The sequence below is a fragment of the Micromonospora echinospora genome, assembly GCF_014203425.1.
GTDB lineage: Bacteria > Actinomycetota > Actinomycetes > Mycobacteriales > Micromonosporaceae > Micromonospora > Micromonospora echinospora_A.
In genome coordinates, this window is record NZ_JACHJC010000001.1 from 2,894,651 (window position 1) to 3,008,324 (window position 113,674).

A 113,674-nucleotide genomic window follows, 5' to 3' on the forward strand; every position below is an offset into this window, starting at 1 on the left:
CCGTCGCGGTGGCTGCCGCGCTGGTGCCGATCCTGCCCACCCCGCTGCCGGCCCAGGGCCGTCCCGCGGTGCCGGACTTCGTCACCGCCGGCACGTGGCGTGACCACGTGGCCCCCGGCCGCACCCTGGTGCCGGTGCCGGTGGCGAACATGACCTCGGTCTACTGGGGCTCGGCGGCGCTGGCCGAGTTCGCCGTCCCGCAGGGCTACTTCCTCGCCCCCACGTCGAAGGACGACCCGACCGGGCGGTGGGGCGTCGAGCCGCAGCCGACGGCGAAGCTGCTCACGCTGGTCGCGGAGGGCAAGCGCGGCACCGCGGTGACGCCGGCCGAGGTCGCCCAGGCCCGCGCCGACGCCCGCTACTGGCGGGCGGACGCGGTGGCGCTGCCCAAGCACCGCCGGCAGGACGACCTGCGCGCAGTGCTCGACGCCCTGTACGGGCCGGGCCGCCAGGTCGACGACGTGTGGCTCTGGGACGTGCGGCCCTTCAGCAGTTGAGCGGGGCGGTCACGGCGACCGGTTCCAGATGATCAGGACGTAGCCGCCGAAGTAGGCGGAGAGGATCAGCAGCGGGGCCAGCACGGTGACCGCCCGGGCCCAGCCGGCCCGGGCCAGCGCGACGGCGACTGGTAGCAGGAGCGGGAACGCGGGCAGCAGGAAGCGCGCCTTCGCGTGGTAGTAGCCGGCCGCGCCGAGCGTGGTGAGCAGGATGAGGCCGCTGTAGAGCAGGAGCTGCCAGGGCTGCCGGTCGAGGGCGCTGAGCACGAACAGCGCCAGCGCGATCAGCACCACGAGCGTCACCACGTACATGGTCAGCGCCGAGGGCTGCGCCAGCACGCGCTGGGCCACCCGGACCGTGTCGGCGCCGAAGTCGAAGGTGGTGCCCCAGCCGGCGTCCTGGATGTGGAACCAGCCGTCCGGCCGCCCGGTCTGCCGGCCGACCCAGGCCAGGTACCCGAGCCAGCCGGCCGGGGCGATCACCAGCGCCGCCCACGGACGCCAGCCGTCGCGGCGGCGCAGCGCCGCGATCAGCGCCGCGAGGCAGACCACGGCGAGCAGCGCGGAGCCGGTCGGCCGGGTCAGACCGGCGCACAGGCTGAGCACGGCGGCGAGGAGCCACGAGCGCCGCAGCAGGGCGTACAGGGACCAGGCGGCGAACGCGGTGAAGATCCCCTCGCTGTAGCTCATGTTCTGCACGATGCTGTGCGGCAGCACGCCCCACAGCACGGCGAGCAGGATGCCGACGCGACGGTCGTACAGCCACTCGCCGACGGCGAACAGGCCCCACGCGGCGGCGAGCGCGGCGAGCGCGGCGACCGCCAGCGCGGTGGCGCGCGCGCCGAGCGGGGTCAACGGCTCCAGCGCCCCGACCAGCCGTGGGTAGAGCGGGAAGAAGGCCATGTCGCTCTGGACCCGGGCGTAGCCGTCGTAGCCCTCGCGCGCGATCCGCAGGTACCACACGCCGTCGGACTCGGTGAGCAGCGCGGCCGGCCGGGCCCCGGTGGCGCGGGCCCAGAGCCAGAGCGTGACCAGCCCGACCGCCCGGACGGCGGCGTAGCCGACGAGCGCGGGCAGGGCGTTGCGGAAGGCGGTCGCCAGCCGGTGCCCGAAGGAGGCCCGGTGCTGGGAAACCGTCTCCGCGGGCGGCTGTTGGCCGCGCGTCGGTGCGGTCATGCGTGGTCCTGTCCGAGTGATCTTCGCCCCCGGCGTCGGGCGTCCGGGGCGTCGGCGACCGGCTCCGGAACCGGCGGGAGCGCCCGCCCGGAGCCGGGTGCAGGGTAGCAACGGCGACACCGGTTCCCGGCGCGGCCGGGCATCGACCTCCCGTGCGGCGCTTGTCGTACACTCGCTCGGGTCGCACGTGCGACGCTGGTTGACACGGAGACGGACGGGCATGGGTTCTGACGGGGCGATCTCTGCGGCAGACCTGAGGGCGGCAGCCGCGGCAGGGGGCGCCGTCACGATCGACAACTCGGCCCGGACGGCGGCCGGGCGGTGAGCCGACCGGACGTCACGGTCGTCGTCGCGGTGTACAACACCATGCCGGACCTCACCACCTGCCTCGAATCGCTCGTCAACCAGACGATCGGGCACGACCGGTTGCAGATCGTCGCTGTCGACGACGGCTCCACCGACGGCAGCGGCGCGGAGCTGGACCGGTTCGCGGCGGCGTACCCCTCGGTGCTCACCGTGGTGCACCAGCCCAACTCCGGCGGCCCGGCCGCGCCCAGCAACCGGGCGCTCGACCTGGCCACCGGCCGGTACGTGTTCTTCATCGGGGCGGACGACCACCTGGGCCGCGAGGCGCTGGAACGGCTGGTGTCGGCGGCCGACCGCTGGGGCTCGGACGTGGTGCTCGGCCGCATGGTCGGCGTGAACAAGCGCTACGTGCACCAGGAGATCTACGACCGCACCCGCTCCGACATCGACCTGTTCGACTCGCCGCTGCCGTTCTCGCTGTCGAACACGAAGCTGTTCCGGCGGGACCTGGTCGAGCGTCACCACCTGCGCTTCCCGGAGGACATGGCGGTCGGCAGCGACCAGCCGTTCACGCTGGAGGCGTGCCTGCGGGCGGCCCGCATCTCCGTGCTCGCCGACTACGACTACTACTTCGCGGTCAAGCGGCTCAACTCCACGAACATCACCTACCGCAGCGACCACCTCGCCCGGCTGGAGTGCGTGGAGCGCATCGTCCGGTTCGTGGCCGACATGGTGGAGCCGGGGCAGCGGCGCGACGCGGTGCTGCGGCGCCACTTCGCCTGGGAGATCGCCAAGCTGTTCCGCCCCGACTACCTCACGCTCGACGCCGAGACCCGGGAGCAGGTCCGGGCGCGGGTCGGCAAACTGGTCCGGGAGTACCTCACCGACGGCATCCGCGCCCGGCTCGACGCGGCCACGCGCGTGCTCGTCGGCACTGCCGCGTACGGCCGGCCGGAGGACCTGCTGGCGATCATCCGGCTGACCGCGACGGACGGCCTGCCCTCGACAGTGGTCCGCGACCAGCGCTGGTTCGCCGCGTTCCCGGGTTTCGGCGAGGCGGGTGGCCTGAGTGACGAATGGTACGAGTTGGAGCCGGCCGCGGGCCGTTGGCTCGCCGCCCTGACCGCGGTTTCGGTACGCTCGGTGACCGGGCCCGACGGTGACCGGCGGGTGCAGATCTTCGCCCGCAGTCCCCGGCCGGATCTCGCGGACCTGGTCGGCGGGGACATGACAGTGCGGGTGGGTGAGGCGGACGCCGCGGTGCGGCTGCTGCCCGCCGACCCGATGGGCACGACAGTGGAGGCCACGTTCCGGCTCCAGGATCTGGCGGCCGACCTCGGCCCGGCGGGCACGACCCGGGCGGTCCGGGTCCGGGTGGCCGACAGCGCCGCCGTCCCGGTGCGGGGGTTCCGGCCGCCGCTGATCCACCGGGTGGTGTACCGCGACGGCACCCGACTGCATCTGGTCACGATCAACAACAACCACAAAGGTCACTTGGCGTTCACCGTCTGGCCGGTGACGCTTCGCCGGGTCGCGGCCCGTCTTCGGCGCCGGCTCCCCCGAGGAGGAAAGTAGTTCATGAACATCTGCGTCGTCGCGCTCGGCAAGATCGGTCTGCCGCTGGCTGTCCAGTTCGCGTCGAAGGGGCACCGGGTGATCGGCGCCGACGTCTCCGAGCGGGTCGTCCAGCTGGTGAACGACGGTGCGGTGCCCTTCCCGGGTGAGGCGGACCTGGACGTCAAGCTGAAGGAGACGGTCGCCGCCGGCCTGCTGTCGGCCACCACCGACACCGCCGCCGCGGTCGCCGAGTCGGAGGCGGTCGTCGTGGTCGTGCCCCTGTTCGTGGACGCCGACGGCGTGCCGGACTTCGGCTGGATGGACGACGCCACCCGGGCCATCGCCCGTGGGCTGAAGCCGGGCACGCTGGTCAGCTACGAGACCACGCTGCCGGTCGGCACCACCCGCGACCGCTGGGCGCCGATGCTCGCCGAGGGTTCCGGCCTCACCGCCGGCACCGACTTCCACCTGGTGTTCAGTCCCGAGCGAGTGCTCACCGGCCGGGTCTTCGCCGACCTGCGCCGCTACCCGAAGCTGGTCGGCGGCATCGACGAGACGTCGGCCGCGCACGGCGTCCGGTTCTACGAGGCGGTGCTCGACTTCGACGAGCGGCCCGACCTGGACCGCCCCAACGGCGTGTGGGACCTCGGCTCGGCCGAGGCGTCCGAGCTGGCCAAGCTCGCCGAGACGACCTACCGGGACGTGAACATCGGCCTGGCGAACCAGTTCGCCCGCTTCGCCGACACCGTCGGCGTGGACGTCACCAAGGTCATCGAGGCGTGCAACACGCAGCCGTACAGCCACATCCACTCGCCGGGCATCGCGGTCGGCGGCCACTGCATCCCGATCTACCCGCGGATGTACCTGTGGAACGACCCGGCCGCCACTGTGGTGCGTTCGGCCCGCGAGGCCAACGCGGCCATGCCGGAGTACGCGGTCGACCTGCTCGCCGCCGCGTACGGCGACCTGACCGGGGTCGGCGTGCTGGTGCTCGGCGCCGCCTACCGTGGTGGCGTCAAGGAGACCGCCTTCTCCGGCGTCTTCCCGACCGTCGAGGCGCTGCGCCGGCGGGGCGCGGTGCCGTACGTGTCGGACCCGATGTACAGCAACGAGGAGCTGGCCGCGCACGGCCTGCCCGGCTACGACGGCGAGCCGCTCGGCGCCGCGGTGATCCAGGCCGACCACGCGGAGTACCGCACGCTCTCCCCGGCCGACCTGCCCGGCGTGACGGTGCTCGTCGACGGCCGGCGGGTCACCGACCCGGCGCGCTGGACCGGCGTGCGCCGGGTGGTCATCGGAGGCTGATCGGCACCGACACCCGGGCCCCGGCCGTGCTCACGGCCGGGGCCCGTCGCGTGCCGCCACCAGTCGATCGGCGTCCGCCGTTCACCTGCCGGACACCCCGGCAATACTTGTGTCATGTGGCCCGTTTAGGGTCGCAGCGGTCCGAATCGAACCTGGCCGACGTCGGGGCAGACAGGGAGCGTGTTGTTGTTGAGCAGAATTCGCAGCCAGCAGGGTCTCGCCGCGGTGGGCGCGACGCTCCTCGGCTACGCGGTCATGGTCCTCTCCGGAGTACTCGGCCTGGTGGTGCCGTTCGCGGTGGCCGCCGTGGTCGCCGTCGCCGGTGAACTGGCCCTGGCCGGGCGGCACACCGGGACCGCCGAACTGCTCGACAAGGCCGGTCTCGGCGAGACCTTCCGGCGGCTGGTGCGGGACCTGTCGGTGGTCCTGCTGGTGGTCGTCTCGGCCCGCCCCGGCGTGGCCGGCACGATCGCGGTGCTGCTGCTGCCCGCCGCGCTCTGGACCGTGGCGGTCGCCACGAACGCGGTGACGAAGGTGATCGACGGGCGGGTGGACCCCCCGGCGTACACCCGCAACATCGACCTCGGCGCGCTGCGCCGCGTCCCGGTGCCGCCGGCCTGGGCGCGGCGGCTGGCCGGGCTGAACATGCCGCTGCTCAACGTGCTGCTGGTGCCGGCGGCGGTGGTGGCCGCCGCCCTCGACCGGGTCGCCCCGGTGGTGGTCACCGGCCTGGTTACGCTCGCTGTCGGCCTGCTCACCGCCGCGGTGCTGGCGCTGACCGCGCTGCGCGGCCGGGGCAGCCAGCCGGGCGTGCTGCCGGCCGTGCACGACTGGCTCGCCCGGGAACGGCCCGAGGTCGCCCTCTACTTCGCCGGCCCGGCCAAGGACGTCTACCAGGCCAACATGTGGCTCGCGCCGGTCGAGGCGACCGGCCGTCGCGCGGTGGTGCTGCTGCGCGCCGCGGACGCGTTCGAGCAGCTCGCCGACACCCGGCTGCCGGTGATCTGCGTGCCGGCCGGTGTCGACTTCATGAACCTCGACCTCAGCTCGCTGCACGTGGCCCTGTACGCCGCGAACGTCGGCGCCAACATCCACCTGCTGCGGGAACCGAGCGTGAAGCACGTCTTCGTCGGCCACGGCGACAGCGACAAGCAGGCGAGCGTGAACCCGTACAGCAAGGTGTACGACGAGGTCTGGGTGGCCGGGCCCGCTGGGCGGGAGCGGTACGCGCGTGCTGACGTCGGCGTGCTGGACCGGGACATCGTGGAGGTCGGCCGGCCGCAGCTCGCCGGGGTGCACACGTTCGGCTCCGGCGCCGCCGACCACCGCTTCACCGCGCTCTACGCGCCCACCTGGGAGGGCTGGCTCGACGACGACCCGTACCACACCTCGCTGGTGCTGATGGGGGAGCGGATCGTCTCCGGCCTGCTCGCCGCCGGGGACGTGCGGGTGATCTACAAGCCGCACCCGCTGACCGGCAGCCGGTCGGCGAAGGCGCGGGCCGTGCACGAGCGGATCGTGGGCCGGATCAAGGCGGCCGGCGGCGACACCGATCCGTCCTCGCTGGACGGGACCGCGCATCTGGTGGTCACCGGCCGCACGCCGGGGCTGTTCGACTGCTTCAACGTCACCGACCTGCTGGTCAGCGACGTGTCCAGCGTGGTCTCCGACTTCGTGCAGAGTGAGCGGCCGTACGTGGTGGCGAACCCGGCCGGCCTGCCCGAGGACGAGTTCCGGCGGCAGTTCCCGACCGCGCGGGCGGCGTACCTGCTCTCGGCGGACTGCGGCGAGCTGGCGAAGATCCTCGACGTGACCCGGACCGGCGACGACCCGTTGACCGGGGCGCGGCGGGAGCTGAAGGAGTACCTGCTCGGCCCGGCCGGGTCGAACCCGATGGACCGCTTCCGCGACGAGATCGGCCGGCTCTGCGGCTGAGACGTACCGACGACGAGGGGCGACGACCGGCGTGGTCGTCGCCCCTTGTCGTCTGTTCAGCCCTGGTGCGGCGGGTTGTCGACGTCGCGGGAGACGACCTCGCCCTTGGCGTCGACCCAGCCCTTCGGCCGGGCCGGGTTGCCGGCCACCAGCTGGTACGGCTTGACGTCGCGGGTCACCACCGAACCGGCCGCGATCATCGCGTACTCGCCCACCTCGATGCCGCAGACGAGCGTGGCGTTCGCGCCGATCGAGGCGCCGCGGCGGACCAGCGTCGGGGTGATCGTCCAGTCCGGATTCTGGGCGCGCGGGCGGAAGTCGTTGGTGAACACCGCGCAGGGGCCCACGAAAACCTCGTCCTCGAGGGTCACGCCCTGGTAGACCGAGACGTTGTTCTGGATCTTCACCAGGTCGCCCACCGTGACGCCCGCGTCGACGTAGACGTTGCGGCCGATCACGCAGCCGGCGCCGACCTGTGCGCTCGACCGGATGTGCGCCAGGTGCCAGACCTTGGTGCCGTCGCCGACCTTGGCGCCGTCCTCCACGTCGGCCGTCGGGTGGACGAAGACGGAGGCGGACCGGTCGTTGCTGTCAGTCATCTCAACTCGCATCGTGGCAGGGCGCGTCGCGCCGTCGGGCGGGCTCGACGCAGCATAACTAGCGCTCACCCGAGCAGTTCGGCCACCGCGTCGGCGGCGGGCCGGTCGGCCGGCAGCGGATGCGCGGCGACCACCGCGTCCACCGGCAGCGCGGCGTACAGGTGCGGGAAGAGAGCGCCGCCGCGGGACACCTCCCAGCGCAGCGCGTCGCCGAGCCGCGCCTCGTCCACCGCGAGCAGAGTCAGGCCGGTGACCCCGGCGAAGACCCGGCGGGCCGTCTCCACCACCTGGTCGGCGGCGGAGAGGTGTACGTAGCCGTCCTGCCGGTCCATCGCGGTGCCGGTGAACCGCCCGGCGGCCCGTGCCCCGGCCCACTCGTCGTCGGAGAGAATCTTGTAGATCACGGCAGCAGCCTAGAGCGCGCTCGCGTCCCGGCGGCGCGTCTGCCACCATTCCCAGGGCACACGTCGAGCGGAGGGAGGAACGGGTGCGGATCCTCCTGGTCGAGGACGACCGTCGGGTCGCCGCCGCGCTGTCGTCCGCGCTGACCCGGCGCGGCTACCAGGTGGAACACGCGGCCACAGTCGCCGCAGCGCTCTCCGCCGCCCCCTGCGACCTGGTGCTGCTCGACCTGACGCTGCCCGACGGCGACGGCACCGAGGTGTGCCGCGAGCTGCGCCGGCGCAGCAGCCAGCTCGGCATCATCGCGGTGACCGCGCGCGGCGAGGAACGCGACCGGGTGCTGGGCCTGCGGCTGGGCGCCGACGACTACGTGGTCAAGCCGTTCTCGATGGTGGAGTTGCAGGCGCGGATCGAGGCGGTGCTGCGCCGCGCCGCGCACACCGTCCCGGAGCGTCACCTCATCGAGGCCGGGCCGGTGCGCATCGACGTCGGCGGCCGGACGGTGAGCGTGGCCGGCCGGGACGTGGCGCTGACCCGCAAGGAGTTCGACATCCTGCTCTCGCTGGCCCGCCAGCCGGGGGTGGCGGTGCCGCGCGAGCGGATCCTGCTCGACGTGTGGGGCACCACCTGGGCCGACCGGCACACGGTGGAGGTGCACGTCGGGTCGCTGCGCGGCAAGCTCGGCGACGCGACGCTCGTGGAGACCGTACGCGGGGTCGGCTACCGGCTCCGCGGCGCGTGAGGAGGGGCCCGTGCGTCGCCGCCTGGTGATCAGCTATCTGCTGCTGATGGTGCTCGTCCTGATCGCCCTGGAGACGCCGCTGGCGTTCACGCTGGCCTCCCGGGAGACCGACCGGGTACGCGCCGATCGCCTCGCCGACGCCACCCGCTTCGCCTCGCTGGCCGGCCCGGCGCTGCGCGGCGGCAGTCCTGGCCCGCTCGACGGGGAACTGGCCGCCTACGACGCCCTCTACAACATCGGCGCCGCGGTGGTGGACCGGGAGCGCCGTACCGTGGCCGCCTCGTCGGCCTGGGAGCCGGGCGCGGGCACCGGCCCGGCGCTCGACACCGCGCTGTCCGGGCAGCAGTTCAGCGGGCCGGAGTCGGTCTGGCCGTGGGGCGACGGGCCGGTGGTGACCGCCGTGCCGATCAACGACGGCGGCGAGGTGCTCGGCGCCGTGGTGACCACCAGCCCGGCGGACGGGGTACGCCGTACCGTCAGCACATGGTGGCTGCTGCTGGCCGGCATCGGCCTGCTCGCGGTGCTGGCCTGCGTCTCCACCGCGTTCGGGCTGGCCGGCTGGGTGCTGCGCCCGGTCACCGAGCTGGACGCGGTGACCCACGAGATCGCCGAGGGCCGCCGGACCGCGCGGGTACGCCCCCGGCTCGGGCCACCCGAGCTGCGCCGGCTCGCGACGAGCTTCAACGACATGGCCGACGCGGTCTCCGACGTGATGGACCGGCAGCGCGCGTTCGTCGCGCACGCCAGCCACCAGCTCCGCAACCCGCTGACCGCGTTGCGGCTGCGGGTGGAGGAACTGGGTCCCAGCCTCGGCGACGCCGACGGGCGGGCCGAGCACCGGCTCGCGCTGGAGGAAACCGACCGGCTGGCCACCGTGCTCGACGCGCTGCTGACCCTGGCTCGCGCCGAGCGGGAGGAGAACCAGCGGGTCACCGTGGACGCCGCCGCCTCGGCCGCCTCCCGGGTGGCGGCCTGGCTGCCGCTGGCCCGGCACCGCGAGGTCGCGCTGCGCCTCGACGCGGACGGCGCGCCGGTGTACGCCCGCACCGTGCCCACCGCCATCGACCAGGCGCTGGACGCCCTGATCGACAACGCGGTGAAGTTCAGCGGGGTCGGGGGAGAGGTGACGGTGACCGTCCGGGCCGCCGAGGGCGGTACGGCGCTCACCGTCCGGGACACCGGCCCGGGCATGACGGCCAGCCAGCTGGACCAGGCCACCGAGCGGTTCTGGCGGGCGCCGGACGTGCAGAACGTGGACGGCGCGGGACTCGGACTGACCATCGCCGCGGTGCTCGTGGACGCCTCGGACGGCCGGCTCACCATGCGCCAGGGCGAGCCCCGGGGTCTGGTCGCCGAGTTGTGGTTCCCGGCGCCGGCCGGCGACCCGGTGGAGGCCGGCGACAAGGCCGCGGCGGACAGCCCGGCCGAGGCCGGCGGCACGGTGGGCGCCCGGCGCGACGGCGAGCCGGTCAGCCGCTGACCGCGCCTCGGCCGCAGCCCACAGCCGGGCTCAGGGCTTGGCGGCGCGGTACCACTGCGCCGCGCCCGGGTGCAGCGGCAGCGGGGTGGTGACGATCGCCGACCGAGGGCTCATCCGTCCCGCCGCCGGGTGGGCGGCGGCCAGTTCCGCCCGGCGCTCCATCAGCAGCCGGGTCACGTCGCGCACCAGCGCGGCGGGCAGGTCGGCGCGGACGATCAGGTAGTTCGGGTTCGCCACGGTGCTGACCGGTTCCGCCTGGTACATGGTGCGGGGGATGTCCCGGGTCACGTAGACCTGCCCGTACCCGCGGCGCAGCGACTCGGTCCACTCGCCCAGGTCCACGATCCGCAGCGAGGTCCGCTGGGCCAGGTCGGCGACGCCGCGTACGGGCAGTCCGCCGGAGAAGAAGAACGCGTCGATCCGGCCGTCCCGCAGGGCGGTCATCGAGTCGTCCAACCCGAGGTGCTCCTGGCGGATCCGGCCGCCGTCGAGCTGGGCCACCTTCAGCAGGCGAGTGGCGGTGATCTCGGTGCCGGACCCGTCGGCGCCCACCGAGACCCGGTGGCCACGCAGGTCGGCGAGCGTGCGGATCGGCCCCCCGGCGCGGGTGACCAGGTGCAGCAGGTCGTCGTAGACGCGGGCCACGGCGAGCACGGACGGGTGCTCGGGTTCACGCGGCGGGAGCACGTCGGCCTGGGTGAAGCCCAGTTCCGCCGCGCCGGAGCCGACCAGCCGGACGTTCTGCGCCGAGGCGGCGGTGACCACCACCTCGGCCCGTACCCCGGGCAGCTCCCGGTTGAGCACGGCGGCGAGCGACTGGCCGAAGGCGTGATAGACGGCGGTCGGGCTGCCGGTGGCGATGCGGATGCGGGTCGGCTCGGCCGGCTCGTCCCGGCATCCGGCCAGGCCGGAGACGAGCAGCAGCGCCAGCACGAGCGGGGCGGCGGCGCGCACAGGCCAGTGTCGGCTCACGGGCTGCACTCTGCGCCGTGCACCCGCCACCGCGCAAGCCCACCGCCGCGCAAGTCGCCCCTCGCGCAAGTCGCCCGCCGGGTAGGGCCCGGGCGGCCGGGCCGGTCAGCCGGCGGCGGCCAGCTCCGCGCTCTCGGTGATCCGGGTCCGGTACTCCCCGTTGGGCACGATCACCAGGAAGCAGCCCGCACCCGGCCGCAGCGCCGCCGGCACCTCCAGCAGCGCCGCGCTGCGGACCAGCACCGCCGCCAGGTCGCGGTCGGCCAGCCGGATGCCGAGGCAGTGCCGGCGTACGTGCCGGCCACCGGCGAGCAGCGCCGCCCGCCAGGCCGCCGCCGCCAGCCGGGGCCGCCAGAGCCGCCGTGCCGCCGAGGCGCCCGGGAACGGCCCGCCGAGCAGCTCCCGGCGGCCCTGCCGCCAACCGGTGGTGAGCAGATTCGCGTACGCCGCCCGGTGCTGCGGCGGCACCGCCAGCCGGTGCAGCTCGTACCGGCGGCGCAGGCCACCTGTGGTCAGTTCGTGCTGCACCGGCACGTCGAGCCGCCCCAGCAGCTGCCGCATCCGGTGCGCCGCGTCCTCGCGGTTGAACTCGGCGATCCCGCCCCGGTGCGGTCCGGGGTCCAGGCGGCGTACGTCGGCGGCCGGCGGCGGCGTGCAGCGCACCATGCAGGCGATCTCGAAGGCGTCGGTCAGGGTCAGCCAGTCCAGCGGCGGGGACGGGCGGGGGCGGTCGAGTAGCGAGGTGGGCTCGGCGAGCATCGGCTCAGCTCCTCGGGTCAGAGTCGGGGTACCTCTACCGTCGTCGCCAACCGCCGGGCCGGGAACCGATGCGGCCGAGCCTTGAGCAAAATTTGCGGGAAGCCCGCCGCTCAGAGTTCGGTGACCACCAGGTCGACCTGCCGCGGCCGCCCGGCCGACCGGGGTGCCTCCTCGACCGTGTACTTGAGGTCCCGCAGCACGCCCACCAGCGCGTCGGCGGTGCGCGGCCGGGCGTCGGCGAGCAGCAGATCCCGCACCAGGCGGCCCTTCGTCGCCTTGTTGAAGTGGCTCACCACCGACCGCGTCGGCGTGCCGTCCACGGTCCGCTCGTGCAGCACCCGCACCGTCACCGTGCGTTCGGCGAGCGCGCCGCGCGGCGTCCAGGTGGCCGCGTACGCGCCGGAGCGCAGGTCCAGCACCGGGCCGCGTCCCGCGGCGGGCTCCAGCACGGGGCCGAGCGCGGAACGCCAGTACGCCGACAGCGCCCCGAGCCCGGGCAGCCGCGCCCCGATCGGGCAGCGGTACGGCGGGATCCGGTCGGCGAGGCGTACCGCCCCCCACAGCCCGGAGCTGATCAGCACCTGGCGGCGGGCCGCCCGCTGCGCGTCGGCGGGCAGCGTGTCCAGCCCGAGCGCCTCGTAGAGCACCCCGGTGTAGAGCCGCCCGGCGGGTGCCGTGGCCGCCTCCCGCAGCCGGGCGTTGCGCCGCAGCTCGCCGCGCTGCCCCTCGGTCAGGCCCAGCGCGGTCCGGGCCGCCGCCTCGTCCGGCCCGGCGCACAGGTCGACGAGCGCGGTCAGCACCGCCTCCCGGGCCGGGTTCAGCTCGGTCAGGGACAGCCGGGACAGGTCCAGCCGGCGGCCGGTGCCGGCCTCGGCCTTCCCCTCCGACGGGGGCAGCAGGATGAGCACCGGCACAGCGTACGGGCCGGCCTCAGCGCCACGGCCGCACGGCACGGTCGGGGTGGTACACGCGACTGCCGCCCACCTCGGCCACCACCGCCGCGTCGGCGCGCCCGTCCAGCAGCCGCCGCAGCGTGCGCTCGGCGGGGGAGCCGACGTCCACCACGTACCCGGGCCGCGCCGCGCGCGCCACCCGCTGCCAGTACGCCGGATAGCGGTTCTGCCCCGGCGTCAGCGCACCGTCGAGCACGCCGCAGGCGACAGTTTCCCCGGTGTTGAAGATCAGCCGGTTGCAGGTCCAGTAGTCCCCGTACACCTCGTGCAGGCCGGCCCGCCGGACCGTGTCCGCCAGCCGCCGGGCCGCCTGCTCCTCGGCGCGTACGCCCGGCACGCCGGCCAGGAACGCCACGGTGCCGGCCAGCGTCGCGGCGGTCAGCCCGGCCAGCACCGCCGCCGCCGTGGCGCCGCCGAGGCGGGCGGCCCGCCCGGCGGTGGCCCGCAGCGCGTGCGCGGCGGCCAGCCAGAGCGGCCACAGCACGGCCGGCAACGAGATCTGCAGCACCGACAGGTAGCGGGCGTTGCCCAGCGGGTCGGTCGCGGCGAGCGGGCTGCGCACGTACGCCAGCAGGGTCAGCGCCGCGCCCACGACCAGGGCGAGGATCGCCGCGGCCCGGACCCGCGCGGCGCGGTCGGCGGCCCTGCGGTAGGCGACCAGGCCGAGCGCGGCGGCGGCCACCAGCAGCACCGGGTAGAGCAGGCCGAACCACTGCGCCCAGCGCGCGCAGCCGTCCATCGGGCACAGGCCGGACGCCAGCGGCACCCCCTCCAGCAGTCCGCCGCGCAGCCGCTCGGCGAGCGACGGCGCGACGCCCTCCTTGGTGCTGATCTCCCGGAACACCGACAGCGAGTCCTGCCCGGGCGGCGCGACGATGTTGTCCTTGACCACCGGGGCGATCCCGGCGGCGAAGCCCGCCACCAGCAGCACGCCCGGCCAGCCGATCAGCTCCCGGGGCACGGCCAGGACCAGCACCACGCCCGCCACCAGCAGGTACGGCGCGATCAGCCAGTCCGACCAGAGCGCCAGCCCGGCGAGCAGCCCGAACGCGCCGGTGGCCAGCCAGCGGTGCCGGACCCGGTCCTCACCGAGGGCGACCGCGAGCAGCAGCATCGCCAGCACCGCCGGCTTCACCTCGGGCCGGCCCCCGACCACGGTGAGCTGGTCGCGGACCACCCGCTCCGAGCCGAGCGCAAGCAGGCCCACCACGACCACGGCGAGCCAGGGGGAGAACAGGCGGCGGGTCAGCCGGTACGCCAGCCACAGGAACACCGCGAAGAGCGCGAGCAGCGGCAGCCGCAGCACCGGCCAGCTCGGTCCGGCCCAGCCGACCAGCGGCGCGGCCAGGTAGGACTCCAGCACGCCCATGTAGCGCTGGCCGTAGAGGAAGACCGGCCGCTCCCGGCCGGCGGCGATGTGCAGCGCGGCCAGTCCGAACGTGGCCTCGTCGCTGTTCGACGCGGGCACTGTGAGCAGCGTCAGCACCAGGCGGTAGCCGACACCGGCCACGCCGAGCAGCAACGCCACCAGCGCCGGTGCGTCCGGACGCCGTCGTACCGGGTCCCGCTTCGCTGTCGACACGACCAACGCCCCCGTCGTCGCCCCGACCGCAGTCTGTCACGGCGCGACGCGGCTCCGAGGGCCGATCGGTGTGGATCACTCGCGTGGCCGGGCCCGGCCGGTTGTGGCAGTGTTGCAGCGTGCCACCCACACCACCGGACCAGCTGGCCGTGCCGCGACTGCACCGCGCCGCGCGCTTCGAGGACGCCGTGCACGGCCTGGTGGAGCGCCGGTTGCGGCGCACCGGGTGGCAGCCCAACATCATCGCGTACGCGGGCTACGGCGCCCCGGGCTGGGCGCGGGTGCTCTGCCGGGTGCTGCTGGGCCGCCCGGACACCCGGCGGCGGGGCCGCCTGGACAAGGTGCGGGGCTGGCGCAGCTTCGCGACGCTGCCCGCCAAGCACGTCCGGGTGACCATCGAGGCCGACGGCGTGCGCCAGGAGGTGACCGCGGACCGCAGCGGGTTCGTCGACACCGTGATCGAGGGCGACTTCACCCCGGGCTGGGGCTGCGTACGCCTCAGCGTCGCCGACGCCGAGCCGGTGGAGGCGCTGGTCCGCGTGCTCGACCCGGCTGTCCGTTTCGGCATCCTCTCCGACATCGACGACACCGTCATGGTGACCGCGCTGCCCCGGCCGCTGCTCGCCGCGTGGAACACGTTCGTGCTGGACGAGCACGCCCGCACCGCCGTGCCGGGCATGGCGGTGCTGTACGAGCGGCTGGCCACCGCCCACCCGGGCGCGCCGGTCTTCTACCTGTCCACCGGCGCCTGGAACGTCGCGCCGACGCTGACCCGGTTCCTGTCCCGGCACCTCTACCCGGCCGGGCCGCTGCTGCTCACCGACTGGGGGCCGACCGCGGACCGCTGGTTCCGCAGCGGCCGGGAACACAAGCGGGCCACGCTGGCCCGGCTGGCCCGGGAGTTCCCCGAGGTGCGGTGGCTGCTGATCGGCGACGACGGGCAGCACGACCCGGAGATCTACCGGGAGTTCGCCGCCGCGCACCCGGACCACGTCGCAGGGGTGGCGATCCGGCAGCTGTCGCCGACGCAGTCGGTGCTGGCCGGCAGCCTCCCGGCACCGCCCGGACGTTCCTCATCGGGCCCGATCGGCCAGAAGTGGCTCAGCGCCCCCGACGGCGCCGGCCTATGGAAGCTCCTGCGCGAATCCGACCTGGTCTGACTCCTGCGGTCGCGCCCGCGCCGACGGGCGGTCGCTCAACACGTTGCGTAGTCCCGCCCCAGGAAACTCCTCCTCGCGACGGTTATGACTCAGAGGCATAAATATTCCTCTGAGTCATAACGCTCAAACCGAAAACCTGCCGCCGGCCCGGGTAGCACCGGCGAGGTGATCTGGGGACCGGGAGCAGGGTGCGGTCGGGCGACCACCGGGCAACGCCGTCAGGCCGGGCGACGCCGTCAGGCCGGACGGAGCCGTCAGGCCGGGCGGAGCCAGAGGACGCCGAGCGGGGGGACGCGCAGGCAGACCGACGCGGGCAGGCCGTGCCAGGGGATGTTCTCCGCGTGCACCTCGCCCAGGTTGCCCACGCCGGAACCGCCGTAGTGGTTTGCGTCGGTGTTCAGCGCCTCGGCCCACGTACCGGCCGCGGGCAGGCCGATCCGGTAGTCCTCGAGCGGTGTGGCGGAGAAGTTGGCCACGCACACGAGCGTCCGGCCGTCCGGGGCGATCCGGATGAACGACACCGCGTTGTTCGCGACGTCGTCCCCGGCGATCCAGCGGAATCCGGCCGGGTCGGTGTCCTGCGCCCAGAGCGCCGGGGTCTCCCGGTAGACCCGGTTCAGGTCGGCGACGAGCCGCTGCACGCCCGCGCGCGCCGGATCGTGGGTGAGGTACCAGTCGAGGCCGCGCTCCTCGCTCCACTCCCGGTCGTCGGCCAGCTCACAGCCCATGAAGAGCAACTGCTTGCCCGGGTGCGCCCACATGTACGCCAGCAGCGCCCGCGTGGTGGCCAGTCGCTGCCAGGTGTCGCCGGGCATCTTGCCCGCGAGCGAGCCCTTGCCGTGCACCACCTCGTCGTGACTGATCGGCAGCACGTAGTTCTCGCTCCACGCGTACGCCAGGGAGAACGTGAGCTGATGGTGGTGGTGCTGCCGGTAGATCGGGTCCTTCGAGGTGTAGAGCAGGGTGTCGTGCATCCAGCCCATGTTCCACTTGAACCCGAACCCGAGCCCGCCCTCCGAGGTCGGCTTGGTGACGCCGGGCCAGGCGGTGGACTCCTCGGCGATCATCAACGCGCCCGGGTGGTGCCGGTATACGGTGGCGTTCACCTCCTGGAGGAACGCGATCGCCTCCAGGTTCTCCCGGCCGCCGTGCACGTTCGGGGCCCACTGCCCCTCCTGCCGGGAGTAGTCCAGGTAGAGCATCGAGGCGACCGCGTCCACGCGCAGCCCGTCGATGTGGAACTCGTCCAGCCAGTACAGCGCGTTGGCGACCAGGAAGTTGCGCACCTCGTTGCGGCCGAAGTCGAAGACGTACGTGCCCCAGTCGGGGTGCTCGCCGCGACGCGGGTCGGGGTGCTCGTACAGCGGGGTGCCGTCGAAGCGGGCCAGGGCCCACTCGTCCTTCGGGAAGTGCGCCGGCACCCAGTCCAGGATCACCCCGATGCCGGCGGCGTGCAGCCGGTCCACCAGGTACCGGAAGTCGTCCGGGTCGCCGAACCGGGCCGTCGGCGCGTAGTAGCCGGTGACCTGGTAACCCCACGAGCCGCCGAACGGGTGCTCCATCACCGGCAGGAACTCCACGTGGGTGAAGCCCATCTCCAGCACGTACGCGGTGAGCTGCTCGGCCAGCTCCCGGTAGCCCAGGCCGGGCCGCCAGGAGCCCAGGTGCACCTCGTACACGCTCATCGGCTCCTGGTGCGGCGCCTGCCGCGACCGGCGCGCGAGCCAGTCCGCGTCGCCCCACTCGTACCGTGACTCGTGCACCACCGACGCGGTGGAAGGCGGCACCTCGGCGCGCGCGGCCATCGGGTCGGCCTTGTCCCGCCACCGGCCGTCGGCGCCCAGGATGCGGTACTTGTAGCGGCTGCCCACCGGCATGCCCGGCACGAAGATCTCCCACACGCCGCTGGACCCGAGCGACCGCATCGGCCAGCCGTCGTCCGGCGCCCAGCCGGTCACGTCGCCGACGAGCCGCACGGCGCGGGCGTTCGGCGCCCAGACGGTGAACGCGACGCCCTCGTCGAAGACCCGGGCGCCGAGCGCCGCCCAGAGCCGCTCGTGGCGGCCCTCGCCGATCAGGTGCAGGTCGAGGTCGCCGAGCGTGGGGGGGTAACGGTACGGGTCGTCGTGCGCGGTGCCGTCCACCTCGACCCGGTAGTCGAGCACCTCGCCGGGCAGTACCGCCTCGAAGACACCGGCGTCGTGCACCCGCTTCATCGGGTGCGCCTCGCCGTCGACGAGCAGCGTCACCTCGCCGGCGCCCCGGCGCAGCGTCCGGATCGTGGTGCTCCCGCCGGCCGGGTGTGCGCCGAGCACGGCGTGCGGGTCGTGTACCTCGCCGGTGATCAGCTGGTCCATCGGGCGTCGTCCTTGTCGGCCGGTGCGGTCGGGGCGGTGCCGCCGGAAAGGTCGGCGGGTACGTCTTCGACTGTCAGGTCGGGCGCGGCGGTCTCCGGTACGGCCGGCTGCGGCGGCTCGGGCGCGGCCGGGCGGCGCACGGTGAGCACGTGCGCCGGTTGCAGGTACGGGTCGAGGCGCACCGCGTTGCGCTGCCCCCAGTCGTACTCGGCGCCGGTCAGCTCGTCGCGCACGGTGAACCGCTCGTGCCAGTCCAGGCCGAGCGCCGGCATGTCGAGCGTGGTGTTGCCCCACTGCACCTCGCGGGAGTCGAACGAGCAGACCACGATCACCGTGTTGCCGTTCTCCGGGTCGTGCTTCGACCAGCACAGCAGCGCCGGGTTGTCGATGTCGTGGAACCGCAGGTTGCGCAGCTGGTGCAGGGCGGGGTTGTCCCGGCGTACCCGGTTCAGCGTGGTGATGAACGGCGCCAGCGACCGGCCCTGCGCCAGCGCGGCGTCCCAGTCCCGGGGCCGCAGCTCGTACTTCTCGTTGTCCAGGTACTCCTCCGCGCCGGGGCGGGCCACGTGCTCGAACAGCTCGAACCCGGCGTACATGCCCCAGGAGGGGGAGAGCAGCGCGGCCAGCACCGCCCGGATCTTGAACATCGGCGGCCCGCCGTGCTGCAACGACGAGTGCAGGATGTCCGGCGTGTTGGGCCAGAAGTTCGGCCGCATCCAGTCGACCGAGGCGACCAACTCCTCGCAGTACTCCCGCATCTCGGCCGCCGTCGTACGCCAGGTGAAATAGGTGTACGACTGGGTGAAGCCGATCCTGCCGAGCCCGTGCATGATCGCCGGCCGGGTGAACGCCTCGGCCAGGAACAGCACGTCCGGGTCCACCTTCTTGACCTCGGCGATCAGCCAGTGCCAGAAGTCGAACGGCTTGGTGTGCGGGTTGTCCACCCGGAAGATCCGGATGCCCTGGCCGACCCAGTGCAGCACCACCCGCAGCATCTCGGCCCGGATGCCCTCGGGGTCGTTGTCGAAGTTCAGCGGATAGATGTCCTGGTACTTCTTCGGCGGGTTCTCCGCGTACGCGATGCCGCCGTCGGCGCGGGTGGTGAACCACTCCGGGTGCTCGGTGACCCACGGGTGATCCGGCGCGCACTGCAACGCCAGGTCCATCGCCACCTCCAGGCCCTGCTCGGCGGCGGCGGCCACGAAGTCGCGGAAGTCCTCCGGCGTACCCAGATCGGGGTGGATGGCGTCGTGGCCGCCCTCGGCCGCGCCGATCGCCCACGGCGAGCCGACGTCGTCCGGCCCGGCGGTGAGCGCGTTGTTGCGGCCCTTGCGGTTGACCCGGCCGATCGGGTGGATCGGCGGCAGGTAGAGCACGTCGAAACCCATCGCCGCGACACCCGGCAGTCGTTCCGTCGCGGTGGCGAACGTGCCGGAACGGGCGGGCGCGTCGACTGTGGCCGGGATCGCGCCCTCGGAGCGGGGGAAGAACTCGTACCAGGCGGAGAAGAGCGCCCGCGGCCGGTCCACCCACAGCGTGCGCTCCTCGCCGGTGGTGACCAGCTCGCGCACCGGGTGCTCCCAGAGCAGGTCGGCAAGGTCCAGCGCCGCGCTCACCCGCCGCGGCAGGTCCCGCTCGTCGTCGGCGAGGGCCCGCGCGGCTTCGCGTACGCGATCACGGTCGGCCTTCGGCACCAGGTCGAGCGCGGCGGTCAGCACGCGTACGCCCTCGGCCAGGTCGTTTGCGAGCTCGGCCGCGCCCTGGCCGGCGGCGATCTTCTTCGTGACCGCGTTCTGCCAGGTGAGGTACGGGTCCTGGAAGGCCTCCACGGTGAAGCGCCACAGGCCCACCGCGTCCGGGCGGATGGTGGCGTGCCAGCGGTCCTGGCCGGGCTCGCCGGAGCGCATCCGGGTGAACGGGCGGGCCGCGCCGTCCGGGCCGAGCCAGACCACGTTGCACCCGAGCGCGTCGTGGCCCTCGCGATAGGCCCGCGCCGACACCGGCACGACCTCGCCGACCACCGCCTTGGCCGGGTAGCGACCGCAGGAGACGACGGGGGAGACGTCTTCGATCGGGAACCGTCCAGTCACCCGCTCAACCTACTGCGCGAGATCCTTTCGCGCTCGGTTGCACGCTGCTTCCACGGCGACGCGCCGGGCCCGGCCGCGCCCCGGTGGGCGGCCTGCCGGGTCAGCGCCGGGCCCGCCACGCCTTGGCACGACGCATGTAGCGCAGCACCCCGGCCGGCCCGGTGGAGACGGGCCAGTCGTCGGTGCGGAAGTAGGCGTCCGAGCCACCGTCCAGGAAGATCACCGAACCGCAGAGGAAGTCGGCGGCCGGCGACAGCATGAACGCGACCCACTCGCCGACGTCCGCCGGCCGGCCGCGCCCGCCGATCGGCACCGGCAGCCCTTCGACCGCCTCCTTCTGGCCCCGGGCGATCTGCTCCTCCAGCAGCGGGGTGGCGATGATGCCGGGGGCCAGGACGTTCACCCGGATGCCGGCGCCGGCCCACTCCGGTGAGATCGCGGCGCGGCGTGCCCACCGCGTCACCGCCAGCTTCGAGCTCGCGTACGCGAACGGCGCCGAGCGCTTGCCGAAGCGCCCCACCACGCGCAGCGCCCCGTCGGCGTCGCGGTCGAGCAGGGCCCGTACGGCGCGCTCCGGCACCATCGGGGTGAGCGTGACGGAGTTCGAGCCGAACACCACGACCTTGCTGTTGCCGGCGGCGGCCAGCGTCGGTCGCCACGCCTCAAGCAGCTCCACCACGCCGAAGAAGTTGACCTGCTGCACGAGCCGGTCCCGGCCGGGGATGCCGCCGAGCCCGGCGGCGCAGACCGCCCCGTCGAGCCGCCCTCCGGCGCGCTCCAGCACCTCGGTGGCCGCCGCCGTGCGCCCGGTCGGCGTGGAGAGGTCGGCGACGACCTCCACGTCCCGCAGGTCCACGCCGACGACTGTGTGCCCGTCGCTCCGCAGCCGCTCGGCGGACGCCCGGCCCATGCCCGAGGCCGCGCCGGTCACCGCGTACGTACCCATGTCGGTTCCTCTCCGCTTCGCCGACGGTCGGTCCGGGTCGGCCCCGTGCGTCCTGCCGGATGCTGGCACGCCGGGCGGCCCCGGGTGCGACGAAACCGTGCCTATTCCGCCGTCCGGCGGGCCGTGGCCTGGTCGGCGGCGGGGAGCTTGCCCGCCGCGTGCCGCCCGACGATGTAGCCGTAGACCAGGCCCTGGCCGATGGTCGCCCCGGCCCCCGGGTAGGTGCGGCCGAAGGCGTTGGCGGCGGCGTTGCCGATCGCGTACAGCCCCGGGACCGGGGTCCCCGCGTCGGACAGTGCCCGGCCGAGGCCGTCGGCCCGGATCCCACCGCAGGTCCCGAGGTCGGACAGGACGACCCGGACGGCGTACAGGTTGCCGGCCAGGGGCCGCAGGTTCGGGTTCGGCGTCACCGTCGGGTCGCCGTAGTAGCGGTCGTACGCGCTGGCGCCACGCGCGAAGTCGTCGTCGACGCCGGCGGCGGCGAGCTGGTTGAACCGCGCCAGGGTGGCGCTCAACGCGTCGGCGTCCACGCCGATCGACCGGGCGAGGTCACCCGGGGTGCCCGCGCGGTGCGCGATGCCCGCCGCGTACCAGGACTTCGGCAGCGGGGCGCGGGGGAACTGCGTGCCGGCGAAGACGTAGCTGTTGCGGTACCGCTGGTCGAAGACCAGCCACATGGCCGGCAGCGCTCCGCCCTCGTGGGCGAGGCCGAGCACCCGCTGCCCGAACGTCATGTAGTCGCAGGACTCGTTGACGAACCGGCGGCCCGTGCCGTCCACCATGAGCGACCCGGGCAGGGAACGCTCGGCGAGGAGCACCGACGGCGCGGCGTCGCCGACCGGCGCGACGGCGGGGAACCACCACGCCTGCTCCATCAGGTCGGTGCCGGCGCCCGCCTCCTGGCCGGCGCGGATCCCGTCGCCGGTGTTGCTGTCCGCGCCGAGGCTCCAGTCGCCCAGGTCGCGGTGGTGGTGGGCGTGCCGCAGCGGCAGGTCGTGGTCGAAGCCGCCGGTGGCGAGCACGACACCCCGCTCGGCCCGTACGGCGAACGTCGTCTCCCCGTGGCGCAGCTCGGCCCCGACGACCCGGTCCCCCTCGACCAGGAGCCGCTCCAGCGCGGTCTCGGTCCAGACCGGGATGCCGGCGCGGCGGACGCCGGCGAAGAGGCCGGCGGCGATGGCCTGGCCGCCGGCGGCGTACTCGCGCCCGAGCGCGAGGCCGCCGAGGCCCTGGGCGAGGCGGGTCACGATGCGGGGCAGCGCGCGAACCGGGGTCTTCGCCATCAGGTTGAGCCACTTGTAGTCCGCGCCGGTGACCGGCATGGGCACGGGCGCGGAGAGGACGGCGGGACGCAGCCGCGCGCGGTCGGCGCCGAGGAGCTTCAGGTCGAGCGGGCGGCACTCGCAGCTCCGGCCGGCGGCGGTGCCGCCGGGCAGCTCCGGGTGGTAGTCGGAGTAGCCGCGGGCCCAGAGGAACCGCATCGGGGTGGTCCGCGTGAGCATCTCGATCGTGGCGGTGCCGTGCTCGAGGAAGCTGCGCCAGCGCTGTTCGGGCGCGGAGCCGTCCACGACGGCCTCCAGGTACGCCGCGCCGCGCTCGGGCGTGTCCCCGGAGCCCTCGGTGGTCAGCACGGGATTGGCCGGGATCCAGAAGGCGCCGCCGGAGCGCGCCGTGGAGCCGCCGACCCAGCGCGACTTCTCCACGACCACGACGGAGAGGCCGGCCTCGTGGGCGCTGAGCGCGGCGGCGAGGCCGGTGCCGGAGCCGATCACGACGAGGTCGACCGAGGTCGGCCGGGGCTGCCGGGGTACGGACATCAGGAAACTCCTTGCTACGGGGCGACGACGGGGCGGGTGCCGGCGGCGACGAGCGCGGCCGTCCCCTCGGCGTCCAGGGGGCAGTGGGTGCCGGTGAAGATGCTGGCGGCGCAGAGGTTGCAGTGGGTGCAGCGCGACCGGGTGGTGGCGTCGCGGCTGATCTTGTTGATCAGGTCCGGCTCCCTGAGCAGGGCGCGGGCCATTGCGACGTACTCGAAGCCGTCGCTCATGGCCGTGCGCATCCCGTCGAGGTCGGTGACGCCGCCGAGCAGGATCAGCGGCATGGACAGCTCGCGGCGGAACTGGAGCGCGAGGTCGCGGAAGTAGAGCGGCTGGTAGGGGTAGTCGCGGAACAGGAACCGGCCGAACATCTTCATGCCGAGCCGCAGCAGCGGCGGCTGGGGCGCGGCCATCGCCGCGAGCGGGATGTCGCCCCGGAACAGGAACATCGGGTTGAGCAGCGAGGACCCGCCGGTGAGCTCCAGGGCGTCCAGGTGCCCGTCGGCCTGCAGCATCCGGGCGAACGGGATCGACTCGTCGAGATCGAAACCGCCGCGTACGCCGTCGCTCATGTTCATCTTGGCGATCACGGCCACGTCGTCGCCGACGGCCTCCTTGACGGCGGCCAGGATTCGGCGCGGGAACTCGGCGCGGTTGGCCAGCGCGCCGCCGAACTCGTCCCGGCGTCGGTTGAGCTTCGGCGACAGGAACGACCCGGCGAGGTAGGTGTGGCCCAGGTGCACCTCGACGGCGTCGAAGCCCACCTCGCGCGCCGCCGCGGCGGCGCTGCCGTGTGCGGCCACGACGCGGCGGATGTCGTCGTGCGTCGCGGCGCGGTCGAGGCCCATCGCCAGGGGGTTGAACCGCGCCGACGCGGCGAGCGAGGGCAGCCCGTTCGAGCGGGAGTTCGCCACCGGCCCGGCGTGCCCGATCTGGGCGCTGACCTTGGCGCCGGTGGCGTGCACCGCCTCGGTCAGCCGCCGCAGCCCGGGCAACGCCTCGGGCCGCCAGTAGACCTGGCCCCGTTCGGTGCGCCCCTCGGGCGCGACGGCGAGGTAGGCGACAGTCGTCATGCCGACGCCGCCGCGGCCCACAGCGGTGTGGTACTCGATCAGGCGGTCGGTGACCAGGGCGTCCGGGGTCGCCCCCTCGAAGGTGGCGGACTTGATGACCCGGTTGCGCAGGCGAACCGGGCCGAGGGTGGCGGGGGCGAGCGGGTCGGGAATCGGGCGCGTGGTGGTCACGGGGCTTCCTCGGGTGTGGTGATGCGGATGTCCAGCCGGCGCAGCAGGGCGTCGACGGCGTGGGCGGGCGAGCCGTCGGGGCCGCCGCGGGCCCAGTCGTACAGCGCGGCCTGGGCCGCCTCGCGGTACGCGGCGGCGACGGCGTGGCAGATCGCCGTCGGCGCTCCCGGTCGACGCCGGGCGATCTCCCGGGCGAGGGCCTCGGTCCAGGGCGCGTAGGCGCGGGCGGAGGCTTCCGCCAGCTCGGGTTCCTCGGCCACGACCCGCATCCAGTACCCGCCCGCGCTGAGCACGAGCGCGTCGTCGGAGACGGAGGCGACCACTGCGGCGCGCAGCGCGTCCGACAGCGGGATGTCGAGGGGCAGCGTGCGGAACGTCTCGGTCAGCCGCCGGGTGGCGGCGGGCACGCCCACCCAGGCGAGGGCGGCCTTGGACGGGAAGTGCCGCATCAGGGTGCGGGCGCTGATCCCGGTGGCCGCGGAGATGTCGTCCCAGCCGGTGGCGCCGTAGCCGCGTTCGGCCCAGAGCCGCAGGGCCGCGGTGCCGACCGCTTCGGGATCGAGCACTGTGGGCCGGCCACGTCGGCGTCGCACGGGCGGGGGGTCCGAGGCCATGTGACCAGTGAAGCATTTTTGGCAGGAAGCGTCAATAATCGGCGGCCGGCCGACGACGCGCTCCGCGTCTAGCTCGTCCGCTGCGCGAAGAACACGAACTCCCGACCGGGGCGATCAGGCGCCTCCCGCACGTCGAGCACCCGGTATCCGGCGGCGGTCAGGCTCGACTCGACCTCGGCGCGCTCGCGGAACCGCAGCGTCGAGTCCGACGTGACCACTGCCCCGTCGGCCAGGAACCGGTAGGTGAAGCGGAAGGAGACGAACGGCAGGTCGATCGCGGTGACCCGGAAACGCCGTTCCACCCGCCCGACGCCCGGGACGGATCGGATGACCGGGCCGGTATCGGTCGCCCACTGCTCCCAGGCGCGATGTCCGGGACGCCGGGTCTCGAAGACGAGATGCCCCTCCGGCCGGAGCGCGGCGTGGATGCTCCGGAGCGTCCGTCCCCAGTCGGCGTCGGTCAGGAAGACCTGCGCCACGTTCCCGGTCATCGTGGCCAGGTCGGCGGCGAGCGAGGGCAGCGCCGTGGCGTCGCCGTGGATCCAGCGGACCGTGCCGGCCTCGTCCTTGGCCCGCGCGACGTCGAGGGACGCCTCGGCCGGGTCGACGCCGACGACCGCGTGCCCGTGCCGGGCCAGCAGGACCGCCAGCGACCCGGTCCCGCAGCCCACGTCGAGCACCGTGCGCGCGCCCAGCTCACCGACGAGCGCGAGGTAGGCGGCCAGGTCGTCCCGGTCGGAGTCGAAGGCGTCGTAGACCGGCGCGAGGCGCGGATGAGCGAAGATCGCATCGGGCATCGGGCGACCCTAACCCGGCTTGTGACGTCCGCACGTCGTAGCGCCCGGGTGCGGCGGGCCGCACCCGTTAAGAAGGGGCCCTTCCTCTACCGGAGGCGTTAAGAAGGGGCCCTTCCTTACACGCCCACCGAGCGGTACACCTCGATCGTCTGCTCGGCGATCGCCTGCCAGGAGAAGTGCTCCACCGCGCGCCGCCTCCCCGCCGCGCCGAACGCCGCGATCCGCTCCGGGGCGGCCAGCAGTTCGTTCATGCGCGCGGCCAGGTCGGCCACGAAACGCTTCGGGTCCAGCGGGGTGCCGGAGCCGTCACCGGCCTGCTCGATCGGCACCAGCAGCCCGGTCTCGCCGTCGGCGACGACCTCGGGAATGCCGCCGGTCGCGGTGGCCACCACGGCGGTCTCGCAGGCCATCGCCTCCAGGTTGACGATGCCCATCGGCTCGTAGACGGACGGGCAGACGAAGATCGTGGCGTGGGTGAGCACCTGGATCACCTCGTGCTTGGGCAGCATCGCCGCCACCCAGACGACCCCCGACCGCTTCGCCCGCAGTTCGGCGGCCAGCTCCTCGACCTCGGCGGCGATCTCCTGGGTGTCCGGCGCGCCGGCCAGCAGCACCAGCTGGACGTCGGCAGGCAGTTCCCGGGCCGCGCGCAGCAGGTACGGCAGGCCCTTCTGCTTGGTGATCCGCCCGACGTAGACCACGCTGGGCCTCCCCGGGTCGATGCCGAGACGGTCGAGCACGTCGGTGTTCCGGTCCGGCGCGTACTGCGCGGTGTCGATGCCGTTGTAGACCACGCGGACCCGGTCCGGGTTCACCGCCGGGTACGCGGTGAGCACGTCGCGGCGCATCCCCGCGCTCACCGCGATGATCGCGTCGGCGGCCTCGAACGCGGTCCGCTCGCACCAGGAGGAGAGCGCGTACCCGCCGCCGAGCTGCTCGGCCTTCCACGGGCGCAGCGGCTCCAGGCTGTGCGCGGTCACCACGTGCGGCACCCCGTGCAGCAGCTTCGCGGTGTGCCCGGCCAGGTTGGCGTACCAGGTGTGGCTGTGCGCCACGTCGGTGCCGGCCGTGCCGGCGGCCATCTCCAGGTCGACGCCCATGACCCGCAACGCGGCGTTCGCGCCGGCCAGCGCGGCCGGCTCGGCGTACGCGGTGACGCCTGGCTCGTCGCGCGGCGCGCCGAAGCAGTGCACCCGCACGTCGGCGAGCCGGCGCAGCTCGCGGGCGAGGTATTCCACGTGCACTCCGGCGCCGCCGTACACCTCCGGCGGGTACTCGCGGGTGAGCAGGTCGACGCGCATCGGTGCCATGCCCGCACCCTAGTGCAGAGCGGGGTGTCGCACGCGGTGCGCAAAGTGTGGGCGTCCGAGTGGTGAAGTCGGTTCCAGGTCGTTAGCGTCTGAGCATGGCTGCCAAGGTGCTCGCGATCGTCCTGGCCGGCGGGGAGGGCAAGCGCCTGATGCCCCTGACGACCGACCGGGCGAAGCCCGCCGTCCCCTTCGGCGGGATGTACCGCATGGTCGACTTCGTCCTGTCCAACCTGGCGAACGCCGGCTTCCTCAAGATCGTCGTGCTGACCCAGTACAAGTCGCACTCGCTGGACCGCCACATCACCAAGACCTGGCGGATGTCGACGCTGCTCGGCAACTACGTCACGCCGGTGCCGGCGCAGCAGCGCCGCGGCCCGTGGTGGTTCGCCGGCTCGGCCGACGCGATCTACCAGAGCTTCAACCTGATCAACGACGAGCAGCCCGACTACGTCATCGTCTTCGGCGCCGACCACATCTACCGGATGGACCCCCGGCAGATGGTCGACGACCACATCGCCTCCGGCGCCGGGGTGACAGTGGCCGGCATCCGGCAGCCGCTGTCGATGGCCGACCAGTTCGGCGTGATCGAGGTCGGCGAGGACGGCAAGCGCATCCGGGCGTTCCGGGAGAAGCCCACCGACGCGGTGGGGCTGCCCGACGCGCCGGACCAGATCTACGCCTCGATGGGCAACTACGTGTTCACCACCCGCGCGCTGTGCGAGGCGGTCGAGCGCGACGCGGCGGACAAGACCAGCAAGCACGACATGGGCGGCAGCATCATCCCGATGCTCGTCGAGCGCGGCGAGGCCAACGTCTACGACTTCAAGGACAACGAGGTGCCGGGCAGCACCGACCGCGACCGCGGCTACTGGCGGGACGTGGGGACGCTCGACTCGTTCTACGACGCGCACATGGACCTGATCAACGTGCACCCGGTGTTCAACCTCTACAACTTCGAGTGGCCGATCTACACCGAGCAGCCGCCGTACCCGCCCGCCAAGTTCGTGCACGCCTGGGGCGAGCGGGTGGGCCGCGCGGTCAGCTCGATGGTGTCACCCGGTTCGGTGATCTCCGGCTCGCTGGTGGAGAACTCGATCGTGTCGCCGAAGGTGAAGGTGCACTCCTGGGCGCACATCGACGGCGCCGTGCTGATGGAGGGTGTCCAGATCGGCCGGCACGCCGTGGTCCGGCGCGCGATCCTGGACAAGAACGTCCACGTTCCCGAGGGCGCCGAGATCGGCGTCGACCTGGAAAAGGACCGCCAGCGCTACACCGTGTCCGACAACGGCATCGTCGTCATCGGCAAGGGCCAGCGCGTCGAGCCCTGAGCAAGCACCACCGCAACCCGAGGAGAATCCCGCAGTGGCCCACCCCCGTGCCGGCCAGCCCGCGCAGCCCGACGATCTGGTCGACGTGCCCCGGCTGGTCACCGCCTACTACGCCGAGCACCCGGACCCGAACGACCCGGCGCAGCAGGTCTCCTTCGGCACCTCCGGCCACCGCGGGTCGAGCCTGCGCCACGCGTTCAACTCCGACCACATCCTCGCCGTCACCCAGGCGCTCTGCGACTACCGGCGTGAGCAGGGCCTCGACGGGCCGCTGTTCCTCGGCCGGGACACCCACGCGCTGTCCGCGCCGGCCGAGGCCGACGCGCTGGAGGTGCTCGCCGCCAACGACGTGACGGTGCTGCGTGACAGCCGCGACGGCTACACCCCGACGCCCGCCGTCTCGCACGCCATCCTCACCCACAACCGGGGGCGGACCAGTGGCCTCGCCGACGGGATCGTGATCACCCCGTCGCACAACCCGCCGTCCGACGGCGGCTTCAAGTACAACCCCACCCACGGCGGGCCCGCCGACACCGACGCCACCAAGTGGATCCAGGACCGCGCGAACGCGATCCTCGCCGCCGGGCTCAAGGAGGTCAGACGCATCCCGTACGCGCGGGCGCGCGCCGCCGACACCACCGGCGAGTACGACTTCCTCGCCCGCTACGTCGACGACCTGCCCGCCGCGCTGGACATCGACGCGATCCGCGACGCCGGGGTACGCATCGGCGCGGACCCGATGGGCGGGGCGAGCGTGGCGTACTGGGGCGAGATCGCCGAGCGGCACCGCCTCGACCTCACCGTGATCAACCCGCTCGTGGACCCGACCTGGCGGTTCATGACGCTCGACGGCGACGGCAAGATCCGGATGGACTGCTCGTCGCCGAACGCGATGGCCTCGCTGATCGCCGCCCGGGACGACTACGCGGTCTCCACCGGCAACGACGCCGACGCCGACCGGCACGGCATCGTCACCCCCGACGCCGGCCTGATGAACCCCAACCACTACCTGGCCGTGGCGATCGGCCACCTGTTCCGTACCCGGGAGCAGTGGGGCCCGGCCGCGGCGGTGGGCAAGACGCTCGTCTCCTCCTCGATGATCGACCGCGTCGCGGCCGACCTGGGCCGCCCGCTGCTGGAGGTCCCGGTCGGGTTCAAGTGGTTCGTGCCCGGCCTGCTCGACGGCGCCGTCGGCTTCGGCGGCGAGGAGAGCGCCGGGGCGTCGTTCCTGCGCCGCGACGGCGGCACCTGGACCACCGACAAGGACGGCATCCTGCTCTGCCTGCTCGCCGCGGAGATCATCGCCACCACCGGGCGTACGCCCAGCGAGCACTGGGCCGAGCTGGCGGACCGCTTCGGCGCGCCCGCGTACGCCCGGATCGACGCCCCGGCCGGGCGGGAGGAGAAGGCGGTCCTGGCGAAGCTCTCGCCGGAGCAGGTCACCGCCACCGAACTGGCCGGCGAGCCGATCACCGCGATCCTCACCACCGCGCCCGGCAACGGCGCCGCGATCGGCGGCCTCAAGGTGACCACGGAGTCGGGCTGGTTCGCCGCCCGCCCGTCCGGCACCGAGGACGTCTACAAGATCTACGCCGAGTCGTTCCAGGGCCCGGAGCACCTGGCCCGGATCCAGGAGGAGGCCAAGGCGCTCGTCGACGGGGTGCTCGGGGCGTCCTGACGGTCAGCGGGGCGGGGGCAGCTCCCGGCGGTTGAACTGCTCCCGCAACCCGTCCGGCAGCAGCTCGCGGAGCTGGTCGGGCAGCAGCGGCAGGTCCAGCAGGCTCAGCTTGAGCTGATTGCGCTCCTGGTAGCGGCGCGGGTCGAGGCGGACCACCCGGCCGGCGTCGCGGACGTACCGGATGTGCACCGAGCCCTCGGTCGCGGCCTCGCGGATCAGCAGCCCGTCCATCTCCACCGCCACCGGCGCCGAGTCCGCCCGCAGCTCCAGGTGCACCGTCTCGTGCGCGGAGAGCAGCACCGAGCGGGAGATCCCGGCCATCGGCGCCGACGGCGTCACCACCATCGCCTCCGTGGCCGGTGAGATCAACGGGCCGCCGGCGGCGTAGCTGTACGCGGTCGATCCGGTCGGCGTGCTCACCACCAGCGCGTCGCAGCGGTAGTAGCCGTACCGCTGGCCGTCCACCGCCAGTGTGGCCGTGACGAAGCCGGCGCCGGGTTGCCGGACCAAAGCGATGTCGTTGAACGCGACCACGTCGTCACCGCAGACGTCGCAGGCCAGGCAGGCGTGCGACTCGACGGTGAAGTCGTGCTCCACGAGCCGTTCCAGCGCCCGGGGCAGATCGGGCGGCTCCACCTCGACCAGGAAGCCCAGCCGGCCCAGGTGTACGCCGAGCACCGGCTTCGGGTCGCGTACGGCCATCCGCAGCGCGCCCAGCATCGTGCCGTCGCCTCCGATGCTGATCAGCGCGGCGCAGCGGTCGGCCAGATCGTCCGCGGGCAGCGCCTCGACCGAGGCGGGTACGCGCGCGCGGTCCTCGGCGCGTACCGCGAGGGTGATCCGGTGTCGGGCCGCCCAGTCCGCGATGATCCGCACCACCTCGGAGACGTCCCGGGTCGGGTGCAGCACCAGCCCCAGCACATCGCCCGCCACCGCTACAGCTCACCACATCCGGGACCCCTCGGCGGCGGATACCGCACAGGCGTGGCCGTTACGAAAGCCGATCACAAGCGGTCGCCTCCGGGGATGTCGCCCGGAGGCGATCCGCTCTCATCGGCCGGACGGTGCCATCCCCGGGGCGGCCCGTCGGCGGAGAGGTCGTCGAGCATGCGCTGGAGTCGGGCGGCCATGACCGTTCTGGAACGGTTCTTCTCGATGTATCGGCGCCCTCGGTCGCCCATCGCGATCAGGGCCGAGTCGTCGAGGCCGACGATCTTGCTCAGCCCGGCTGAGAGCTCACCCGGCTCGACCGCCGCCCCGGCGTCGCAGCCACGAACGATCTCCTGAGGCTCGTCCGGACAGTTCGTCACGACCGCCAGGCCGGCGGCGAGGTAGTCGTAGACCTTGTTCGGGCTGGCGCCGAGTCGGAAGACCGGTACGTCGGCGAGGATGTGCACGCCGATGTCGGCGCCGCCCAGGATGGCGGCCAGCTCGCTCTTCGGTATCGGATTGAGGAAGTGGACGTTCCTCAGGCCCTCGGTCCGAACCCGGTCGAGCAGCCGCTCTTTCTCGATGCCGTCACCGATCAACGCGAAGGTATGCTCCGGCAGCGTGGCGGCCGCGTCGAGCAACTCGTCCAGACCGTTGGCCGGGCCGTGCGCACCGGCGTAGACGATCAATCGCCCGGTGACGGGGATCCGGTCGCGGAGCGGCCGGTGGAGATCGGGTCTAGGCACGAAGTCGGCCGGCTCCGCGCTGTTGCTCACCCACTCCAGCTTGTCGTCCAGGCCCAACGAGGCGAAGTAGGAGTGCCAGCCGTGGGCGACGATGACGATGCGGTCGGCGCGGCGGTAGAGCCAGCGCTCCAGCCCGCGGAGAGCCCGGTGTGTCGGCGAGCCGGCCCGCACATGCCCCGTGCTGACCATCGACTCAGGCCACAGGTCGCGGATCTCCAGCACGAATCGTGCCCGCCGCAGGCGGGCCACCGCCCAGCCAGCGACGGGGGCCAGGATGTGTGGGGACGAGGCGAAGACGACGTCCGGCCGGGGCTGCTGCATGGCCGCGACGAACGCGCTCCGCGCGTAACTGATCCAGCTCAGCACGCGCCGATGGTCGTTACGCGTGTAGCTGGTCACCGCGACGGACTGGAAGTGCGGGTCCGACACGGCCAGTCGCTTCTTGGAGACGTGGTCCAGGTCGGCCGTGATGATGAACCAGTTCCAGTCGCGCAATCTGCTGAACAATTCGACGTGACGAGTTCCACCAGCATGGGACAGGGGCTTGGCATAATGATTCAACACGAGAACGCGACGCGTTCTTGGTGGCGGTACCTCCATGGTTTCATCTCCCGTGATTTCGTCGTGCCTTTCGCAACGGCAGCAACGGGCGCCACGTGGTTGTCGCGGCGGGCCGCGGCGAATTTCCGCACGGATTCCTGTCCTGGTCAACGATGGGCCAGCGATTTTCGATTCGCAACCGGATTCGCGTTTCTCGCAGCGAAAAATCTCTCGGATAGGGGCTCGCTGCGCCTGCCTCGCAGAGGCCGACGGCATTGCTCGTCGCGGAGCGAAGTAACTTCATTGGATTTCGGTCGTTGAGCCTGACGGTCCTGAATCAGTCTGGGCGAAGTCGGCGTTCCTGCTGAGCGATCGAGATGGAGGAAGATGCCGTGGGCGCGGTCCATTACTCCGTGGCACCACGGTTTTCCTGGCGGGACGCCCCGACCTCAGGTCGTCTGCCCGGCCTCGAGCAACCACCCGGATCGGGGCCGGGGAGCAGGTCGCTGTTGCCACCGCTGCTCCTGCTTTTCCCGGTGCTGGCCGCACTCGGCCGGTACGCCACCGTCGACCTCTCCCCCCGGATGTTCCCGAACGTCTACGTGGCCGTATGCGCGGTGACGGTGTTGCCCGCGTCGCTCTCCCTCTTCCGCGGCAGTCGTTGGCGCGGGGCCCTTCCCACCGCGTTCGTGGCGCTGGTGGTGGCCTGGGTGGTCTGGGCCCCGGCAACGCTCGTGTGGGCTCCAGACGTCGCGTTCGGCATCGACCGCATCTCGCTCGTCTCGGGGGCGCTGATCAGTGGCGTCTGCGTCCTGGGCCTAGTCAGCCGCATGCCGAGCGGCCTGCGCCTGCTCCGGCTGGGCTGGACCGGTGCTTTCGTCGTGACTGCCGGCATCGCACTCTGGGAGTTGAGTACCGGCCGACACCTCGATGCCGCCCCGGGGGCCATCCGTTCCGCCTACGTGGTGACGAGCACCTTCTACAACCCGAACAGCTACTCCGGCTTCCTTCTCTCCTGCCTGCCGTTCCTGACCTGGAACGGCATCGCCGCACGTTCGTGGGCAGGACGCTACCTCCATTTGGTCTTGGTCGCCCTGTGCCTCATGCTGATCGTGGCGACGCAGAGCCGGACGGGTGTCATCGGTGCGATGGCCGCCCTGCCGGTGATCGGAGTGTGGGTGGTTCGTGCGGCCTGGCTCAGGAGACGCCCCATCCTGTTGCCCACCCTCTTCTTGGGCCTGCCGATCGCCGTCGCGCTCGCGTTCCTCTCCACGACGACGCCGGCGCAGCAGATCCTGACTCAGTTGCAGGCGCAGTTCGTCTCGGACGGCATCAGCGAATCCGACCAGGCGCGACTCAACCTCACGATGCTCGGGTGGCGCATGTTTCTGGATTCGGGCCTGCTCGGCCAGGGTGCCGGTTCTTTCGGCATCGTTTCCAACTATTGGACCGGCATCGAGACGTTCGGTTTGACGAACGCGCACAACGGCGTGATCGAGGTGGCCGCCGAGTACGGCCTACCGGTGCTCGTGCCGCTCCTGGCGGTCGTCTGCGTGCTCGCTTTCTGGGCGGTCTTCGGTCCTTTCCCGGCCAGTTCCCGCGCCGAGGCACTGGACTTGCGAATGGCGACCGGGTTGGGGCTCGCCGCGGTGGTGGCCAGCAATCTGGTGGCTAGTTCCGTCCTGATGACGCCGTCGTGGTGGCTATTGCTCGGGCAGATGACCGCCCAGGCGTGGCTCCTGCCCCAGATATGGAGCGAGGCAGCCGGTCGCACCGGCGTACGGGATCCGGGTGCGCACAGAACTGGCCAGGCCAGCCGTCACCTGTGGGCCGGGTCCTCCGCCGGAGGTACCTAGGAGTGCTCCGGCTTCCGCTCGGCCGGCGTCGCGCGATCCCCTTCGTCCGCCACATCTCCGTACTCGCGATAGGCACCGTGCTGTCGCAGGTCACGCTTGTCCTCGCCTCGGTTCTGCTGGCGAGGCTCTACATGCCACGGGAGTTCGGCGAGTTCTCAATCGCGCTCTCGCTGGCGATGATCCTGGCCGTTCTCGCGACCGGGCGGCTGGAGATGGCAGTGCCACTGGCGGAGGACGATCAGGAGGCGAGCACGGTGGCCGTCACCGCCATGCTCTTCGCGATCCTGTTGTCCCTGGCGCTGCTGGCGCTGCTGGTGGGTTACCGACTGGTGGCCGGGCGGTCGTGGCCGGCGTTCGGCGCCGGCGCCTCGGCCTGGCTGGTGCCGCCGGCAGTAGCGGGACTCGGGGCGCTGGCCGCCGCCCGTAATCTGCAGAGCCGTCGTGAGCTCTTCTCCCGGGTCAGCTTCTCCCGGGTCACCGCATCCCTCGTGCAGAGCGTGGGACAGCTCGCGGCCAGTCCGGCGGGCGGGCTTGGGCTCTCCGCCGGATTCGTCGCCGGCACCGTCTGGAACGCCGTGTCCCTGTCTCGAGGATTGCGGGCCAGGCCGCTGTCGACCTGGCGGGCGGCCGCGGCGAAGTGGCGGAGGTTCTCGCTGCTGCTGATGGTGCCCAGTGTCCTCAACGTGGCGACCGTCGGAGCGGTGGCGCCGGCCGTCGCCCTCCTCTACGGAGTGGCGAGCTCGGGGCTGTTCACCTTTTCCACCCGGGTCCTGGCGCTGCCGGCTGTGGTCATCGGGCAGGCGGTGAGTGGCGCGTTCTTCCCGAAGGTGGCCGAACTTGAGCGAAAGGGCCAGCCGCTCGCCCCGGCCATGCACCTCGCCGTCACGGGCCTGACGATGGCGTCCGTACCCATCTTCGGTCTCGTGCTGCTGCTCGGCCCGGAACTGTTCGGCGTCGTATTCGGCGACCGGTGGCGGGGCGCCGGCGAGATGTCCGCGGTGCTCGCCCCGTGGTTGGCCGTCGCGTTCGTCTCCTCTCCGTTGAGCACGTTGATGACGGTGAAGAACGAGCTACGCCGGCTCCTGGTGCTGTCGCTCGTGGAGGCATCTCTGCGACTCGGATCGCTCTCGGCCGGGCTGATCGACGGCCGGGCGATGACCGGCATCGTGGCCTACTCGGTGTCCGGTTGCCTGATCTGCCTGTACTACGTCAGGTGGTCCCTGCGGCTGGCCGGTTCGAGTCTGCGCAGTTGGCTGCGCATCGTCCGCGGATACCTCCTCGTTGCGGCGGTCGCGTACCCGTCGTTGCTGGCGACCAAGGGGCAGCTGCCCCTGCCCTGGTTCGGCTCCTTGGCCGCGGCGCTGACGCTGCTGCTGCTCGGCTGGGCGGCGGCGTGGCTGTACCGGCATGCGCTGGTCGGGCATCCCCCGGAACCCGACCACGACGGACTGGGAAGCGAACCCGTGGACCAGAGGACGGCGGCGGGATCTGTGCGGTGAAACCGTCGGCGGTGATCGAAGAGCCCTGACAGACAACGGAGTCGACGATGAGTCAGCAGATGAGGGCCGACCGACGGTTGGCGATCGGTCCGGCCAACTTCGCCGAGCAGGCGTACCAGTGGGCGCGGGCGGTACAACGGCACCTGGACGTGCCTGCGGTCTCGTTCGGACTCAAACCGATCCCCACCAGGGGGAAGGGTTTCCAGTTCTCCGCCGATCACCGCATACCGCATCCGCGCCTGATGACGCCGTGGGGCCGGGCGCTGCGCATGGCGCGGATCCTGGACGGGGCCACGCATCTGGCGCTCGACGGCTTCATCGCGCTGCACCACCTCGGCCTCAGATCGGACTTCGATCAGGCACGGCGACGGGGTATGAAGATGGCGCTGATCGCACATGGCAGCGACATCCGTGACCCCGACGCCCACATGGCCCGGTACGACTTCTCCTACTACGCCAGCGCCCCGGTGGAGTGGGTGGCTAAGCGGCGGCGACGCTCCCGGCGGAACCGGTCGGCCGCCACCGGTCTCGGTGCCCCGGTCTTCGTCAGCACCCCCGACCTCCTACTCGACATGCCGGACGCCACCTGGCTCCCGGTGACCATCGACACCACGCGGTGGCTGCCGGCCAGGCCCGCGCTCACTGGAGGCGTGCCGACAGTGCTGCACCGGCCGAGCCACAGCAACCCGCCGATCAAGGGTACGGAGATCATCGATCCGGTGCTGCGCGACCTCGCGGCGCGCGGACGCATCCGGTATCTGGCGCCGGAATGCGTACCCCATGCCGCGATGCCCGGCCTCGTTGCGCAGTCCGACATTGTGGTGGACCAGGTCCTGGCGGGCTCCTACGGTGTCGCCGCGGCCGAAGGGCTGGCTGCCGCGCGCCTTGTCGTCGGTTTCGTCGGTCCCGAGACCCGGGCGTTGATGCCGGAGGAGCCACCCATCGTCGATGCGCCGCCCGGCTGCTTCGCCAAGGTGATGGAAACGATCCTGGACGACCGGGAGACGTTTTCCGCCATGGCGGACGCAGGTCCGGACTTCGTGCATCGGTGGCATGACGGCACCGCTGCGGCCTCGGCCCTGCGCCGGTTTCTCGGCTGAGCGGGTGGACCGCAGGACCGGGCCGCTGGTTCGTCAGGAGCGTGCTGGGGCCGGTGTGCGTGCGGCGATCGGCCGAGGCGCGGAGGGGGCATGCTCGCCCGGCGGTCTGCAGAGTTCCCGCAGGGCCGCCGCCGCCCGGTCCATGTCTTCGTCGCTCCACCGGACGTCGGTGTGCAGGTAGAGCAGGCGCCGGGAGAGGTCGAGCAGCCGGGGCGGTGTGGTCTCCGGAGGAAGGGTCCACAGCATGGCCGGGTAGATGTCGCGCTGGATCAGCCCGTGCCGCACCCTGTCCCGAGGTTCCGGGCGGGTGAACTCGAGCAGGACGCCGAAGGTGTGGGCATGGACGCTGACGCCGGGTAGGCCGACCAGTCGGGTGGCGAGCCGCGCCCCGTTGCGGGTCCGGCGTCGGCGCAGCTCCGCCATCGGCAGGACCCGTAACGCCTCGCGCGAGTAGTCGGAGATGTCGCTCACCGTACGCGATCGTAAGCCCGTCTCGGCGGTGCCGAACAGCTCCAGGTAGCGGCTCTTGTCGACCGACTCGCCGGCCAGGTATGCGCTCTTGAGGGCCATGGCGGTCAAGGCACGCCCCGCGGTCGCCAAGTGCTCCGGATCGGGCGGCGCCGCGGGCGGCAGGGGACGGCCGGTCGGCGACCAGACGATGCCGCCGTCGGGCAGCGGCAGCGTCTTACGCAGCGACGCGAACACGAAGTCGGCGCCGCCGGCCCATTCCGCGACCGGATCGTGGGTCGCGTCGACGATCACGTGCGCCGGGGTGGTCGGCATCGTCGGGGCCTGTCCGAAGTAGGAGACCGTCAGGAGGACCTCACCTGGCCGGGTCGGCGGCGGCGGTGGCGGTGGCCCGACCGGCGTGGCGTCATAGCGCCGCAACGGCAACAGGTCGACGACGCTCTCCACCACCTCCGGGCAGTAGTAGGCGGGGACGTGCAGAAGCGTCCAGCCGTACTCGCGGCGGCCGTGCTCGATCAGCGCCCGCAGCGCCTGACGGCCGGAGCCGTAGAGCCGGTGCTCGGGCAGTGGCGTCGGCGTACCGCCGGTGGGCAGTATCAGCGGGAAGGACGAGCCGCACTCCCACCGATCGGTCACCGCACCCGCTCCAACACCGGGGGTACCAGGCCGATGTCGTCGACCTCGGCGGGCGTCTGGCCCACGATCTCGCCCCGGCGGAACGGTTCCAGCGCGGTACGAAACAGGATCTTCACGTCGAGCCAGAGGGACCAGTTGTCGAGGTAGGAGACGTCGAGGTCGAGCCGCTGGCCGAACGTTAGGGAGCGGCGCCCGCTGACCTGAGTGAGGCCGGTGATGCCGGGACGGCATTCGTGGCGGCGGGCGTGGTGGGCGCTGTACCGGGGCAGGTACTCCATGACCAGCGGGCGGGGGCCGACGAGGCTCATCCGGCCGGTGAGGACCAGGGTTAGTTCGGGAAGTTCGTCCAGGCTGGTACGGCGGAGGAATCGCCCGAGCCGGGTGGTCCGGATCTCGTCGGTGGTCCACGGCTCCTCGCCGGGCCGCGGATCCCGCATTGTTCGGAACTTGTGCAAGGTGAACGGTTCGCCGTGCAGGCCGGGTCGTACCTGGCGGAACAGCACCGGCCCGCCCGACGTCATCAGGATCGCCAGTGCGATGACGGCGATGACCGGGCTGAACAACGCCAGCAGCACTGCCGCGCCGACGATGTCCAGGGCTCTCTTCGCGCGTGAGGCCGCTACCACGACCGACTCCATTCTCGCCGCCGGGCGGCGTCTACTCTCCGCTTCGCCTCCGGTCAGGTCAGGGACGCGACGGCAACGGGCGGACCGATTTAGCCATTTTAGGGAGGTTTTGAGCGGTTATTGGGCGTATGGCGACTTCAGGTGGAGACGCGATCGTCATCGCGGCGCCGTCGGCGGACCGGCCTCTTCCGGTATCTGCTGGCGGTACTGCGGAAAGAACTCCGGGTCGGGTTGCCAGGCCGGATCGCGCCGGGCCGCCTCTGCGTGATGTGCCTCGGTGAGCCGGTCGTAGCGATTTCGGTCGAGCACCCGGCTGCCGGTCGAGTACGTCACCAGGTTGTCCGGGGCAAAGGCCCGCTTGTAGCGGAAGATGCCGTCGTCCGGCGCGTACCCGCCACCGAGGATGAACCGGTGCCGTCCCTGCTCCCGACCCCAGCGGAAGATCTCGAACTTGAGCAGGTCATTCGGGCGGAGGTCGAACGACTCCTCCTCGGTGCCGCCGAGGAACGAGTACATGTTCCGAGCGGAGAGGAGTACCACCTCGGTCGAGACGACACGACCGGCGTGCCGGGCGTGGAACAGCACTGCCTGGCCCGGCAGCTCGCGCAGCAACGTACCGAAGAAGGAGCGGGGGAAGTGGTAGCCGGCGGCGGCCTGCCGGCGGTGCATGGTGGAGGCGTAGATGCGCAGGAAGTCGTCGAGCCCCGCGCCGGACTCGTCCACCTCGATCGTCACGCCCTCGCGCCGGGCGCGGTTCACGTTCTTGCGGACCTTGTGCTCGAACTCCCGCCACATCTGCTCCGGTGGCGTTCGCAGGTCCCGCACCACGTTGACGAGTCGTGGCTGGACCTGGCCGGGATAGGGCAGCAGCTCGTCCCGGAACAGGTGCAGGCGGCAGAACTCGGTGAGGACCCGCCGGGAACGGCAGAACTCGTCAAAGGCGAGCCAGAACGACTTGGCCCCTACTTCGTCCATGCCCTCGTGGAAGGCCCCGCCGCTGCCGCCGTACGGGCTGGTGATGTCGTACGCCGTAGGGCCGCCGTCGACGAGGTGGGCAGCGTCGATCGGCCGCAGCAGGAACGGATAGAGGACGAAGCCGTCTCCGCTGCGTGCGTACGCGGCCAGCGGCTCGGCCCGATCCCCGGCGAAGAGTCGCACGTACGCCGGGTGGGCGCACACCTCCCGCCCGCTCCACGCCTCGTAGGCGGCCAGCCAGCGCGCTTCGTCCGCCGGCTCGCGGGCGTTCCAGATTTCCAGCTCCATCAGCGCCACTCCAGGTCGGAGGTCAACCGCGGTCGAGGAAGTCGGTGATCGTGGCGGCCACCCGCTCCACCTGGTCCTGTCTCATCCCGGAACCGCTGGGCAGGGTCAGGCCGTCCGCGAAGAGCCGTTCGGCTGCCCCGGAGAGCACGGCGTGTGCACCGGCGAAGACCGGCTGGAGGTGCAGGGGCTTCCATACCGGCCGGGTCTCGACGTGATGGGCCGCCAGATGGCGAGCGAGGTCCGCGGCCCGCCACCCGGTGACCGCCGGGTCGACGACGATGGTGGTGAGCCAGCAATTGGCACCCGCGTCCTGGTCGGCGAGCAGGCTGACTCCCCGGGTGGCGCCGAAGAGCTCGGCGTAGCGGACGCGGTGGGCCCTCCGTCGGGCCAACATGCCGTCGAGCCGGCGCAACTGCGCCCGGCCGAGTGCGGCGAGCAGATTGCTGAGCCGATAGTTGTAACCGGTGTCGACGTGTTCGTAGTGCGGCACCGGCTGGCGGGCCTGGCTGGCCAGGTAACGGCAGCGGGACACGAGGTCGGCGTCGTCGGACACCAGCATCCCGCCACCGGACGTCGTGATGATCTTGTTGCCGTTGAACGACAGCGCCGCCGCGCGACCGAAGGAGGCCGCCGGCCGGCCGGCGTGCACCGCGCCGAGCGCTTCCGCGGCGTCCTCCACGATCGCCACGCCTGCCTTCTCGCAGATGGGCACAATCCGGGTGTAGTTGGCACAGGATCCGAACATGTCCACGGGCAGTACGGCGGACACCCGTCGCCCGGCCCGCCGCAGGTCCGTCAACGCCTGCTCCAGTAGATCCGGGTCGAGGTTGCCGGTCGTCGGCTCGCAGTCGACGAAGACCGGCTCGGCGCCGGTGTAGACGGCCGCGTTGGCGGTCGCGACGAAGGTCAGCGTGGGCACGACCACGACGTCGCCGGGGCGAGTGCCGAGGGCGACCAGCGCCAGGTGGAGCGCCGCGGTGCCCGAGGAGAGAGCAACGGCATGTGCCCGTCCGGTCCGCTCGGCGACCTCACGCTCGAACGCGTCGAGCTCGGGGCCGACCGGAGCGATCCACCCGCTGCGCATCGCGTTGAGTAGGAACGACTCCTCCAGTGGGCCGACGTCCGGGGGCGAGAGCAGCACCGGCTCCGCCACCGCCGGATGCCGCCCCGCGACCTGTTCGCGTACCACCATGCCGGTCACCCCCCGCTCGCCTACGGGAAGGTCAACGAGTCGGTCGCCAGCCGGTGTTGCCCTGATCTGAACAAGAATGTCTTTCCATCCCGCCCGTTCTGTCTGCCTCCACCGCGGCCCGGATGCGGCCGGTAGCGTCCCGGTCGGCGGTGCGGACCCAGCCACCGCCGGGCTGGTGGGAGCTGGGGATGTTGCACCTGCGGATCATCGTGCCGGCCGACCGGTCGGCCGCCGCGACGGAACTGCTCGCCGCCCACCCGGGCGTCACTCACCTCGCCGTGATACCGGGCGCGGCCCGGCAGCCCGCCGGTGATCTAATTCTGTGCGACGTGGTGCGGGAGAGCGCGGACCAGGCGTTCAAGGCATTGCGGGATCTCGTGAGCAGACGGTCCTCACCGGCACGTTCCTCGCCCTGATCGTGGTGGCCACCATGATCGCCGGGATCGGTGTGCTGCTGGATCAGCCCATCCTGATCGTCGGCGCGATGGTGGTCGGCCCGGAGTTCGGCCCGCTCGCCGCGCTCTGTGTGGCGTTGCTGCGGCGTCAGCCGGCCGCTCGGTGCAGGCCCTGACCGTCGGCTTCGTCGTCGCCATGGCGGCCACCGTGCTGAGCACCTGGGCGCTCACCGCAGCCGGCCTGGTCGGCCGGGACATGCTGCTGGCGGAACGGCCGATGACCGACTTCATCTGGCGGCCCGACGCGTTGTCCTGGGTGGTGGGCCTGCTCGCCGGCGTGGCCGGCATGCTGTCGCTGACCTCGAAGAAGTCCGGGTCGCTGGTGGGTGTGCTGATCTCGGTGACCACCGTGCCGGCGGCGGCGAACGTCGCTGTCGCGTCCGCGTACGGCGTGTGGCACGAGGCGGCCGGCTCCGCCCTCCAACTGGTGATCAACCTGGCCGCGATCGTGCTCGCCGGGCTGCTCACGCTCGTGGTCCAGCTCTGCTGGTGGCGGCACGTCGCCCGGCGGGCTGCGCACGCGGTGCCACGGCAGCGGGCAGATCGGCGTCCGGCTCCGGTCAGCGCCAGTCGTCGCCCGCGTCGAGACGACGGCTGAGCAGCGTCGCCAGCGGCACCGACTCGCCGTCACGGCCGCCCCGGCCGACCACCAGCGGCGGCGCGCTGGGCGGCGGGTCCGCCCCGAGCAGCCGCGCCCGCAGGCCCGGCGGCACGGTGAGCAGGTAGAACCGCCCCTCGGTGTCCACCGCGCGGCTGTGCGCCCGATCGACGTACCAGCCGGTGATCCGCGTGCGGTAGCGACCGCGTCCGTCATGGCCGGTCGCGGTCAGCCGGTTGGCGCGCAGCCCGCGGCGCAGCGCCTCGGCGGCGAACCGGGCCACGAGATCCGCGGCCTCCGCCTGCTCGGCCTCGCGTTCCCGGGCGGCGGCCTCCGCGTGCGCCCGCACCGCGTGGCGTTGCCGCTCCCGCCACCGCTCGTCGTCCTCGCCACCCACGCCCGCGAGGGTACGCGGAACCGGCGCCGCCCGGCGTGATCAACTCCAGCTCGCCGAGGTGGTGGTGTCGCGGAGCCTCTGATGCCACCACCTCGGCGAGATTGTGTTGATCAAGGGTGGTGATGCCGCTGCCTCGGCGCGTGACCCCTGCCGGACCGCGTGACCGCGACACGGGCCGGCACGTGGCGGTTCCCCGGCGGGCGCTGCCGGGCTGAGCCGTTCGTGACCTCAGCCCGGCAGCGGGACGTGTCAGGCCAGCCCGGCCCGGCGCAGCGCCTCCGCCATGGCGTCGTTGACCGGGGCGCCGCCACCGCGCCCGGGCCGCTGCTGCTGGCCACCGCGCGACGCGCCGCCCTGTCCGCCGCCGCGTTGCCCGCCGCCGTCCGAGCCGCCGCGTTGGCCGCCTCCGCTCTGCCCGCCGCCCGAGCCGCCGCGCTGGCCGCCGCCCTGGCCGCCCCGCCCCTGGCCGCCCGGCCGAGGGCTGGCGCCGCCCCGGTCCCGTCGGCCGTCGCCGCCCGCCGGGCGTCCGCCGCCGGCCGGCGCCTCGTCCTCCAAGCGCAGCGTCAGCGAGATCCGCTTGCGCGGCACGTCCACGTCGAGCACCCGGACCTTCACCACGTCGCCGGACTTCACCACGTCACGGGGGTCCTTGACGAAGGTGTGCGACATGGCCGAGACGTGCACCAGACCGTCCTGGTGCACGCCCACGTCGACGAACGCGCCGAACGCGGCCACGTTCGTGACCACGCCTTCCAGCACCATGCCCGGCGTCAGGTCGCTGATCTTCTCCACGCCCTCGACGAACGTGGCGGTGCGGAACTCCGGGCGCGGGTCGCGGCCCGGCTTCTCCAGCTCGGCCAGGATGTCGGTGACGGTGGGCAGGCCGAACGTGTCGTCGACGAAGTCGGTGGCGCGCAGGCCGCGCAGAATGGCGGACCTGCCGATCAGCGCGCGCAGGTCCTGCCCGGTGGAGGAGAGGATGCGGCGCACCACCGGGTACGCCTCGGGGTGCACGCTGGAGGAGTCCAGCGGGTCGTCGCCGCCGGGGATGCGCAGGAAGCCCGCGCACTGCTCGAACGCCTTGGGCCCGAGCCGCGGCACCTTCTTCAACTCCGCCCGCGTACGGAACGGCCCGTTGGCGTCGCGGTGCAGCACGATGTTCTCGGCCAGCCCGGCGCCGATGCCGGAGACCCGGGTGAGCAGCGGCGCGGAGGCGGTGTTGACGTCGACGCCGACGCCGTTGACGCAGTCCTCCACCACCGCGTCCAGCGAGCGGGACAGCTTCACCTCGGACAGGTCGTGCTGGTACTGCCCGACGCCGATCGACCGCGGGTCGATCTTCACCAGCTCGGCGAGCGGATCCTGGAGGCGGCGGGCGATCGACACCGCGCCGCGCAGCGAGACGTCCAGGCCGGGCAGCTCCTGCGAGGCGTACGCGGAGGCGGAGTAGACCGACGCGCCGGCCTCGGAGACCACGACCTTGGTCAGCTTCAACTCCGGGTGCTGCTTGATCAGGTCGGCGGCGAGCTTGTCGGTCTCCCGGCTGGCGGTGCCGTTGCCGATCGCGACCAGTTCGACGCCGTGCGCGGCGGCGAGCGTGGCGAGCGTGTGCAGCGAGGCGTCCCACTGCCGGCGCGGCTCGTGCGGGTAGATCGTGTCGGTGGCGACCACCTTGCCGGTGGCGTCGACGACTGCCACCTTCACGCCGGTGCGCAGGCCCGGGTCCAGGCCCATGGTGGGACGCGCGCCGGCCGGCGCGGCCAGCAGCAGGTCGCGCAGGTTGGTGGCGAAGACCCGCACGGCCTCCTCCTCGGCCACCTGCCAGAGCCGCATCCGCAGGTCCGCGCCGAGGTGGATGAGGATCCGGGTACGCCAGGCCCAGCGCACCGTGTCCGCCAGCCACTTGTCGGCGGGCCGTCCCTGGTCGCTGACGCCGAAGCGTCCCGCCACGGCGGCCTCGTAGCGGCTGGGGCCGGTGGTCGCGTCGGCGTCCCCGTCGGCCTCCGGGTCCATGGTCAGCTCCAGCACGCCCTCCTTCTCGCCCCGGAACATGGCGAGGATGCGGTGCGAGGGCAGCTTCGGGTACGGCTCGGCGAAGTCGAAGTAGTCGGCGAACTTCGCCCCGGCGGTCTCCTGGCCCTCGCGTACCCGGGAGACCAGGCGGCCCCGCGACCACATCTGCTCGCGCAGCGTGCCGATCAGGTCGGCGTCCTCGGCGAAGCGCTCGATCAGGATGGCCCGCGCCCCGTCGAGCGCTGCCGCGGCGTCCGCGACGCCCTTGTCCGGGTCGGCGAACCCGGCGGCGACCGCCTTCGGGTCCTGCGTCGGGTCGGACAGCAGCGTGTCCGCGAGCGGCTCCAGCCCGGCCTCGCGGGCGATCTGCGCGCGGGTGCGCCGCTTCGGCTTGTAGGGCAGGTAGATGTCCTCCAGGCGCGACTTCGAGTCGGCGGCGAGGATCTGCGCCTCCAGCGCCTCGTCGAGCTTGCCCTGGCTGCGGATCGACTCCAGCACCGCCGCGCGCCGCTCGTCCAGCTCGCGCAGGTAGCGCAGGCGCTCCTCCAGCGTGCGCAGCTGCGCGTCGTCGAGCAGGCCGGTGGCCTCCTTGCGGTAGCGGGCGATGAACGGCACTGTGGCGCCGCCGTCGAGCAGCTCGACTGCTGCCCGCACCTGACGTTCGGCGACGCCGAGTTCCTCGGCGATCCGCTGGTGCACTGACTGGGTCACGATTGTCATCCGCCTTCTCGGGTGGGTTCCGCCCTGCATTGTGCCGTTCGCCTCTGACCGGCTGTGCCCGGCCCGCCGCCGTCTGCGCTAGCGTGGCGATCATGGAGGCACCTGCGGATCCGCGGGCCCGGCGGCTCTTCGGGGGCAGCGCCCGGGCGCTCGGCGACCTGGCCGCCGGCCCGTTCCGGGCCGACCGGGACCGGATCGTCGGCTCGCCGTTCTTCGCCCGGCTGAACGGTGTCACCCAGGTGATCAGTCCCGGCGGATCGGGGCTGCTGGTGCACAACCGGCTCACCCACAGCCTGAAGGTGGCCCAGGTGGCCCGGGCGATCGCGGAGCGGCTGACGGCCGACCCGGCGTACCGGGACCTGCTGGACAAGCTCGGCGGCTGCGACCCGGAGGTGGTGGAGGCGGCCGCGCTCGCGCACGACCTCGGCCACCCGCCGTTCGGGCATCTGGGGGAGCGGGTGCTGGACCGGCTGGCCCGGCAGCGGCTCGGGCTGGCCGACGGCTTCGAGGGCAACGCCCAGTCGTACCGGATCGTCACCAGCACCGAGATCCGCGGCGCGGCGACGACCGGGCTGGACCTGACCGCCGCGGTCCGGGCCGCGATGCTGAAGTACCCGTGGACGCGGCTGGACCACCCCGACCCGCACCCGCGGCACCTCGACCCGGCGCCCCGGGGCGCGGCGGCGCCGCCGGAGGATCCGGAGAGCGGGTCGGTGAAGTTCGGCGCGTACCGCACCGAGCTGGACGACCTGCGTCAGGCGCGGGAGCCGTTCGCCGGGCGGATCCCGGACTGGCAGCAGACCCCCGAGGCGTCGGTGATGGACACCGCCGACGACATCGCGTACGCGATCCACGACGTCGAGGACTTCTACCGCGTCGGTGTGCTCCAGCAGGGCGCGGTGGCGGCCGAGCTGATGGCATGGCAGCGCGAGTGCGGGCACCTGCGGTCGATCACCGCCCCGGCGCTGGAGGGGGCGGGCCGGCGGCCGGGAGCCGCGATCGAGCGGCTGCGCCGGCAACTGCACCGCAAGGACGCCTGGATCGCCGACGACGAGGCGTTCGCCGCCGCTGTCGAGCACGTCCGCGAGGAACTGGTGGAGGGGCTGCTGGCGTTGCCGTTCGACGGCTCGATCGAGGCGGAGCAGTACGTCGCCCGGTTCTCCGCCCGCTGGACCACTCGCTTCGTGGACGCCATCACGGTGACCCCGGAGCCGCACGTCCGCTCCGGGTACGTGCTGCTGACCAAGGCGCAGTGGCACGAGGTGCAGGTGCTCAAGTTCGTCCACCACCGGTTCGTGCTGGCCCGCCCGGACCTGGCGCTGCACCAGCGCGGCCAGGCCCGGCTGCTGGGCACGCTGGTGGAGGCGCTCTGGGAGTGGCTGCTGGACCCGGACGAGGAGTCCCGGCTGCCGCGCCGGCTGCACGACCTGGTCGAGCTGGCCGAGGCGGAGCTGCACCCGCGTACCCCGGACCGGATCGGCCGGGCCCGAGGCCGGGCGATCATCGACTTCGTCGCGCAGCTCACCGACGGCCAGGCGGTGGCGATGCTGGACGCGCTGTCGGGCCGTTCGGGCGCCTTGTGGACGGACGCCTTCGTGTTGTGACCCCCCGGGTCAGCGGAGCCCGCTGCCCTCGGCCGGTGAGCGATCAGTCGGCCCCGTGTCCCGCGGTGGCGGCGAGGCGGTCGTGACCGTAGCCCGGCTCGGGTTGGGACGGGACGGACGGCCGGGGCCCACACACCCGTTCGACGTACTCCTCCGCCGCGGGAAGGGCGTCGAAGTCCGATCGCAGGGCGGCGACCCGCAGAAGGTCGTGCCAGGTGCCGCGGCGGAACGCGGCCTCGCGCTCCCGCCCCTCGACCCGCCAGCCGCAGTGCCGGACGTAGGCGCCGAGACTCGCCCCGTTGAACGGCAGGATGGTGCTGTGCAGGCGCCGGAGCCCGACCTCGTAGAAACTCCAGGCCATGGTGAGCATGATCGCGTCGGTGCCCGCTCCCCTCGGCGTCAACCCGGGCATGAGCTTGATCCCGGTGAGCGCGCCCTGGTTGTGCCAGTCGATCTCCCACAGGCCGGTGGCTCCCCACGGCTGCCCCGACACCGGGTCGACGACTGTCATCCGCTGGACGCCGGGATTGGCCTGCGAACGCCGTAGCCACTCGGCCTGGGCGTCGCGGGCGACCGGCCAGCCCCAGCCGCCGACGTTGTGCCGCACCTGCTCGTGATTGGCCAGGTTGGCCAGGAAGTCCAGGTCTTCGCTTCGGGTGGGACGGATCGACACCAGGCGGCCGTTCAGCATGCTGCTCCTCGATGAGGCGAACGAGCCGGCGGAGGGGACACCGGACTGACGACGGAGCCGGACGAGGGACGGCTCACCTCAACGGTCTACCAGACATCGAGGGACGACCTGTCGTCAAACGCCCAACAAGTGGTCAGGCGACCGACTGCCACCACCCGTCCACCGCCGGCGGCTCGTCCACCACCACCCGCTCGCCGGGGCGCGGCACTGCGAGCCGCACGTCCCGGGCCTTCGTCTCGGCCCAGAGCCGGTTCACCGGCTCGGACCAGTCGTGCAGGGCCAGGTTGAACGTGCCCCAGTGCACCGGCACCAGCAGCCCGCCGCGGACGTCGAGGTGGGCGGCGACCGCCTCCTCCGGGAACATGTGGATGTGCGGCCACGCCCTGTCGTACGCGCCGATCTGCATCAGCGTCAGGTCGAACGGGCCGTGCTCGGCGCCGATCGCGGCGTACCCGTCGAAGTAGCCGGAGTCGCCGGTGTAGAAGACCTTCCGGTGCGTGCCGGTGATCGTCCAGGAGCTCCAGAGCGTGCCGTCGCGGCGCAGCCCGCGCCCGGAGAAGTGCTGCGCGGCGGTGGCGGTGAGCGTCAGCCCGCCGACCCGGTGGCTCTCCGACCAGTCCAGCTCGACGATGCGGTGCTCGGGCACGCCCCAGCGGGCCAGGTGGGCGCCGACGCCGAGCGGCACCACGAACGGCGCGGACTGGAGATCGGCCAGCGTACGGACGGTGTCCATGTCGAGGTGGTCGTAGTGGTCGTGCGAGATCAGCACCGCGTCCAGCGGAGGCAGGTCGGTCAGGCGGACCGGCGGCTCGTGGATGCGCCGCGGGCCGACCAGCCCGGACGGGGAGCACCTGTCGCTCCACACCGGGTCGAGCAGCACCCGCTGCCCCTCGATCTCGACGAGCGTGGAGGCGTGGCCGTACCAGATCACGTTCAGCTCGCGGGCCGGGTCGGCGGCGGGCGCGGCGCCGGGGCGCAGCAGCGGCACCGGGCTGAACGGGCGCCGCTGCTGCTTGCCGAAGATCAGTTCCCGGAGCAGGTTGCGGCCGGGGTCGGCGACCATGGTGGCGCTGGCGCCGGCCGGGTTGTGGAACGTGCCGTCGCGGAACCGCGGGGACCGGGCCGCCCGTTCCGCCCGGTCGCCGGTGAGCCGGCCGCCGAGCTGCGCCGGTACGTCCCGTGTCGCCCACGCCAGTCCGGCCACGGCGGCCAGCCCGGCGAGTTTCCACATCCGCCCGCCGCGCGTCCGGTCCGGTTCCTGCCCCGTTGCCTGCCGCATGCTCGTCCCTCCGCCGTGTCCCGCCGTACACGGTAACCACCCCTGGCGGGCTCCGCCGGGCCGACGGGCGCGGCGGCGGTCAGGGCAGCCGGCGCCGCACCGCCGACGCCACGCCGGCCGCGCGCCCACCGGCCGCGCGTACCAGTTGTGACACGTCGGGCACCCATCCGCCCCGGACCGCCTCGCCGGCCGGGTTGGGCGTGAACACGATGCCCCGGTGGGCGGCGACCGGCTGCCGGGTCAGCCCGGCCAGGCGCATCAGCGGCCCGACCAGCACGTCGTACACCCCGGGCAGGGCGGTGAAGCCGAAGCGCATGATCACGTTGAGCCGTCCCACCGAGACCTCGCGGCGGGGCCGGTCGAGGCATCCGGCGATGGCCCGGGCCACCCGTTCGGGTGCGGCGACCGGGGGTGGCGGCCGGCCGATCCGGCCCAGGTAGTTGGCCGCCTGCCGGTAGACGGGTGTGTCGACGCTGCCCGGGTTGACCAGGCAGATCGCGATGCCCGGTGTCTCCCGCGCCTCCTGCTGCAGCGTGCGGGCCAGCCCTTGCAGGCCCCACTTCGCCGCCACGTAGCCGCTCATGTAGGGCGCGGTGATGTGCCCGAGCACCGAGCCGGTGAGCACGAGCGTGCCACCGCCGGCGGCCCGGAACCGGAGCAGCGCCTCCCGGGCCACGGCCGCGGCGGCCAGCAGGTCGGTGCGGACCACCTGCTCGAACACCTCGGCCGGGGTCTCGTCGAAGCGGCCGTAGGACATCACCGCGGCGGTGTGCCACCCAGGCGTCGACGCCGCCGTACTCGGCCTGCGCCGCGTCGGCGAGCGCGGCCACCGCGCCGGGCTCGGTCACGTCCATCGGTACGGTGATCGCCGCCGCGCCCGCGGCCCGGCACTCCTCGCGCACCTCGGCGAGCGTGGTGGGGGAGCGGGCCGCGAGGACCAGCCGGTCCCCGCGGCCCGCCAGCTCAAGGGCGGTCGCCCGGCCGATCCCGCTGGTCGCGCCGGTGACGACCACCGTCCGGGTCACGGCGCGAGCACGACCTTGACGCAGCCGTCCTCCTTCTTCTGGAACATCTCGTACGCCCGCGGCGCGTCGGTCAGCGGCAGCCGGTGGGTCCGCAGGTCCTCCACGCCCAGCGGGTCGTCGTCGCGCTCCAGCAGCGGGATGATGTCGTCGACCCAACGCCGCACGTGGCACTGCCCCATGCGCAGCTGGATGCCCCTGTCGAACATCTCCATCAGCGGCATCGGGTCCTGCTCGCCGCCGTACACGCCGGAGATCGACACGGTGCCGCCGCGCCGGACCGCCTTGAGCGCGGCGTGCAGCACCACCAGCCGGTCCACGCCGGCCTTGTCGGTCATCGCCTGGGCCAGCTTGTCCGGAAGCAGCCCGGCGGCGGTCTGGGCCATCTTGCCCAGCGGCGCGCCGTGCGCCTCCATGCCGACCGCGTCGATCACCGCGTCCGGGCCGCGCCCGTCGACCAGGTCGATGAGCGTGCCGGGTACGTCGTCGAGCTGGCTGACGTCGAGCACCTCGATGCCGTGGCGCCGGGCCATCTCCAGCCGCTCGGGCACCAGGTCCAGCCCGATCACGCGGCCGGCGCCCAGGTGGCGGCCGATCCGGGCGCAGAACTGCCCGACCGGGCCGAGCCCGAACACGGCGAGCGTGCCGCCGGGCGGGGTGTCCGCGTACTTCACGGCCTGCCAGGCGGTGGGCAGGATGTCGGACAGGTAGAGCCAGCGCTCGTCCGGGCCGCTGTCCGGGATCGTGATCGGGCCGAACTGGGCCTGCGGCACGCGCAGGTACTCGGCCTGGCCGCCGGGGATCGAGCCGTACAGCGAGGTGTAGCCGAACAGGGACGCGCCCTTGCCCTGGCTCTTGACCTGCGTGGTCTCGCACTGGGCGTAGAGCTGCCGCTCGCACATCCAGCACGAGCCGCAGGAGATGTTGAACGGGACGACCACCCGGTCGCCCTTCTTGAGCCGGGTCACCCCGGGCCCGACCTCCTCGACGATGCCCATCGGCTCGTGCCCGAGGACGTCGCCGGGCTTCAGGTACGGCCCGAGCACCTCGTACAGGTGCAGGTCGGAACCGCAGATCGCGGTCGAGGTGATCCGGACGATCGCGTCGGTCGGCTCCTCGATCCGGGGGTCCGGGACGTCCTCGACGCGAACGTCCCGCTTGCCGTGCCAGGTCAGTGCCTTCATGCCCGTATGTCCCCTCTCCGGTGCCGTCCATGGGACTGCTACCCGGCAGGGGACCGTTGAATCGGCTGCCGATCACCGTGGTGCGAGGTCGACGGCCACGGCGATCGTCCTGGTGGTGGCCGCCGTGACGGCGAGGGCGCCGATGTCGAGGCGGCGGCCGGCGCCGTCGGTGACGGCACCGGCAGCGAGCCGCAGGCCGGCGACGGGCGTGCCGAGCGTCGCCGACGCGGCCTCCAGCAGCCGGCGGCGGGCCACGGCCGCGGCGACCAGCACGGGGGTACGGGTGGCCACGGCCGGCCCCGGTCCGGCGCGCCACCGGCCGGCCGCCGGTCGTGGGCGCGCGTCGGCCGGTGGGACGCGCACGCGGCGGCGCGGCAGGGACAACTCCTCGGCGATCAGCTCGGCGGCCGAGGCGTCGCCGCCGTGCCCGACCCGGCCCGGCGGCAACGTGACCGACACGGTTCCGTCCGGGCCGACCTCGACGGAGATCAGTTCCGCCGCCGGCAGCGCCGTCGCGGTCAGGACGTGGCCGAGGCCGAGCAGGCCGGTCACGTCCGGCGACGGCAGCCGGGCGGCCCTCGGGTACGCCGCCGCGAGTTCGGCCGCGGTGACGAGGACCGGCGCGGCCAGCACGTACCCGAGGAACCGGGGGACGGATGCGCTCATCGTGGCCCGCGCGGTGCGCAGGTGAGCCGGGGACACGGTGGTCAGAACTCGCGGTTGCCCAGCGGGATCTCGATGTTGATGGACTGTCCCTCGGACAGGAACAGCAGGGCCAGCTTGCGCAGGAACTCGTCGAAGAGCCAGTAGCACTCCGGCGCGAGCGGGAACGGCAGCAGTGCCTCCCGCACCGCGATGAACGGGCCCCAGCTCGTCCGCAGCAGCGTGTCCCAGAGCAGGTCGCGGGGGATCTGCAGCCAGTTGGCGATCTGGTTGCCGAGCATGAACCGGGTGAACGAGCCGAGGATGGGCTTGCTCAGCAGCCCGGCGTCGATCTCCTTGCCGAGGCCGAGCAGGATGTCTGCCAGCGCGTTGCCCTCGCGGGTGGGCGCCAGCACCGGGTCGAGGACCTCGGCGGCCTGGGCGTTCGCCTCGCTCCAGGAGGCGGGAATGTACTCGTCCTTGATGCCGAGCATGTGGGCGGCGACCTGCCACAGGTGCAGGAACGCGGCCGACTCGGCGGCGGGGATCGGGACGCGCCAGTCGGTCAGCTTCCGCATGACCGTGGTGGGCAGGCTGTGCCAGGTGACCATGAGGTCCCGCTGGCTGATCGGGATGTCCTCCGGCGCGACCTCGGCCCAGTCCGGTGACTGCGGCAGGAGGTGACGGACGCCCGCGTGGGCCAGCCGGGTCTTGACGGCGGTCACGATCATCGAGCCGTCGGGCTGGTAGGCGTTGGCGGTGCCGATGTCGTACCCGAGCTTGGCGGTCTTGGAGATGCGGTCCTTCATGTCCGCGCCGCCCTTGGAGTAGTAGACGGCGCGGGCCTCCTTCGGGATGACGGTGCTCATCATGCCGCTGGCCAGGCCGTACAGCACGCCGAGGTAGAGCCCGCGCTTCTCGTTGAAGCGCACGGCGGTGGCCAGCTTGCCCTGGTCCACCCAGGACGGCAGCACGCGCGCGCGTTCGATGAACTGGCGTACGTCCGCCGGGAGGCCGGCCGGCAGCGGCTGACCGTTCTTCGTCCACGTCCGCAGCAACTGGTTGACCAGTGGCGCGTCGCCCCGGTCGAGGAGCGAGGCGACGAGCGGGTCGGCCTCCTCGTCCCACACCCACCGCGGGTCGACGCCCGCTCCGGCTCCGGCCACCGAGCCCTGGGGCGACCAGGTCCACGCCGACCTGGCCTGGGCCGGCGCGGCGACGCTCAACGCGCCGAGCGCGCCCAGCGCCCCACCGGCTTTCAACATCTTGCGCCTGCTGACTGGTTCCACGTCCACTCACTCCTCGGGGGTCGAGGCCGCTGATACGGTGAAACAAATGTTGCGCCCGTGTATCACATGAGAGCACGCCGTAACGGTGTCCACAAGGCTCACGGTGACAACTGTCGATGGATCAAGCAGAGGGGAGTCCACCGTGGCGGTGGTCGGAGAAGCGCTGTCGGGCAAGGTCGCGTGGGTGACCGGGGCCAGTCAGGGCGTCGGCGCGGCGATCGCCGAAGGGCTGGCACGGGCCGGCGCGTCGGTGATCCTCCAGTCCCGGCGCGCGGACGCGCTGGCCGCGGTGCGGGACCGGATCGTGGCCGCCGGCGGCACGGCCGAGGTGGTCGCCGGGGACGTCGCCGACGAGTCCGCCGCCGACGCGGTCGTGGCCGTGGCGCGGCAGCGGTGGGGGCGCCTGGACGTCCTGGTCAACAACGCCGGCATCAGCCCGGCGCTGCACCGCAGTGAGCGGCTGAACCTCGCGGACTGGCAGCAGGTGATCGACACCAACCTGTCCGGGGTGTTCGTCTGCGCCCGCGCGGCCGGCGCCGTCATGATCGAGCAGGGCGCGGGCAGCATCGTCAACATGTCCTCGGTGCACGGTCAGGTCGGCTTCCCGCGCCTGGCCGCGTACAGCGCCAGCAAGGGCGGGGTCGAGCAGCTCACCCGGACGCTGGCGCTGGAGTGGGCGGCGGCCGGCGTGCGCGTCAACGCCGTCGCGCCCGGCTACCTGGAGACTCCGATGACGGAAGGGCTGCGCGGCCACGAGCAGTGGTCGAGGCGGCTGCGCGAGCGCATCCCGATGGGCCGGTTCGGCCGGCCCGAGGAGGTCGTCGGAGCGGTGCTGTTCCTGGCCTCGGACGCGGCCGGCTACGTCACCGGCAGCGTGTTGCACGTGGACGGTGGCTGGACCGCGCAGTGACCGAGGGCGTCGCCCGCGTGGTTAGCCGGCGTTCTCCCCGTGGGCGCGCATCCGGTCGCGATGAGCACGTATCGACCGCTGCTTCTTCCCAGGAAGTTAACCCTCGTTTACAGTGCTGCCATCGGCTGCGGAGCCCCGCGGCACCACGGCGAGGGGTGCGGCCAGCCCTGCCACCACCAGGCCCGGTTGCGTGCGAAGGAGAACTCCATGGACCCCGCCGACGTCCTTGCCGACCAATGCGCCAGGAAAGCCGCCGACCTGACCGTCCCGGCGCTGCTGCACCGCAACGCCACCGAGTTCGCCGACCTGCCGGCGCTGACCACGCTCGGCCGCGACGACACCCGCACCTGGGCGCAACTGCGCGACGAGGTCGCCGAGCTGTCCGGCGGCCTGGCCGAGATCGGCCTGGAGGCCGGGCGGCACATGCTGATCATGATGTCCAGCCGTGCCGAGCACTGGCTGGTCGACCTCGCCGCGGTTCACCTGGGCGCGGTGCCGTCCACGATCTACCCGACGCTCAGCGCCGAGCAGATGCGCTACCTGGCGCGGCACAGCGCCGCCCAGGTGCTCGTGCTGGAAGGGCCGGCCGAGCTGGAACGCTGGCGGCCGATCCTGGCCGACCTGCCGGACCTGCTCCGGGTGGTGCTTGTGGACGAGCCGGGCGAACCGGCCGCCGACGCGGTGCCGCTGTCGCGTGTGCGTACCCTCGGCCGGGCCGCGCGCGAGGCGGACCCGGACGCCTTCGAGCGGCGCTGGCGCACGATTCGCCCCGAGCAGCCGGTGACGCTGCTCTACACGTCCGGGACGACGGGCAACCCGAAGGGTGTCGTGCTCAGCCACCACAACGTGATCTACCAGGCGGTGGCGCTGGACGCGATGGTGTCCGTCCCCGACCACGCGCCGACGGTGGCCTACCTGCCGCTGGCGCACATCGCCGAACGGTTCCTCGGCATCTACAACGCGATCTACCGCGCCGGGCACGTGACCATCTGCCCCGACGCCACGCAACTCGTCGGGGCGCTGCGCGCTGTCGGTCCCGCCTCGTTCTTCGGGGTGCCGCGGGTCTGGGAGAAGATGGCCGCCGGTGTGCAGGCCCACCTGGCCGGCGCGGAGCCCGCGGTACGCGCCGCCGTCGCCGCCGCGAGCGCGGTGACGCTGGAGGCGTACGAGCTGCGCGCGGCCGGAAAGCCGGTGCCCGACGAGCTGGCCGCCCGGGTGGAGCAGGCCCGGGCCACTGTGCTCCGGCCCCTGCAGTCCACGCTCGGCCTGCAGAACATGGTCTGGCCCGGCAGCGGCGCCGCCCCGATCCCGGTGGACGTGCTGCGGTTCCTCGCCGGGCTCGGCGTCGACGTGCTGGAGGTGTGGGGCCTGACCGAGACCACCGGCACCGCCACCCTCAACACCCCCGACCGCTTCCGCACCGGGTCGGTCGGCCGGCCCAACGTGGGCATGGAGGTGCGCCTCGCCGACGACGGCGAGATCCTCGTCCGGGGTCCGCTGGTGTGCTCCGGCTACCTGCGGGAGGACGGCGGCGTCGAGCCGGTCGTCGACGCCGACGGCTGGCTGGCCACCGGCGACGTCGGCACGCTCGACGACGACGGCTTCCTCACCATCACCGACCGCAAGAAGGAACTCATCATCACCTCCAGCGGGAAGAACATCTCGCCGGCGCAGATCGAGAACCTGCTGCGGGCGCACCCGCTCATCGGTCAGGCGGTGGCGATCGGCGACCGCCGGCCGTACGTCACGGCGCTGATCGTGCTCGACGAGGAGGTGGCGCCCCAGTGGGCGCGGACGCAGGGGATCAGCGACCCGCAGATGCCCGGCCTGGCCTCGAACCCGGTGCTGCTGGCCGAGATCCAGTCCGCCGTGGACGCGGCGAACGCCCGGCTCGCCCGTCCCGAGCAGGTCAAGTCCTTCCAGGTGCTGCCGTCGGCCTGGACGCCGGAGTCCGGCGAGCTGACCCCGACGCTGAAGCTACGGCGCCGGATCATCGTCGACAGGTACGGCGACCGGATCGACTCCCTCTACACGGCCGCCGGGGTGGCGGCGGAGCCCGTCACGCAGTAGCGCCGGGTCGATGCCGGGCGGGGGTGGCGGCGCGCCGAGGTCGGCGGGCCGGTACCCCCGCGGGTAGCCGGGATAGGTGCGGTTGCGCGGCGCGCGGGTCAGCCGGCTCGTGGTCCGCGCGGGCAGCAGCCGCACCACCGCCGCCCGGGCGCGCAGCCCGGCGGTGAGCGCTCCGGACAGCCGGCGTGGCGCGGCCGGGAAGCCGAACGCGGCCCGCAGGTCGGCGGGAAGCAGCGCGAGGACGCCGAGCCGGGCCGCGCGGCGCAGCGGCGGCGGGTACCAGGACGCGAACAGGTCGAGCGTGGACGCGCCGACGCGCTCGTTGCTCGGGGCGTAGCGGAAGTTCGCGCGCTCGTACTCGCGCTTGAAGTCCCGGAAGGCGTCGAAGTCCGCCGGGACGTCCCGGATGCCCATCCGCGCGCCGACCGCGCGGTAGTAGTGGAACGCGGCCAGTCGTTCGTGCTCGTGCAGCGGGCGCCAGCCGTACCGGTCCAGCCAGTCGATCGGCTCGTAGACGAACGTGGACAGCACGTAACGCATGTCGTCGTCGGAGATCGCGTACCGGCCGTGCGCCCGGTTGATCACGCGCAGCGCCTCCCGGCCGCGCGGTGAGTCGTACCCGTGCTCGACCATCTCCGCCATCAGCAGCGCGGTGTCGTCGTAGCGCTGCTGTGCCCGCACGCGGAACTCGCCGGTCGCGTCGAGCAGCGCGGAGATGCTCGGCACGCAGTACGTGCGCAGCAGCGCCAGCTCCAGCGCGCGCTGGTAGTCGAAGGGGAACTCGTACCCGGCCGAGAGCCGGTAGATCTCGTGATGGTCGCGTACCGGATCGAGCTGCTCGATCCGTCGCAACCAGCGGTACCGCCCGCCACCAGCCATTCCGACCACCTCACCACCCACCCTTGCCGACGAAGTCAAGCTCCTCTATGTTAATAGAAAATCACATCCCCGGATAACTCGAAACCTGCTTGTGCGCACCTCACGGGCCGGTGTTCAGGGCGATGTCCGGTCGAACCGGGAAGTGGTGCGAATGGAGAATCTCAGTAGACGCAGCCTCCTGACCCTCGGTGCCGCGCTGGGACTGGTCGCCGTGGCCGACACCCCCAAGGCGTGGGCGTGGTCGTCGTCCGGCTCGATCGCCGGGACCGACACGGTCACCGACCCGTGGGACGTCTGGGACGACGACACCGACCCGCTCGTCGCCTCGCTGCTGGACGCCGGTCAGATCCCGGCGGTGAACACCGCGTTCGCGTCCTGGATCCGCAACGGCGACGCGCTGCCCGCCGGCCTGCCCCCGGCGCTGTCCACCTACCTGCGGCGGGTCAACACGCTGCCGTCCTGGGCCGACCAGGCCAAGCTGGACCGCGCCGCCCAGTTCAACAAGCGCATGAGCATGTACCTGTTCCTGCTCTACGGCCTGGGCAGCGGGATCATGAGCACGGTGATCCCGCGCGAGGCCCGCAACGTGTACTGGTCCGAGGGCGGCGCGGACATGAAGTCGCGCGCCGCGAAGACCTTCACCTACGGCTACGACCTGAGCGCCCCCGACGCGTTCAAGGCCACCGGCAGCTTCGTCGTCACCTCGCACAAGACCCGCCTGACCCACGCGGCGGTGCGGCACCTGCTGCCGCAGTCCGCGCCGTGGCGCGGCGTCACCGACCACCCGATCCCGATCAGCAACGGCGACATCCTCATCACCTTCCACAGCCTCGGCACGTACGTGCACCGCAAGCTGCTCGACTGGCGTCGCTGGGGCCTGCGGATGTCGGCCGCGGAGGAGGAGGCCTACCTGCACATGTGGCAGGTCGCACTGCACCTGCTCGGCGTGCGCGACGAGTTCATCCCGAACAGCTGGGCCGCCGCCGAGGAGCAGTCCCGGTACGCGCTGACGCCGCTCCTCGCGCCGACGCCCGAGGGCATCGACCTGGCCGACGTCCTGCTGAACCTGACGTCCTCGGTGGACCTGGGCGTCACCCGGGGATTCCAGCGGGAGTTCGCGCGCTACGTGCTGACCGACCGGATCGGCGACTGGCTGCGGCTGCCACGCGACTACATCTCCCGGGGCGTGATCGAGGCCGGCTGGCCGACGTACGTCATGTTTCGCGAAGGACTCTCGCCGCTCGTGCCGGAGACGTTCGGCCTGTTCGACAGGTTCATCCGCGGGCTGGCGATGCTGTTCCTCAACAACGGCTCGTCCGCGACGCACACCCCGATCACCATTCCGGTCATGAACCGGCCGGGCACCTGAGCCGGCGCCGGGTCACCGGGTCAGGGCGCCGGTGACCAGCGCGGTGACGGCATCCCGGTGGCCGGGCGAGTCCTGCCAGCGCAGGGCGCGCCCGGCCTCCACGGCCACCCCGAATCCGGCGTGCACCAGCAGCCGGGCCTGCCGCCGGTCCAGGTCCGGGCGGACCGCCCGCAACTGCTGCTCCCAGACCGCGATGTGCTCGCGCTGGGCGAGGATCAGCGGGCGCCGCACGTCGGCCGGGAGGCCGGCCACCTCGGCCTCGGCGACACTGTTGAGGGCGTTGTGCTCGAAGCAGTAGGCCACGTACGCCGCCGCCAGCGCGACCACCGCCTGCCGGGGGTCGGACGCCCGCTGGAGGCTGCGGTCCACCGCCTGGGCGAGCAGTTCCGCCGCCTGGAGGCAGGCGGCCACCAGGATGTCCACCTTGCCGGGGTAGTGGCGGTAGAGGGCGGACGGCGCGAGCCCGACGGCCTGGGCGATCTGCGCGTTCGTGACGGTGGCGAACCCGTCGCGGGCGAACAGCGGGACGGCGGCGGCCAGGATCTGCGCGCGCCGGGTCCGGGGCACCGGCTGGGCGGGCAGCTCGACCAGCCGTGCGGTGCCGGCGGCCGTCGTGGGGTCGGTGGCCGCCACGCGCATCGCGGACCGGAGCACCAGATCCTCGATCCGGCGCTGCGCGATCGAGGTGTGGTGCATCGTCACCGAGCCGATCACCCCGAGGGCCGCCACGGCGCGCAGGCGCTCGTCGGGCAGCGGGTACTCCCGCCGTACCGTCTCGGTGACCCGGCCCACGACGCGGTCGAACTTCGTGCGGAGCAGGCGGCGGTCCTCGCGGCCGAGGTAGCGGGCCTCCCACCGGTACAGGCCGCCGGAGGCGCGGTGCGCCACGGTGACCCGGGTGAGGGCGAGGAGCACGTCGGACAGCGCCGCGTCGGACGGCCACTCGTCGATGACCTCGACGAGGTTGTCCACCATGACGTTGGCGCACGCGGCGAACAGCGCGTACTTGTTCGGGAAGTGCCGGTAGAGCGCGGGCGCGCTGATGCCGACGGCGGCCGCGATCTCCTCCATGGATGCGCCGTGGTAGCCGCGCTCGCTGAACACCTGCCCGGCCGACTCGACGATGACCTGCCTGCGGTTGCGTGGCCGGGTGGCAGCGGCCGGCCCGGTGGTCACCGGGCCGGCCGATCGGCCGCGGGCGGGCACAGCACCATGCGTGTCAGTCAATCACAGCGCCTCACGCCGCCCGTGTGGTCGCCGCGGCCCGGCGGCGCCGGTCAGGCGCGCAGCACCGTGAGTGCGAGCCGGGCGGTCTGGGTGTCGTAGCCCTCGGTGCGGTCGAAGCGGCCGATCCGACCGACGTCGGTGACGACGTTCAGCGCGGCGTGCACGAGAACGCGGGCGTCCCCGGCGGGCAGGTCCGGTCGTACGGCGCGGACCAGGCCCACCCACTCCTCGACGTGCAGGCGCTGCGCGCCGCGCAACTGGTGCCGGTCCCGGTCCGGCAGGTTGTTGTTCTCCGCCAGGTAGACCGCGACGAGGTCGCTCTGGGTGAACGTGAAGTCGACGTAGGCCCGCACCACCCGGCGCAGCGCGTCGGCCCTGTCGCCCGCCTCGGCGATCGCGGCGGTCGTGGCCCCGGTCAGGCGGTCGGTGGCGCGGTAGTAGGCGGCCGCGAGCAGGTCGGCCTTGCTCGGGAAGTACCGGTACACGCTGGATGCCTGCATGCCTGCCGCGCGCCCGATGTCCTCGACGGCGACGGCGTGGTAGCCGTGGCGGTGGAACAGGCGGATCGCCTCGACCAGCAGCAGCTCGCGGCGCGACGCCGGACGCACCGGCCCGGTGACCGGCGTGTCCTCCGACGCGGGACGCCGCCGGGGCGGCACCGAGGGAGCGTCGGTCCGCAGCAGGGTCCAGGCGACGCGGGTGAGCAGGCGTTCGGTGTCGGCGCCGGTGGCCGCGGCCCGGTAGGTGGTCACGCTGCCGAAGGCGCTCAGCGCCGCGTTCGTCAGCAGGTCCGCCTGCCCGGCGGTCAGCTCGGGGCGCAGCTCGCGCAGCGGCCCGGCCAGGCGGCCGACGAGCGTGGTCATGCTCGCGGCGAACTCCTGCCGGTGCTCGGCGGTGAGATACCGGCCCTCCCACTGGTACAGCCCGGCCACCCGTCGCCGGCTCACCGCGGCCCCGGCGAGCGCGTGCAGCAGCTCGTCGAGCCGCGCCTGCGGGTCGGTCGCGGACGGCTCCTCGGTGGCGGCGAGCAGCGCGCCGACGACCTCCCGGGTGGCGTGCACGAGGATCGCGTACTTGTTCGGGAAGTGCCGGTAGACGGCCGGGCCGCTGATGCCGACGGCCGCGGCGATCTCGTCCACCGACACCCCGTGGTAGCCCCGCTCGCAGAACAGCTCGGCGCCGGCCAGCGCGATGCGGGCCTTGCGGTCCTTCGGCCGTCTGGCAGGTGCCGGCGCGGTGTCGCTCGCTGCTTGTCGCACCCCTACACGTTAGCGCCACCTCGCGGGATCTCCGTGTCACCCCGGCGCCTCAACGGCCGCCGAATCCGGGCCGGGTCGATGGCGGCCAGCGCTCTTCGGGCATCGACGCTTCTTGACAAGCTGCGGTGGGCTCAAGAAAAGTTAGGCGAAATTCGCATGCGGGTGAGCAATGAGGAGCTTGGCATGACGACCGAGGCGTTCATCTACGACGCGTTGCGCACACCGCGCGGGCGAGGCAAGCCCACCGGGGCCCTGTACGGGGTCAAGCCGGTCTCGCTCGTCACCGGCCTGATCGAGGAGACCCTACGGCGGATGCCCGGCCTGGACCCGGCGCTGATCGACGACATCGTGCTCGGCGTGGTGTCCCCGCTCGGCGACCAGGGCGCCGACATCGCCCGCACCGCCGCCGTCGCCGCCGGCCTGCCCGACACCGTGGCCGGCGTCCAGCTCAACCGCTTCTGCGCCTCCGGGCTGGAGGCGGTCAACATCGCCGCGCAGAAGGTGCGCTCCGGCTGGGAGGATCTCGTCCTCGCCGGTGGCGTCGAGTCGATGTCCCGGATACCGATGGGCTCCGACGGGGGAGCGTGGGCGCTGGACCCGGAGACCAACTACACCACCGGCTTCGTGCCCCAGGGCATCAGCGCCGACCTCATCGCCACGATCGCCGGCTTCGACCGCGAGACCGTCGACGCGTACGCGCTCCAGTCGCAGGCGCGGGCCGCGAAGGCGTGGGCGAACGGCTACTTCACCCGTTCCGTGGTGCCGGTGCGCGACCGCAACGGGCTCACCGTCCTGGACCGCGACGAGCACATCCGGGCCGACTCGACGGCGGAGAGTCTCGCCGCACTGCGCCCCTCGTTCGCCGGGATCGGCGAGCAGGCGGGCTTCGACGCGGTCGCGTTGCAGAAGTACCACTGGGTCGAGCGCATCGAGCACGTCCACACGGCGGGCAACTCCTCCGGCATCGTGGACGGCGCCGCGCTCGTCACGATCGGCAGCGAGGCGGCCGGCGCCGCCGCCGGGCTCACGCCCCGGGCCCGCGTCGTGGCGACAGCGCTCAGCGGCGCCGACCCCACCATCATGCTCACCGGCCCGGCCCCGGCCGCCCGCAAGGCGCTGGCCAAGGCGGGTCTCGGCGTCGAGGACCTCGACCTGGTCGAGATCAACGAGGCGTTCGCCGCCGTGGTCCTGCGGTTCGTCGCCGACCTCGGAGTCAGCCCGGAGATCGTCAACGTCAACGGCGGCGCGATCGCGATGGGGCACCCGCTCGGCGCCACCGGCGCCATGATCCTCGGCACGCTCGTCGACGAGCTGGAACGGCGCGGCGGCCGCTACGGGCTGGCCACGCTCTGCGCCGGCGGCGGCATGGGCATCGCCACAGTCATCGAACGAATCTGAGGAGCACGAATGGCAAACACCATCCGGTGGGAGCACGGCGACGACGGCATCGTGCTGCTCACCCTCGACCACCCCGGCCGCTCGGCGAACGTGATGAACGCGGAGTTCGGCGCGAGCCTCACGACCACTGTGGACCGGCTCGAAGCCGAACGCGACCGGATCACCGGCGTGATCGTCACCTCGGCCAAGAAGACGTTCTTCGCCGGCGGCGACCTGGGGACCCTGGTGCGGCTGACCCCCGCCGACGCCGAGACGTCAGCCGCCGGCGCGGCCGCGCTCAAGCACGCCGTACGCCGGCTGGAGACGCTCGGCCGTCCGGTCGTCGCCGCGATCAACGGATCGGCCCTCGGCGGCGGGCTGGAACTGGCACTGGGCTGCCACCACCGCGTCGTCCTCGACGACCCCGCCATCGAGATCGGCTTTCCCGAGGTCACGCTCGGCCTGCTGCCCGGCTGCGGCGGCGTGGTGCGTACCGTCCGACTGCTGGGCGTGGTCGACGCGCTCACCAACTGGCTGCTGCGCGGCCAGCGCCACCGGCCGCAGGACGCGCTGGCGCATGGGCTGGTCGACGAGATCGCCGCCGACCGGGACGCCCTGACGGCCGCCGCCCGCGCCTGGATCGCCGCGAACCCGGACGCGACCCAGCCGTACGACCGCAAGGGCTACCGGATGCCTGGCGGCACGCCGTCCACCCCGGCGCTCGCGGCCCAGTTGCCGGCCATGCCGGCGCTGCTGCGCAAGCAGCTCAAGGGCGCGCCCTACCCGGCGCCCCGCAACATCCTCGCCGCCGCCGTCGAGGGCGCCCAGGTCGACCTGGACACCGCGTTCGCGATCGAGGGGCGGTACTTCACCGAGCTGGCCACCGGCCGGATCGCCAAGAACATGATCAAGGCGCTCTTCTTCGACCTCCAGACCGCCCGGTCCCGGGCCGCCGGCGGGGACCACGAGCCGGTGCGCAGCGTCGCAGTCGTCGGCGCGGGCATGATGGGCGCGGCCATCGCGTACGTCTGCGCCCGCGCCGGGATGCGCGTCGTGCTCAAGGACGTGACGGCAGAGGGGGCGCTGCGGGGCAAGGCGTACTCGGCTGGTCTGCTCGACAAGGCGGTCGCCCGGGGCCGGTCCACGCCGCAGAAGCGCGACGAGATCCTGGGCCGGATCCAGGCCACCGGTGACGTCGCCGACCTCGCCGGCGTCGACCTCGTCATCGAGGCGGTCTTCGAGGACCCGGCGCTCAAGCACAAGGTGTACGCCGAGATCGAGCAGGTCGCGCCGGACGCGCTGATCGCCTCCAACACGTCCACGCTGCCCATCACGCTGCTCGCCGAGGGCGTCAGCAAGCCGGAGGAGTTCGTCGGGCTGCACTTCTTCTCCCCGGTGGACAAGATGCCGCTGGTCGAGGTGATCCGTGGGGAGCGGACCAGCGAGGCCACGCTGGGGCGCGCCCTCGGGGTCGTCCGCGCGCTGCGCAAGACGCCGATCGTCGTCAACGACAGCCGGGGCTTCTTCACCAGCCGGGTGATCGGGACGTTCACCAACGAGGGCGTGGCGATGCTCGCCGAGGGCATCCCGGCGGCGACCATCGAGCAGGCCAGCAGCCAGGCCGGGTACCCCGCGCCGGTCCTCGCGCTGATGGACGAGCTGACCCTCACGCTGCCCCGCAGGATCCGGCAGGAGACGGCCGCGGCCACAGTCGCCGCGGGCGGCACCTGGCATCCGCACGCCGCCGACGCGGTCATCGACCGGATGATCGACGACTGCGGCCGGACCGGACGCTCCGGCGGCGCCGGCTTCTACGACTACCGCGACGGGAAGAGAGCCGGGCTCTGGCCGGGGCTGCGCGAGCAGTTCGGCGGCACCAACCTGGACACGCCCTTCGAGGACCTCCAGGAGCGGATGCTCTTCATCGAGGCGATCGAGTCGGTGCGGTGCCTGGACGAGGGCGTGCTGACCTCCGTGGCCGACGCCAACGTCGGCTCGATCCTGGGCATCGGCTATCCGAGCTGGACCGGCGGCGTCCTGCAGTACGTCAACCAGTACGACGGCGGGCTGCCGGGCTTCGTCGCCCGCGCCCGCGTGCTCGCCGAGCGCTACGGCGAGCGCTTCGACCCGCCGCCGCTGCTGTGCGCGATGGCCGAGCGGGGCGAGCGGTTCGAGTAGCGACGGTCAGAGCGCGGCGGCGAGTCGCTGGACGTTCATGTACGCGATGGCCTCGACGGAGATCATCGGGTTGACGCCCAGCGACGCCGGGAAGGTGGACGCGTCGGCGAGGACCAGGTTGGGGACCTCCCACGTCGCGCCGTCCGGCCGGGCCACCGACGTCGCCGCGCTGCCGCCCATCCGGGCCGCGCCCATGATGTGCAGGGCGGCCATGGCGACCTGCCCGGGCGCGGTCCCGAGAGTCCCGGTGTGCCTGATGAACTCGTCGACGGAACTCGTGCCGCGTTCCCAGACCGGGCCGCGCTGGTGTCCGGACCAGAGCCGCAGCGCCCCGGCCGCCTCGACGATCCGGGCCGCGCCGGCGATTCCTGCTCGCATGTGGGCGGCGTCGTAGGGGGATAGGCGGTAGCGCACCACCGGCTCGCCGTCGCGGCCGACCCGGACCTCACCGCTGTCGCGGTCGCGGGTGATCACGCCGACGCCGCCGAGGTGCGGCAGCGCGCGCATCCGGTCCAGGTGTGCCCGTCCGCCCGTCCAGCTCATGAAGGACACCGCGGTGGCCGGATTGGTGGCGGCGGTCTCGTAGATGACGCCGTAGCCGCGGCCGTCGAGGTCAGCGTGCTCGGTGGAGTACCGGGTCTGCATCCCGCCCTCCCACGGCCGGACCTCCTCGGCGAACACGCCCCAGACGCCGGTCGCCGGGTGCAGGTGCAGGTGCCGGCCGATGTTCGGGTTGGTGAGCCCGGAGCGGCGGAGCAGGGCCGGTGTCTGCACGCTGCCGGCGGCGACCACCACGGCGCGGGCGCGTACGGCGACCGGACGGCCGTCAGCGGTGTGGCCGGTCACGCCCGTCGCCCGGCCGGCCTCGACGGTGACGGTCCGCACGTCGACGCCGACGACGAGCCGCGCGCCGGCACGTTCCGCGTCGACCAGCCACGTCTTCGTCGCGGATCGTTTGGCGCCGATCCGGCAGCCCAGGCCGCAGCGCCCGCACTCGACACCGGTGTCGCAGCCGTCGACGTTGCGGGGCATCTCGTCGACGTGCCAGCCCAGGCGGTTCAGTCCGCGCTCCATCAGCGCGTCCCGGGAGGAGATCCGGCCGTGGTCGCGGTTGACGCCGAGCCTCGACCACACCGCGTCGAGGCAGCTGTCGTACTCGTCGGTGGCGAACTGCGGCACGCCCAGCGCGGCCCACTCCTCGCGTACCCGGGTCGGGGTGGGGAACGACGTGGTGTAGTTCACCACTGTGCCGCCGCCGAGGCACTGCCCCTGGAGGATGCTGAGCTGGCCCTCGGCGGTGGCGGAGGGGCCCGGTGCGTAGAGCCGGGACAGCCCGGACAGCTCCCCGCCGTCGAAGTCCCTGTCGTCGTAGTAGCCGCCCTTCTCGACGACGACCACGTCCAGGCCGTGCCCGGCGAGGACCGCGGCGGCCGTGCCGCCGCCGGCACCGGATCCGACGACGACGACGTCGCAGTCCAGCGTGGTCGGCGCGGACGGGCGGACCGGGGTCAGCGACGGCGCGGGCGCGTCGGGCCGGACGCCGAGTGGCCCGGGGTAGCCGATGGCGTCCCACACGGGCGAGCGCCCGCCCGGCCCCGGAGTCAGGTAGTAGGAGAGGGTGGCGGCGCCCTTGAGCGCCTGGAACAGCGCCCGTTTGGCGGTGATCCGCGAGTCGGCCAGGGCGAGCAGCGTCCGCTCGCGGCGTTCCTGCGACTGCCGGGAGAACGGCTGCGCGGAACCGCCGAGAACGAGCTGGGTGACGGGGGAGTCCCACCGGTCCAGCAGCCGCAGGAACTGCCGGACCTCAGCGGCGCGCGGATTGTGCAGCACGAGCGCGGCCATCACCTCGGGCGCGCCGAGCCGGCTGGCCGACGGGACCTCGGCCCCGTCGCCCGGCGCGAACGTGTCACAGATGCTCGCCAGGGCGGCGCGCTGGCGGTCGGACAGGTGCACGGTGCCTCCGAGTGGCCGAGGGGGCCGGGTGCGTCAGAGCATCCGGTCGGACAGTCCGTACGTCTTCGCGATGATCTCGCGCTGGATCTCGCTCGCGCCGCCGTAGACGGTGGACACGATCGACGAGCGCACCAGGCGCTCCATGTCGAACTCGGTGGTGTAGCCGTAGCCGCCCATCATCTGCATCGCGTCCAGGGCGACCCGGCGGGCGGTCTCGGTGGCCTTGAGCTTCGCCATCGAGCTCTCCCGGGGCAGCATCGTGTCCGGGGACCTGTCGACAGCGGCGGCGGTGTCGTAGACCAGCAGCCGGGCGCACTCGATCTCGGTGGCCAGGTCGGCGAGGCGGTGCCGGATCACCTGGAACGACCCGATCGGCCGGCGGAACTGCCGCCGGTTCTTGACGTACTCCACGACGTCGTCGAACGCCCGCTGCGCGGTGCCGAGCATGATGCTGGCGAGGATCAGCCGTTCCATGTTGAGCCCGGCCATCAGTTGCCGCCAGCCGTTGTCGACCTCGCCGACCACGGCGTCGGCGGGCAGCACGCAGTCGGTGAAGTAGAGGTCGTTGACCTCCCGGCCGCCCATGGTGTCGATGCCGGACACGGTCAGGCCGGGTGCCGTGGCGGGGACCAGGAACATGGTCAGGCCGTGGTGGTCGCCGGCCCGGCCGGAGGTACGGGCGACCAGCAGGATGTGCTCGGCCAGGTGGGCGTTCGAACACCACGTCTTCTGGCCGTTGACGACGTACCCGTCATCGCGGCGCTCGGCGCGGCAGCTCAGGTTCGCCACGTCCGAGCCGGCCTCGGGCTCGGACATCGCCACCGCCTCGATGACGCCACGGGCCACCCCGGACAGGATCAGCTTCTTCTGCGCCGGTGTGCCGAACCGCTGGTAGGTGGCGGCCACGATGATCGAGGTGGTGAAGCCGCCGATCGGGGCCATCGCGCGGGCCGTCTCCTCCAGGAACAGGCACAGCTCCGTCATGCCGGCGCCGCCGCCGTCGAACTCCTCCGGCAGGGACAGGCCCAGCCAGCCGAGGTCGGCCATCCTGCGGTACAGCTCGGGGCTGTGCGGTTCCCGGCCGCCGTTCGTGAGGTTCTGCCGCTGCTCGCGGGTGCCCACCTCGCGGCGGCAGAAGTCCCGCACCGCCTCGACCAGGGATCGTTGCTCGTCGCTCCACTCCACTGCGGTACCTCCAGCGCGTCAGCAGGGATTGACAGCAAGGCTAGACTATCGAATATCAAATGTCAGGAGGCTGCCGATGACGTCCCTCGTGGAGCGCCCTCGCCGGTTGCGCGTCGCCGACCCGGTCACCGGGGAGCACCGCGCCGACTACGAGATGGCCGACGACGAAGCCGTACGCGCCGCCGTCGGGCGGGCCCGCGAAGCGGCCGGCTGGTGGGCGGGCCTGGACGCCCGGCAGCGCCGCCGGCACCTGCTCGCGTACAAGGCGTCGATCGCCGGCGGCATCGACGAGCTGGCCGGCATCATCCGGAGCGAGACCGGCAAGTCCCTCGCCGGAGCCCAGCTCGAGGTGATGCTCGCCGTCGAGCACCTGGACTGGGCGGCGCGCCATGCCCGGCGGGTGCTCCGGCGACGGTCGGTCTCCTCCGGCCTGCTCGCGTTCAACCAGGCCGCCTCCGTCGAGTACGTGCCGTACGGCGTGGTCGGCGTGATCGGCCCGTGGAACTACCCCGTCTACACGCCGCTGGGCGCGGTGTCGCACGCGCTCGCCGCGGGCAACGCGGTGGTGTTCAAGCCCAGCGAGTTCACCCCGGGCGTCGGGGTGTGGCTGGCCGAGCGCTGGCGTGCGCTGCTCCCCGGCCACCCGGTCCTGCAGGTCGTCACCGGCGACGGCACGACCGGTGCCGCGCTGTGCCGCGCGGGGGTCGACAAGGTCGCGTTCACCGGGTCGGCCGCGACGGCGCGCGTGGTGATGGCCGCCTGCGCCGAGAGCCTGACGCCGGTGGTGATCGAGGGCGGCGGCAAGGACGCGCTCATCGTCACCGCCGACGCCGACCTCGACGCCGCCGCCCGGGCGGCGGTCTTCGGCGGCCTCGGCAACGCCGGGCAGACCTGCGCCGGCGTCGAGCGCGTCTACGTCGAACAGCCGGTGTACGAGCAGTTCCTGACCAGGCTGACCGAGCTGGCGCGGGAGATCCGCCCGGGCGCCGAGCCGGACGCGCCGTACGGGCCGATGACCACGCCCGCCCAGCCGGACGTCGTGCGGCGCCACGTCACCGACGCGCTCGACCGGGGCGGCCGGGCGGTGGTCGGTGACGCGAACTCGGTACGGCCCCCGTTCGTGGAGCCGGTCGTGCTGGCCGAGGTGCCGGAGGACAGCGCGGCGGTGACCGAGGAGACGTTCGGGCCGGTGCTCGTGGTCAACCCGGTGGCCGACGCCGACGAGGCGGTACGCCGGACGAACGCGACGACCTACGGGCTCTCCGGCTCGATCTTCACCCGGGACCGCCGCCGTGGCCTGGCGCTCGCCGGGCGGCTGCGGGCCGGCGCGGTGTCGATCAACTCGGTGCTGGGGTACGCGGGCGTGCCGTCACTGCCCTTCGGCGGTGTGGGCGACTCGGGGTTCGGCCGGGTCCACGGCGCGGACGGACTGCGCGAGTTCAGCCGGGCGCGGTCGGTCACGTGGCAGCGGTTCCGGCCCGCGATCGACGTGATGACGCTGCAGCCGTCCGCCGCCGCCATGCGCCGGTCGCTGGCGATGTTCGCCAGGCGTCATGGCCGCCGGTGACTCACTCGTTCCACACGCCGAGGCCGTCGAGGTGCTTGACCAGCCGCTCGGCGCCGTCGGTGAAGTGGCGGGCCATGACCGGCCGGACGGTCTCCGGGTCGCGGGCTTCGAGCGCGTCGAGCAGGGCCTCGTGATCGGCGACCATGCCGGCGCGCCACTCCGGGTCGGCGGCGTAGAAGCGCGAGGGCGTGTAGCGGGTCACGGTCCGCAGCAGCCAGGACAGCTTGCGCGCGTCGGCGAGCCGGTTGATCCGCCGGTGGAACTCGTACTCCAGTTGCTCGACCCGGCTGACCTGCCGCGCCTGGGCGGCCCGGCGCAGGCGCTCGTGCTGCTGCCGCAGGTCGTCGAGCTGGTCGGGCGTGATGCTGAGGGCGACCCGGGCGGCCAGCTCACCGGCGATGTGGCCCTGGAGGCCGAACACGTCGATGATGTCCTGCCGGGACAGCGGCGCGACCACGTGCCCGCGGCGCGGTTGCAGCTCGACCATGTCCTCCGCGCGCAACATCAGCAGCGCCTCACGCACCGGCGTGATGCTCAGCCCGGTCTCCTGGGCGACCTTCTCCAGTCGGATCCGTTCGCCGGGGCGCAGCTGGCCGGACATGATCCGGTCACGCAGCAGGCCCGCCACCGTCTCGGAGAGCTGGGGCTGGGACACGCTCGGGGTCTTGCCACGTTCCGCCACCGGACAAGGGTATCAAATGTCAAATGTCGCAAAAACCGAACCGGCGGGTGAGGGCTTGCTGGCCGCCACCGCCGGTGGCGTCCGCACCATCTGGTTCGACCGGCCCGACCGGCGCAACGCGATGTCACTGGAGATGTTCCGCGACTACTACGCCGCGCTCGTGGCCGCCGACGCCGACCCTCAGGTACGGGCGATAGTGGTGACCGGCGCCGGCGACTGGTTCTGCGCCGGCGCCGACCCGGAGGCGCTCGTCGCGCTGCTGGACGAGCACAACCGTGACCTGCTCGCAGACGAGTTCGGCTTCCCACCGCACCTGCCGTCGACGCTCGGCACGCCGATCGTCGCGGCGGTGAACGGCGGAGCGGCCGGCCTGGGCCTGGTCCACGCGCTCTACGCCGACGTGCGGTTCCTTTCCGAGCGGGCGCGCCTGTCCACCTCGTTCAGCCGGCTCGGCCTCGTCGGCGAGTACGGCAGCGCCTGGCTGCTGCCCCGGCTGATCGGCGTCGGCAACGCGCTCGACCTGTTGCTGTCCGGCCGCAAGGTCGACGCCACGGAGGCGTACCGGATCGGGCTGGTACAACGTGTGCTCCCGCGCGACGAGGTGCTGGCCGAGGCGCAAGCCTATGCCGCGGACCTCGCCGAGCACTGCTCACCGGCCTCCATGGCGGTGATCCGGCAGCAGGTCTGGTCGGGCCTGGAGACCGGGGCGGCCGAGGCGGCCGGCGACGCCGTCCGGCTCATGACCGCCTCCCTCGCCGGGGCCGACTTCGGCGAGGCCCTGCTCAGCCAGGCCCAGGGACGCGCACCCCGCTTCGCCCCGCGGGCCGGCGCGTGAGCGGCCCGCTCGCCGGCGTCCGGGTCGTGGAACTGGCCGGGATCGGGCCCGGCCCGTTCGCCGCCATGCTGCTGGCCGACCTGGGCGCCGACGTGGTGCGCGTCGACCGGCCGGAGCCCGGCGCGTTCGCAGCCGGCGAGCCCGGGCGGAACCTGCTCAACCGGGGCAAGCGCTCGGTGGTGGTGGATCTGAAACACCCCGACGGCGCCGAGGTGGTCCTCGAACTCGCCGGCCGGGCCGCGATCCTGATCGAGGGCTGGCGTCCCGGCGTGGCCGAGCGGCTCGGCGTCGGACCGGAGGCCGCGCTGGCCCGCAACCCCGCTCTGGTCTACGGACGGATGACCGGGTGGGGGCAGGACGGACCGCTGGCCCGCGCCGCCGGCCACGACATCGGCTACATCGCCGTGGCCGGGGCGCTGCACCCGATCGGCCGCGCCGACGGGCCGCCGCAGATCCCGCTCAACCTGGTCGGCGACTTCGGCGGCGGCGCGCTCTACCTGGTCGTCGGCATCCTGGCGGCGCTGCACGTCGCCGGCGCCACCGGGCGTGGGCAGGTCGTCGACGCCGCCATCGTGGACGGCGCGGCCCACCTCACCACCCCGTTCGCCGGGCTGCTCGCCGAGGGCGCCTGGCGACCCGAGCGGGGCCGCAACCTGCTCGACGGCGGCGCGCCGTTCTACGACGTGTACGCCACCGCCGACGGCGGGCACATGGCAGTGGGCGCGCTGGAACCCCAGTTCTACGCCGAACTGCTGCGGCTGCTCGGGCTCGCCGACGCGGACCTGCCGGACCGGCACGACGTGACCGGGTGGCCGGTGCTGCGGGCCCGCTTCGCCGAGGTGTTCGCCGGCCGTACCCGCGACGAATGGACAGCGGTGTTCGACGGCACCGACGCCTGCGTCGCGCCGGTGCTGTCGCTCACCGAGGCGCCGGGCCACCCGCACCTGCTCGCGCGCGGCACGTACGAGGAGCACTTCGGCGTCCGGCAACCCGCCGTGGCGCCCCGCCTGTCCGGGACACCGGGGCGGGTCGGCGGCCCGCCGCCCGCACCGGGCGCGGACACCGGGCCCGTCCTCACCGACTGGGGACTGGGCGCACACCTACGACGGTGGCGGGACGGCGGCGCCGTCCGCCAGGGACAGGGAGTTCGCTGATGCGTATCGGGACGACGCTTGCCTACGCCGCCGACCCCCGCGGTGGCGCCGACGACGTGGCCGCCTGGGAACAGGACGGCCTGGACGTGGTCTGGGTGTCCGAGGCGTACGGCTTCGACGCGCCCACTGTGATGGGTTACCTCGCAGCCCGTACCAGCCGGGTGCACATCGGCTCCGCCATCCTGCCCATCTACTCGCGTACCCCGGCGTTGCTGGCCCAGACCGCGGCGGGCCTGGACGCGATGTCCGGTGGCCGCGCCATCCTCGGCCTGGGCGCGTCCGGGCCGCAGGTGATCGAGGGCTGGCACGGCGTGGCGTACGACCGGCCGCTGGCCCGCACCCGGGAGGTGATCGACATCTGCCGGCGGGTGTGGCGGCGCGAGACGCTGACGAACGACGGGCTCTACCGGTTGCCGCTGCCGCCCGGTGAGGGCACCGGGCTGGGCAAGCCGCTCAAGATCCTCACCCACCCGGTCCGCGACCGCATCCCGATCCACGTGGCCAGCCTGGGCGACCGGAACGTGCGGATGACCGCCGAGATCGCCGACGGGTGGCTGCCGTTCCTCTACGACCCGCAGCGCGCCGGCGACGTCTGGGGTGACGCGCTGGCGGCGGGCCTGGCCAAGCGGCCCGCCGATCTCGGGCCGCTGGAGGTGGTGGCCGGTGGCCCGCTGGCCATCGGCCCGGACGTGACCGGGCTGCGCGACCTCGCGCGGCCACTGATCGCGCTGTACGTGGGCGGGATGGGCGCCAAGGGCCGCAACTTCTACCACGACCTGCTGTGCCGCTACGGCTACCCGGCCGAGGCGGACCGCATCCAGGACCTCTACCTGGCCGGCCGCAAGGCCGAGGCCGCCGCCGCGGTGCCGGCGGAACTGCTGGAACGCACCAGCCTGATCGGGCCGGAGAGCTACGTGCGCGACCGGGTGCAGGAATTCCGCGACGCGGGCGTGACCGTCCTCAACGTCGCGCCGCTGGGCGACGATCCCCGGCGTCTCGTCGCCGCCGTCGCGGACATGGCCCGGTAGCGCACGGTAGGGAGCTGACACACATGAACCGCGCCGTCTTCACCGCCGACCACCTCGCGTTCGCCGAACTGGTGCGCGCGTTCATCGACAAGGAGATCACCCCGCACCACGAGCGCTGGGAGGCCGACGGCATCGTCGACCGCGCCGTGTGGCGGGCCGCCGGGGCCGCCGGCCTGCTCGGCTTCTTCGTCGACGAGCGGTACGGCGGCGCCGGGGTGACCGACCGGCGCTTCCACGCCGTCCTGACCGAGGAACTGGCCCGGGCCGGTGCCAGCGGCCCGGCGTTCGGCCTGCACAACGACATCATCGGGCCGTACCTGACCGGCCTGACCACCGAGGAGCAGAAGCAGCGCTGGCTACCCGGCTTCTGCTCCGGCGAGATCGTCACCGCCATCGCCATGTCCGAGCCCGGCGCCGGCAGCGACCTGCAGGGCATCACCACCACGGCGGTACGCGACGGCGACGACTGGGTCCTCAACGGGCAGAAGACGTTCATCAGCAACGGCATCCTGGCCGACCTGGTCATCGTGGTCGCCCGTACCGACCCGGACGCCGGGCGGCGGGGGATCAGCCTGCTGGTGGTCGAGCGCGGCATGCCGGGCTTCGAGCGGGGCCGCAACCTCGACAAGCTCGGGCAGAAGGCGCAGGACACCGCCGAGCTGTTCTTCGCCGACGTCCGCGTGCCCGCGGCCAACCTGCTCGGCGTGGAGGGGGAGGGCTTCGCCTACCTGATGCGCAACCTGCCCCTGGAACGGCTGTCGATAGCCGTCGCGGCGCTCGCCGGCGCCGAGACGGTGTTCGCGCAGACGCTGGAGTACTGCAAGCAGCGTCAGGCGTTCGGCCGTCCCATCGGCAGCTTCCAGCACAACCGGTTCGTGCTCGCCGAACTCGCCACCGAGCTACGACTGGGCCGGGTCTTCGTCGACGACTGCCTGGTGGCGCCCGACCTCGGCGCGGAGACGGCGGCGATGGCGAAGTGGTGGTGCACCGAGTTGCAGAAGCGCACCGTCGACAGGTGCCTGCAACTGCACGGCGGCTACGGCTACATGCGCGAGTACCCGGTGGCCCGCGCCTACCTGGACGCCCGTGTCCAGACCATCTACGGCGGCACCACCGAGATCATGAAGGAGGTGATCGGCCGGTCACTCGGCCTGTGAGCCGGTCTCCAGCATGGGTACGAGGAACCGGCGGGCCATCTCCCGCAGCGCGTCGTCGTCGTCCAGGTCGATGACGTGGCTCGGGGTGAGCAGGAAGGAGCAGGACAGCCGGGTCATCAGCTCGGCCACCACCTCGACGTCCACGGCGCCGGAGATGGTGCCGGCGCGTTGCTCGCGGCGCAGCTGCCCGGCGACGAACCGCTGCACGGTGGCCAGCGTCCGCCCGCCGTCGCTGATCATCGAGGGGATGAGCACGTCCGGCTCGACGCTCATCAGCCCACCGATCAGCGGGTTGCGGCGGATCGCGCCCAGCGCGCTGACGAAGCCCAGCACCACCCGGTCACCGGCGGTCTCCGCCCGCTGGATGTCGAGGAGGAACTGGTCGAAGTAGCGGCGGAACTCCCGGCGGACCACCTGCTCGACCAGCCGGTCCTTGGTGGCGAACCGGCGGTACGCGGTGATCCGGGAGACGCCGGCCCGCCGGGCCACGTCCTCCATCGTGGAGCGCCGGATCCCCATGCGGCAGAACTGCTCGTAGGCGGCGTCGAGGATCCGGGTGGCCACCTCGTCGGTCTCGTCGGCGCTCTGCAGCGCCTCGGTGAACGCGCGTTCCAGCAGCGACTCCGGCGGGCCGGCCGGTCGGTCGTGACCCGCCTGGGGGGAGGACGCCTGCACGGGAGCGGTCCCGGCCATGTTGCCCTCCCGGGAGAGACGGTGACGCGACTGGCGCTTCACCGTACCAACCGCCGGGGCGTACCCCCGGGAAAGCGCGACCGCCGCGCTCCCGGGTGCGGGGCGCGGCGATCGCGGCTGGCGTGCGGTGCTCAGGAGCCGGCGCGCTTGGCCGTCGCCTTCAGGTAGTCCCGGTTGAGCCGGCCGATGGTGTTCAGCGGGATGCCCTTCGGGCAGGCCGAAGCGCACTCGCCGATGTTCGTGCAGCCGCCGAAGCCGGCTTCGTCGTGCGCGTCCACCATGCCGATCACCCGGGTGTAGCGCTCCGGCTGGCCCTGCGGCAGCAGCGAGAGCTGGGTGATCTTCGCGGCGGTGAACAGCATGCCGGAGCCGTTCGGGCAGGCCGCCACGCAGGCGCCGCAGCCGATGCAGGCCGCCGACTCGAACGCGGCGTCCGCGTCGGCCTTCGGCACCGGCACCGAGTGCGCCTCCGGGGCGCTGCCGGTCGGCGCGGTGACGTAGCCGCCGGCGGCGATGATCTGGTCGAACGCGTTGCGGTTGACCACCAGGTCCTTGACGACCGGGAAGGCCCGGGCCCGCCACGGCTCGATGTCGATCGTGTCGCCGTCGGAGAACTGCCGCATGTGCAGCTGGCAGGCGGTGGTGCCGCGCTGCGGGCCGTGCGCCTCACCGTTGATCATGAGGCTGCACATGCCGCAGATGCCCTCGCGGCAGTCGTGGTCGAACGCGACCGGCTCCTCGCCGTCCAGGATCAGCCGCTCGTTCAGCACGTCGAGCATCTCCAGGAAGGACATGTCCGGCGACACGTCCTGCACCGGGTAGGTCACCATCCGACCCTTGTCCTCGGGGCCGTGCTGGCGCCAGATGCGCAGGGTCAGGTTCACTTGTAGCTCCGCTGCGTGGGGTGAACGTATTCGAAGGTCAGGTCTTCCTTGTGCAGCACGGGCTCACCGGTGCCGGTGTACTCCCAGGCCGCCACGTACGCGAACCGGTCGTCGTCGCGCTGTGCCTCGCCGTCGGGCGTCTGGTGCTCGGCCCGGAAGTGGCCGCCGCAGGACTCCTCGCGGTGCAGCGCGTCGATGCACATCAGCTCGGCCAGCTCGAAGAAGTCGGCCACCCGGCCGGCCTTCTCCAGCGACTGGTTGAGCCCCTCGCCGTCGCCCGGCACGCGCACCCGCTGCCAGAACTGCTCGCGCAGCGCGCGGATCTCGTCGATCGCCTTGCGCAGCCCGGCCTCGGAGCGCTCCATGCCGCAGTGCTCCCACATGATCTGGCCCAGCTCGCGGTGGAACGAGTCCACGGTGCGGTCGCCGTTGATCGCGAGCAGCCGCTTGATCCGGTCCTCGACGTCGGTACGCGCCGCGACCGCCTCGGGGTGGCTCGCGTCGACCTTCTCCAGCGCGCCGGAGGCCAGGTAGTTGGCGAGCGTGTTCGGCAGCACGAAGTAGCCGTCCGCCAGGCCCTGCATCAGCGCCGAGGCGCCGAGCCGGTTCGCGCCGTGGTCGGAGAAGTTGGCCTCACCGATCACGAACAGGCCGGGGATGCTCGACTGCAGGTCGTAGTCGACCCAGAGGCCACCCATCGTGTAGTGCACGGCGGGGTAGATCCGCATCGGCACCTCGTACGGGTCCTCGCCGGTGATCCGCTCGTACATCTCGAAGAGGTTGCCGTACTTGGCCTCGATGGCCTTGCGGCCGAGCCGGTCGATCGCGTCGGCGAAGTCGAGGTAGACGCCGAGGCCGCTCGGGCCGACGCCGCGTCCCTCGTCGCAGACGTTCTTCGCCGCGCGGGAGGCGATGTCGCGGGGGACCAGGTTGCCGAAGGACGGGTAGATCCGCTCCAGGTAGTAGTCCCGCTCGTCCTCGGGGATCTCCCGGGGGCTGCGCTGGTCGCCCTTGGCCTTCGGCACCCACACCCGGCCGTCGTTGCGCAGCGACTCGCTCATCAGGGTCAGCTTCGACTGGTGGTCGCCGGAGACCGGGATGCAGGTCGGGTGGATCTGGGTGTAGCAGGGGTTGGCGAAGTACGCGCCCTTGCGGTGCGCCCGCCAGGAGGCGGTGACGTTGCAGCCCTTGGCATTCGTGGAGAGGTAGAAGACGTTGCCGTAGCCGCCGGTGGCGAGCACGACCGCGTCGGCCATCTCGGTGCTGATCTCGCCGGTGACCATGTCGCGGACCACGATGCCGCGCGCCCGGCCGTCGACGATGACCAGCTCGAGCATCTCGTGGCGGGCGTTCATCTCCACGTTGCCCAGGCCGATCTGCCGCTCCAGGGCCTGGTACGCGCCGAGCAGCAACTGCTGGCCGGTCTGGCCCCGGGCGTAGAAGGTGCGCTGCACCTGCGCGCCGCCGAAGGAGCGGGTGTCCAGCAGGCCGCCGTACTCGCGGGCGAACGGCACGCCCTGGGCGACGCACTGGTCGATGATGTTTACCGAGACCTCGGCGAGCCGGTGCACGTTCGACTCGCGGGAGCGGAAGTCACCGCCTTTGACCGTGTCGTAGAAGAGGCGGTGCACCGAGTCGCCGTCGTTGCGGTAGTTCTTGGCGGCGTTGATGCCGCCCTGCGCCGCGATCGAGTGGGCGCGGCGCGGGCTGTCCTGGTAGCAGTAGGACCTGACCTGGTAGCCCTGCTCGGCGAGCGTCGCGGCGGCGGAGCCGCCGGCCAGGCCGGTGCCGACCACGATCACCGTCATCTTGCGGCGGTTGGCCGGGTTGACCAGCTTCATCTCGAAGCGGTGGCGCTCCCACCGCGTCTCGATCGGGCCGTCCGGGGCCCGGGTGTCGGCGATCGGGTCGCCTTCGCTGTAGAGATCCATGTCAGGACACCAATCCGGTGATCACGGCGAACGGGACCAGCAGGTAGCCGCCGACGAGCGCGACGGCGAAGACGAGCGCGGCGATCTTGGCCCGGCGCTCGCCCTTGGGCGTCTGCTGGCCGAGGCTGCGGAACGCGCTGAACGCGCCGTGGCGCAGGTGGAAGCCGAGGGTCACCAGCGCGAGGGTGTAGAAGAGCGTGACGTACCAGCGCTCCGGCGCGAAGCCGGCGACCACGTTGCCGTACGGGTTGGCCGGGTCGCCCTGCGGGTTCAGATGACCAGTGGTCAGGTCGAGGATGTGGTAGATCACGAAGAGCAGGATGATCACACCACCCCAGCGCATCGTGCGGGCCGCGTAGTTCACGTGGATCTTGCGGCGGTGCGCGTACTTCACCGGGCGGGCGGCGCGGGACCGCATCGCGAGCATGGTGGCCGCGCCGATGTGCCCGAGGACGGCCACGGTTAGCACCGTGCGCTGGATCCACAGGAACCACGTCGTCGGCAGCAGCGGCGTGCCGATGTCGCGCAGCCAGTGCGCGTAGTGGTCGAACGAGGTCTCGCCCGTGAAGATCTTCAGGTTCCCGAGCATGTGCAGGATCAGGAACAGCACAAGGATGATGCCCGTCACCGCCATGACGGCCTTGAGGCCGACGTTCGAGCGGATGGGCGACCGAGTTTTCGTGATTACCACGCGAACGACGCTAGGAGCACTTCGATCAGGCGTCCAATGCATCGAAATCGCAGCGTTGATAGCCGTAGGCTATGTAGATGCAGCTCCATCAGCTTCGGTACTTCGTAGCGGTCGCCGAAGTACGACATTTCACCCAGGCGGCCGATCTTGTCGGCATAACCCAGCCCTCGTTGAGTAAGCAAATTCACGCGCTGGAGACCGACCTGGGGGCCCCGTTGTTCGAGCGGGTAAGGGGCAACATCACACTCACCGCGGCCGGCGAGGTGCTGCTGCCACTGGCCAAGCGGATCCTGGCCGACGTCGACACCGCGACCCGCGAGGTGCAGGAGCTGGTCGGGCTGCGCCGCGGCCGGGTCCGGCTCGGCGCCACGCCCAGCCTGGCCACCTCGCTCGCGCCGCCGGTGCTGCGCCGGTTCCGCGACGCGCACCCCACGATCGACCTGCGCGTGGAGGAGGGCGGCTCGCAGGACCTCGTCCGGGACCTGCTCCGCGGCGGCCTCGACCTCGCCCTGATCATCATGCCGTCGGCCGGCACCGACCCGGGGCTGCGCGCCGACCCGATCCTGCGGGAGAGCCTGGTGGTCGCCTCCGTCGACCCGCTCCCCGGCGCCTCGGCCACCGGCGAGCTGTCCATCACCGACCTGCGCGACCAGCCGCTGGTCATGTTCCGCGAGGGCTACGACCTGCGCGACGCCACGCTCCAGGCGTGCCGGGCGGCCGGGTTCGAGCCGACCCTGTCCGTCGACGGCGGCGAGATGGACGCGGTGCTGAGCTTCGTCGAGGCCGGGCTCGGCGTCGCGCTGGTGCCGGGCATCGTGGTGGCCCGCCGCGCCGGCATCCGGGTCACCCGGCTCGTGCCGCCCGGAGTCCGCCGGACCATCGCGGTGGCCCGCCGCCGCGACGTGGTCCCCACCCATGCCGGGCGCGAGCTGCGCCGCATCCTCCTGGAGTACGTCCACGACGCCACCGCCGCCGACCAGCTCCCGCCCGGTGTCGAGCCGTTACCGGCTGTTTGACGGATCTCCGACATGTCGGAACGAATGTCCTTGCTCGTCCCGGTCGACGGGAACAGCATGGGAAGGCTGATGCCCAGCATGTGAAGACACGGGAGGTTCGCATGCGCCATCAAGACCCGTCCGAGGCCGCCGGCCCGACACCCGCACTGAGCCGGCGCGCCGTCGTCGCCGGCTCCCTGGCCGCCGCTTCGGTCCCGCTGCTCGGCGGCGGCCCCGCCTGGGCCGCGGCGTCCCCGACGACCTCGCTCCTGGTGCCGGCGGACCCGGTCATCGACCCGGCCCTGGAGATCGGCCCGCCGGGGCCGGTCGAGCCACTGCCGGAGGTGTCCGCGATCCCGGCCCGGGACGTGCCCCGGCTCGCCCCGCGCGCGGCGTCCACGCCGGGCGCCGGCCGCGTCGGCGGACCGACCCGCCGGTACGCCGCCACGGCGTCGGTGCCGTTCCAGTTCCGGTACGACGACTTCGAGATCCGGGAACTGCCGATCGGCATCGAGCCCTACCACATGACCTCGCCGGTCCCGCTCGTCGATCCCGGCGTGCACGACTCCACCGGGGTGCGCATGGCGCGCCTCGGCGGCCGGCTCTACGACCACCCGGTCGCGCAGGCGCAGTACGGCCTGCACCTGATGGAGGCTCACCGGATCACCGGGAACCAGACGTACCTGAACCGGGCGAAGCTGCAGGCGCAGCGCCTGATCGACCGCCGCACCCTGCGGTCCGGCGCGTGGTTCTATCCGTACCCGTTCGACCACCGGCTGCACGGCGGCCCCGACCTCTACCCGGCGCCCTGGTACTCGATGATGGCCCAGGGGCAGGCGCTGAGCCTGTTCACCCGGCTCTACCAGCGCACCGGCGAGACGAAGTGGAAGGGCGCCGCGGACGCCACCTTCGCCTCGTACCTGCTGCCCGCGGCGGCCGGCCAGCCGTGGGGCGTGTACGTGGTCGACGGTCTGCTGTGGCTGGAGGAGTACCCGCACCCGAAGGCGGTCCGCGGAGACCGCACCTACAACGGGCACATGTTCTCCGCGTACGGCCTCTACGACTACTGGGTGCTCACCCGCAACGCCGACGCCAAGCTGATGCTGCAGGGCGCGATCACCACCTACCGGGACGTGTGGGAGCAGGCCCGGGTGCGGCACTGGCGCAGCCGCTACTGCCTGACCCACGGCATCGACGCCGGCCAGTACCACTCCACCCACATGTTCCAGTTCGTCCAGCAGTACGCCATCACCGGTGACACGTACCTGGCCCAGCTCGCCGACCTCTGGTACACCGACTACCCGCCCTACGGTGTGAAGGGCAACATCCGGTTCTCCTCCGGCACGCACACGGCGTACAAGTTCAACAGCGCCGGCACGGTGACCGCGCGGACGAAGATGACGCTGGCCCGCGCCAGCGCCGCGCCGTCCGGCGACCGCGTGAAGATCATGCGCCAGACCGGGATCTGGTACGCGATCACCGCCGGCACCCTGACCGGCTACTACGTGCAGGAGTACTCGCCCTACCGGTACCAGGTCGGCATCTGCGCCGGGTTCGGCTACAAGCTGCACCGGCCCGGCACGATAGCTGTCGACGCTCCACCGGCGTACTCGATCGACGCCGCCGGGCTGATGAAGTCGGTGCCCACCACCTACCGGATCGGTGACCCGGTGGCGATCGACGGCCGCTCGGTGCTCAACGGCCGCGAGCACGTCCGCCTCGTCGAAGGGCCGTACGCCGGACGCTGGCTCGGCTTCGGCGCGGTGATCCGCCGCTGACCGGACCGCCGCGCCGGCGTCGGCCGGCGCGGCGGCTCAGCGGCCCTCGGCGTCGTCCATGGCCCGGTAGATGCGCTGCTCGGAGACCGGGTACGGGGTGCCGAGGGCCTGCGCGAACACGTTCACCCGCAGCTCCTCGATCATCCAGCGGATCTGCCGGGCAGCCGCCGCCTGGCGCCGGGCGGGCGGCAGCGCCGCGAGCATGTCCTGGTACTCCTTCTGCACCACGGCGATCCGGTCCTGCTGAGACTTGTCCCGCTGCGGGTTGCCGGGCAGCCGGTCCAGCCGCCGCTCGATCGCGGTCAGGTAGCGCAGCAGGTCGGGCATGCGCGCGTAGCCGGCCTCGGTGATGAAGCCCTTGTGCACCAGGCCGGTGAGCTGGTTACGGATGTCGGCCAGCGCGGCCACCACCGCGAGGTTCCGGGTCGCGCCGAGCCGCTGCTCCACCGCGTACGCGGCGGCCAGCACCCGCCGGACCCGATCCATCACCTCGACGACCGTGTCCACCAGGTCGGCCCGCACCTTGTCGCGCAGCGCGGCGAAGCCCTCGGCGTCCCAGGCCGGGCCGCCCGCGTCGCCGATCAGCTTGTCGATCGCCGCCCCGGCCGCGTCCTCGATCAGCTCCGGCACGCTGCCGTGCGGGTTGCGGGACAGCGCCAGCTTCGCCTCGTTGCTCAGCCGCCCCTGAAGGAACTTCGCCGGTGACGGCAGCGTCAGCCGCAGCAGTCGCCGGGTGCCCGCCCAGTGCGCGGCCTCCTGTTCGGCGGCCGAGTCGAACACCTTCACCCCGACGGTGGCGCCCTCGTCCACCAGCGCCGGGTACGCGGTCACCGCGAAGCCGGCGCGGACCTGCTCGATGGTGCGCGGCAGCGCGCCGATCGACCACTCGGTCAGGCCGGAACGTGCGACGTCCGGCGCGGCGGCGGCCACGACCTGGCGTACCTCCTGGCGCAGCTCGCGTTGCAGCGCCGGCAGGTCCTTGCCCTCGGCGACCGGCTTGTCGTCGTCGCCGAGCACCCGGAACGTGACCCGCAGGTGCGGCGGCAGCCTGTCCAGGTCCCACGCGTCCGCCGGGACCGTCACCCCGGTCATCCGGCGCAACTGCCGGGTCAGCGCGGCCAGCAGCGGCTCCTCGCCCGGCGTGATCGCGGCCAGCGCGGCCCGCGCGTAGTCGGGCACCGGCACGAAGTTGCGCCGCACAGGCTTGGGCAGCGACCGGATCAGCGCGACGACAAGCTCCTCGCGCAGCCCCGGCACCTGCCAGTCGAAGCTCTCCGCCGGCACCTGATTGAGCAGCGGCAACGGGATGTCCACAGTGACGCCGTCGGCGGGCGCGGTCGGGTCGAACGTGTACGTCAGCGGCAGCGTCACGCCGTCGGCCCGCCACTCGTCCGGGTAGTCCTCCTCGTCCACCCCGCCGCGACCGTCGTTGACGAGCAGCTCGCGGGTGAACGTGAGCAGGTCCGGCTGCTCCCGGCGGGTCTTCTTCCACCAGGAGTCGAAATGCCGGCCGGAGACCACGTCGGCGGGGATGCGCTGGTCGTAGAAGGCGAAGATGCTCTCGTCGTCGACCAGGATGTCGCGCCGCCGGGCCCGGTTCTCCAGCTCCTCGATCTCGGTCAGCAGTCGCTGGTTGTCCCGCCAGAAGTGGTGGTGGGTCTGCCAGTCGCCCTCCACCAGGGCGTGCCTGATGAACAGCTCCCGGCTCAGCGCCGCATCGATCCGCCCGAAGTTCACCTTGCGGGAGGTGACGAGCGGGATGCCGTACAGCGTGACCTTCTCGTAGGCCATCACCGCGGCCTGCTTCTTCTCCCAGTGCGGCTCGCTGTAGCTGCGCTTGACCAGGTGCTGGGCCAGCGGCTCGACCCACTCCGGCTCGACCCGCCCGGCCACCCGGCCCCACAGCCGCGACGTCTCCACTAGCTCGGCGGCCATCACCCAGCGCGGCGGCTTCTTGAACAACGCGGATCCGGGGAAGACGGCGAACTTCGCGCCCCGCGCGCCCAGGTATTCGTGTTTCTGCGCGTCCTTGAGGCCGAGGTGCGACAGCAGGCCGGGCAGCAGCGACTGGTGCACCTTCGGGGTGTCGATCTCCTCCGGCAGGTCGGCGCCGGCGCCGCGCCGGCCCTCACCCATGTCCGAGGTACGCAGGACCTGGCGCAACTGGCTGACGATGTCCTGCCACTCGCGTACCCGCAGGTAGTTGAGGTATTCGGCCTTGCACATCCGGCGGAACGCGCTGGAGGACAGCTCCCGCTGCTTCTCCCGCAGGTAGCGCCACAGGTTCAGGTACGCGACGAAGTCCGACTCTTTGTCGGCGAACCGGGCGTGCGCCTGGTCGGCCTGGGCCTGCTTGTCGGCCGGGCGTTCGCGCGGGTCCTGGATGGACAGCGCGGCGGCGATCACCACCACCTCGGTGGCGCAGCCGTTGCGCTCGCCTTCCAGGACCATCCGGGCCAGCCGGGGGTCGACCGGGAGCTGCGCCAGCCGGCGGCCCAGCGCGGTGAGCCGCTTCGCCGGGTCGGTCTCGGCCGGGTCGAGCGCGCCCAGCTCGTGCAGCAGGTTGACGCCGTCGGTGATGTTGCGCCGGTCCGGCGGGTCGATGAACGGGAACGCGGCGACGTCGCCGAGCCCGATCGCCGTCATCTGGAGGATGACCGAGGCCAGGTTGGTACGCAGGATCTCCGGGTCGGTGAACTCGGGCCGGGAGTCGAAGTCCTGCTCGTCGTAGAGGCGGATGCAGATACCGTCCGAGGTACGCCCGCAGCGGCCCTTGCGCTGGTTGGCGCTGGCCTGCGAGACCGGCTCGATCGGCAGCCGCTGCACCTTGAGCCGGCTGGAGTAGCGGGAGATCCGGGCGGTGCCCGGGTCCACCACGTACTTGATACCCGGCACGGTCAGCGAGGTCTCCGCGACGTTGGTGGCCAGCACCACCCGGCGGTTGCTGTGCGCGGCGAAGACCCGGTGCTGCTCGGCGGTGGAGAGCCGGGCGTACAGCGGCAGGATCTCGGTGCCGAGCAGCGACCGCTTGGACTGCACCAGCTTGCCCAGCGCGTCGGCGGTGTCCCGGATCTCCCGCTCGCCGCTGAGGAACACCAGGATGTCGCCCGGCCCCTCGGCGGCCAGCTCCTCGACCGCGTCGCCGATGGCCTGGATCTGGTCCCGGACGTTCTCCTCGTCGGCCTCGTCCTCCTCCTCGGCCTCGGTGACCTCGACCAGCGGCCGGTAGCGGACCTCCACCGGGTAGGTGCGCCCGGACACCTCGACCACCGGCGCCGGGTTGCCCTCGGCGTCGGCGAAGTGCTTCGCGAACCGGTCGGTCTCGATGGTCGCCGAGGTGATGACCACCTTGAGGTCGGGCCGGCGGGGCAGGAGCTGCCTGAGATAGCCGAGGATGAAGTCGATGTTGAGGCTGCGCTCGTGCGCCTCGTCGATGATCAGCGTGTCGTACTGCCGCAGCATCCGGTCGGTCTGCAACTCGGCCAGCAGGATGCCGTCGGTCATCAGCTTGACCAGGCTGTTCTCGCCCACCTGGTCGGTGAAGCGCACCTTGTAGCCGACCACGTCGCCCAGCTCGGTGCCGAGTTCGTCGGCGATGCGGTCGGCGACCGTGCGGGCCGCCAGCCGACGGGGCTGGGTGTGCCCGATCAGGCCGGTGATCCCGCGCCCCAGCTCCAGGCAGATCTTGGGCAGCTGGGTGGTCTTCCCCGAGCCGGTCTCACCGGCCACGATCACCACCTGGTGGTCGCGGATCGCGGCGGCGATGTCGTCCTTACGCTCGCTCACCGGCAACTGCGGCGGATAGGCGATCGCCGGCACCGCCGCGCGGCGCGCCTGGAGCCGGGCCTCCGCGCGGGTCACCTCGGCCGTGATCTCGGCCAGCGCCGCCTCCCGCCGCTGCGGGTCACGCAGCCGCCGCACGCCGTCGAGCCGCCGCTGGAGGCGGCGCTGGTCGCGGAACATCAGCGGGGCGAGGCGGCGGTGCAGGTCGCGGGCGGTCTCAGGGGCGGCGGGTACGGCTGGATTCTGCATGTCGTCGCCAAGGATAGGCAGCCGCGCGGCGGACCGCCCCCGGGTTACCGGGCGCCGGGCGCGCCGCCACCGGCCGGACCGCCCCACGGGGATAAAGTTGCCGCCGACGGGGCCGACGAGGGGCGGGGATGATCATGCGGGACACCGACCGGGCGCTCGTGCAGGCCGCCACCGCCGTGGCCAAACTGCGCTGCCGCAGCGACAACCACACAGTCGCCGCCGCCGTGCGCAGCACCGACGGCCGGGTGTTCAGCGGCGTGAACGTCTACCACTTCACCGGCGGCCCGTGCGCCGAGGTGGTGGCGATCGGCGCCGCCGCGACCCAGGGCGCCGGCGAGCTGGAGACGATCGTCGCGGTGGGGGACCGGGGCCGCGGCGTCATCCCGCCGTGCGGGCGCTGCCGCCAGGTGCTGCTCGACTACTTCCCGTCGATCAAGGTGATCGTCGGGCCGCCGGACGGGCTGCGCGCCGTGCCGGTGACCGACCTGCTGCCCGAGACGTACGTCTGGTCGGACCAGCAGGTCGAGGTGCCGGCCGGGCCGCGCGCCCCGCTGTGGCCGACACCGGTGGTGCCGGGCGTCCGGCAGGCCGCCGAGGACTGACCGGCGCGCCGGTCCGGCGTGGTGAGCCGTGACGCTCAGTCGCCGGCGGCGGCCTCCAGCATCGAGCGGGGCACCGGCACCTGCTCGAAGCGGACCTGACCCTCCGGCACCATCCAGCTGCTCACCTGCGCGACCAGATGGCCCGCGCGTACCGCCGGGTCGTTGGCGTAGAGCTCACGGGCCATCTGCGGGTCCACCGACAGCACCGCGAAGCCGCGGATCCGCTCGTCGTCGCCGTCCAGGAACGGCCCGGCCGCGAGCACCGCGCCCTGCTCCACCAGCCCGGCCTGGTGCGCCAGGTGGGCGTCCTGGATCCGGTCGAGGGCGTCGGGCGGCAGGTCCGGCGCGTCGTCCGGGCGGACCAGGAGCACCACCGTGTGCCTGTCGAATCGCATGTCCTCAGGCTAGGTGCTGCCGGGCGTGCAGTGCCCGGATCGACCAGTCCAGCACCGGCGCCAGGCTCTCGGGCGGTGGCCAGCCGTTTACCACGGAGAGCAGATCCAGGTACCGCTCCCGGCGAGGGTCGCGCGCGGTCCGCAACCGGTCCAGCATCCGCCGGCGCAGGTCGGCGTCCTCCGGCCGGCCGCAGAGCTGCGCGTACCGGTCTGCCGCCCTGTCCAGGACGGGGTCGGCCCCGGGTGAGTCCGGCTCGACACCGGCGGCCAGCGCCGGGGCCACCTCCTCCCGGACCACGGCCACCACGTCCCGGCGTACGCCCTCGGTGCCCGTCCGGTCGGCCGCGTGCTGCTCGGCCAGCCGGCGCAGCCCGGCCCGGAATTCCGGGTCCAGAGCCAGCTCGGCCAGCTCCACCCACGCCTCGATCTGGCAGTCGTCCGGATCGTCCGGCAGCTCCGGCGTGAGCGACCGGCGGATGCCCGCGAACCCCGGATCGGTCAGCCCGCCGAAGGACGCGTCGAGGAACTCGTCGACCAGCCGCCGTCGCTCCCGCCTTGCCAGCTCGGCCAGCCGGTGCAGCAGGTTTGCCTGCGACGGGGTGGCCCCGCGCCGGGCGATCACCGTGAGCACCGCGCGGCGCGACCGCAGCAGCCGGATCTGCGCGGTCAACGCGTCCGCGTGCGCCGAGGCGACCTCGGCCAGGGCGACCTCCCGGGTCACCACCCGGCGCACGGTGGGCAGGTCCACGCCCAGCTCGCGCAACGTCCGTACCAGGTCGAGCCGGGCCACCGCGGCCGCGTCGTAGCGGCGGTGACCGGCCGGTCCCCGGTCGGTGGGCGGCACGATGCCACGGTCGGACCAGAACCGGATGGTCTTCACCGGCAGCCCGGTCCGCCGGGCCAGGTCACCGATCGAGTAGCGCTCCGCACCGTCCATGCGCCCACCATCGCGCCTCCCCCCGGTGGAGGCGCAACCCCATCGACAGCGCCCGCTTAGGTACGCCTTAGCAGGTCAGCTAAGGTAAGGCGCACCTAACCGGAAGGCCAAGATCCCTCGTGACCACCGTCGCCGTCCGGCCCGCGCGGGCCGGGGCTCCCGTCCGCCGCGGCACCGTCCGCCGCGTCGCGGTCACCGTGGCGGCGGCGCTCCTGCTCCTGCTGGCGCTGCTGGCCAGCCTGGCGCTCGGCAGCCGGCACCTCCCCGTCGACCAGGTGTGGCACGCGCTGGTGTCCCCGGACGGCGGCGACGCGACCACAGTCGTCCGGGACATGCGGCTGCCGCGTACCGCCCTCGGGCTGGTCGTCGGCCTCGCGCTGGCGCTGGCCGGGGTGCTGTTCCAGGCGGTCACCCGCAATCCGCTGGCCGAGCCGCGCATCCTCGGCATCAGCGCCGGGGCCTCGTTCGGCGTGGTGCTGGCCATCGCCGTGTTCGGAGTCGGCACGCTCGCCGGGTACGTCTGGTTCGGCATCGCCGGCGCGTTGCTCACCGGGCTGCTCGTGTTCGCCGTCGCCAACCGCGCCCGCGACGGCGCCAGCCCGGTCACCCTCGCGCTCGTCGGCGCGGCCCTCGACGCCGGTCTCGGCGCCCTCGTGTACGCGCTGCTCGTCATCGACGCCCGCACGTTCGAGGAGTACCGCTTCTGGGTGGTCGGCGGGCTGACCGGCCGGGACGTCGGCGTGGCCGGCCAGGTGCTTCCGTTCGTGGCGGCCGGGGTGGTGCTGGCCCTGCTGGCCGCCCGTGGCCTGGACGCGCTCGCCCTCGGCGACGACGTGGCCCGGGGACTCGGCCACCGGGTCGCCCTGGTCCGGCTCGCCGCCGGCGGCGGTGGCGTGCTGCTCACCGGCGCCGCGGTGGCCGCCGCCGGGCCGATCGCCTTCGTCGGGCTCGCGGTGCCGCACCTGGCCCGGGCGCTCGTGGGCGCCGACCATCGGTGGACGCTGCTGGTCGCCGCGCTGCTCGGTCCCGCGCTGCTGCTCACGGCCGACGTGGCCGGCCGCCTGGTCGCCCCGCCCGGCGAGATCCCCGCCGGCATCATCACCGCCCTGCTCGGCGCCCCGCTGCTGGCCTACCTGGTCCACCGAGCCAAAACGGTGACGACATGACCACCCCGGTCCCAGGCCCCCGCGATCTTGCACTTGCCGCCCCGGCGAAAGGGGCGATCCCGGCGCCGTCGGGGCAGCAAGTGCAAGATCAACGACGCGGGCCTCGGAGGGCCGGGCGCGGGGTTCTGCGGGTCGGGGCGGTGGTGGTGGTGCCGTTCCGGTGGCGGCCGGTCGTGCTGGCAGTGGTGCTGTTCGTGCTGCTCTGCCTCGCGGTGGTGGTCAGCCTGTCGCTGGGGACGCCGTACGTGGCCCCCGTCGACGTGCTGCGCTCGCTCTCCGGCGCGGGCACCCCGTACGACCTCGTGGTGCGCGACCTGCGACTGCCCCGCGCGGTCCTCGCGGCGGTCGCCGGGGCGGCCTTCGGCGTGGCCGGCACGCTGATCCAGAGCGTCGCCCGCAACCCGCTGGCCAGCCCCGACGTCATCGGCGTCACCCAGGGCGCCGGACTGGCCGCCACGATCGCGCTGACCAGCGGCGCGGCGGCGGTGCTGGTGGCGCCGGCGGCGCTGCTCGGCGGCCTGGCCGCGGCGGTGCTGGTGTTCGCGCTGGGCGCCCGGCACGGCCTGGCCGCCCAGCGGTTCGTGCTGGCAGGCGTGGCGGTGGCGTTCGCGTTCCGGGCGCTGATCGAGGTCGTCATGCTCACCGCCGACCCGATCGACGGGCTGCGTGCGCAGATCTGGCTGATCGGCTCGCTCGCCGGCAAGGGATGGAGCGAGGCGGCCTGGATCGCCGGCACGCTCGCCGTGCTGCTGCCGGTGCTCCTCTGGGCCGGCTGGGCGCTGCGCAGCAGCACGCTCGACGACGACACCGCGCGGGGGATCGGCCTGCGGCCGGTGGCCCGGCGCATGGGGCTGGCCGGTACCGGCGTGCTGGCCGCGGCCATGGTCACCGCCCAGGTGGGCGCGGTGGACTTCGTGGCGCTCGTCGCCCCGCAGGTGGCCCGCCGGCTGGCCCGGACCGAGCGACCGCCGCTGCTCTGCGCCGCGCTGCTGGGCGCGTTGCTGCTGGTGCTCGCCGACCTGGGCGCCCGGCGGCTGCTGGCGCCCACCCAACTGCCGGCCGGTGTGCTGACCGCGGCGATCGGCGGCCCGTACCTGATCTTCGTGCTGCTGCGTACCCGAGGGAGGCGCTCGTGACCGCGCTGCTGTCCACCCGCGACCTGGTCGTCGGGTACGAGGGCCGGACCGTGCTGGACGGACTGGACCTCGACCTGCCGGCCGACACGTTCACCGTGATCGTCGGCCCGAACGCCTGCGGCAAGTCGACGCTGCTGCGCACCATGGCCCGCCTGCTGACCCCCCGGCGGGGCGCGGTGCTGCTCGACGGCGCGGCGATCCGGGACCTGCCCACCCGGGACGTGGCCCGGCGGCTCGGCGTGCTGCCGCAGAGCCCGCTGGTGCCCGAGGGGATCACCGTGGCCGACCTGGTCGGGCGGGGCCGGCAGCCCTACCAGCGCTGGTGGCGGCAGTGGTCGGCCGAGGACGGGCGGGCGGTCGAGGAGGCCATGCGGCTGGCCGACGTCGCGGGGCTGGCCGACCGGGCGGTGGACACGCTCTCCGGCGGCCAGCGCCAGCGGGTGTGGATCGCCATGACGCTGGCCCAGGACACCGACGCGCTGCTGCTGGACGAGCCCACCACGTATCTCGACCTGGCCCACCAGGTGGAGGTGCTGGACCTGCTGCACCGGCTGCGCGCCGAGCGGGGCCGGACCGTGGTGGCCGTGCTGCACGACCTCAACCAGGCGGCCCGGTACGCCGGCCACCTGATCGCCATGCGCGACGGCGCGGTGGTCGCCGCCGGCCCGCCGCGCGACATCCTCACCGCGGACCTGGTCCGCGACGTGTTCGGCCTGGACTGCGTGGTCGTGCCCTGCCCGGTCAGCGGCGCGCCGCTGGTGGTGCCCGCACTCACCCAGAGCACCCGCGCCGAAAGAGCAGCCACCCGGAACGCCGCCGCCCAGCCCGCCGCCACCCAGACCTCGGCCGTTCCGGCCGCCACGCCGGCCACTTCCGGCATCCCCGTCGGCGACGCCTGAGCGCGCCGACCCGCACCACCGAAAGGAACACCATGCGTCGTCTCGCCGTCGCACTCACCGCCGCGCTCGCCCTCGGCGTCGGTCTCACCGCATGCGGGGAGAGCGATCCCGTCGGCGGCGCCGGCACCGGGGAGACCCGGGAGATCACCCACGCCATGGGCACCACGAAGGTGCCCGCCGAGCCGAAGCGCGTGGTCGTGCTCGACACCGACAAGATCGACACCGCGTTGTCGCTCGGCGTCACCCCGGTCGGCGCCGCCACCGCCGGTGAGGCGAAGAGCTGGCCCACCTACTTCGGCGCGGAGAAGCTCGCCGGCATCACCGAGGTCGGCGTGCTCACCGAGCCGGACCTGGAGGCGATCAACGCGCTCAACCCGGACCTGATCCTGGGCAGCAAGTTCCGGCAGGAGAAGTTCTACGACGAGCTGTCCAAGATCGCGCCGACCGTCTTCACGGAGAAGGTCGGCATCACCTGGAAGCAGAACTTCCTCCTCGACGGCGCGGCGCTGGGCAAGGAGCAGCAGGCCAAGGACCTGCTGGCCGAGTACGAGAAGCGGGCGAAGGACTTCGGCGCGAAGCTCGGCGACGCCGCGTCCCGCAAGGTCTCCATCGTGCGCTTCATGCCGACCGAGATCCGCCTGTACGGGCCGGACTCGTTCTCCGGCATCGTCGTCGGTGACACCGGCCTGGGCCGCCCCGAGCGGCAGCTGCTCGCCGGCAAGGAGGACAAGCGGATGGACCGGGTCAGCCCGGAGCGCATCGCCGAGGCCGACGGCGACGTGGTGTTCGTGACCGCGTACGGCGAGAAGGCCGCCGCCGAGCAGGCCAAGGTCACCGGCGGCACGCTGTGGAAGGGCCTGTCGGCGGTCAAGGCGGGCAAGGCGCACGTGGTCTCCGACGAGATCTGGATGACCGGCATCGGCGTCGGCGCCGCCAACAAGATCCTGGACGACCTGGAGAAGTACCTGGCCGCCTGAGCCCCGGCACACCCGCGCCCGTCCAGCCGCACGAGGCTGGACGGGCGCGCGTGTTTCAGGCGGCCAGCTGCCAGAGCAGGAACGCGTTGAGCGCCACCACGAACGCGGTGATCGCCACCGCCGCCGCGGTGGTGGCCCGGCGGTTGACAAGGCTGCCCATCAGGTCCCGGCGGCGGGTGAACATCACCACCGGGATCAGCGCGAACGGGATGCCGAAGCTCAGCACCACCTGGGACAGCACCAGCGCCCGGGTCGGGTCGACGCCGATCGCGAGCACGGCCAGCGCGGGCAGCAGCGTGATCATCCGGCGGATCAGCAGCGGAATCCGGCGGCGCAGGAAGCCCTGCATGATGACCTCGCCGGCGTACGTGCCGACGCTGGTGGAGGCGAGGCCGGACAGGAGCAGCGCGACCGCGAAGCCGACTGCCGCTGCCGTGCCGAGCGTGGTGGCGAGCCCGGCGTGCACACCTTCGAGGGTGTCGGTGCCGGGGATCGACGTGCCGTGGAAGCTGCTCGCCGCCACCAGCAGCATGGCCAGGTTGACCGCCCCGGCGACGCCGAGCGCGATCAGCACGTCGACCCGCAGCCCTTTGGCGACCACCCGCCGCTGCGCCTCGCCCTCGGTGGGCAGGCGGTTCGGGGTCAGCGCCGAGTGCACGTAGATGACGTGCGGCATCACCGTCGCGCCCAGGATGCCGGCGGCGAGCAGCATGCTGTCGGTGCCCTGCATCCGGGGCAGCAGCCCGGCCGCGGCGTCGGACACGTCCGGCTGCGCGGTGACCAGGTTGACCGCGAACGCCAGCACGATCACGCCGAGCAGCACCGCGATGGCGATCTCGAACGGCCGGAAGCCTCTGGAGCGCAGCGCCAGGATGGCGAACGAGGCGGTGCCGACGATCAGGCCGCCGGGTAGCAGCGGGACGCCGAACAGCAGGTACAGGGCGACCGCCCCGCCGATCACCTCCGCCAGGTCGGTGGCCATGGCGACCAGCTCGGCCTGCGCCCACATGAAGCGGTTGAGCGGCCGGGGCAGGTGCTCCCGGCACAGCTCGGGCAGGCTGCGCCCGGTGGCCAGGCCGAGCTTGGCGGTGAGCGTCTGCACCAGCATGGCGGCCAGGTTCGCCGCCACCACCACCCAGACCAGCAGGTACCCGTACCGGGCGCCGGCGGTGGAGTTGGTGGCGAAGTTGCCGGGGTCGACGTAGGCCACCGCGGCCACGAACGCCGGTCCGAGCAGGATGAGGCGGCCGCGTACCGGGCGCGGGGCGCGGGCGGTTCGCAGCGGGGGTACGACGGGCGAGTCGTTTGTTACCACTGTTGCTCCTCGACGACGAACGACGGAAGACGGACGACGGAAGACGGGACGACGAACGGCGGGGGCGGCAGGGGTGACGGGCGCGGGCGGGGTCAGGCGGGCTCGTGCCGGGCGGGCGCCCGGTGGGCGGCCGGCGCCGGGTCGCGCTCCAGCGCGTCCGCGAACGGGACCAGCACGGTGAGGGCGGCCAGCGCGAGGATCGCGGGCAGGGCCAGGCCGGCGCCCACCGAGACGAGCGTGAGCAGGGCGAGGACGGCCGTCCTGGCGCGGTTGGACGTGGACATGACGACTCCCGGACGGGTGCGGCACGCAGGACGGGGGTGTCGCGCCGGGCTGCCGCGCGGACGGCCCGGCGCGGGCGGAATCAGGTGAGCTTGCTCTTGACGGTGTTGGCGACCTTGCCGGCCATCCCCGGGTTGGTGCCGTACAGGCGCGGGTCACCGGGGGCGAGCACCGGCTCGGGGGCATGCGCCCGCGGGCTGCTGTCGTAGCGGAACTCGCCCTTGCCGTCCGGCGTCGGACCGGACGCCCACCGGCCCTCGGCCGCGTCCCGGCCGGTGGAGAAGTCCAGGTAGGTGTAGCTGAACTCCTCGGTGAACTCGGGCGAGTCGGGGAAGGCCTCCGGCACCGGCATCTCCTCCAGGCCGTCTTCCTTGAGCTGCTCGATGGCCGCCATCCACATGTTCTGGTGCATGGTGTCGCGGGCCAGCAGGAACCGCAGCATCTGCTTGACGCCGGGGTCGTCGGTCATGTTGAACAGGCGGGCCACCTGGAGCCGGCCCTGGGCCTCCGCGGTGACGTTGAGCAGGAAATCCGCCATCAGGTTGCCGCTGGCGGTGATGAAGTTGCCGTTCCACGGCACGCCGGCGCTGTCGACCGCCAGGGCCCCGCCGCCGCCGTGGATGAAGTGCGCCGGGTTGGATCCGCCGTAGATGGCGCCGACCATCGGGTTCTCCTCGGCCGCCTCGTCCAGCGACAGTGGCGCGTTCTCCAGCAGCCGGGTGATCATCGTGGCGATCATCTCGACGTGCCCCATCTCCTCGGTGCCGACGTCGAGCAGCAGGTCCTTGTACTTGCCGGGCAGCCGGCAGTTCCAGCCCTGGAACAGGTACTGGTTGGCGACGGTCATCTCACCCCACTTGCCACCGAGGACCTCCTGGAGGCGGCGGGCGAACGCGGCGTCCGGCCCGTCCGGCTTGGCCTCGAACTGCAGGTCCTTCATGTGCGTGAACATCGCGTCTCCTCCGGTTCACCGGTGCTGTCCGCTCCCGGGTGCCCGCTCCGGCGGCCCGCCGGGGCCGATCCGTGTCCCGGACGGGTCAGCCCGCACCGGGACCGGCAGCCGGACGTCCACCGCGAGGCCGCCGGTACGCGGGCGGCGGGCGCGCAGCGTTCCGCCGTAGGTGTCGACCAGGCGTCGCACGATCCACAGCCCGAGGCCGTGCCCGGTGGCCGACGGAGCCGGCCGGGCCAGGGCCGTGCGCAGCGCGGGACACGGCCCGCCCTGGTCGCGGACCGACATCGTCAGCGTGGCTTCGCGGATCGTGGCGCGGACGACGATCTCGCCGCCGGCCGGGCCGTGGCGCAGCGCGTTGCCCACCAGGTTGGCGAGGATCCGCCGGACGTGCTGCTCCGGTACGGGCAGGCCGGCGGCGGCCCGGTCGAGCCGCGTGCGGAGCCGGGAACCGGCACCGGCCGTCACCGCGCGGACCACGGCGGCCAGGGGGGCGTGGCGGGGCGGTTCCGGCTCGTCGCGAGCGCCCGGCACGCCGAGGTCGTCCAGCAACGACCCCAGGTGTACGGCGTGCTCGTAGGCCAGCGCGGCGATGGCCCGGCGGTCCGGCGTGGTCAGGGCCGGCTGCTCGGCGAGGGCCCGGGTGAGGGCCGCCAGCGCCTGTACCGGGGTCCGCAGCTCGTGGCAGAGCACCCGGATCGACAGCGACTCGTCCCGGTCGTCCGGGCGTCCCCACGGGGACATGGAGGCCACAGCCATGCCGGGTTGTTCCCGACGCTTACTCACATATGCCACTAACCTGAGCCAGGAGGAGGAAAGCAGTCATGGGGGACGGCACCGTCCGGCTCGCGGTGGTGGACGACCACGCGCTGTTCGTGCGAGGGCTGGAACTGCTGCTGTCCGCCACCGCCGACGGCCGGACCCGGGTCGTCGGCTCGACCACCGACGCCGCCGCAGCCGCCGCGCTCGTGGCCCGGTGCGCACCGGATCTCGTGCTGGTGGACCTGCACATGCCGCCGCCGGGCGGCCTGCGGGCGATCGCCGCCATCCGCCGCACCAGCCCACGCGTGCGCGTCCTCGCGATGTCCGGCTCGGACGACCCGGCGCCGGCGGTGGAGGCACTGCGCTGCGGCGCCGAGGGCTACCTGCCCAAGACCAGCGAGCCGGAGGACCTGCTACCCCCGCTGCTGGCCGTGCTGGACGGCTGGGCGGTGATGCCGGGCGCGCTGCTGCGGCGGCTCGTCGGGCCCGTCCGGTCGCCCGGACTCAACCTCGACGACGAGGAACGCCGGCTGCTGCGGGCGATCGCGACCGGCGAGGGCGCGGTGACGATCGCCGAGCGGATGCACACCTCCGAGCGGACGGTGAAGCGGATGACCGCCGCCCTGCTGCGCAAGCTGCGGGTGACCAACCGGGTGGAGGCCGCCGCGCTGGCCGGGCGGGCCGGACTGCTGGACGAGCGCCCGGAACGCTGAGCGGGCGTGCCGCCACCGCCACGGCGAACGGCCGCCCTGGTGAGGGCGGCCGTTCGGATCGGTCGGTCAGGCGGCGGTGGACCAGATGGCGCGGAACGCGGCGGCCTCACCGGCCAGCCACTGCTCGATCTGCTCGGGCTTGACGTCGGCGGGCATCCGGTGCGCCTCGCCGCGCCGTACGTCTACCAGGACCGGCTCGGCGTGCGGCAGCACCGCGTCCATGTGCCGGGCCATCAGGTGCAGCGTGGCGAGCGTGGCCTCCTCGCTCGGCGGCGTCTCGTCGAAGTGCAACCGGATCGCCTCGGCCCGGCCGTCGGCGTACCGGACGCCGAACTGTGGGTTGATCTTCACGGGCAGGTCACCCAGCATCGCCAGGGCGTCGCGGGTCTGCGCCAGGTCGACCCCGGCCGGCTCGCCCAGCGAGTGCAGCCAGCGGGTCGCGCCCGGCACGAGCGCCTCGTAGAGCGGCCGCCAGCGCGGCTTGACCAGGTCGGCGACCTGCGCGAGGTGGGTGCCGCCGGTGTGGAACGCGACGTCGGCCTTGAGCGCCTTGACGAACTGGCCGTGCGGGTTGAAGCCGTGCCGGCTGGCCCGCTGCCGGCGCAGCCCGCCGACGAAGGTGGCCTTGGTGGGCCCGGTGCGGTCGACGTACCGGGTGAAGCCGAGGAGGGTGGCGTAGGGGGTGACAGGGGCGGCGGAGGTGGGCGCGGTCACTGGCGTCCTCCCAGGTCAACGACTGGATTAGTACATACATTCTAATCGACGGGTCTGACATCGCCCAGGGCTTCGGCGGACGTTCTCGGCCTGCCCACCGGTGGTCGGCCGGGCCCGGTCGGCGCAGGACTCCGGCATCGACGCCGGCCGCCCCCTATACTCGCCGCATGGCGGCGTCACCTGCTGTCGTCGCAGACCTCGGCGACGAGCTGAGAGGGCTGGGCTGGGTCAGCGACCTGATGGTGGCGGGTTCACTTGCCACCGGCGACTACGTGCCGGGCGTCAGCGACCTCGACCTGGTCGCGCTCGTCGACGGACCGGTCGACGCCGGCCGGCGGGACGCACTCGTCGCGATTCATCGTCGCCTCGACGGCGGCAGCGGCGAGGGACTCAAGCTCGGCTGCGTGTACGTCGAGGGCGCCACCGTTCCCGACCTCGGCCTGCGGCATCCGACCTGGACCCACGGCCGGCTCGTCCACCGCGTCCTCTCCCGGGTCACCAGAGCGGAGCTGGCCCGGCACGGATACGCGGTCCTCGGGCGCTCGCCGGGTGACGTCTTCCCCGAGGTCTCCGCCGACGACATACGAGCGGCGGCCCGCGCCGAACTGACCGGCTACTGGGCCTGGGCCGCCCGACGTCCATGGCTGTGGCTGGACCCCACCGTCGCCGAGCTCGGTCTCACCTCGATGGCACGGGGCCGGCACGCGCTCCGCGAGGGCGCGCTGCTCACCAAGACGCAGGCGATCAGCCAGGCGCACGCCCCCGCCTGGCTGATCGACCGGCTCGCTGCCAGACGGCGGGGCGAGGACGTCTCCCCGCCCCGGATACGGACGGCCTTCGTCGCCTGGCGCGACGCCCGCCGAACGGTCGCCCACGCACGGCGCGTCCGCTGAGCGGCGGGCCGCCTCAGCGCGCCGCCGCTACAACTGGCCGACGTCGGTGATCCGGACCGCCGCCGCGCCGATCTCGTCCGAGGCGGCGAGGTCGATCTCGGCGCTGATGCCCCAGTCGTGGTCGCCGTCCGGGTCGTCCAGGATCTGCCGTACGGTCCACTTCTCGCGGCCCTGCTCGATCATCAGCAGCGCAGGCCCGCGCGCGTCCGGACCCACCCCGATCGAGTCGTACGCCTCGAAGTACGGGCCCAGCGCGTCGGCCCAGGCGTCGGCGTTCCAGCCGTCGCCGGCATCCAGCTCGCCGAGCAGGTCCCAGCGCCGCAGCGCGGCCAGCTCGACGCGGCGGAACATCGCGTTGCGCACCAGCACCCGGAACGCCCGCGCGTTGCGGGTGACAGCCGGCGGGCGGTCGTCCAGCGAGGCGGCCACCTCGGCCACGTCCGACGGGTTGCGCAGCCGCTCCCACTCGTCGATCAGGCTGGAGTCGACCTGGCGGACCAGCTCGCCCAGCCACTCGATGAGATCGACCAGCTCCTCGGTCTTCGCGTCCTCGGGGACGGTCTGGCGCAGCGTCTTGTACGCGTCGGCGAGGTAGCGCAGCACCAGCCCTTCGGACCGGGACAGCCCGTAGAACTGGACGTACTCGGGAAACGTCATCGCCCGCTCGTACATGTCGCGGACCACGGACTTGGGGGAGAGCTGGTGGTCGGCGACCCACGGGTGGCCCTGCCGGTACATCTCGTACGCGGACTCCAGCAGCTCGGCGAGCGGCTTGGGCCAGGTCACCTCGTCGAGGAGTTCCATGCGAGCCTCGTACTCGATGCCCTCGGCCTTCATCGCGGCGACCGCCTCACCGCGCGCCTTGAACTGCTGCGCGGAGAGCACCTGGCGCGGGTCGTCCAGGATCGACTCGATGACGCTGAGCACGTCGAGCGCGTACGACGGGGACTCCCGGTCGAGCAGCTCGACGGTGGCCAGCGCCAGCGGCGACAGCGGCTGGTTGAGCGCGAAGTCGAGCTGGAGGTCGACGGTGAGGCGTACCCGGCGGCCGGTCTCGTCCGGCTCGGGCAGTTCCTCGACCACGCCGCCGGCCCGCAGTGCCCGGTAGATGGCGATGGCCCGGCGGATGTGCCGGCGCTGCGCGGCCGGGTCCTCGTGGTTGTCGGTGAGCAGGTGCCGCATCGAGGCGAACGCGTCGCCGGGACGGCCGATCACGTTGAGCAGCATCGAGTGGCTGACCTGGAAGCTGGACGTGAGCGGCTCCGGCTCGGCCTCGACCAGGCGCTGGAACGTCGGCTCACCCCAGCCGATCGAGCCCTCCGGCGGCTTCTTCTTCACCACCTTGCGGCGCTTCTTCGGGTCGTCACCGGCCTTCGCGAGCGCCTTCTCGTTCTCGATCACGTGCTCGGGCGCCTGCACCACGACCCGGCCCAGCGTGTCGAACCCGGCGCGCCCGGCCCGCCCGGCGATCTGGTGGAACTCGCGGGCCTTGAGCAGCCGGGTACGGGTGCCGTCGTACTTGCTCAGGCCGGTGAACAGCACGGTACGGATCGGCACGTTGATGCCGACGCCGAGCGTGTCGGTACCGCAGATGACCTTGAGCAGCCCGGCCTGGGCGAGCGTCTCGACCAGGCGGCGGTACTTCGGGAGCATGCCCGCGTGGTGCACGCCGATGCCGTGCCGGACCAGCCGGGACAGCGTCTTGCCGAAGCCCGAGGTGAACCGGAAGTTCCCGATCGCCTGGGCGATCATGTCCTTCTCGGCACGGGTGCAGACGTTCACGCTCATCAGCGCCTGGGCGCGTTCCAGCGCCGCGGCCTGGGTGAAGTGCACGACGTACACCGGGGCCTGCTTGGTCTCCAGCAGCTCCTCCAGGGTCTCGTGCATCGGCGTGGTCGCGTACGAGAAGAGGAGCGGGACCGGCCGCTCGGCCGAGCGGACGACGGCGGTCGGCCGCCCGGTGCGCCGGGCCAGGTCGTCGACGAAGCGGGTGGTGTCGCCGAGCGTGGCCGACATCAGCACGAACTGGGCCTGCGGCAGCTCGATCAGCGGCACCTGCCAGGCCCAGCCCCGGTCCGGCTCGGCGTAGAAGTGGAACTCGTCCATGACCACCTGGCCGACGTCGGCGCGGGTGCCCTCGCGCAGCGCCAGGTTGGCCAGGATCTCCGCCGTGCAGCAGATGATCGGCGCGTCCGCGTTGACGCTGGCGTCGCCGGTGAGCATGCCGACGTTCTCGGCGCCGAAGACCTCGCAGAGCGCGAAGAACTTCTCCGAGACCAGCGCCTTGATCGGCGCCGTGTAGAAGGTGGTGCGGTCGTCGGCGAGCGCCGCGAAGTGCGCCGCGATCGCCACCAGGCTCTTGCCCGAGCCGGTGGGCGTATTCATGATCACGTTCGCGCCGGAGACGATCTCGATGACCGCCTCCTCCTGATGGGGATAGAGGCTCAGGCCGCGCTCGGACGCCCAGGAGGCGAACGCGTCGTAGAGGGTGTCGGGGTCGGCGGTCTTCGGCAGCGCGGCGGTGAGAGTCATGGCGGCTCCCATCGTGCCTGGATCACACCGCGCCGCGCCAACCGGGTTCAGCGCACCGGGTTCAGCGCCGCCGGTGGATCAGGTCGAAGACCTCCCGGCCGGCGGTCAGCGCGCGGCGTTCGAACTTCGTCACCGGCCGGTGCTCGGGCCGGGGCGCGTAGCCGCCGTGCACGTCGACCAGCTCCGGGTCGGCGGTGAGCGTCTCGCGCATCGCCTCGGCGTACTCGGCCCAGTCGGTCGCGCAGTGCAACATGCCGCCGGGCGCCAGCCGGGAGCGCAGCAGCGCCACGTGCGCCGGCTGGATGATCCGCCGCTTGTGGTGGCGGGTCTTCGGCCACGGGTCGGGGAAGTAGACGTGCACCGCGTCCAGGCAGCCCTCCGGCATGGCCCGGACCAGGTCCAGCGCGTCCCCCTCGGCCACCCGCACGTTGTCCAGACCGTGCCGTTCGACCAGGTCGAGCAGGTTGGCGATTCCCGGCGTATGGACCTCGACCGCCAGATAGTGTCGGTCCCGGTCGGCCGCCGCCATGGCGGCGGTGGCGTCGCCCATGCCGGAGCCGATCTCCAGCACCAGCGGCGCCCGCCGTCCGAACAGCGCCGCCGGATCGCACGGCCCGTCGAGGGAGGCGATCCTGAGGCCGTACGCGGGCCAGAGCCGCTCAAGCGCGTCGCGCTGCCGGTCGCTCATCCGCCCGCGACGCGGATGGAAGGTGCGGATGCGGGCGGCAGGGAGGTCGGTGAGGGTCACAACGACCCGAGCCTACGCCACCCGGATCGGATGTGATGTGCGGCCGGGGGTGAGAGGATTCATCCCGTACGCCGGGAGGGGTCATGGGGTCGTTCAGGGTACGTGAGGCGCTGCTGGTCGCGGTCGCCGCGTGCGCCGCCCCGCTGGTCGGCGCGCTGCCCGCCCAGGCCGCGCCGCGCGCCGCCGAGCCGGTGCCGGACCAGCCCTCGGCCGACGTGATCTTCGTGGAGGTCACCCCGGGCACCGTGTCGCCCGGCTACCTGGTCGGCATCCGGGCGAGCTGCCGGAACAACACGGTGCCGGCGATCGTCGCCTCGGACGCGTTCGGCAGGATCCAGGTGCAGCCGCAGCGCGGCCTGCTCACCGCCTCGCCGATGGTGCACGAGCGCACCCGGCCCGGCAACTACCGGGTCAAGCTGGAGTGCCCCGGCGGGGAGACCGCCTCCACCATGCTCCAGGTGGTCAAGCAGGGGCAGCCCACCCGGCAGCCGACCCACAGGCCCAGTCACCTGCCCAGCCGTGGCCCGGCGACCGGGTTCGGCGGTACCGCCGGGCCCGGCCTCGGTGGCCTGCTGGTGCCGGTCGGACTGGCGGTGACCATGGTCGGCGCCGGGCTCGGTGTGGCCGCGTCCCGCCGCCACGCCCGCGGCGCCGCCGGACGCTGAGGCCCGCCATGGCCGAGCACTTCCTCCCGCCGCCCGCCGGGTCCCGGCGCTTCGGCCGGCCGTTCCTGGCCCTGCCGCCTCCGGCCGCGCCGCCCACCGCCGCGGCCCGCCCGTCCCGGACCGGTCCTCCCGCCGCGCCGCCCACCGCCGCGGCCCGCCCGTCCCGGACCGGTCCTCCCGCCGCGCCGTCCACCGATGCGGCCCGGCCGTCCCGGACCGGTCCTCCCGCCGCGCCGCCCACCGCCGCGGCCCGCCCGTCCCGGACCGGTCCTCCCGCCGCACCGTCCACCGATGCGGCCCGGCCGTCCGGGGCTGATCCGGCCGCCGCTCCCCGCGCCGGCTCGCGCTCGGGGGAGGTGCCTGCCGCCGGGACCGGTTCGTCCGTCGTGCCGGTCTCCGGGTCGCGGCCGTGGCTGCCTCCGCCCGCCGCGTCGCGACCGTGGGATCCGCCGTCGGCCGATGCGCGGGCCCTGCGCCCGCGGCCCGCCGGGCCGCCGCCGGTCGAGCCGCCACCGGCGTCGTCGGGCGGGCGGGGCCGGGGCTCGTGGACGAAGCCGCTGGCCGTGGTGCTGGTGCTGATCGGTGTGTTCGCCACCGGGGCCGGGCTGGGGCGCACGGCGGGGCCGTTCGACTTCGCCGACGCGTCGACCGAGTCGAGCGGATCGGGCGGCTCGGGCGCGGCGGCGGCCCCGGCCAGTGCCGCCCCGGCCCGGAAACCGGCGAGCCGGCCGGTGCGCCTGTCGGTGCCGGCCATCAAGGTCACCGCGCCGGTCACCCCGGTGGGGCAGGCGAAGGACGGCTCGGTGGACGTGCCGCCGCTGACCGAGCACAACCAGACCGGCTGGTACGACAGGGGAGCGGTGCCCGGCGACCCCGGCCGGGCGATCATCGTGGGCCACGTCGACACCAAGAGCGGGCCGGCCGTCTTCTACCGGTTGCGTTCGCTGAAGCCGGGCGCCCGGATCACGGTGACCCGGGCGGACCGCAGCGTGGTCACGTTCAAGGTGGACAGCGTCGAGTACTTCGACAAGGCGAACCTGCCCGCGGCCCGGGTCTACGGCGATTCCGGCCCGGCCGAACTGCGCCTGATCACCTGCGGCGGCGAGTGGGTCGGCGGCCGCACCGGCTACCAGGACAACGTGATCGTCTTCGCGTCCCTGGCATCCTGACGGGCAACGGGGAAGCGGGTCAGGGTTTGGCGGGGACCTGCTGGACGACCTCGAACTCCAGCAGGTTCGCGCCGGTGGCGACCGGCTTGCGCGGCTCGCCGCCCTCGGCGTGCGCGGCCCGGGACGGGCCCTGCGCCCACGCCTGGTACGCCTCCTCGCTCTCCCAGCGGGTGTAGACGAAGTAGCGGCTCTCCCCGGCGACCGGACGCAGCAACTCGAAGCCGAGGAAACCGGGGGAGTTCTCCACCGCGCCGGCCCGGGCCGCGAACCGCTTCTCCAGCTCCTCGCCGGCGCCGGGCGGGACGTCGATCGCGTTGATCTTCACGACTGCCATGTGTCCACCCTAGCGAGCGCCGTCGCGCGGCAGCGGGCGGTCAGAACGTCTCGACGGCCGGCGCCAGGTCGGCGTCCACCACGACCGGGGCGTGGTCGGACGGGCCCTTGCCCTTGCGGGCCTCCCGGTCCACGTACGCGGAGCGGACCGCGCGGGCGAACGGCGCGCTCGCGTACACCAGGTCGATCCGCATGCCCTTGTTCTGGTGGAACATCCCGGCCCGGTAGTCCCAGTACGTGAACGGGTGTGGCCCCTTCATCGGCGTCGGCACCACGTCCTCCAGCCCCAGGTCACGCAGCGCGGCCAGGGCGGCCCGTTCGGCCGGCGTGACGTGGGTGGAGGTGACGAACAGCGCGGGGTCCCAGACGTCGGCGTCGGTGGGCGCGACGTTGAAGTCGCCACAGACAGCCACCGGCAGGGGCCCGGCCACCTCCGGTTCCAGGGCGTCGCGCAGCGCCGCGAACCAGGCCAGCTTGTATGCGTAGTGCGGGTCGTCCGGCGTGCGGCCGTTCGGCACGTACACCGACCAGACCCGCAGCCCGTCGCAGGTGGCCGAGATGGCGCGGGCCTCGGGCTCGGGGAAGCCGGGCTCACCCGGGAAGCCGACCGCCACGTCGGCGAGCCCGACCCGGGACAGGACGGCGACGCCGTTCCACCGGCCGTCGCTGTGGCTGGCCACCTCGTAGCCCAGCTCGCCGACCTCGGCGACCGGGAACGCCCCGTCCGGGCACTTGGTCTCCTGCAGGCATACGACGTCGGGCTTCGTGGTGGCCAGCCAGTCGAGCAGCCGGGGCAGGCGGGCCTTCACCGAGTTGACGTTCCAGGTCGCCAGGCGCATGTGCCCAGCCTGCCGCATCCCCGGCCGCCTTGCCCGCCCGGTCAGCGCTCCGGGGTGTCGCCGGGACGGGTCTGCTCGGCCAGGAAGCGCTCCAGCTCGGCGCCGAGCTCGTCGGCGGTGGGCAGCGGCCCGGTCTCCCCGGCGAGCAGGCTCTTCTCGCCCCGCCCGCGGGCGAACGCGTCGTACTGCTCCTCCAGCGCCTGCACCAGCGTGGCCGCCTCCTCGGTCTGGGTGACCTGGCGGTCGATCTCGACCCGGACCGCCTCGGCGGCGGTGCGCAGGTCCTCGACCGGCAGCAGCAGGCCCGTGCTGCGGGACACGGCCGACAGCAGCGCCTCGGCGGCGGCCGGGTACTCGGCCTGGGCCACGTAGTGCGGCACGTGCGCGGCGAACCCGAGGGCGTCGCGGCCCTGCTCGCCGAGGCGGTACTCCAGGAGGTGACCGACGCTGGCCGGCACCTGCACCTTCTGCAGCCACGGCTCGTGGCCGGCGATCAGCTCCTTGCGGGTGGCGTGCGCGGTGACGCCGCTGGGCCGGGTGTGCGGCACCGCCATCGGGATCGAGTTGAGACCGACGGTGAGCCGGACGTCGAGGCGGGCGCAGAGCCCGGCGACGGCTGCTACGAAACGCTCCCACTGCAGGTCCGGCTCGGGGCCGGTGAGCAGCAGGAACGGCGTCTCGTCGTCGTCGCGCAGGACGTGCAGCTCCAGGGCCGGGCCGTCGTAGTCGGCCCAGTGGTCCTCGACGAACGTCATCACCGGGCGGCGGGAGCGGTAGTCGAAGACCTGGTCGATGTCGAAGCGGGCGATCGTCCGGGCGTCGAGCGAGGTGAGCAGCTGCTCGCGGGCGAGCCGGGTGGCGTTGCCGGCGTCGACGAAGCCGGTGAGCGCCTGGATCAGCACCGGCTGGCCGAGCTCGGGCAGCTCGTCGGTGAGTTCGTAGAGCTCGTGTGGATCGAGCACCGGTGGGGTCCTCCCTGTCGACGCGTACGGGGGAGCGCCGAACGTGCGGTCTCCCCGGTTCGGCCAACGTACCGGGGGGTGTGGTCCATTCCGTTACGGACACCTCCGATGCCCGGATGGTGATCACGATTCGGCTACGCCCCGGTCCGGCGGCGGACATCCGGATCGTCCGAACGGACGAGTTAGTCGATCATCGGGCGGGAGGGGGAGACCTGCGAGGTTCGTGCCGGCGGAGATTGGACCCGTGGCGGGCGGGCGATTCGCCCGGTTCCCGAGGTCCGTCGCCGGCTGGGTGCGGCAGGTGACGAGTGTCCGGCCCGGGCCGCACAAAGTGTGACGAGGGCCACCCTTACGGCCTGGATGATCCCGGTTTGTGCTGCCTAGCCTCGTCGGATGCGTAGCGACGGCACCCTCGACGACCCGAACGGCCCCGGCCGCCCGGCTGACCGTTCGGACGATACCCCCTCCAACAGCCGGTCGGCCGTGCTTCGGGGCCTGATCCGGCGTACCCGCTTCTGGGCGCCGATGAACCCCCGGCCCGGCCGGACGAAGCTCGCGGTCGCCACCGGCGCGGCCTGCTGCCTCGGCCTGGTCGGCGTCAGCCAGGCCGGCTTCGGCGCGCCGGAGCGCGCGGCCGCCCCGGCGCCCTCGGCGGAGGTCGCCGAGCGTGCGGAGGCCGACGTCGCCTCCCGCGCGACCGCCCGCCCGAGCACCGCGCCGTCCACCGCCGCCCCGTCCGCGACGGCGAGCCCGAAGGCGACCGCCAAGCCCAAGCCCACGAAGACGGTTCGGCAGATCGTTCCGGTCGCCGGCCTGGACCGTACCCAGATGAACAACGCCAAGAAGATCGTGCAGGCAGGCAAGGAGATGGGCGTGCCGCGCCGGGCCCTGGTCATCGCGGTGGCGACCGCGATGCAGGAGAGCACGCTGCTCAACTACGCCAGCGGCGTGCTGCCCGAGTCGCAGAGCTACCCGCACCAGGCCATCGGCTGGGACCACGACTCGGTCGGGCTGTTCCAGCAGCGCCCGAGCAGCGGCTGGGGCACCGTCGAGCAGCTCATGGACCCCGAGTACGCGACGAAGGCGTTCCTGTCCGCGCTCGACGAGATCCCCGGCTGGGAGGACCTGCCGCTGTCCGTGGCCGCCCAGGCGGTGCAGATCTCGGCGTTCCCGGACGCCTACGCCCAGCACGAGTGGCGGGCCGGCAAGGTGGTGGCCGAGATCCTGGGCTGACCCCGCGAGGGGTGGTTGCCGAAGCGGCGATTCGGGTATCAAGGGCTTGCCGGTCCCAGGTACACATGAAGGGGACCGCGGGACGGAGGACACCATGTCGCTGATGCAACGGATCACCGCCTTCCTGCGGTCGCCGCGGGGCCAGCAGTTGGTCGACCGCGGCCGGCGTGAGATGTCCAAGCCGGAGAACCAGGCCCGGCTGCGGCAGATCGCGACCCGGCTGCAGTCGCGCCGGCGCTGACCCGCGTCACCCCCGCCGCACGAGCCTCCGGAGCCCTTCGTGACCGACCCCGCCCCCGTCGGGGAGCCCGACGCCGTCCCCGCAGCTCCCGTCCCGCCGGTGGAGGTGCCCGAGGGGCCTCCGGCCAAGCTCTGGGACCGGATGCGTGAGGACCCGCAGTACGCACCGGAGCACCTGGCCCTGGAGGCGGTACGCCGGCTCGGGCCGGAGGCCGCACAGTGGGCCGCCCGGGAGCGTGCCCTGCGGCCGGACGCCCCGCCCGAGCAACTGGCCGACCAGGCGGTCCGCAAGTTCGTCAACCACGCGAGGCTCTCCGGCGCTGTGTCCGGCGCGGCCGGGCTGCCCGGCGCGGTGATCGACGTGGGCGTGCTGGCCTGGACCCAGGCCCGGCTGGTGCTGCACGTCGCGGCCGCGTACGGCGCCGACCCGACGCACGTCGACCGGGCCACCGACCTGCTGGTGCTCCAGCGCGTGCACAAGGCCGCCCAGACCGCCCGCCTGGCGCTCGGGGTGGCCGCCGGCCGCGAGCGGGCCGGCGCGTTGTTCGGCTCCGCCGCCGACCGGGCGCTGGGCCGGGTGATGCTCCAGCTCGGCGTCCGGCTGGCCCGGATGGCCGGGCTGCGTGCCGCCAAGCGGATGTTCGCCAAGGTCGTGCCGGGCGCCGCGATCGTGCTCGGCACCTGGGCCAACTCGTCGGCCACGAAGGAGCTGGCCGACCGTACGCGCGCCCTCTACCGGGCCGGCGGTCCCCGGCCGCTTCCCGGTCCGCGCCAGCCCTGACCAGCATTGCGCCGGCCGCTCCACCCGGGGCGGCCGACGCCGGCCGGTCAGCTCGCCCAGCCGGAGGCGTTCCAGGCCACCTCGGCCAGCCGGCCCTGCCCGGCCGCGTTCGGGTGGAACCAGTCCAGCGCGTTCACCTGGTCCAGGGTGAAGCGGTGGCGGTGCACCGCGCCACCGTCCCAGCGGCAGCGTGATCCGTACGCCCGGCAGGCGGCACGGAGCTGGCCGTCGTACGCCTCGATCCGGTCCTGGACGCGGGCCCGGCGGGCCGCCGCGGCGGGCGCGGTCGACGTGGCGTCGGCCAGCAGCGCCGGGCAGACGCCACGCGACCAGGCCCGCACGGCGCGGGGCTCGGTGTGGCCGATCTGCCAGAGCCGGTACAGGTCCGGGATGCTGACCACCAGCACCCGGGCCTTCGGCCGGCCCTCGCGCAGCACCGCGAGCGCCGCGTCGACCTGATCCCGGAAGGTCGCGACGGCGGTCATGTCGTCGACGTCGCCCCGGCAGGCGTCGTTCGCCCCGATCAGCACGGTTACCAGGTCTGCCTTGTCGCGTACCGCCGACCGGGCCTGGTCGGCCAGCCCGGCCGCGCGGGCGCCGGGCACCGCCCGGTTGTACGCCCGCAGCCCCGGCGCGTCGGCGCGCAGCCGCCGGTAGAGGCTCTCCACCCGCAGGCCGTCCCCGGTCGACCAGGAGTTGCGCTCGCAGCTCACCAGCACCAGGCAGGAGCCGTAGCCGGTGCTCACCGAGTCGCCGAGCGCGACCAGCGCCCGGGGCTCGCCGGGCCGGGGCGTGCCGGACGGCCGGGGCGACGCCTCGCCGGAGCCGTCACAGGCCAGCGCGACGAGCGCCGCCAGGCAGGCCAGCGCGGCGATCCAGCGTCGAGGCATCGGTTCCCCCGTCCGGCGGCGGCAACGGGCGCGTCCACCCTATGCCCCGGCGGGGCCCCGGAAGCGGTTCTGTCGGCTATCGGGCATCGACCACTGTCGTTCACATCTGTCGGGTCGGCGCAGGCCGGCCGTGCAGCCACCGGTGCAGCGCGCGGGTGATCCGGGGCAGTACCAGGTAGGTCATCAGCGGGGTGAGCACGAGCGTCATCAGCAGCGTCCGCCCGGCCAGCGGCACGTCGGCGAGGAACCGGGTGGTCAGCAGCGTGGCGGCCAGGCTGAGCGGGAAGAACGCCAGCCAGATCGTGACCGCCTGCTTCCAGCGCGGCGGCGCGGCCGGCTCCGGCTCGCCGAACGTCTCGACCACGTGGTCCACCGGCGGGGCGAACCAGCCCTCGATGCCGGTGCGCCGCTCCACCCGGGTGTGCTCGACGATGCCCTGCGCCGAGCTGAGCCACCAGCGCCGCTGCGGCGAGTCCTCCCAGCCGCGCAGCGTGTCCGCGTCGGCGAAGCGGTACATCACGTGCCACTCGCCGGAACCGGGGGCGCTGCGGACGAAACCGGCGCCGAGGAAGCCCGGGAAGCTCTCCGCGAGCGCCGTCCCGGCCCGCATCCACGCCACCACCTCGTCGGTACGCGCGGGGTCGGCGCGCCGGGACACGGCGACGGTCACGGGTACGGCCTGCGTCGTGGTCATGCCATCCTCTCCACCGGCCCGCGGGATCTCCGCCGGAACCGGCACCCCGAAGTAACGCACCCGCCCGCCGGCCGCATCCGGCGACCGCCCGCCGGGTGTCCCGCATCACCGGTACGGCCCGGGCCGTACCGGTAGCGGCCGGTTAGCCCCGCCCGTGCCGGGGTAGGCCCCAGGAATGACCCGATCACAACCCCGGCGCGCCCGTGGCACGGTCGGCCACGCGAACAGCGCCCTGAACCTGCGGCTCGTGCTGGCGACGTTCGGTCTGGTCGTGATGACCGTCTTCGCGGTGCTCGCGTTCGCCGCCGACATCGCCTGGCTGGGCGTGGTCTGCGCGCTCCTCGCCGTCGTGGCGGTGGTCGACCTGGTCGTGATCCAGCGCCGCCGCGCCGCGCGCCGCCGGGAGGAGCCGGGCGTACGGCACTCGCTGTTCGAGTGACAGGAGGACGACATGCCCATCGCCACCACCAATCCCGCCACCGGACAGGTGCTCAAGACGTACGAGGCGATGTCGGACGAGCAGATCGACGCCGCCATCGAGCGGGCTGACCTGGCCTTCCGGCAGTTGCGTGAGACCACCGTCGCGCAGCGGGCCCGCTGGCTCACCGCCGCGGCCGACCGGCTCGACGCCGAGCGCGACGAGACGGCCCGGCTGATGACCACCGAGATGGGCAAGACGTACGCGGCCGCCAAGGCGGAGGTCACCAAGTGCGCCACCGCCTGCCGCTTCTACGCCGACAACGCACCAGGGATGCTCGCCGACGAGCCGGCCGACGCCGCCGCGGTCAAGGCGAAGCGGGCGTACGTGCGCTACCAGCCGATCGGCCCGGTGCTCGCGGTGATGCCGTGGAACTTCCCGCTGTGGCAGGTGATGCGCTTCGCCGCGCCGGCCCTGATGGCCGGTAACACCGGCCTGCTCAAGCACGCCTCGAACGTGCCGCAGACCGCGCTCTACCTGGAGGACCTGTTCCGCCGGGCCGGCTTCCCCGAGGGCGCGTTCACCACGCTGCTGGTCGGCTCCGACGCGGTCGACCGGATCCTCAGCGACCCGCGCGTACGCGCCGCCACGCTCACCGGCAGCGAGCCGGCCGGCCGGTCCATCGCCCAGATCGCCGGCCGGGAGATCAAGAAGACGGTGCTGGAGCTGGGCGGCAGCGACCCGTTCGTGGTGATGCCCTCAGCCGACCTGGACACCGCGGCCGAGGTGGCCACCACCGCCCGCTGCCAGAACAACGGCCAGTCCTGCATCGCCGCGAAGCGGTTCATCGTGCACACCGACGTCTTCGACGCGTTCGCCGAGAAGTTCGCCGCCCGGATGGCGGCGCTGCGCGTCGGCGACCCGATGGACGACGGCACCGACGTCGGCCCGCTGGCCAGCGAGCGCGGACGCGACGAGGTGCACGCCCAGGTCACCGACGCGGTGGACCAGGGCGCGACGGTGCTCTGCGGCGGCGAGAAGCCGTCCGGCGACGGCTGGTACTACCCGCCGACTGTGGTCACCGACCTGCGCCCGGAGATGCGCATGTGGAGCGAGGAGGTGTTCGGGCCGGTCGCCGGGCTCTTCCGGGTCGGCTCGTACTCCGAGGCGATCGAGGTCGCCAACGGCACCAGCTTCGGCCTCGGCTCCAACGCCTGGACCAACGACCCGGCCGAGCAGGAGCGCTTCGCCGTCGACCTGGACGCCGGCAACGTGTTCATCAACGGGATGACCACCTCGTACCCGGAGCTGCCGTTCGGCGGCGTGAAGAACTCCGGGTACGGCCGCGAGTTGTCCGCCGCCGGCATGCGCGAGTTCTGCAACACCAAGACCGTGTGGGTCGGCGAGGGCGAGGCGGGCGCGGGCGCCGGCGCGCACTCCGAGTAGATGCGATTGGCCGGACGCCGTCACGGGTAGGAGTGGCGAGCATGACGGCGTTCGGCTTCCACGCATCCCACGAGCAGATCCATCCGGCCCGGCTGCTGGAGGCGGTGATCCACGCCGAGCGCGCCGGCTTCGACGCGGCCATGTGCTCCGACCACTTCTCGCCGTGGAGCGAGCGGCAGGGCCACTCCGGTTTCGCCTGGTCCTGGCTCGGGTCCGCGCTCCAGGCCACGAACCTGTCCTTCGGCGTGGTGAACGCGCCCGGCCAGCGCTACCACCCGGCGATCATCGCGCAGGCCATCGGCACGCTCGGCGCCATGTACCCGGGACGGTTCTGGGCCGCGCTGGGCAGCGGTGAGGCGGCCAACGAGCACATCACCGGCGAGGTGTGGCCGCGCAAGGACGTCCGCAACGCCCGCCTGCGCGAGTGCGTCGACGTGATCCGGGCGCTGCTGGCCGGCGAGGAGGTCAGCCACGACGGCCTGGTCACTGTGGACCGGGCGAAGCTGTGGACCCGGCCGGAGGAGCCGCCCGCACTGGTCGGCGCAGCGGTCAGCGTCGCCACCGCGCGGTGGTGCGCCGAGTGGGCGGACGGGCTGATCACCGTCAACGCGCCGGTCGAGCACCTGCGCCGGATGATCGACGCCTACCGGGACGCGGGCGGGCGCGGTCCGCTGCACCTGCAGGTGCACGTCAGCTGGGCGCCCGAGCAGGAGCAGGCCGAGGCGATCGCGTACGACCAGTGGCGCAGCAACGTCTTCGCCCCGCCGGTCTGCTGGGACCTGGACACCCCCGAGCACTTCGACGTGGTCAGCGCCGACGTGCCGATGTCCAAGGTCGCCGAGACCGTGAACGTCTCCGCCGACCTGGGCCGGCACATCGGCTGGCTGGAGGAGTACGTGGCGCTGGGCTTCGACCAGATCGCGCTGCACCACGTCGGGCAGGAGCAGCGCGCGTTCATCGACACGTTCGGCGCGGAGGTGCTGCCGAAGCTGCGCTCCGCCGCCTGATCACACATCGACGCCGCGGGCATAAGCTCGACGCTCGTGGATGCTCTGTTCGAGGTAGTGGTCTTCCTGGCCATCGCCACCTTCGGCGCGGCGCTGGCCCGCAAGCTCGGCCTGCTCGCGCCGATCCTGCTCGTGGTGCTCGGTCTCGCGCTGTCCTTCCTGCCGTTCTTCCCGCACGTCCGGCTGGACCCGGACCTGGTGCTGGTGGGCATCCTGCCGCCGCTGCTGTACGTGGCGGCGGTGGAGACGTCGGTGCCGGCGTTCCGGCTCAACCTGCGGCCGATCCTGCTGCTCGCGGTCGGGCTGGTCATCTTCACCGCGTTCGTGGTGGGCACCGTCGTGCACTGGTTCCTGCCCCACCTGCCGTACGCGATCTGCCTGGCCCTCGGCGCTGTGGTGGCGCCGCCGGACGCGGTCGCCGCCACCGCGGTGGCCCGCCGGGTCGGCCTGCCCCGGCGGATCGTCACCATCCTGGAGGGCGAGAGCCTGGTGAACGACGCCACCGCGCTGGTGCTGCTGCGGGTCGCGATCGTCGCGGCTACCGCCACCAGCGGCGGCGTCGGCGTCGGCGACGTGGCCCGGGAGGTGGTGGTCGCGGCCGGCGGCGGCATCCTGGTCGGCCTGCTCGGCGTGGTGGTCTTCGGCTACCTGCACAAACGCGCCACCGACCCGGTGCTGGACAACGCGCTGTCGCTGATCGTGCCGTTCGCCGTGGTCTTCGCCGCCGAGGAGATCCACGCCTCGGGGGTGGTCGCGGTGGTGGTGACAGGCCTCGGCATCGGGCACAAGCTGCCCACGCTCATGTCGGCCGCCTCCCGCCTGCAGGTGACCGCGTTCTGGCGGCTGATCCGGTTCCTGCTCGAAGGACTGGTGTTCCTGCTGGTGGGCCTGCAACTGCCGGAGGTGGTGCGCGACCTGGAGGAGCCGTTCGGCTCGCTCGTCGCGATCACCGCGGCGGTGCTGGCGGCCGTCTTCCTGGCCCGGTTCGTCTGGGTCTTCCCAGCGACCTACCTGGGCCGGCTCGTGCCCCGGATCCGTCACCGTGACGCGGCGCCGCCGGTGCAGTACCCGATCGTCATCGGCTGGGCCGGCATGCGGGGCGTGGTGACGCTGGCCGCCGCGCTGGGCCTGCCGCTGACTCTCGCCGACGACGCGCCGTACCCGCGCGCGCTGCTGATCTGGCTGGCGTTCGCGGTGATCGTGGCGACCCTGGTCGGGCAGGGCGCCACGCTGCCGTGGCTGGCCCGGCGGCTGCGGCTGCCCCAGGACGACCCGGTGCAGGACGCGCTGTCCGCCGCCGGGGTGCAGCAGCGGGCCAGCCGGGCGGCCCGGGAACGCCTCGACGAACTGGCCGGGACCGCGCCGGAGGCCGTCGTGGAACGCCTGCGCGGGCTGGTCACCTCCCGCGCCAACCTGGCCTGGGAACGGCTCGGCGGCACCGAACGGGAAACCCCCTCCCAGGCGTACGCGCGCCTGCGGCAGGAGATGATCGACGCCGAGCGGGAGGTGTTCCGGGCCGCCCGTGACTCCGGCCAGATCCCGGAGGAGGTGCTCACCCGCGCCTATCGTGACCTGGATCTGGAGGAGTCACTGCTGCGACAGGAGGTCGTCGAATGAGTTGCCAGCACCTGGCCGGGGCGGGCACGGCCGAGCCCGGCACCACCACCGAGTGCCCGGACTGCGTGGCCATCGGCAACCCGGACTGGGTGCACCTGCGCGCCTGCCTGACCTGCGGGCACGTGGGCTGCTGCGACTCCTCGCCGTACCAGCACGCCACGAAGCACTTCGAGGCCACCGGGCACCCGGTGATGCGGTCGGTCCAGCCGGGGGAGTCGTGGCGCTGGTGCTTCGTGGACGAGGAGATCGGCTGACTCAGCCGATCCGGCGCTCCAGCACCTGCCCGGTCCACGGCTCCCGGCCGGTCCGCTCCACGATGAACGTTTCGGTGGCAGTGAACCCGCAGCTCTCGTAGAACCGCACGAGCGCCCGGTCCGGGCTGCGGAAGCAGTCCACCCGCAGCAGGCCGACGCCGCGCTCGCGGGCCCGCTCCGCCGCGTACTCCAGCAGCCGCGCACCGACCCCACGCCCCGCGTACGCCCGGTCGGTGACCAGCAGGTTCACGTACAGCTCCGGTTCGGTGGCCGGCGGCACGTAGTCCGTCGCCGCGCCCACCACCAGCGCGCCCACCACCGTCGCGTCGATCTCGGCGAGGTACAGACCGTCCCCGGCCGCCCACGCGTCGGCCTGGGCGATGCGGCGCGGGTCGATCGACGCCGGCTCGGCGCCCCACTGGTCGGTGCGCCCGCGCTCGGCCAGCCAGGCGGTGGCGCTGTCGAGCAGCCGGAGCAGGGTGGGCGCGTCGCCGGGTCCACCGGGGCGGATGGTGAGGGAGGACTGGTCGGTCATCCCGCCATGCTGCTACACCGCGCTCAGCCGGGCACGCCGGCGGGTCGCGCCTGCGGCGCCGGCCGGTTCGCCACCGCGCGGCGGGTCAGCGCCGGGGCGGTCAGCCCGACGGCGGCGAAGATCCCGCCGAGCACCAGCCAGCCGGCCGGACCGCCGCCGAGCACCAGCAGCGTGAGCAGGCCACGGCCGAGCGCCTGGGCCGACCCGGCCAGCAGGCCGTCCGCACCCTGGTACGCCCCGATCGCCCCGGGCGGGGCCAGGTCGTAGGCGAGCCCCGCACCGGCCGCGCCGTGCCACAGGTCGCCCACCGTCCACACCGCGGTGGCGACGAGCAGCAGCACGACCGCCGGGAGCACCGGCAGGACGCCGGTCACGGCGTACAGGGGTGTCGCCGCCGCGAGCACCAGCCCGGCCCGGCGCAGCTTCCGGGCGGCCGGCGCGGCTCGCTCCGCGCCCCGGCTCAGCCGGACCGCGAGCAGCACGGTGAGCACCGTGTTTGCGAGCAGCACCGCCGACACCACGGGTGGCGGCGCGCCGGCCCGCTCCACCGTCCACAGCGGCACGACGAGCACGAGCACCGTCACGTGCGTGCTCAGCACCGCCGACGCGCCGCTGACCGCGAGGAACCATCCGTCCCGCAGCGCCCCGCCACGCCGTCGTGGCCCGCCGCGCCACAGCGCGCCCGGCGTGGGTCGCGCGCCGTCGGCGGCCGGCTGCGGTGGCAGGCGCAGCAGCAGCGCCGCCGAGAGCAGGTAGCTGGCCGCGTTGCCCACGACGAGCACCTGGTAGGCCCGGTGCGTGTCCACCGCGAGCGCGATCCCGGCGAGCGCGGTGCCGACGCTGATGCCCAGGTTCGCCACCGCGCGCAGCGTGGCGAAGGCGTGCACCCGGCCGTCCGGGCCGCCCACCGCCCCGACGAGCGCCGCCCGCACCGCCAGGTTGCCGGCCGCGAGCAGCGCCTCCGGCACCGCCACCGCCAGGAACGCCGGAAACGAGCCGACCAGCAGGTACGCCAGCGCGGCGACCGCCTGCCCCACCTGGAGGACGGCCCGGAGCGTACGCGGATCCCACCTGTCGGCCAGCGCGCCCAGCGGCACGCTCGCGGTCAGCCCGACCAGCCCGGCGACTGTGAGCCCGGCGCCCACCGAGGTGGCGGAGACGCCCACGTCCCGGGTCAGGTAGAGCGCCCCGCCGGCCAGCCACAGCCCAGCGCCGACGCTGTTGACCAGCGTGGCGTAGGCCAGCGTGCGCAGCGGCCCGGGCGGTGGGAGCGGCGAGACGCGCCCCATCAGCAGGGTCCGGCGAGGGCCATGCGATCGACGCTAGATGTGGGCCGGCTGTAGCGGTGCCCCGCAACCGGCGACGCCCGTCACAACCC

The 113,674-nt window shown here is 73.1% G+C and carries 101 protein-coding genes and 1 pseudogene (1 of these 102 only partly in view); 45 read left to right on the forward strand and 57 right to left on the reverse strand.

The annotated features are described in order from the left end of the window. Window positions 1-497 carry the final stretch of a DUF6311 domain-containing protein gene (locus FHU28_RS13715; RefSeq protein WP_184684197.1) on the forward strand. 1,381 nt of this gene lie to the left of the window's left edge, so the window shows 497 of its 1,878 coding nt (coding positions 1,382-1,878); its start codon lies beyond the left edge, outside the window; it ends in the stop codon at window positions 495-497. A 9-nt stretch (window positions 498-506) separates the two neighbouring features. Here FHU28_RS13715 and FHU28_RS13720 read toward each other — a convergent pair whose 3' ends face one another. Further along, window positions 507-1,673, reverse strand: coding sequence for a hypothetical protein (locus tag FHU28_RS13720; protein WP_260412948.1), 1,167 nt, complete (start codon window positions 1,671-1,673; stop codon window positions 507-509). A gap of 321 nt (window positions 1,674-1,994) precedes the next feature. Between FHU28_RS13720 and FHU28_RS13725 the strand changes: the two genes are divergently transcribed. The 3 genes from FHU28_RS13725 (at window position 1,995) to FHU28_RS13735 (ending at window position 6,776) form a co-directional block, all read left to right on the forward strand. Beyond that, a complete protein-coding gene (locus FHU28_RS13725) occupies window positions 1,995-3,554 on the forward strand; it encodes a glycosyltransferase (protein ID WP_184684199.1) in 1,560 nt (519 codons plus the stop codon). 3 nt (window positions 3,555-3,557) lie between these two features. Beyond that, window positions 3,558-4,841 carry a nucleotide sugar dehydrogenase gene (locus FHU28_RS13730; protein ID WP_184684208.1) on the forward strand — a complete coding sequence of 428 codons (1,284 nt, stop codon included), beginning with the start codon at window positions 3,558-3,560 and terminating at the stop codon, window positions 4,839-4,841. Between the two features lie 186 nt (window positions 4,842-5,027). Next, a complete protein-coding gene (locus FHU28_RS13735; RefSeq protein WP_184684210.1) occupies window positions 5,028-6,776 on the forward strand; it encodes a CDP-glycerol glycerophosphotransferase family protein in 1,749 nt (582 codons plus the stop codon). A 56-nt stretch (window positions 6,777-6,832) separates the two neighbouring features. Here FHU28_RS13735 and FHU28_RS13740 read toward each other — a convergent pair whose 3' ends face one another. Then, complete coding sequence (locus FHU28_RS13740) at window positions 6,833-7,375, reverse strand: acyltransferase (protein ID WP_116509583.1); 543 nt, start codon at window positions 7,373-7,375, stop codon at window positions 6,833-6,835. A 65-nt stretch (window positions 7,376-7,440) separates the two neighbouring features. Further along, the gene (locus tag FHU28_RS13745; RefSeq protein ID WP_073827482.1) at window positions 7,441-7,779 is read right to left on the reverse strand and encodes a DUF952 domain-containing protein; all 339 of its coding nucleotides are present in this window, start codon (window positions 7,777-7,779) and stop codon (window positions 7,441-7,443) included. Between the two features lie 83 nt (window positions 7,780-7,862). Between FHU28_RS13745 and FHU28_RS13750 the strand changes: the two genes are divergently transcribed. Continuing rightward, window positions 7,863-8,519, forward strand: a complete 657-nt coding sequence (locus tag FHU28_RS13750) for a response regulator transcription factor (RefSeq protein ID WP_030499743.1) — start codon at window positions 7,863-7,865, stop codon at window positions 8,517-8,519. Window positions 8,520-8,529: 10 nt separating this feature from the next. Beyond that, complete coding sequence (locus FHU28_RS13755; protein ID WP_184684212.1) at window positions 8,530-9,999, forward strand: sensor histidine kinase; 1,470 nt, start codon at window positions 8,530-8,532, stop codon at window positions 9,997-9,999. Between the two features lie 30 nt (window positions 10,000-10,029). On the opposite strand, the gene FHU28_RS13760 is transcribed toward FHU28_RS13755, so the two are convergent. The 4 genes from FHU28_RS13760 to FHU28_RS13775 form a co-directional block, all read right to left on the reverse strand. Beyond that, a complete protein-coding gene (locus FHU28_RS13760) occupies window positions 10,030-10,971 on the reverse strand; it encodes a TAXI family TRAP transporter solute-binding subunit (RefSeq protein WP_184684214.1) in 942 nt (313 codons plus the stop codon). Window positions 10,972-11,076: 105 nt separating this feature from the next. Next, window positions 11,077-11,730 carry a hypothetical protein gene (locus FHU28_RS13765; RefSeq protein WP_184684216.1) on the reverse strand — a complete coding sequence of 218 codons (654 nt, stop codon included), beginning with the start codon at window positions 11,728-11,730 and terminating at the stop codon, window positions 11,077-11,079. Between the two features lie 110 nt (window positions 11,731-11,840). Next, complete coding sequence (gene yaaA / locus FHU28_RS13770) at window positions 11,841-12,644, reverse strand: peroxide stress protein YaaA (RefSeq protein ID WP_311773698.1); 804 nt, start codon at window positions 12,642-12,644, stop codon at window positions 11,841-11,843. A gap of 16 nt (window positions 12,645-12,660) precedes the next feature. Next, the gene (locus tag FHU28_RS13775) at window positions 12,661-14,265 is read right to left on the reverse strand and encodes a hypothetical protein (protein ID WP_184684220.1); all 1,605 of its coding nucleotides are present in this window, start codon (window positions 14,263-14,265) and stop codon (window positions 12,661-12,663) included. 119 nt (window positions 14,266-14,384) lie between these two features. Here FHU28_RS13775 and FHU28_RS13780 point away from each other — a divergent pair, with 119 nt between their 5' ends. Then, window positions 14,385-15,425 carry an App1 family protein phosphatidate phosphatase gene (locus tag FHU28_RS13780; RefSeq protein WP_311773582.1) on the forward strand — a complete coding sequence of 347 codons (1,041 nt, stop codon included), beginning with the start codon at window positions 14,385-14,387 and terminating at the stop codon, window positions 15,423-15,425. A 254-nt stretch (window positions 15,426-15,679) separates the two neighbouring features. Here the strand turns inward: FHU28_RS13780 and glgB are convergent, their stop codons facing one another. The 8 genes from glgB to glgA form a co-directional block, all read right to left on the reverse strand. After that, the gene (glgB, locus tag FHU28_RS13785) at window positions 15,680-17,782 is read right to left on the reverse strand and encodes a 1,4-alpha-glucan branching protein GlgB (RefSeq protein WP_184684222.1); all 2,103 of its coding nucleotides are present in this window, start codon (window positions 17,780-17,782) and stop codon (window positions 15,680-15,682) included. Next, window positions 17,770-19,872: an alpha-1,4-glucan--maltose-1-phosphate maltosyltransferase gene (locus FHU28_RS13790; RefSeq protein WP_184684224.1), complete on the reverse strand. Its 2,103-nt coding sequence runs from the start codon at window positions 19,870-19,872 to the stop codon at window positions 17,770-17,772. Before FHU28_RS13790 ends, glgB begins: the two co-directional genes overlap by 13 nt. 100 nt (window positions 19,873-19,972) lie before the next feature. Then, window positions 19,973-20,818 carry an SDR family oxidoreductase gene (locus FHU28_RS13795; RefSeq protein WP_184684226.1) on the reverse strand — a complete coding sequence of 282 codons (846 nt, stop codon included), beginning with the start codon at window positions 20,816-20,818 and terminating at the stop codon, window positions 19,973-19,975. Between the two features lie 101 nt (window positions 20,819-20,919). After that, window positions 20,920-22,635: a 3-ketosteroid-delta-1-dehydrogenase gene (locus tag FHU28_RS13800; RefSeq protein ID WP_184684234.1), complete on the reverse strand. Its 1,716-nt coding sequence runs from the start codon at window positions 22,633-22,635 to the stop codon at window positions 20,920-20,922. 14 nt (window positions 22,636-22,649) lie between these two features. Beyond that, entirely contained in the window at window positions 22,650-23,879 is a 1,230-nt protein-coding gene (locus FHU28_RS13805) for an NADH:flavin oxidoreductase (RefSeq protein ID WP_184684236.1), read from the reverse strand. Continuing rightward, complete coding sequence (locus FHU28_RS13810) at window positions 23,876-24,472, reverse strand: TetR/AcrR family transcriptional regulator (RefSeq protein ID WP_221453194.1); 597 nt, start codon at window positions 24,470-24,472, stop codon at window positions 23,876-23,878. The genes FHU28_RS13805 and FHU28_RS13810 overlap by 4 nt, the downstream gene beginning before the upstream one ends. Window positions 24,473-24,561: 89 nt before the next feature. Beyond that, the gene (locus tag FHU28_RS13815; RefSeq protein WP_184684240.1) at window positions 24,562-25,290 is read right to left on the reverse strand and encodes a class I SAM-dependent methyltransferase; all 729 of its coding nucleotides are present in this window, start codon (window positions 25,288-25,290) and stop codon (window positions 24,562-24,564) included. 116 nt (window positions 25,291-25,406) lie between these two features. Then, entirely contained in the window at window positions 25,407-26,600 is a 1,194-nt protein-coding gene (glgA, locus tag FHU28_RS13820; protein ID WP_260412953.1) for a glycogen synthase, read from the reverse strand. A 95-nt stretch (window positions 26,601-26,695) separates the two neighbouring features. On the opposite strand from glgA, the gene glgC reads away from it, so the two are divergent. Both glgC and pgm read left to right on the forward strand, forming a co-directional pair. Continuing rightward, window positions 26,696-27,928, forward strand: coding sequence for a glucose-1-phosphate adenylyltransferase (gene glgC / locus FHU28_RS13825; RefSeq protein ID WP_184684242.1), 1,233 nt, complete (start codon window positions 26,696-26,698; stop codon window positions 27,926-27,928). Window positions 27,929-27,962: 34 nt separating this feature from the next. Next, on the forward strand, window positions 27,963-29,606 hold the full coding sequence (gene pgm, locus FHU28_RS13830; protein WP_184684245.1) for a phosphoglucomutase (alpha-D-glucose-1,6-bisphosphate-dependent): 1,644 nt from the start codon (window positions 27,963-27,965) through the stop codon (window positions 29,604-29,606). Window positions 29,607-29,609: 3 nt separating this feature from the next. On the opposite strand, the gene FHU28_RS13835 is transcribed toward pgm, so the two are convergent. Both FHU28_RS13835 and FHU28_RS13840 read right to left on the reverse strand, forming a co-directional pair. Continuing rightward, entirely contained in the window at window positions 29,610-30,539 is a 930-nt protein-coding gene (locus FHU28_RS13835; RefSeq protein WP_184684247.1) for an NAD(+)/NADH kinase, read from the reverse strand. A 71-nt stretch (window positions 30,540-30,610) separates the two neighbouring features. After that, window positions 30,611-31,777 (reverse strand): glycosyltransferase family 4 protein, encoded by a 1,167-nt coding sequence (locus tag FHU28_RS13840; protein ID WP_260412954.1) that lies wholly within the window; start codon window positions 31,775-31,777, stop codon window positions 30,611-30,613. 554 nt (window positions 31,778-32,331) lie between these two features. On the opposite strand from FHU28_RS13840, the gene FHU28_RS13845 reads away from it, so the two are divergent. From FHU28_RS13845 to FHU28_RS13855, 3 genes are read left to right on the forward strand one after another with little or no spacing between them, the layout of a single operon-like run. After that, window positions 32,332-33,678, forward strand: a complete 1,347-nt coding sequence (locus tag FHU28_RS13845; RefSeq protein ID WP_184684251.1) for an O-antigen ligase family protein — start codon at window positions 32,332-32,334, stop codon at window positions 33,676-33,678. Window positions 33,679-33,680: 2 nt separating this feature from the next. Continuing rightward, window positions 33,681-35,177, forward strand: coding sequence for a lipopolysaccharide biosynthesis protein (locus FHU28_RS13850; RefSeq protein ID WP_184684253.1), 1,497 nt, complete (start codon window positions 33,681-33,683; stop codon window positions 35,175-35,177). A 47-nt stretch (window positions 35,178-35,224) separates the two neighbouring features. Beyond that, window positions 35,225-36,277, forward strand: coding sequence for a hypothetical protein (locus tag FHU28_RS13855; protein WP_184684254.1), 1,053 nt, complete (start codon window positions 35,225-35,227; stop codon window positions 36,275-36,277). 33 nt (window positions 36,278-36,310) lie between these two features. Here the strand turns inward: FHU28_RS13855 and FHU28_RS13860 are convergent, their stop codons facing one another. The 4 genes from FHU28_RS13860 to FHU28_RS13875 all read right to left on the reverse strand — a co-directional run bounded on the left by FHU28_RS13860 (window position 36,311) and on the right by FHU28_RS13875 (window position 40,462). Beyond that, window positions 36,311-37,381, reverse strand: coding sequence for a hypothetical protein (locus FHU28_RS13860; RefSeq protein ID WP_184684256.1), 1,071 nt, complete (start codon window positions 37,379-37,381; stop codon window positions 36,311-36,313). Next, the gene (locus FHU28_RS13865; RefSeq protein ID WP_311773583.1) at window positions 37,378-38,007 is read right to left on the reverse strand and encodes a sugar transferase; all 630 of its coding nucleotides are present in this window, start codon (window positions 38,005-38,007) and stop codon (window positions 37,378-37,380) included. The genes FHU28_RS13860 and FHU28_RS13865 overlap by 4 nt, the downstream gene beginning before the upstream one ends. A 156-nt stretch (window positions 38,008-38,163) precedes the next feature. Further along, on the reverse strand, window positions 38,164-39,270 hold the full coding sequence (locus FHU28_RS13870; RefSeq protein WP_184684263.1) for a lipid II:glycine glycyltransferase FemX: 1,107 nt from the start codon (window positions 39,268-39,270) through the stop codon (window positions 38,164-38,166). Between the two features lie 22 nt (window positions 39,271-39,292). Beyond that, entirely contained in the window at window positions 39,293-40,462 is a 1,170-nt protein-coding gene (locus FHU28_RS13875; protein ID WP_184684272.1) for a DegT/DnrJ/EryC1/StrS family aminotransferase, read from the reverse strand. Window positions 40,463-40,611: 149 nt separating this feature from the next. On the opposite strand from FHU28_RS13875, the gene FHU28_RS32610 reads away from it, so the two are divergent. From FHU28_RS32610 to FHU28_RS32620, 3 genes are read left to right on the forward strand one after another with little or no spacing between them, the layout of a single operon-like run. Then, window positions 40,612-40,878, forward strand: coding sequence for a hypothetical protein (locus FHU28_RS32610; protein WP_260412956.1), 267 nt, complete (start codon window positions 40,612-40,614; stop codon window positions 40,876-40,878). A 14-nt stretch (window positions 40,879-40,892) separates the two neighbouring features. Continuing rightward, window positions 40,893-41,033 carry a hypothetical protein gene (locus tag FHU28_RS32615; RefSeq protein WP_260412957.1) on the forward strand — a complete coding sequence of 47 codons (141 nt, stop codon included), beginning with the start codon at window positions 40,893-40,895 and terminating at the stop codon, window positions 41,031-41,033. After that, window positions 41,021-41,515, forward strand: a complete 495-nt coding sequence (locus FHU28_RS32620; RefSeq protein ID WP_311773584.1) for a DUF389 domain-containing protein — start codon at window positions 41,021-41,023, stop codon at window positions 41,513-41,515. The genes FHU28_RS32615 and FHU28_RS32620 overlap by 13 nt, the downstream gene beginning before the upstream one ends. Here the strand turns inward: FHU28_RS32620 and FHU28_RS13885 are convergent. Then, window positions 41,478-41,912, reverse strand: a complete 435-nt coding sequence (locus FHU28_RS13885; protein ID WP_184684275.1) for a hypothetical protein — start codon at window positions 41,910-41,912, stop codon at window positions 41,478-41,480. The genes FHU28_RS32620 and FHU28_RS13885 overlap by 38 nt on opposite strands. Before the next feature lie 249 nt (window positions 41,913-42,161). Next, the gene (locus FHU28_RS13890) at window positions 42,162-44,636 is read right to left on the reverse strand and encodes a Tex family protein (protein WP_184689510.1); all 2,475 of its coding nucleotides are present in this window, start codon (window positions 44,634-44,636) and stop codon (window positions 42,162-42,164) included. A gap of 101 nt (window positions 44,637-44,737) precedes the next feature. Here FHU28_RS13890 and FHU28_RS13895 point away from each other — a divergent pair, with 101 nt between their 5' ends. Beyond that, window positions 44,738-46,249 carry a deoxyguanosinetriphosphate triphosphohydrolase family protein gene (locus FHU28_RS13895; protein WP_184684277.1) on the forward strand — a complete coding sequence of 504 codons (1,512 nt, stop codon included), beginning with the start codon at window positions 44,738-44,740 and terminating at the stop codon, window positions 46,247-46,249. A 43-nt stretch (window positions 46,250-46,292) separates the two neighbouring features. Here the strand turns inward: FHU28_RS13895 and FHU28_RS13900 are convergent, their stop codons facing one another. The 7 genes and pseudogenes from FHU28_RS13900 to FHU28_RS13925 form a co-directional block, all read right to left on the reverse strand. Next, complete coding sequence (locus FHU28_RS13900) at window positions 46,293-46,940, reverse strand: GNAT family N-acetyltransferase (protein WP_184684279.1); 648 nt, start codon at window positions 46,938-46,940, stop codon at window positions 46,293-46,295. Window positions 46,941-47,073: 133 nt separating this feature from the next. Further along, on the reverse strand, window positions 47,074-48,219 hold the full coding sequence (locus tag FHU28_RS13905) for an MBL fold metallo-hydrolase (RefSeq protein ID WP_184684281.1): 1,146 nt from the start codon (window positions 48,217-48,219) through the stop codon (window positions 47,074-47,076). Between the two features lie 79 nt (window positions 48,220-48,298). Next, complete coding sequence (locus FHU28_RS13910) at window positions 48,299-48,976, reverse strand: SDR family NAD(P)-dependent oxidoreductase (protein ID WP_260412960.1); 678 nt, start codon at window positions 48,974-48,976, stop codon at window positions 48,299-48,301. A gap of 73 nt (window positions 48,977-49,049) precedes the next feature. Further along, window positions 49,050-49,244: pseudogene (locus tag FHU28_RS32625) on the reverse strand (SDR family NAD(P)-dependent oxidoreductase); the annotation flags it as partial. After that, window positions 49,241-50,425 carry a zinc-dependent alcohol dehydrogenase gene (locus tag FHU28_RS13915; RefSeq protein ID WP_184684283.1) on the reverse strand — a complete coding sequence of 395 codons (1,185 nt, stop codon included), beginning with the start codon at window positions 50,423-50,425 and terminating at the stop codon, window positions 49,241-49,243. The pseudogene FHU28_RS32625 and the gene FHU28_RS13915, both read right to left, overlap by 4 nt. A 72-nt stretch (window positions 50,426-50,497) precedes the next feature. Continuing rightward, window positions 50,498-51,091 (reverse strand): molybdopterin cofactor-binding domain-containing protein, encoded by a 594-nt coding sequence (locus FHU28_RS13920; RefSeq protein WP_184684285.1) that lies wholly within the window; start codon window positions 51,089-51,091, stop codon window positions 50,498-50,500. Window positions 51,092-51,132: 41 nt separating this feature from the next. After that, complete coding sequence (locus tag FHU28_RS13925) at window positions 51,133-52,356, reverse strand: oxygenase MpaB family protein (RefSeq protein ID WP_116511831.1); 1,224 nt, start codon at window positions 52,354-52,356, stop codon at window positions 51,133-51,135. A gap of 142 nt (window positions 52,357-52,498) precedes the next feature. On the opposite strand from FHU28_RS13925, the gene FHU28_RS13930 reads away from it, so the two are divergent. Both FHU28_RS13930 and FHU28_RS13935 read left to right on the forward strand, forming a co-directional pair. Next, complete coding sequence (locus FHU28_RS13930) at window positions 52,499-53,266, forward strand: SDR family NAD(P)-dependent oxidoreductase (protein ID WP_184684287.1); 768 nt, start codon at window positions 52,499-52,501, stop codon at window positions 53,264-53,266. Window positions 53,267-53,473: 207 nt separating this feature from the next. Further along, the gene (locus FHU28_RS13935; protein WP_184684289.1) at window positions 53,474-55,336 is read left to right on the forward strand and encodes an AMP-dependent synthetase/ligase; all 1,863 of its coding nucleotides are present in this window, start codon (window positions 53,474-53,476) and stop codon (window positions 55,334-55,336) included. On the opposite strand, the gene FHU28_RS13940 is transcribed toward FHU28_RS13935, so the two are convergent. Further along, window positions 55,244-56,215, reverse strand: coding sequence for an oxygenase MpaB family protein (locus tag FHU28_RS13940; RefSeq protein WP_184684291.1), 972 nt, complete (start codon window positions 56,213-56,215; stop codon window positions 55,244-55,246). The two genes, FHU28_RS13935 and FHU28_RS13940, sit on opposite strands and share 93 nt — an antisense overlap. 151 nt (window positions 56,216-56,366) lie before the next feature. On the opposite strand from FHU28_RS13940, the gene FHU28_RS13945 reads away from it, so the two are divergent. After that, the gene (locus FHU28_RS13945; protein ID WP_184684293.1) at window positions 56,367-57,584 is read left to right on the forward strand and encodes an oxygenase MpaB family protein; all 1,218 of its coding nucleotides are present in this window, start codon (window positions 56,367-56,369) and stop codon (window positions 57,582-57,584) included. A gap of 12 nt (window positions 57,585-57,596) precedes the next feature. On the opposite strand, the gene FHU28_RS33065 is transcribed toward FHU28_RS13945, so the two are convergent. Together FHU28_RS33065 and FHU28_RS13955 are read right to left on the reverse strand one after the other, a co-directional pair. Continuing rightward, window positions 57,597-58,760, reverse strand: coding sequence for a TetR/AcrR family transcriptional regulator (locus tag FHU28_RS33065; RefSeq protein ID WP_184684295.1), 1,164 nt, complete (start codon window positions 58,758-58,760; stop codon window positions 57,597-57,599). Window positions 58,761-58,861: 101 nt separating this feature from the next. Then, complete coding sequence (locus tag FHU28_RS13955; RefSeq protein ID WP_184684297.1) at window positions 58,862-60,070, reverse strand: TetR/AcrR family transcriptional regulator; 1,209 nt, start codon at window positions 60,068-60,070, stop codon at window positions 58,862-58,864. A gap of 183 nt (window positions 60,071-60,253) precedes the next feature. Between FHU28_RS13955 and FHU28_RS13960 the strand changes: the two genes are divergently transcribed. Beyond that, on the forward strand, window positions 60,254-61,468 hold the full coding sequence (locus FHU28_RS13960; protein WP_184684300.1) for an acetyl-CoA C-acetyltransferase: 1,215 nt from the start codon (window positions 60,254-60,256) through the stop codon (window positions 61,466-61,468). 9 nt (window positions 61,469-61,477) lie between these two features. Beyond that, window positions 61,478-63,625, forward strand: a complete 2,148-nt coding sequence (locus FHU28_RS13965) for a 3-hydroxyacyl-CoA dehydrogenase NAD-binding domain-containing protein (protein ID WP_184684303.1) — start codon at window positions 61,478-61,480, stop codon at window positions 63,623-63,625. Between the two features lie 6 nt (window positions 63,626-63,631). Here FHU28_RS13965 and FHU28_RS13970 read toward each other — a convergent pair whose 3' ends face one another. Together FHU28_RS13970 and FHU28_RS13975 are read right to left on the reverse strand one after the other, a co-directional pair. Further along, complete coding sequence (locus FHU28_RS13970; protein ID WP_184684306.1) at window positions 63,632-65,578, reverse strand: GMC family oxidoreductase N-terminal domain-containing protein; 1,947 nt, start codon at window positions 65,576-65,578, stop codon at window positions 63,632-63,634. Window positions 65,579-65,611: 33 nt separating this feature from the next. Beyond that, a complete protein-coding gene (locus FHU28_RS13975) occupies window positions 65,612-66,763 on the reverse strand; it encodes an acyl-CoA dehydrogenase family protein (RefSeq protein WP_184684309.1) in 1,152 nt (383 codons plus the stop codon). Between the two features lie 76 nt (window positions 66,764-66,839). Here FHU28_RS13975 and FHU28_RS13980 point away from each other — a divergent pair, with 76 nt between their 5' ends. Further along, the gene (locus FHU28_RS13980; protein WP_184684311.1) at window positions 66,840-68,330 is read left to right on the forward strand and encodes an aldehyde dehydrogenase family protein; all 1,491 of its coding nucleotides are present in this window, start codon (window positions 66,840-66,842) and stop codon (window positions 68,328-68,330) included. 1 nt (window position 68,331) lies between these two features. Here FHU28_RS13980 and FHU28_RS13985 read toward each other — a convergent pair whose 3' ends face one another. Further along, window positions 68,332-69,012, reverse strand: coding sequence for a GntR family transcriptional regulator (locus FHU28_RS13985; protein WP_184684313.1), 681 nt, complete (start codon window positions 69,010-69,012; stop codon window positions 68,332-68,334). A gap of 55 nt (window positions 69,013-69,067) precedes the next feature. On the opposite strand from FHU28_RS13985, the gene FHU28_RS13990 reads away from it, so the two are divergent. From FHU28_RS13990 to FHU28_RS14005, 4 genes are read left to right on the forward strand one after another with little or no spacing between them, the layout of a single operon-like run. After that, window positions 69,068-69,847 (forward strand): enoyl-CoA hydratase-related protein, encoded by a 780-nt coding sequence (locus tag FHU28_RS13990; protein ID WP_260412961.1) that lies wholly within the window; start codon window positions 69,068-69,070, stop codon window positions 69,845-69,847. Further along, entirely contained in the window at window positions 69,844-71,001 is a 1,158-nt protein-coding gene (locus FHU28_RS13995; RefSeq protein ID WP_184684319.1) for a CaiB/BaiF CoA transferase family protein, read from the forward strand. Before FHU28_RS13990 ends, FHU28_RS13995 begins: the two co-directional genes overlap by 4 nt. Next, entirely contained in the window at window positions 71,001-72,029 is a 1,029-nt protein-coding gene (locus FHU28_RS14000) for an LLM class F420-dependent oxidoreductase (protein ID WP_116509668.1), read from the forward strand. The genes FHU28_RS13995 and FHU28_RS14000 overlap by 1 nt, the downstream gene beginning before the upstream one ends. 23 nt (window positions 72,030-72,052) lie before the next feature. Then, window positions 72,053-73,186, forward strand: coding sequence for an acyl-CoA dehydrogenase family protein (locus FHU28_RS14005; protein ID WP_184684328.1), 1,134 nt, complete (start codon window positions 72,053-72,055; stop codon window positions 73,184-73,186). Here the strand turns inward: FHU28_RS14005 and FHU28_RS14010 are convergent. The 4 genes from FHU28_RS14010 to FHU28_RS14025 all read right to left on the reverse strand — a co-directional run bounded on the left by FHU28_RS14010 (window position 73,172) and on the right by FHU28_RS14025 (window position 77,379). Further along, window positions 73,172-73,879, reverse strand: coding sequence for a TetR/AcrR family transcriptional regulator (locus tag FHU28_RS14010; RefSeq protein WP_221453197.1), 708 nt, complete (start codon window positions 73,877-73,879; stop codon window positions 73,172-73,174). The two genes, FHU28_RS14005 and FHU28_RS14010, sit on opposite strands and share 15 nt — an antisense overlap. Window positions 73,880-74,010: 131 nt before the next feature. Continuing rightward, entirely contained in the window at window positions 74,011-74,763 is a 753-nt protein-coding gene (locus tag FHU28_RS14015) for a succinate dehydrogenase/fumarate reductase iron-sulfur subunit (RefSeq protein ID WP_073827534.1), read from the reverse strand. Then, window positions 74,760-76,694, reverse strand: coding sequence for a fumarate reductase/succinate dehydrogenase flavoprotein subunit (locus FHU28_RS14020; protein ID WP_184684330.1), 1,935 nt, complete (start codon window positions 76,692-76,694; stop codon window positions 74,760-74,762). The genes FHU28_RS14015 and FHU28_RS14020 overlap by 4 nt, the downstream gene beginning before the upstream one ends. Window position 76,695: 1 nt before the next feature. Then, window positions 76,696-77,379, reverse strand: coding sequence for a succinate dehydrogenase cytochrome b subunit (locus FHU28_RS14025; RefSeq protein WP_073827795.1), 684 nt, complete (start codon window positions 77,377-77,379; stop codon window positions 76,696-76,698). Between the two features lie 83 nt (window positions 77,380-77,462). On the opposite strand from FHU28_RS14025, the gene FHU28_RS14030 reads away from it, so the two are divergent. Both FHU28_RS14030 and FHU28_RS14035 read left to right on the forward strand, forming a co-directional pair. Next, a complete protein-coding gene (locus FHU28_RS14030; RefSeq protein ID WP_073827536.1) occupies window positions 77,463-78,401 on the forward strand; it encodes a LysR family transcriptional regulator in 939 nt (312 codons plus the stop codon). Window positions 78,402-78,502: 101 nt separating this feature from the next. After that, the gene (locus FHU28_RS14035; protein ID WP_184684334.1) at window positions 78,503-80,158 is read left to right on the forward strand and encodes a D-glucuronyl C5-epimerase family protein; all 1,656 of its coding nucleotides are present in this window, start codon (window positions 78,503-78,505) and stop codon (window positions 80,156-80,158) included. Window positions 80,159-80,194: 36 nt separating this feature from the next. Here the strand turns inward: FHU28_RS14035 and hrpA are convergent, their stop codons facing one another. Beyond that, the gene (gene hrpA, locus FHU28_RS14040) at window positions 80,195-84,190 is read right to left on the reverse strand and encodes an ATP-dependent RNA helicase HrpA (RefSeq protein ID WP_184684335.1); all 3,996 of its coding nucleotides are present in this window, start codon (window positions 84,188-84,190) and stop codon (window positions 80,195-80,197) included. Between the two features lie 128 nt (window positions 84,191-84,318). Between hrpA and FHU28_RS14045 the strand changes: the two genes are divergently transcribed. Continuing rightward, window positions 84,319-84,792 (forward strand): cytidine deaminase family protein, encoded by a 474-nt coding sequence (locus FHU28_RS14045; protein WP_073827539.1) that lies wholly within the window; start codon window positions 84,319-84,321, stop codon window positions 84,790-84,792. Between the two features lie 35 nt (window positions 84,793-84,827). Here FHU28_RS14045 and FHU28_RS14050 read toward each other — a convergent pair whose 3' ends face one another. Both FHU28_RS14050 and FHU28_RS33070 read right to left on the reverse strand, forming a co-directional pair. Next, a complete protein-coding gene (locus FHU28_RS14050; protein WP_184684337.1) occupies window positions 84,828-85,187 on the reverse strand; it encodes a YciI family protein in 360 nt (119 codons plus the stop codon). Between the two features lie 4 nt (window positions 85,188-85,191). After that, window positions 85,192-86,124: a helix-turn-helix domain-containing protein gene (locus FHU28_RS33070; protein ID WP_184684339.1), complete on the reverse strand. Its 933-nt coding sequence runs from the start codon at window positions 86,122-86,124 to the stop codon at window positions 85,192-85,194. 119 nt (window positions 86,125-86,243) lie between these two features. On the opposite strand from FHU28_RS33070, the gene FHU28_RS14060 reads away from it, so the two are divergent. From FHU28_RS14060 to FHU28_RS14075, 4 genes are all read left to right on the forward strand, one after another. Next, the gene (locus FHU28_RS14060) at window positions 86,244-87,290 is read left to right on the forward strand and encodes a FecCD family ABC transporter permease (protein ID WP_184684341.1); all 1,047 of its coding nucleotides are present in this window, start codon (window positions 86,244-86,246) and stop codon (window positions 87,288-87,290) included. Between the two features lie 149 nt (window positions 87,291-87,439). Beyond that, a complete protein-coding gene (locus FHU28_RS14065; RefSeq protein ID WP_311773585.1) occupies window positions 87,440-88,426 on the forward strand; it encodes a FecCD family ABC transporter permease in 987 nt (328 codons plus the stop codon). Next, a complete protein-coding gene (locus FHU28_RS14070) occupies window positions 88,423-89,325 on the forward strand; it encodes an ABC transporter ATP-binding protein (protein ID WP_184684345.1) in 903 nt (300 codons plus the stop codon). The genes FHU28_RS14065 and FHU28_RS14070 overlap by 4 nt, the downstream gene beginning before the upstream one ends. A 32-nt stretch (window positions 89,326-89,357) precedes the next feature. Further along, window positions 89,358-90,302 carry an ABC transporter substrate-binding protein gene (locus tag FHU28_RS14075; RefSeq protein ID WP_184684347.1) on the forward strand — a complete coding sequence of 315 codons (945 nt, stop codon included), beginning with the start codon at window positions 89,358-89,360 and terminating at the stop codon, window positions 90,300-90,302. A gap of 55 nt (window positions 90,303-90,357) precedes the next feature. On the opposite strand, the gene FHU28_RS14080 is transcribed toward FHU28_RS14075, so the two are convergent. The 4 genes from FHU28_RS14080 to FHU28_RS14095 all read right to left on the reverse strand — a co-directional run bounded on the left by FHU28_RS14080 (window position 90,358) and on the right by FHU28_RS14095 (window position 93,610). Then, a complete protein-coding gene (locus tag FHU28_RS14080) occupies window positions 90,358-91,617 on the reverse strand; it encodes an Nramp family divalent metal transporter (protein ID WP_184684349.1) in 1,260 nt (419 codons plus the stop codon). Window positions 91,618-91,709: 92 nt separating this feature from the next. Then, a complete protein-coding gene (locus FHU28_RS14085) occupies window positions 91,710-91,901 on the reverse strand; it encodes a hypothetical protein (RefSeq protein WP_184684351.1) in 192 nt (63 codons plus the stop codon). An 80-nt stretch (window positions 91,902-91,981) separates the two neighbouring features. Beyond that, window positions 91,982-92,851: a manganese catalase gene (locus FHU28_RS14090; RefSeq protein WP_184684353.1), complete on the reverse strand. Its 870-nt coding sequence runs from the start codon at window positions 92,849-92,851 to the stop codon at window positions 91,982-91,984. Between the two features lie 15 nt (window positions 92,852-92,866). Continuing rightward, window positions 92,867-93,610, reverse strand: a complete 744-nt coding sequence (locus FHU28_RS14095; RefSeq protein ID WP_184684355.1) for a sensor histidine kinase — start codon at window positions 93,608-93,610, stop codon at window positions 92,867-92,869. 65 nt (window positions 93,611-93,675) lie between these two features. On the opposite strand from FHU28_RS14095, the gene FHU28_RS14100 reads away from it, so the two are divergent. Further along, window positions 93,676-94,326, forward strand: a complete 651-nt coding sequence (locus FHU28_RS14100) for a response regulator (protein ID WP_184684357.1) — start codon at window positions 93,676-93,678, stop codon at window positions 94,324-94,326. Between the two features lie 66 nt (window positions 94,327-94,392). Here the strand turns inward: FHU28_RS14100 and FHU28_RS14105 are convergent, their stop codons facing one another. Then, on the reverse strand, window positions 94,393-95,040 hold the full coding sequence (locus FHU28_RS14105) for a hypothetical protein (RefSeq protein ID WP_184684359.1): 648 nt from the start codon (window positions 95,038-95,040) through the stop codon (window positions 94,393-94,395). Window positions 95,041-95,207: 167 nt separating this feature from the next. Between FHU28_RS14105 and FHU28_RS14110 the strand changes: the two genes are divergently transcribed. After that, window positions 95,208-95,933, forward strand: coding sequence for a nucleotidyltransferase domain-containing protein (locus tag FHU28_RS14110; RefSeq protein WP_116509698.1), 726 nt, complete (start codon window positions 95,208-95,210; stop codon window positions 95,931-95,933). A 27-nt stretch (window positions 95,934-95,960) separates the two neighbouring features. Here FHU28_RS14110 and FHU28_RS14115 read toward each other — a convergent pair whose 3' ends face one another. Together FHU28_RS14115 and trmB are read right to left on the reverse strand one after the other, a co-directional pair. Next, window positions 95,961-98,465, reverse strand: coding sequence for a DEAD/DEAH box helicase (locus FHU28_RS14115; RefSeq protein WP_184684361.1), 2,505 nt, complete (start codon window positions 98,463-98,465; stop codon window positions 95,961-95,963). Window positions 98,466-98,526: 61 nt separating this feature from the next. Then, window positions 98,527-99,213 carry a tRNA (guanosine(46)-N7)-methyltransferase TrmB gene (trmB, locus tag FHU28_RS14120; protein WP_184684363.1) on the reverse strand — a complete coding sequence of 229 codons (687 nt, stop codon included), beginning with the start codon at window positions 99,211-99,213 and terminating at the stop codon, window positions 98,527-98,529. Between the two features lie 83 nt (window positions 99,214-99,296). On the opposite strand from trmB, the gene FHU28_RS14125 reads away from it, so the two are divergent. After that, a complete protein-coding gene (locus FHU28_RS14125; protein WP_184684365.1) occupies window positions 99,297-99,878 on the forward strand; it encodes a hypothetical protein in 582 nt (193 codons plus the stop codon). Window positions 99,879-100,435: 557 nt separating this feature from the next. Next, on the forward strand, window positions 100,436-101,047 hold the full coding sequence (locus FHU28_RS14130) for a class F sortase (RefSeq protein WP_376700870.1): 612 nt from the start codon (window positions 100,436-100,438) through the stop codon (window positions 101,045-101,047). Between the two features lie 19 nt (window positions 101,048-101,066). Here FHU28_RS14130 and FHU28_RS14135 read toward each other — a convergent pair whose 3' ends face one another. From FHU28_RS14135 to FHU28_RS14145, 3 genes are read right to left on the reverse strand one after another with little or no spacing between them, the layout of a single operon-like run. Beyond that, window positions 101,067-101,381, reverse strand: coding sequence for an antibiotic biosynthesis monooxygenase family protein (locus FHU28_RS14135; protein ID WP_043325067.1), 315 nt, complete (start codon window positions 101,379-101,381; stop codon window positions 101,067-101,069). A 40-nt stretch (window positions 101,382-101,421) separates the two neighbouring features. Continuing rightward, window positions 101,422-102,219, reverse strand: a complete 798-nt coding sequence (locus FHU28_RS14140) for an exodeoxyribonuclease III (protein ID WP_184684367.1) — start codon at window positions 102,217-102,219, stop codon at window positions 101,422-101,424. Window positions 102,220-102,260: 41 nt separating this feature from the next. Further along, window positions 102,261-103,181 carry a proteasome assembly chaperone family protein gene (locus tag FHU28_RS14145; RefSeq protein WP_184684369.1) on the reverse strand — a complete coding sequence of 307 codons (921 nt, stop codon included), beginning with the start codon at window positions 103,179-103,181 and terminating at the stop codon, window positions 102,261-102,263. A gap of 393 nt (window positions 103,182-103,574) precedes the next feature. Between FHU28_RS14145 and FHU28_RS14150 the strand changes: the two genes are divergently transcribed. The 3 genes from FHU28_RS14150 (at window position 103,575) to FHU28_RS14160 (ending at window position 105,435) form a co-directional block, all read left to right on the forward strand. After that, entirely contained in the window at window positions 103,575-104,414 is an 840-nt protein-coding gene (locus tag FHU28_RS14150; RefSeq protein ID WP_184684371.1) for a peptidase M23, read from the forward strand. Window positions 104,415-104,508: 94 nt separating this feature from the next. Then, window positions 104,509-104,655, forward strand: coding sequence for a hypothetical protein (locus FHU28_RS14155; RefSeq protein WP_166456378.1), 147 nt, complete (start codon window positions 104,509-104,511; stop codon window positions 104,653-104,655). A 39-nt stretch (window positions 104,656-104,694) separates the two neighbouring features. Beyond that, window positions 104,695-105,435: an EcsC family protein gene (locus tag FHU28_RS14160; protein WP_184684373.1), complete on the forward strand. Its 741-nt coding sequence runs from the start codon at window positions 104,695-104,697 to the stop codon at window positions 105,433-105,435. A gap of 47 nt (window positions 105,436-105,482) precedes the next feature. Here FHU28_RS14160 and FHU28_RS14165 read toward each other — a convergent pair whose 3' ends face one another. Beyond that, window positions 105,483-106,325, reverse strand: a complete 843-nt coding sequence (locus tag FHU28_RS14165) for a GDSL-type esterase/lipase family protein (protein ID WP_184684375.1) — start codon at window positions 106,323-106,325, stop codon at window positions 105,483-105,485. A gap of 100 nt (window positions 106,326-106,425) precedes the next feature. Beyond that, entirely contained in the window at window positions 106,426-107,019 is a 594-nt protein-coding gene (locus FHU28_RS14170; protein ID WP_184684376.1) for an antibiotic biosynthesis monooxygenase, read from the reverse strand. Window positions 107,020-107,194: 175 nt separating this feature from the next. On the opposite strand from FHU28_RS14170, the gene FHU28_RS14175 reads away from it, so the two are divergent. The 5 genes from FHU28_RS14175 to FHU28_RS14195 are packed head-to-tail and all read left to right on the forward strand — an operon-like array spanning window position 107,195 to window position 111,761. Then, window positions 107,195-107,458 carry a DUF6343 family protein gene (locus FHU28_RS14175; RefSeq protein WP_091423875.1) on the forward strand — a complete coding sequence of 88 codons (264 nt, stop codon included), beginning with the start codon at window positions 107,195-107,197 and terminating at the stop codon, window positions 107,456-107,458. Window positions 107,459-107,470: 12 nt separating this feature from the next. Next, window positions 107,471-108,883, forward strand: a complete 1,413-nt coding sequence (locus tag FHU28_RS14180; RefSeq protein ID WP_184684377.1) for an NADP-dependent succinic semialdehyde dehydrogenase — start codon at window positions 107,471-107,473, stop codon at window positions 108,881-108,883. Between the two features lie 32 nt (window positions 108,884-108,915). Then, the gene (locus tag FHU28_RS14185) at window positions 108,916-109,890 is read left to right on the forward strand and encodes a TIGR03885 family FMN-dependent LLM class oxidoreductase (RefSeq protein WP_274534151.1); all 975 of its coding nucleotides are present in this window, start codon (window positions 108,916-108,918) and stop codon (window positions 109,888-109,890) included. Window positions 109,891-109,926: 36 nt separating this feature from the next. Next, window positions 109,927-111,507 carry a Na+/H+ antiporter gene (locus tag FHU28_RS14190; RefSeq protein WP_184684378.1) on the forward strand — a complete coding sequence of 527 codons (1,581 nt, stop codon included), beginning with the start codon at window positions 109,927-109,929 and terminating at the stop codon, window positions 111,505-111,507. Continuing rightward, window positions 111,504-111,761 (forward strand): UBP-type zinc finger domain-containing protein, encoded by a 258-nt coding sequence (locus FHU28_RS14195; protein ID WP_184684379.1) that lies wholly within the window; start codon window positions 111,504-111,506, stop codon window positions 111,759-111,761. The genes FHU28_RS14190 and FHU28_RS14195 overlap by 4 nt, the downstream gene beginning before the upstream one ends. A gap of 1 nt (window position 111,762) precedes the next feature. On the opposite strand, the gene FHU28_RS14200 is transcribed toward FHU28_RS14195, so the two are convergent. Further along, window positions 111,763-112,296, reverse strand: a complete 534-nt coding sequence (locus FHU28_RS14200) for a GNAT family N-acetyltransferase (protein WP_184684380.1) — start codon at window positions 112,294-112,296, stop codon at window positions 111,763-111,765. Window positions 112,297-112,319: 23 nt separating this feature from the next. Beyond that, complete coding sequence (locus FHU28_RS14205; protein ID WP_184684381.1) at window positions 112,320-113,585, reverse strand: MFS transporter; 1,266 nt, start codon at window positions 113,583-113,585, stop codon at window positions 112,320-112,322. Window positions 113,586-113,674 lie beyond the last annotated feature (89 nt).

Bases quoted from the DNA above. Each gene is read 5' to 3' on its own strand.
- glgB (WP_184684222.1), bottom strand. From the start codon at position 17,782: ATGGACCAGCTGATCACCGGCGAGGTACACGACCCGCACGCCGTGCTC.
- FHU28_RS13730 (WP_184684208.1), top strand. From the start codon at position 3,558: ATGAACATCTGCGTCGTCGCGCTCGGCAAGATCGGTCTGCCGCTGGCT.
- FHU28_RS13740 (WP_116509583.1), bottom strand. From the start codon at position 7,375: ATGACTGACAGCAACGACCGGTCCGCCTCCGTCTTCGTCCACCCGACG.
- FHU28_RS13920 (WP_184684285.1), bottom strand. From the start codon at position 51,091: ATGAGCGCATCCGTCCCCCGGTTCCTCGGGTACGTGCTGGCCGCGCCG.
- glgC (WP_184684242.1), top strand. From the start codon at position 26,696: ATGGCTGCCAAGGTGCTCGCGATCGTCCTGGCCGGCGGGGAGGGCAAG.
- FHU28_RS13870 (WP_184684263.1), bottom strand. From the start codon at position 39,270: ATGGAGCTGGAAATCTGGAACGCCCGCGAGCCGGCGGACGAAGCGCGC.
- FHU28_RS14100 (WP_184684357.1), top strand. From the start codon at position 93,676: ATGGGGGACGGCACCGTCCGGCTCGCGGTGGTGGACGACCACGCGCTG.
- FHU28_RS14090 (WP_184684353.1), bottom strand. From the start codon at position 92,851: ATGTTCACGCACATGAAGGACCTGCAGTTCGAGGCCAAGCCGGACGGG.
- FHU28_RS32615 (WP_260412957.1), top strand. From the start codon at position 40,893: ATGATCGCCGGGATCGGTGTGCTGCTGGATCAGCCCATCCTGATCGTC.
- FHU28_RS14175 (WP_091423875.1), top strand. From the start codon at position 107,195: ATGACCCGATCACAACCCCGGCGCGCCCGTGGCACGGTCGGCCACGCG.
- FHU28_RS14150 (WP_184684371.1), top strand. From the start codon at position 103,575: ATGCGTAGCGACGGCACCCTCGACGACCCGAACGGCCCCGGCCGCCCG.
- glgA (WP_260412953.1), bottom strand. From the start codon at position 26,600: ATGGCACCGATGCGCGTCGACCTGCTCACCCGCGAGTACCCGCCGGAG.
- FHU28_RS14075 (WP_184684347.1), top strand. From the start codon at position 89,358: ATGCGTCGTCTCGCCGTCGCACTCACCGCCGCGCTCGCCCTCGGCGTC.
- FHU28_RS13765 (WP_184684216.1), bottom strand. From the start codon at position 11,730: ATGCTCGCCGAGCCCACCTCGCTACTCGACCGCCCCCGCCCGTCCCCG.
- FHU28_RS13815 (WP_184684240.1), bottom strand. From the start codon at position 25,290: ATGCCCGATGCGATCTTCGCTCATCCGCGCCTCGCGCCGGTCTACGAC.
- FHU28_RS13915 (WP_184684283.1), bottom strand. From the start codon at position 50,425: ATGAAGGCACTGACCTGGCACGGCAAGCGGGACGTTCGCGTCGAGGAC.
- FHU28_RS13980 (WP_184684311.1), top strand. From the start codon at position 66,840: ATGACGTCCCTCGTGGAGCGCCCTCGCCGGTTGCGCGTCGCCGACCCG.
- FHU28_RS14140 (WP_184684367.1), bottom strand. From the start codon at position 102,219: ATGCGCCTGGCGACCTGGAACGTCAACTCGGTGAAGGCCCGCCTGCCC.
- FHU28_RS33070 (WP_184684339.1), bottom strand. From the start codon at position 86,124: ATGGACGGTGCGGAGCGCTACTCGATCGGTGACCTGGCCCGGCGGACC.
- FHU28_RS13855 (WP_184684254.1), top strand. From the start codon at position 35,225: ATGAGTCAGCAGATGAGGGCCGACCGACGGTTGGCGATCGGTCCGGCC.
- FHU28_RS14110 (WP_116509698.1), top strand. From the start codon at position 95,208: ATGGCGGCGTCACCTGCTGTCGTCGCAGACCTCGGCGACGAGCTGAGA.
- FHU28_RS14035 (WP_184684334.1), top strand. From the start codon at position 78,503: ATGCGCCATCAAGACCCGTCCGAGGCCGCCGGCCCGACACCCGCACTG.
- FHU28_RS13935 (WP_184684289.1), top strand. From the start codon at position 53,474: ATGGACCCCGCCGACGTCCTTGCCGACCAATGCGCCAGGAAAGCCGCC.
- FHU28_RS14135 (WP_043325067.1), bottom strand. From the start codon at position 101,381: ATGGCAGTCGTGAAGATCAACGCGATCGACGTCCCGCCCGGCGCCGGC.
- FHU28_RS13945 (WP_184684293.1), top strand. From the start codon at position 56,367: ATGGAGAATCTCAGTAGACGCAGCCTCCTGACCCTCGGTGCCGCGCTG.
- FHU28_RS14155 (WP_166456378.1), top strand. From the start codon at position 104,509: ATGTCGCTGATGCAACGGATCACCGCCTTCCTGCGGTCGCCGCGGGGC.
- FHU28_RS13940 (WP_184684291.1), bottom strand. From the start codon at position 56,215: ATGGCTGGTGGCGGGCGGTACCGCTGGTTGCGACGGATCGAGCAGCTC.
- FHU28_RS13910 (WP_260412960.1), bottom strand. From the start codon at position 48,976: ATGTCCTACGGCCGCTTCGACGAGACCCCGGCCGAGGTGTTCGAGCAG.
- FHU28_RS13795 (WP_184684226.1), bottom strand. From the start codon at position 20,818: ATGGGTACGTACGCGGTGACCGGCGCGGCCTCGGGCATGGGCCGGGCG.
- FHU28_RS14200 (WP_184684380.1), bottom strand. From the start codon at position 112,296: ATGACCGACCAGTCCTCCCTCACCATCCGCCCCGGTGGACCCGGCGAC.
- FHU28_RS14020 (WP_184684330.1), bottom strand. From the start codon at position 76,694: ATGGATCTCTACAGCGAAGGCGACCCGATCGCCGACACCCGGGCCCCG.
- FHU28_RS14050 (WP_184684337.1), bottom strand. From the start codon at position 85,187: ATGCGATTCGACAGGCACACGGTGGTGCTCCTGGTCCGCCCGGACGAC.
- FHU28_RS13960 (WP_184684300.1), top strand. From the start codon at position 60,254: ATGACGACCGAGGCGTTCATCTACGACGCGTTGCGCACACCGCGCGGG.
- FHU28_RS14010 (WP_221453197.1), bottom strand. From the start codon at position 73,879: ATGGCCGGGACCGCTCCCGTGCAGGCGTCCTCCCCCCAGGCGGGTCAC.
- FHU28_RS14085 (WP_184684351.1), bottom strand. From the start codon at position 91,901: ATGTCCACGTCCAACCGCGCCAGGACGGCCGTCCTCGCCCTGCTCACG.
- FHU28_RS14095 (WP_184684355.1), bottom strand. From the start codon at position 93,610: ATGGCTGTGGCCTCCATGTCCCCGTGGGGACGCCCGGACGACCGGGAC.
- FHU28_RS14205 (WP_184684381.1), bottom strand. From the start codon at position 113,585: ATGGGGCGCGTCTCGCCGCTCCCACCGCCCGGGCCGCTGCGCACGCTG.
- FHU28_RS14165 (WP_184684375.1), bottom strand. From the start codon at position 106,325: ATGCCTCGACGCTGGATCGCCGCGCTGGCCTGCCTGGCGGCGCTCGTC.
- FHU28_RS14030 (WP_073827536.1), top strand. From the start codon at position 77,463: ATGCAGCTCCATCAGCTTCGGTACTTCGTAGCGGTCGCCGAAGTACGA.
- FHU28_RS13800 (WP_184684234.1), bottom strand. From the start codon at position 22,635: ATGTCCGTACCCCGGCAGCCCCGGCCGACCTCGGTCGACCTCGTCGTG.
- FHU28_RS14000 (WP_116509668.1), top strand. From the start codon at position 71,001: ATGCGTATCGGGACGACGCTTGCCTACGCCGCCGACCCCCGCGGTGGC.
- FHU28_RS13875 (WP_184684272.1), bottom strand. From the start codon at position 40,462: ATGGTGGTACGCGAACAGGTCGCGGGGCGGCATCCGGCGGTGGCGGAG.
- FHU28_RS13905 (WP_184684281.1), bottom strand. From the start codon at position 48,219: ATGCGGCAGGCAACGGGGCAGGAACCGGACCGGACGCGCGGCGGGCGG.
- FHU28_RS14170 (WP_184684376.1), bottom strand. From the start codon at position 107,019: ATGACCACGACGCAGGCCGTACCCGTGACCGTCGCCGTGTCCCGGCGC.
- FHU28_RS14005 (WP_184684328.1), top strand. From the start codon at position 72,053: ATGAACCGCGCCGTCTTCACCGCCGACCACCTCGCGTTCGCCGAACTG.
- FHU28_RS14045 (WP_073827539.1), top strand. From the start codon at position 84,319: ATGATCATGCGGGACACCGACCGGGCGCTCGTGCAGGCCGCCACCGCC.
- FHU28_RS14195 (WP_184684379.1), top strand. From the start codon at position 111,504: ATGAGTTGCCAGCACCTGGCCGGGGCGGGCACGGCCGAGCCCGGCACC.
- hrpA (WP_184684335.1), bottom strand. From the start codon at position 84,190: ATGCAGAATCCAGCCGTACCCGCCGCCCCTGAGACCGCCCGCGACCTG.
- FHU28_RS13900 (WP_184684279.1), bottom strand. From the start codon at position 46,940: ATGCTGAACGGCCGCCTGGTGTCGATCCGTCCCACCCGAAGCGAAGAC.
- FHU28_RS14180 (WP_184684377.1), top strand. From the start codon at position 107,471: ATGCCCATCGCCACCACCAATCCCGCCACCGGACAGGTGCTCAAGACG.
- FHU28_RS14125 (WP_184684365.1), top strand. From the start codon at position 99,297: ATGGGGTCGTTCAGGGTACGTGAGGCGCTGCTGGTCGCGGTCGCCGCG.
- FHU28_RS13720 (WP_260412948.1), bottom strand. From the start codon at position 1,673: ATGACCGCACCGACGCGCGGCCAACAGCCGCCCGCGGAGACGGTTTCC.
- FHU28_RS14115 (WP_184684361.1), bottom strand. From the start codon at position 98,465: ATGACTCTCACCGCCGCGCTGCCGAAGACCGCCGACCCCGACACCCTC.
- FHU28_RS13965 (WP_184684303.1), top strand. From the start codon at position 61,478: ATGGCAAACACCATCCGGTGGGAGCACGGCGACGACGGCATCGTGCTG.
- FHU28_RS13895 (WP_184684277.1), top strand. From the start codon at position 44,738: ATGGAGGCACCTGCGGATCCGCGGGCCCGGCGGCTCTTCGGGGGCAGC.